A 115343-nucleotide genomic window follows, 5' to 3' on the forward strand; every position below is an offset into this window, starting at 1 on the left:
GAAGTCACAAAAGACAAAACTACGCATGTTGGTGAACGCAAGGGTGGTCCTTATATATATTTAAATAATGAAGAACTTGCCAATATCAATCCAAAAGTTATGATTTTAGCCACTGACGGAAAAACGGACAAAAATAGAACGAAATTCATTGATCCTGCAGTTTGGAAATCATTAAAAGCTGTGAAAGATAACAAAGTTTATGACGTTGACCGAAATAAGTGGTTGAAATCAAGGGGGATTATCGCAAGTGAAAGTATGGCAGAAGATTTAGAAAAAATTGCAGAAAAAGCAAAATAAAAATACAGCGCTACTCGTAAATCATATAAGAGTGGCGCTGTATTTTTAATTATGTTTATTATCTGTCGGATGTGATGATTTACCTGAAAGTTTATTTCGAATAAATTTAATTACATAACCGACAAGGATTGTTTTAACAGTTCTTTTAATGAATTGGCGCATCGTTACATACCTCATTTCTCTATATCTTACGAACTATATACCCATTCATATATGCTTTTTAAACGTCATTGTCACAATTTAATTTTTAGGGAATATAATATAACCATCTTTATCTGCTTTTTTAGTAAAAATGACAAAAATTGCATGTATTATTGAGATGATGGTAGGGATACCTGTCCAGAAAAATAATAAGTGAAAAAGACCTTGTCCAAATTTATCAGCATAAAATTTATGAATACCTAAACCTCCAAGAAATAATGCAACAATAACATAAATGGCTTTATTGACTTTCATTTGTAAATCCTCCTTAACTATAATTCTACTTAAATTCGTTGTGAAAACCAATATTTCTAACTTTAGAATTTTCAAACTTTCTAAAATTATAAGTATATCTTTTTAAAATAAGCTAGAATTTCTATATAATAAATGTTAATAACGTAAAAGGGAATGATGACATAGTGATACGTCAAGCACGTCCAGAGGACCGATTTGATATTGCGAAGTTAGTTTATATGGTTTGGGATGATATGGAATTAGAATTGGTAAAGCATCTACCTAAAGACATGGTATTAGATGCAATTGAAAAAAGCTGTGTTGATGCAACATATCGAACTTTTTATCAGCATATTTTAGTTTATGAAGTAGAAAATAAAGTAGCAGGTTGTATTATTAGCTATAGTGGTGAAAATGAATTGAAATACGAAAAAGCATGGGAACTACTTGACTTGCCAGAAAAAATAAAACAATATGGCACGCCATTACCTGTAAAAGAAGCTAAAGACGATGAGTATTATATAGAAACAATTGCGACATTTGCAGCATATAGAGGTAGAGGCATCGCGACAAAGTTATTAACGTCATTACTTGAATCAAATACACATGTTAAATGGAGTTTGAATTGCGATATTAATAATGAAGCAGCATTAAAGTTATATAAAAAAGTAGGCTTTATATCTGATGGACAGATTGAATTATACAAGCACATGTATCATCATTTAATTGTTAAATAAAATACTCGACAGTTCGATGTAAGTCGATTGCCGAGTAGTATCATTTTCTATTAAATGCCTGCAAATAATGCACTAATATAAATACCTAATGCATATAATAAACCGAAAAATGTATTTGTTTTACCAGCAGCAGCCATTGCTGGCATCATTGTAGGCGGTGTATCATTCTTCTTGAAACGTCTGATAACTTTAACAGGCATTGGGAATGATAACAACGCAAGTAAGTAAAATAATGAGCCACCAGGTTTAATAATGATCGTAAGTACAATAAAGGCATAAGCGATAAAGTACATGATTGCCATAAATGTTAAAGAAGCATTTTTACCTAATAGAATGGGTAAAGTTTTGCGACCACTTGCTTTATCTTTGACACGGTCGCGAATATTGTTAGCCATATTAATTAAACCGATAGTGATTACTATAGGTACACTTAACCAAATTACATAACTTTGAATATTGCCAGTTTGAATAAAGAATGCAATAACGATAATAAACATACCCATAAATACGCCTGAGAATAATTCACCGAAAGGCGTCCATGAAATAGGGAAAGGGCCACCTGTATATAGGTAACCAACAGCCATACATACTAATCCAACTGGTAATAACCAAAATGAAGAGTTAGCAGCTAAAAACAAACCTAATATTGCTGCTAAGATGTAAAATGCAATGGCTAATCGTAGCACAAGCTCTGGGCTCATACCGTTGCGAACAATGGCACCACCAATGCCTACAGATTCATGATCATCGAGGCCTTTTTTATAATCATAGTATTCATTAAACATATTAGTTGCTGCTTGAATAAGTAAGCATGCTAGTAACATGGCAATGAATAGGCTGATTTTAATATGATCTTCGCTACCAAGAAAATATATTTTAGATGCTGCTGTACCAACTAAAACGGGTACTACGGAAGCAGTTAATGTATGAGGACGCATTAAATGCCAATATTTCTTAACTGTAGAATATTGCTGATATTGATTACTCATTGAATACAAAACCTCTTTAAATCATATTTTTTATAACAAAGATATTTTAATAGAAAGTAGCATAAAGGTCAATTGACGTGAAAAATTGCAAGATAAGTTTAAGCAATTCTTGTAACACAATTATCCAAAAATGATACAATATAATAATGAGTGAAAAAAGACGAAGAAAGAAGTGAAATGGATGGCTACGGGCGTATTAGAGGACGATATTGTCAAAGAGATATATGGCAGCTCAAAGGAATGGGTTTCAGTTGAAGTGAAATTATCACAGTCACTAGACCCGAGCACATTATTTCATCTCACTGACAATGAGGCAGGAGATCGCTTTTATATGCGTTTGAATGATAATCGAACGTCATATTTTGGCTACAAAGCAATTCAATTATTCAAAAATAATTCTAAAAATAAACAATCTATTTTTAAAGACTGGGAAAAATTAAAACATAACATCACATTTATACATCCGCAATCTGAGAAACATCATCTTCGAGTTGTTGGAGGGTTCCAATTTTCAAGTCATAAATCAGATGATGAATGGCGAGAGTTTGGACTAAATCATTTTGTATTACCTGAAGTTTTAATTTCAACTGATAATAATGGGACATTTTTAACTTATACAGTTAAAAGGGAAAGTTTTACTGTTGAGGCATTGAACGATTTAATGGATTTGTTCAACAATATATCGGACATAGATGTGGACGAGCAAATTGGGGAAATTACTAGAAATGAAGATATTTATAAAGATGACTGGCGTCAACTTGTAGTAGAAGCTATAGAATCTATTAATAATGAAGAAAAAATTGTACTAGCACGTAGACGGTTAATAAAGTTCGATAAAGATATCAGTATTCCATATATTCTAAAGCAAGCATATTCTAAAGAAAAAAACAGTTATATATTCTTGTTAGAATCACAAGATTCTATATTCTTTTCACAAACACCTGAACAATTAATAAAGGTCAATAATAAAATACTATCGACTAAAGCTGTAGCAGGTACAATTAAACGTTCACAAGATGAGGACGAAGATACAAAAAATGTTGAAGCATTTTTAAAAGATAATAAAAACTTAATCGAACATCGATTTGTTGTTGACAGTATTTTACATGATATTAAACCTTATATCACTGAATTACATTATGATAAGACGCCTAAAATTCTAAAAAATGATCATTTATATCACTTGTACACTGAAATAAAGGCGCCACTGAAGGATGATTCGTATATTAGTTTAATTGATAATTTACATCCAACACCTGCTTTAGGTGGCTATCCAAAAGAATTTGCAATGGATTTTATTGAGCAGAAAGAATTTGGTACGCGAGGATTATATGGTGCACCGGTTGGCTATATAGATATATACGATGATTGTGAATTTATTGTTGCAATTCGTTCGATGCTTATTAAGAAAGCACAAGCAACTTTATTTGCTGGGTGTGGCATTGTTAAAGATTCTGATCCAGATAGTGAATTGGCAGAAACGAACCTTAAGTTCACACCTATGATGAATGCATTAGGAGTCGATATGAATGGGAAATCATAAAGCAGCTTTAACGAAGCAAGTTTTTACATTTGCATCTGAGTTATATGCGTACGGCGTAAGGGAAGTAGTTATCAGTCCGGGATCACGCTCAACGCCACTTGCACTTGCATTTGAAGCACATCCAAATATTAAAACATGGATACACCCCGATGAGCGAAGTGCAGCGTTTTTTGCAGTTGGGTTAATTAAAGGCAGTGAAAGACCTGTCGCTATATTATGTACGTCAGGTACAGCAGCAGCGAATTATACGCCTGCAATTGCTGAAAGCCAAATTAGTAGAATTCCTTTAATCGTTTTAACAAGTGACCGTCCGCATGAATTAAGAAGTGTAGGCGCACCACAAGCGATTAATCAAGTAAATATGTTTAATAATTATGTAAGTTATGAGTTCGATATGCCTATTGCGGATGATAGTAAAGAGACCATTGATGCAATTTACTATCAAATGCAAATTGCTAGTCAATATTTATATGGACCACATAAAGGGCCAATTCATTTTAACTTGCCATTTAGAGATCCGTTAACACCTGATTTGAATGCAACAGAATTGTTAACTTCTGAGATGAAGATTTTACCGCACTATCAAAAAAGTATAGATGCATCGGCATTAAGACACATTTTAAATAAGAAAAAAGGTTTAATTATTGTAGGGGATATGCAGCACCAAGAAGTTGATCAAATACTAACGTATTCAACGATATATGATTTGCCTATTTTAGCTGATCCTTTAAGTCATTTAAGAAAATTTGATCATCCGAATGTTATCTGTACATATGATTTGCTGTTTAGAAGCGGCTTAGACTTAAATGTGGATTTCGTAATTCGTGTTGGGAAACCAGTGATTTCTAAAAAGTTAAATCAATGGTTAAAGAAAACTGATGCATTTCAAATATTAGTGCAAAACAATGATAAGATTGATGTCTTTCCGATAGCGCCAGATATTTCATATGAGATTTCTGCGAATGATTTCTTTAGGTCATTAATGGAAGACACGACAGTTAATCGCGTAAGTTGGTTAGAAAAATGGCAATGCTTAGAGAAAAAAGGGCGTAAAGAAATTAAATGTTATTTGGAACAAGCTACAGATGAGAGTGCATTCGTTGGTGAATTGATTAAGAAAACATCTGAAAAAGATGCATTATTTATTAGTAATAGTATGCCTATCAGAGATGTAGATAACTTGTTATTGAATAAAAATATAGATGTCTATGCGAATCGTGGTGCGAATGGTATTGATGGTATCGTTTCAACTGCACTGGGTATGGCTGTGCATAAACGAATAACATTATTGATAGGTGATTTATCATTTTATCATGATATGAATGGACTATTAATGTCAAAATTAAATAATATTCAGATGAATATTGTATTATTGAACAACGATGGTGGCGGTATTTTTTCATATTTACCACAAAAAGAAAGTGCAACTGACTATTTTGAACGGTTGTTTGGCACACCGACGGGATTGGATTTCGAGTATACAGCTAAGTTATATCAATTCGATTTTAAACGTTTTAACAGTGTTTCAGAATTTAAAAATGCCACATTGTTATCTGAAACTTCGACGATTTATGAATTGATAACGAATCGCGAAGATAACTTTAAACAGCATCAAATTTTATACCAGAAATTGAGTGAAATGATTCATGACACATTATAAATTTTATGAAGCAAACGTTGAGACCAATCAAGTTTTAGTATTTCTGCATGGATTTCTTAGCGACAGCCGTACTTATCATAATCACATCGAAAAATTTACTGATAACTATCATGTCATCACTATAGACTTACCAGGCCATGGCGAAGATCAGTCTTCAATGGATGAAACGTGGAATTTTGATTATATTACGACGTTGTTAGACCGAATTTTAGATAAATATAAAGATAAATCAATAACATTGTTTGGATATTCAATGGGTGGGCGTGTTGCATTATATTATGCAATTAATGGTCACATCCCTATATCTAATTTGATATTAGAAAGTACGTCACCAGGTATTAAAGAAGAAGCAAATCAATTGGAACGCCGTCTTGTTGATGATGCACGTGCTAAAGTATTAGACATAGCAGGTATTGAATTATTTGTTAATGATTGGGAAAAGTTGCCATTATTTCAATCGCAACTAGAATTACCAGTTGAAATACAACATCAAATAAGACAACAACGATTGTCTCAATCGCCACATAAAATGGCCAAAGCATTAAGAGATTATGGTACAGGTCAAATGCCAAACTTATGGCCGCGCCTGAAAGAAATTAAAGTACCAACATTAATATTAGCTGGAGAATATGATGAAAAATTTGTACAGATTGCGAAAAAAATGGCAAATTTAATTCCTAATAGTAAATGTAAATTAATTTCTGCTACAGGTCATACAATTCATGTGGAAGATAGTGATGAATTTGATACAATGATATTAGGATTTTTAAAGGAGGAGCAAAATGACTAACAGACAATGGGAAACACTTAGAGAATATGATGAAATCAAATATGAATTTTACGAAGGGATTGCTAAGGTAACAATAAATCGCCCTGAAGTACGCAATGCGTTTACACCTAAAACAGTTGCTGAAATGATTGACGCATTTTCACGTGCACGTGATGATCAAAACGTTTCAGTTATCGTATTAACTGGTGAAGGTGATTTAGCATTTTGTTCTGGTGGTGACCAGAAGAAACGTGGACATGGTGGTTATGTAGGTGAAGACCAAATCCCTCGCTTAAATGTATTAGATTTACAGCGTTTAATTCGTATTATTCCAAAACCGGTTATCGCGATGGTAAAAGGTTATGCTGTAGGTGGCGGTAATGTACTAAATGTTGTTTGTGACTTAACGATTGCTGCTGATAATGCTATTTTTGGACAAACTGGTCCTAAAGTAGGTTCATTTGATGCGGGTTATGGTTCAGGATATTTAGCACGTATCGTTGGACATAAGAAAGCACGTGAAATTTGGTACTTATGTCGTCAATACAATGCACAAGAAGCTTTAGATATGGGTCTAGTAAATACAGTGGTACCTTTAGAGAAAGTTGAAGATGAAACTGTGCAATGGTGTAAAGAGATTATGAAACACTCACCAACAGCGTTACGATTCCTTAAAGCAGCTATGAATGCTGACACAGATGGTTTAGCTGGTTTACAACAAATGGCTGGGGATGCAACATTGCTTTATTACACAACTGATGAAGCGAAAGAAGGCCGTGATGCGTTTAAAGAAAAACGTGATCCTGACTTCGATCAATTCCCTAAATTCCCATAAGTTATTTTGAATATGATATTAAGTCACTTGCGTCGTTTATTAGCGACGATAGGTGGCTTTTTTATTTTATAAGAATTTAAAAGGGCATTTTAATTAATTATCATAAAGATAAGATAGTTTGAGAAAAATTAATAGAGAAAGAATAAATGTTAAAGATTATTATTACAATGAAAAAACGAGCTGGTGAGAAATTGAATTCTCGCCAACCCGCTTTATGAAGTGAAATCATTTAAATTAGTTATACTAAGCGCTCATAAACGATTGGTCGCGAAGTGCCAATACCTTGTTTGGATGACGTTTGCATGAGGATATGCTGTGTATCATCATAATCAAGAATATAAATGATTTCTTCATTATCAATAGATGAAAATTTAATGCGTTGATGTGCCGTATCTATAAAAAGAATATGATATTGATTGTGACTTGTATCATCGCCATGACGTATACAAATTGATTTTTGTAATTGATGATTACTCCAATTACCAATGAATAAATTGATATTGGTTTGTTCTAGATGTGTGAGTTTGGTTGTGTCGTAAACTAAATTTATAAATTGTAGTTGATACATAGTTTTACCTGCCTTTAATCAATATCTATATTACTTTTTAGTAACCTATCATTGAACCATACCAGTTATAATCACGATTGAATGATAAATGTAATAGGCTTGAATCTGCATCTTGGATTGATAATTCTGTATCCCAAGGATTCCAGTAAATAAGTTTTTCTTGGTCATTAATTTTAGCATTACCAACAACTGCTAGCGCATGTCCTAAATGTGGGTCATTAGGGTTTTGAGATACACTTTGTGCAAGGATCATAATTCCTACATTATCTTTTGTAAGTTGATCAACTTGTTCATATGATGGTACGCCTTCTTGATAATGAATATCTCTGCCTTGTGATTTACCGTATTCAATCATTTGATTAGGGAATGTTGCACAATTAGGAAGGTCTTGCTCACTTACTTCAGGGTATAATGTACGCATAATATCATGTGCATTATAAGTGTCTGTATTTTTAGTTGCATTTAATAATGCTGCCATACTGAATCCTGCACACCATGAGTTATCGAATTGTTGTTCTCTAATTTTGAAGTTTTTTAATGTATTTTCATATTGAACTTGATCTTCTTGTATCGCTTCGTTTTCTTCAACTTTAGTAGGTGTTACTGTATTTTTTAACTCTTGTTTCAATTTTGCTGAAACTGTTTTAGCACTTTCTTTTTCTTTTACATTACCAGGTAGAGGCGTAGCTTTTACTAATCTAACTTTGCCATCTTCTTCAAAATAAAACCCTTTTTCATCAGTAAGAACAGTGATATTTGAATTTTTATCTTTAATTTGGTCTAAATCTTTAGCGATGAAGTTTGAAATTTTAACACTGTAATTCATGTCTTCTTTTGATTTGTTTAAATCATCTTTATTTTTAGGACTAAGTGTTAAAGTATAAACAATTTTACCGTCTTTTATAACTGGATAATAGTAACTATTATCTTCTTCACCATTAAATTTATAAATTTTAAAAGCTTCGCCAAGTTCATATTTACCAGTTTTTGCATTACTTTGTTTATCTAATGCTTTAGCATAACCAGCAAATTGTTGTTGTGCTAGATCTTTTACTTTTTGAGGTACTTTGTCACTCTTAACATTAATTTCTAGCTGTTTAGAGTGTGAATCGGCTTTGGCTTTATTGTTATTAGCAAATGCGCCTAGTGATAAAATAAGCATTGAAACCATTATGATGCTTATAATATTGAATACTCTAGATTTACATGAACTATTCATATAATACCCTCCATTTAAATCAAAATATTTTACGTTGCTAAGACTTTGCTTCTATTTTATCTAGACGAACTTAATTGTTAATTAAGCTGCATCTGGATTGTCTGAATTATTGTTATCGCCATTGTCTGGATTATCAGGGTTGTTAGGGTTGTCAGGGTTATTTGGTTCATCTGGGTTGTTAGGGTTATCAGGATTGTTAGGGTTATCAGGATTATCTGGGTTATTAGGTTGGTCATCGTTGGCAAAATGGATATCTTCAATATTTTGTTTTAAGAAGTTGCGTACATTTTCATTAATAAATACCGCACCATTAAATTCATTTGGTACACCGCCCCAATGAATTCCGATCACTTCATTTTTTTCATTAAATACAGGTGAACCTGAATTACCACCAGTTGTACTTAAATCATATTGCATAGCTTCGCCTTTGAGGTAAGTGATTTTTCCTTTACTTTCCCACATTGTTGCTACAGGTTTATCACCAGGATATCCTGTTACAGTAATATTTTGGTTAACTTGTGTTTCAGCATTATTACTCATTGTTGCTGGTTTAACTACTTCACCAATATGTTTGTTTTGCTCATTAGGGGAGAATTTAACTATTGCTAAATCACCTTCGCCTGAATATTTAGTGATTTGTTCAGCAGTGAAACCACCATTTGGATAATTGTCTTGGTTAATTGCAGAAGGGAATGCTTTTAAAGCATGAGGATCACCGTGCGTAGCATCTACGACGTGTTTATTTGTTAAAAGAGTATCTTTACCTACAACTACACCGGAAGCAATAAATGTACCAGTAGGTGCTTCAACTTGAATATAAGTTACGGGTGCATAATGACCATTCGTTGTATCTGTGATTTGGTGACGATCGTTATTTGGTAATATAACATTTGCGTGTTCACGTTGTTCTAATGGTTTAAGGTTACCGCCTTTTTGAATCTTAGGTGTTTGCTGTTTGCTTGACTGCGTTTGTTGTGGATGATTGTCCATAGCCTTTGAAGATAACGCGTTTGCTGCTGGAGAACTCACAAGTGTCGCTGTTGTCAAAGTTGCAACGAATAAAGAACTAACTTTTAAAAATTTACCTTTCATCTAAAAACCTCCAAAAAATTTATTTACAAGTTAAATATAACACTAAAAATTTTTAAGTCAATAAGAATATATAAATAAATTAAAAAGTTTTTGTAAAGATTAGAGTTTACAAAAACATTAAGGGAATTAAAATTGAATTGTATTATACTTTATTCAATTGAGTTAAATTGATAAGATCGTCAATTGTTTGCATTTATCTAAAAGAATAAATAAGAAAGGAATTGAGAGCGAATGGAAAGTATTTGTTTATAATAATAAATAGTAACTTTTGAATAATAATTGTTTGGCCAAAGGTAGATTAATATGAATGGTGATATATTATTTGAGTGCTTAAGTTTCGAAGAACAATTATAAGTTAGCATATTAAAACCTTTTGATAGAATCATTTTGAGTGAGGTGTTTAAAGGAGAGGAATATAACTCGGTAGTATTTACAGTCTCTATAGAGTATTATTTAAAACTTATAGAATATAAAAAACTGAACGTACTATGAATTTAGTTCACGACGTCCAGTTCAACATATCATTTTTATTTAGTATTTAAATATTTAGCAAGTCTCTTCATACCTTCTTTTAAAACATCCATTTCATAAGCATAGGAAATCCTTACAAATCCTTTACCGAATTCTGTAAAGGATGAGCCTGGAACGATTGCTAAATGTGTTGATTCAAGTAAATCGACACAAAATTCGAAATCGTCATCGGTGATATGTTTAATACTTGGGAAAATATAAAACGCGCCTTCAGGTTGAGCGGTAATCTCAAAACCTAATTTAGTTAATTCAGATACTAAATAATTTCTTCGTTCTACATAAGCTTCGTTCATATATTTAGGAGCTTCTAATCCTTCGTTAAGTGCTGTTATACATGCTATTTGAGCTGGAACATTGGCAAAAATACAATTATAGGCGTGCATAAATGTTAATTTATCAATCAAATATTGAGGTCCTAATAGAAAACCAATTCTTATTCCGGTTGCTGAGTGTGATTTACTTAAACCACCAATTAATATTAATTGATCACGAATGTCTTCAAATTCAGCGAAGGATACATGTTTACCACTAAATGTATTTTCAGCATAAATCTCATCGCTAATAATAAATAACGGATATTTTTTTAATACATTTACGATATTTAAAACTTCATTTCTTTTTAAAACTACGCCAGTTGGATTAGTCGGATAATTTAACAAGACAGCTTTTGTCTTTGGAGAAATATGACTTTCTAATGCATCAGGTGTAATTTTAAATTGTGTTGCTGTTGTATCAATATAAATTGGTTTACCACCTAGTACTTCGATGAGTGGTATGTAGCCTGCATAAATTGGTCCCGGTATTATAATTTCATCTCCAGGCTCTATGATAGAACGTAACGTTGTGTCTATTGCTTCACTTGCTCCATTTGTCACAATAATTTCTTCAGGATCATAGGAAAAATGATAACGATTTTTGAAGTATTGACTAATTGCTTCGCGAGTTTCTAATAACCCTTTATTGTGAGAGTATGATGTCTTGTCATTGTTAATAGCATCAATATATGCCTTTTTCACAACATCAGGCATCGGGAAGTCTGGTTGGCCAATAGTTAAATTAACACAATCATCCAAATTATTCATACGATTTGAAAATTGGCGAATACTTGGTGCTCTTAAATATTTAGAATTAGAATTTAAAGAAAGTTTCATTTGTGACACCTCAAATATAAATCAAATATTGTCTAAAAATTTAGAAATTAATAATATCATAACATACTTTTAAAGCAAAAAAGGGTAAATTACTTAAGCTTTATTTGAAAAACGAAAAATGTCTAAATACACTGTAGTAACTACTTTTCAAAATGAATAAAGTGGTTACAGTTAATGTACTTAGACAGTATAAAATTATGAATCTTTAAACTGTGATGGTCTTTGTAAATTAATTATTGGATTTGTCCATTTACAAACAAAGTTTGTAGATAATACATATACGATGATTACAGATATACTTATTAAATAAAGATAAGTCATTAATGATATAGGATTATCGAATGGGTACCATTCAAATCCTCTAACAATGCCAATAATTAAACCATGTAATAAATATACGTATAGCGTACGACTACCAATATAAGTATATAATTTTTTCTTTGTTGACATTAAATTTAGAAACGCAGTCATTGCGATTAATATAATTCCATATAATATAAGTCGTTTAAAAGGACTGAATATACTCTGTCCTTCATTTTCAAGTGAAGTATATGGTGAACTTCCCAATAACCAATCTGCATTGATAGGATGAATCACGTAAACGATAAAAAACAAAATAAAGGTAATGATAGATACTGGTATTAGTTTTTTATTTTTAAAAATAGCCGTATGTTTTTTGGTGAAAATGTAACCTAGATAAAATATTGGGAAAAATACGATTGTCCTTGAAATGCTTAAGTAGCTATCGATGTTATCTGAAAAACCTGCTCCAATAGATATAATAATTGAAACTGATAGCACTTTATATGGATTAAATCTTCTAACTATTACTAAAATGACATGAAAGAAAAATAGCGTGATCAAAAACCATAACGCAAATACTGGGTTAAAAGGATCAAGTTGTAATTCGTCACTTTTACCTGTTAAGAAATAATAAATTGAAAAGAATGCAAAAAATATCATATAAGGTACTATCAAACGTTTTGAAATTTTTTCTAAATAGTATGGTTTATCAATATTTTTCGCGAAATAACCAGATATAAACAAAAATGTTGGCATATGGAAACTATAAATAACTAGGTATAATGCTGATAAATATTTATCGCCACTAGTGTAGGGTTGTAACATATGTCCAAATACGACTAATAATATTAAAATTGCTCTTGCGTTGTCAAAAAAATAATCTCTCTCTTTTAATGAAGTCATATTTTATCTCCTTTATGTCCATAAGACTCTTACTAATTTATTATATTTTGTATTAGTTATGCAACAAATTTGTCTATTGTGTCGAATAGTATTGTAAAAATTATAAAAAAAGCATATAATATTATAAATAATATGTAGTGGAGTAGAACAACATGTATAAACAACTTGAAAAACTTATTACACTGACTAACAATGACTTAAACTTAGTGAATAGAAGATTTGGACAACGCACGGATATCACATCTGAACAGCTAGAACTTCTCCGTATTTTATTTAATTACGATCGCTTATCACAGTATGATTTGACGATGAAGATTAGCAGGGAACAATCTATAGTTTCAAGGTGGATTAAGAAATTAGTTTTGAAAGGGTACATCACAAGTCAACAATCTAGCGAAGATTTAAGATGTAAAGAATTAATTTTGACTGATCAAGCACGTACATTAATTTCACAAATAAATAATGCACGTTGCGAATTGATTGAAGCAAGATGTCAATGTTTATCGGAAGTCGAATTAGACAATTTAAATCAATTACTTGATAAGTTAAATCAACGACGCATATCGTTGTAACACGACAATAGCAAACACATAATTTAGTGTCGTTGTGCACACAACAAAAATTGAATCATGAATTACAAGCAAAAGTAGCGGTGATTGTTAAAATTGATGGTAAACAATCACCGCTATTTTTGCTTGTGTATGTATAAAAAAGGGATCAAAGGTCATCCCCCATGATTGATAGTGGGGGATGACTTTTGATCCTATGTTCATGTTGCTTATTTATATTGTGGGATGTCGAAGTATTTGCCGACTTCGCCAATTTTATCATAGTAGCCTTTGATGATTTTAGCATTGATGTTAGCCCAATCTACATCTGTAGCATATTGGTGTGTTCCTGGATGTGCAGGATTCCATCTCATTTTGTAAAGTGTATTTTGACCAGCTTTTACATATGAGTTGCCGATGAATTTAGCACCACCAACGATTGCTTTTGATACTGTGTCCCAACCAGCTTGTTTAGCATATTTAATACCTTCACGTAAAGGATCGTTATCATATGCAGCAATACCAAATACGTTATGGTATTTCGTGTTTGAGTTAGTTACAACTTTGTTGTTCACTACATCTGCACCTTTCGCTAATTGAGAAGTACCGTTACCTGTTTCTAATAGGGCATGTGAGATAAGATAAACTTCATTAATGCCATACATTTGAGCAGCTTTGTTAAATGCAGCACCTTGGTTTTCTAATACACCTTTACCTTTTAAGAATTGATTAATTTTATCAATAGAAATATTTTGTGGTTGGTCTAAGCGTAAGAATTGATATTTTAATGCTGGATCTTGAGCTAAACGCTTCGTATCCATTGCATGCTTAACATCATTAAATTTAGCATCTGTCCACTTACCTGGTACACGTTGTACTTGTGGTTTATATTGTAAACCAGCTTGTATTTGAGCAACTTGGTTTAATGTCATACCTGTTTGATTATACTTAATTAATTCTTTAGCTAAATCAGTTGATTTAATCCATGCTAATTTACCGTTAGATAATTTACCATAGTACCAAGTTTGTCCATTAATGACTTGTTCTTTAACAACTGCGAATGGTTGTTCATTAAATGCTTTTAATGAGTATTTAGCTGTATCAGAATTTGGTGTTACATAGTAATAACCATTACCATTTTTAATTACATAAGTGTAGTTATAATCTTTGGCAGCTGATGTAGTTGGTTTCACAGCAGTTGGTGCAGTTAAATCTTTTGCATTTACCCAACCAGTGCGGTTATTAATAGTACCGTATAAATAAACATCTTTGCCTACAGATACTTGTTTCGTTGCATTAAATGTACCTTGAGCAATGTTATTGCCTGTTAAAATGACTTGGTTTTTAGTACCCCAAGGAACCATTGATAAGCCGTTATTTGATTTATTAACAGTATATTTTTGAGTCGTTTTAACTTCTTTGCCTAAGTTTTGAACATTTAAGTCTTTTACATTGAACCAACCTAATGGGATGTTATGGCTTGTATTGTTTAATAATACATACGTTTCATTACCATGAGCACGCTCTTTTGTTACATAGAACGTACGGTCTGCATATTTCGCACCGTTTTTCGCTGTTTTTTCATAAACAGAAGCACGAATACCAGTGTTGTTTGGTTTAACTTGAGCAATCTTGCTAACTGTTTGAGTCGTTTGTGGTTTAGTAACAGTATAAGCTTTTACAGCTGTTTTTGGTTGTGCTACTGCTTTTTTAGGTGCAGCAGGTACAGCTAAATATGCTTTACTTACCCAACCAGATTTACCATTTACAGTTCCAAATAAATAGATAGATTTATCAATTTGTTGTTGCTTAGTCGCTTTAAAAGTTTGGTTACCTGTACCAGAAACTGCACCAGCTTCTTGTTTATAAGTGCCCCAAGGTACTGAATATAATTTAGTGCCTGGTTTTACTGTATATGTTTGCATTACATTTACAGGTGATTTTGCATTGTTATAAATAACGTCACCTTGTTTAACCCAACCAATTAAAGTTGGACTATTGTAATCTTTAACTAAGTAGAATTTGTTTCCACCTAAACTTGCTTCTTTTGTTACAGCAAATGTTTTTTGAACTTCTTTCGTTGGCTTACCAGTTTTGTCATAAACTGTAGTGAATAAGCCATTGTTTTTAGCATTAATTTGAGCAACACCGTTTAATGATGAAACTGTTAATTTATTATTTGTTGTAGGTGTTGATGGCTTAGGTGTTGGTGTAGGCGTAGGTTTAGCAGTATCAACTAAATATGCTTTACTTACCCAACCAGATTTACCATTCACAGAGCCATATAAATAAATTGATTTATCAATTTGTTGTTGCTTTGAAGCCTTAAATGTTTGGTTTCCAGAGCCAGACACACTACCAGCAACTTGTTTAGATGTACCCCAAGGTACTGTATAAAGTTTCGTACCAGGTTTGATTGAATATGATTGATTTACATTTACAGGTGATTTAGCTGTGTTGTAAACCACATCGCCTTCTTTAACCCAACCAAATTTATTACCAGAATTGTAATCTTGAACAAGATAGAATTTTTGATTACCTAATGTAGCTGTTTTAGATACAGCAAATGTTTTTTGAACTTCATTAGTTGCTTTACCAGTTTTGTCGTATACAGTAGTATATAAACCACTATTTGTTGGTTTGATTTGTGCGACACCATTGTTTGCAGCAACTGTTAATTTACCAGTTGATGGTTTCGACGGTGTTGTTGGTTTTGATGGTGTAGTAGGGGTAGTTGTAGATTGCGTACCCCATGGCGCCACTTTACCCATTTTTATTAAATATTTTTCATTAATTAAGTCATATAATTGATCATAACTATAATTATGACTTCTTAAATATCCATGTGGATCGGCATGGTCAGTACCACCTAAATATTTACTTACAGCGTAGTGAGTCCATACTGTACCATTTCCATCATACTCAGCACTGTCTGGTTTTAAACCATAATATTGTAATTGTGTAGCTGCATAGTCAGCATAGTTATTCATTGAACGTGCAAATGAAGCATAGTCGTGTGTGTGTACGATTTCAACATTGATGAATCTAGGGTTACCGACTGCACCGACACCCCAAGATAAGTAATCCGTTGGTGCTGTTTCGATTATACGATCCCCATCAACAAATGCATGTACGAATGCGTTTTGATAGTTATTTTTCATATAACTAATTTCACCATTTATCGTCGAACGATCATTAGCTGTATCATGAACTACGATACCTTCAGGACGACCTACGCCGTTACGGTATGCGTATTTAGGGAAGTAAGATGTATAATCTTCTTCAATTTTAGGTGCTTTTAAGTTATTTTTACAAATGTAATCGTTAATTGAAGAGTTTACTTGTGGTTTATATTTTGGCAAACTCGTTTTTGGTGTTGCAGCAACTGATCTTGGTTGTGCTGAAGCGCTAAAAGTAGTTACTTTAGGTGTCGCTTCAGTTTTAGCTTTAGGTGCTGATGTAGTTGCAGCTTTAGGTGCTGCGGTTTTATATTGCGTTTCAAGAGCTGCAGGTTTAGCAGCTGATTTAATTAATTCTGGATTAATTTGATTTTCTGAATTATCATCTTCATCATCAACTAAACTATAACCAGCATTTGTAACATTAGTGTTAGTTTTAGGTGCTGTAGTGCTTGTTGACTTTGCAACAGGCTGCGTATTATTTGTAGTCGCTGATTGATTAGCACGAGTGTCACCATTTACTTGTGCAGTATCAACTTTTTGACTTACTTGAGCATTGCCTGTTTTGTTATTTGCTGTTTTTGGTTGGACAATAGCAGGGTCTTGATATACTTGAGTGCCAGAAATGTTTTGCGTTGGATTTTTTACCTCAGCTTTTGCTTGTTCAGTAGTTGCTTTAACTTTATTACTATCTAAAACGTTTTTATTAGTAGTTTGATCTTGTGTCGTCTCAGCTGCTTGAACTTGATGTGCAGTGACTGCTGAACCTACAAGCGTTAATGCAACCATTGATGGTAGTTTGTAATTGAATTTTTTCGCCATTCTATTTATTACTCCTAACATTTATTAATTATTACTAACATTATAGTACCTGTTTTATATACCTGTGCGTATTTAACCAATTTGTAATATACTCTTAATTTACATTTTCACTGTAAAAAAATGAAAAAAATTTTGAATCTCAATGGTGACGTGACAAATCAAATAGAATTGATGTCAATTTAAGAATTGGTTTATTACAAATGTTTCTAAAATAGATACAACTTTTTTTAATTAAGCGAGGTTAACTTTTTTGTCATTTCAATATGCTCGATGCCTTCCTCAAGAAATATATTACCTCTCATTTTAAAGTTTAAACTTTCATAAAATGGGATAGCATGACATTGGGCATTCATAGTAGCTACGTAAAAACCTTCATCTTTAGCTAATGATTCTACAGCTTGCATAAGCATTCTACCCATTCCTTGTCCACGATGTGATTTCATCACAGCTACTCGTTCTATTTTGACAGTTGTTTCATTAATAGGGCGTATTCGAGCAGTGGCAACTGGCTGTCCATTATCATATCCAATGAGGTGAATAGATTCAGATTCATATTCATCAATTTCACTTTCCTCAGGGACGCCTTGTTCTTCTACAAACACTTTCTTTCTTATATAGAAGCAATCTTCTAACATCTTTTGATTGTTTACTTTTGAAAACATAAAATTCCTCCACATCCTAACAAAATCATTTACATTTAATTTACTAATAATAACATAGAATAACGATTGTTATTTTCCTCAAAAATAATTAGACATAAAAAAGCTATAAAGATGATTGTTGTGAATCATCTTTATAGCTAATTAATTATTAATGTTATAGTGCTTCTTTTCTAATAATTGCTGTATATTGCCAAAAGATTCGCATTTGAGCAATATTCCAATTATTCATTCCCATTGTAAATCCTGAAGGCTTAAATATATTCACATCAGTTACTTCTAAAGCTGCTGCAACTAAATATTGTAATGGAATGCTAAGTGATTTCATTGTTTCGGTAATGCCATTTTCATCATATACCCATGAAAATGGTAACTCTGATTCGAAAACATCAACACTATTGAAAATTTCAGGTAGGGCTAAAATATAACATGCACCATCTACAATAGGATTGTCGATACTATTTTTGTAATAAATTAGGAGTGCTTCATAGTTTTCTCGATGCTCATGATTGACGTAAAAAAATTCACTTCTAAAATGAGCCATATCTTGGCTATGAATGATTTGTTGTTCTAACATATTAAACATGCCATTTATATTTGCAATCTTTTCGTATGTTTTTCTACTCATGTATGATGCTCCTTTCATAAATAGTAAATGTTAATCGTCATATAATATTAATTTACAACACCATTTTGGTTATTTGAAGCTTGTGGCGCTTGTTGTGTGCCACCTTGATTTTGATTTGAGTTTTGATCTGTAGCAGGTTGTTGTTGATTGCTGGAATCACTGTTATTAGTTGAATCACTGTTCTCGTTAGATGTCTTATCTTTATCTGTCGTATCATTTTGTTCTTTTCTCAATAAACTATTATCTAAAGGCGTTAATGGTATTAATGAACCATAATGATTAATGACACGTTGATCTAAGAAATCATTTTTATCATTAATAGGTGATAATTCTAAGTCTTTACGAAGTAAGTTTGCATATTTTTGAATGCTTTCAACACTTGGATGATAATAGTAAATACCATTTAACATATCATCTTTACCTTTTAATTGCGCAGTTTTAATTTCAACATCATTTGTTAAGTACATTTTTGCTAAAGCTTTAATTTCAGAGTTAGTTAAATTATGCTTTGCATTTTTACCTACAATTTGAATCACGTTATCAAGTTTATCAATAGAATCAACTTCCTGTGCTTTTTGGAATAAAATCTTAATTAATTCCATTTGACGTTGTCCACGTTTTAAGTCTGAATCATGATGTCTAGTTCTAGCAACTGCTAAAGCCTCATCACCATTTAATTTTTGGTACCCTTTTTTAATTTTAATCTTACCAGTATCATCTGTGTTAGGTTCATTTAAGTCGTATGGCACATCATAGTATATGCCACCAAGCTCATTTACAGCCTCGACAAATGCTTTCATATTGACTCTCACATAATAATCAACAGGTACATTCATGGTAGCTTCTACCGAATCCATTGCGGCAATTGGACCACCATATGCATGTGCATGGGTAATCTTATCGTAATAGCCAACTTTAGGAATGTAGCTGATAGTATCACGTGGAATACTAAGCATTCTAATTTGATGTTTTGATTGATTAAAAGTAGTTAAAATCATAGCGTCTGATCTAGAGTGTTCAGCATCCTGTCCTTTTTTTCTTCTTCCATCGTTATCATCGATACCTAAGAAAAGAATAGAGATAGGTTGTTCTTCGGGATTGACTTTATTATCTCTTAAGTTGGATTGACGATTAGCATTTTTGCTGTCTTGAGAAGATTCGAATGCATCTTGGGACGTTTTAAAAAGTAACGTAGCGAAGACTATTGGAACAACAATGAGAACCAATGCTAGAAGGATCAAAAAGTATTTTAAAAATTTATTCATGATTGATGCTCCTATATTAAATTTTTGTTAAATCATAATCATAATTTTAAAATATAATTAGTTGAACGATATTTATACAACTTCATTACTAATACATTATAGCCTTAAATTGTAGTACTTTATAGTAAAAAATACAAATGTTATGTCAAAGTTCCTTGTAATTTGAATGTTTTGTTAAAATCAAAAAGCATTTTTAAAAATATAATGCGACTTTAGTATGATGTCTTAAAAAATTTAAAGGCGTAATATAAATTCGAGTGATTTATACAAAGTGATAAGGTATAATTAATTTTGTTGTATAGATAACATATTAGAAAAACTTATTACTATGTAGCGTAAAGCATAAATGAATGATAAGTTAATTTTTGTAAGTTGTATTATTAGGCATCTAGGTTCAAATTTTTAACGATTTAAATATATAAAATGAATACATTGTGAGGCAATTATCAAATGAAATTTAATAAAGTAAAACTAGTTATACATGCGTGTGTACTATTATTTATCATTATTTCTATAGCGTTAATTTTTCATCGATTACAGACGAAGACACATTCTATAGACCCAATACATAAGGAAACAAAATTATCAGACAATGAAAAATATTTAGTGGATCGTAATAAGGAAAAGGTTGCGCCGTCTAAACTAAAAGAGGTATATAATAGCAAGGATCCTAAATATAAGAAAATTGACAAGTATTTACAAAGTTCATTATTTAACGGTTCAGTAGCTATATATGAAAATGGCAAATTGAAAATGAGTAAAGGTTATGGATATCAAGATTTTGAAAAAGGTATTAAAAACACACCGAATACGATGTTTTTAATAGGTTCAGCTCAAAAATTTTCAACAGGGTTACTGTTAAAACAGTTAGAAGAAGAACATAAAATAAATATCAATGATCCAGTAAGTAAATACCTTCCATGGTTTAAAACATCTAAGCCTATCCCATTGAAAGATTTAATGTTGCATCAAAGTGGATTATATAAATATAAATCCTCAAAAGATTATAAAAATTTAGATCAAGCAGTTAAAGCGATTCAAAAACGTGGTATTGATCCTAAGAAATACAAAAAGCATATGTATAACGATGGGAATTATTTAGTACTTGCGAAAGTAATTGAAGAAGTTACAGGTAAATCTTATGCTGAGAATTATTATACAAAAATAGGAGATCCTTTAAAACTTCAGCACACAGCATTTTATGATGAACAACCTTTTAAAAAATATCTAGCAAAAGGTTATGCTTATAATAGTACAGGACTTTCATTCTTAAGACCTAATATTTTGGACCAATACTATGGTGCAGGTAATTTATATATGACACCAACAGATATGGGTAAATTAATTACTCAAATACAACAATATAAATTATTCAGTCCTAAAATAACCAATCCATTATTACATGAGTTTGGTACGAAAAAGTATCCAGATGAATATCGATATGGTTTCTATGCTAAGCCAACATTGAATAGACTTAACGGGGGATTCTTTGGACAAGTCTTTACTGTTTACTATAATGATAAGTATGTAGTTGTACTTGCATTAAATGTAAAAGGAAACAATGAAGTTCGAATCAAACATATTTATAATGATATTTTAAAACAAAATAAACCTTACAATACGAAGGGTGTTATTGTTCAATAATTAATATAGAAGATATAACATGTATATGGCATTAAGGCATCGACCTTATCTGACCAGTATACGAGTTATATCTTCTTTTTTATAGTGGTAAAAAGTTTAAAGTATAAGGTTGAAGAAGGATGAGTTTAAAAATATGTGTTAACTGATAAAAGGGGAAATCATTTGGTGAGTTGGCATCAGACTAAAATGAATGAAGACGAATACGTTGGTCCATGCGTGGTGTGAATGTTTTCTAAATCTAACTGGAAATGATAATTTAATAATGTACACTTTTGATTGTTTAAACATGTACAATTTTTAAAAACCTAGGGATAATTTTATTGACGTGAACAACATTGAGATTATCTTTAGACATAAATATGGATTTTGAAGTTACTATATTTATTAGTTGTGGTTGTTAATGTATTAATTGAATTGATTATAATGATTGTCTTATAAGATATAGAAGGGGACTTAACCATTTAAAAATTGAAGGAAAATAAAAACCAGCTAACAAAAGTGTTAGCTGGTTAAACTTTACATTATTAAAATGTTGTTTATAAGTGTGAAGAGTGACCGCCTTGCATAACCCAATATGTTCCGACAACGAAACAAAGTGTAATTACAAGAGCAAAGATAACTTTGAATGTTTGTAAACGTCCATCTTTACCTTCAGTTAAATGCATGAACATTAATAATTGAAGTCCTGCTTGGACGAATGCAAAGCCAAAGATAATTGTCAACTTCGCGTGGAATGTTAATGACGTGTATAGTGTTACGTAAACTGCTAAAAGCGTTAATACGATAGATGCGATAAATCCTACAGTATGTTTCATTATTGTACTCATCCGCTATACACCATCCCTATCATATATACGGCAGTAAAGATGAAAACCCAAACAACATCTAAGAAGTGCCAGTATAAACTTACTATAAATAATTTTGGCGCATTATATTTGTCTAATCCGCGTCGTTGGATTTGGATTAATAAACAAATGGCCCAAACGATACCTAGCGATACGTGACAACCATGCGTTCCTAATAGGATAAAGAAACTAGACCAGTAAGAACCAATTGTTGGGTTAACGCCTTCTGATGCATAGTGTGCGAATTCATAAATTTCGAATCCAACAAAGACTAAACCTAAAAGTAACGTAATGATCATCCAAAACATCATTAACTTTTGTTTTTCTTGGCGCATGTAGTAAATAGCAATACCACATGTGTAAGAACTGAATAATAATGCAAACGTCATTATTAAAACAAGAGGCAATTCAAATAACTCAGTAGTCATTTTACCTGCATAATCGCCACCATGTTGCAAAGTTAATAGTGTCGCAAATAGGGTACCGAATAACGCAAATTCGGCTGTAATGAAAATCCAAAAGCCAAGCTTATTTAATTCGCCTTCATGTGTGCGTGAATCAATAGTGTTTGTATCATGACTCATGACTTACAGCCTCCCTTTCTTTAATACGCGCTTCTCTTAATCTAGCTTCAGTTTCTGCAACTTCAGCAGCAGGGATATGATATCCGTGATCGATTTGGAAACTGCGATAAATCATAGTACCAAAAATACCGAATAAACAAATTAATGCTGGAATTACAGTTTCGAAAATTAAGAAGAAACCGCCGATAGTCATAAAGATACCAATCCAGAATCCAACAGGAGTATTGTTTGGCATATGAATGTCTTTGTAATTATGGTTGTCTAAGTAATGACGACCATGTTCTTTCATATCAACAAATGTGTCGTAGTCATTCCAATCTGGTGTAATGGCAAAGTTGTATTTAGGTGGAATTGCTGATGCAGTAGTCCACTCTAGAGTACGACCAAGGCCATCCCAGTTATCTCCAGTTGCTTCACGTGGAGATTTGAAGTGACTGTATACGATACTAACAACAAGGAATAAGAATCCGATTGCCATTAATAATGCACCGATAGTTGAAATTAAGTTTAATAAGAACCAACCATCTGATGGCATATAAGTGTATAAACGACGTGGCATACCATCTAATCCAAGAATGAATTGTGGTAAGAAACAAACGTTAAATCCGATCATGAAGAACCAGAAGCACCATTTGTTTAATGTTTCGTTTAATTTGTAACCCATCATCTTTGGATACCAGAAGATTAAACCAGCTAAGCAGGCAAATACAACACCAGTAACCAATGTATAGTGGAAGTGAGCTACTAAGAAGTACGTATTGTGATATTGATAGTCAGCTGATGCCATTGCTAACATTACACCCGTAACACCACCTAAAAGGAAGTTAGGGATAAATGCTAATGAGAATAGCATTGGTGACTCAAATGTAATACGTCCTTTATATAATGTTAATAACCAGTTAAACAATTTCACACCAGTTGGAATACCAATCAGCATTGTTGAAATTGAGAAGAATGAGTTGATTAACGCACCATTACCCATTGTGAAGAAATGGTGAACCCAAACTAAGAAACTAAGGAACGCGATACCGGCAGTTGCCCATACCATACTTTGATGTCCGAATAAACGCTTACGAGCGAATGTCGGGATAATTTCTGAGTAAATACCAAATGCTGGAAGGATAACGATATAAACTTCAGGGTGCCCCCATACCCAGAAGAAGTTAGCCCAAAGCATTGGCATACCGCCATGTGCAACTGTGAAGAATGCTGTGTCAAATATTCTATCAGTTGTCATTAATGCTAACGCTACTGTTAAAGGAGGGAAAGCAAGAATAACAATTAATGTAGTAATAAATGTTGTTACTGTAAACATTGGCATTTGCATAAACTTCATAGTTGGTGTTTTACATCTTAAAATTGTTACAAAGAAGTTGATACCTGTAGCTAAGGTACCAAGCCCTGAAATTTGTATAGCTATTAAGTAATAGTTAACACCCGGACCAGGACTGAATTCACCTGCTAGTGGCGCATAGTTTGTCCAACCAGCTGCTGGTGAACCACCAATAATAAATGACAGGTTGAATAAAATCATACCTGCAAAGAATAGCCAGAAACTTACGTTGTTTAATACTGGGAATGCAACATCACGTGCTCCAATTTGTAATGGAACAACGATATTCCATAAACCAAAGATAAATGGCATTGCCATGAAGATAATCATGATTACACCATGTGTACTAAAAATTTCGTTATAGTGGTTAGATTCTAAAAATTTGTTATCAGGTACTGTTAATTGCGCACGAATAAGTAACGCATCAATACCACCACGGACGAACATTAATACGGCACAGATTAAATACATAATACCGATTTTCTTATGGTCTACAGATGTGAACCATTCTTTGTAAAGATATTTCCATAATTTAAAGTAAGTAATTACTGCGATTAAACCAATAACTAAGAATGGGGCACCAATTTGTGCCATTGTAATCATCCAGTTACCTTTAACTAGTAATTGATCCCATGGAAAATTCATTAATGTCCACCTCCATGATCATCATTGTCTTGATCTTGCGCATCTTTTGAAATTTTCTTCATTTCTTTCGCATTTTTCGATTCATCTTTCTTGAACTCATTGTTATATGGTTCGTCATTTCCAAGAATCATCAACTTCATACCATGTCGTTTATAGTTCGCATTTGTAATTTGAGCTTTACGAGCAGGTATTAATGGTTTGTCTGATACATCTTTAAACATATTTTCTTCACTAGTGAAGTTTGGATCTTTCAATTCGAAATTGAAACGTTTATATGCATAGAAGATGTATTCTGGATCGGCTGCTGGATCAACAAACGCCATATGTGTACCATTAAATTCTAAAGTTTTATTAGGTGTGCTTGGTAATAATTGTTTATCAAATGTATCTTGATCTAACGTTTTCTTACCTTTAACTTCTTTCACCCATTTGTCGTAGTCTTTTTGACTAACGGCATTTACTTTAAATGTTTGACGTGAGAATCCTTCACCATTGAAGTTAGAGTTACGACCTCTGAACGTACCAGTTTGAGATGCTTCTAACGTCCAATTCATTGTCATGCCAGTCATGGCATATTTTTGACCACCTAATTGTGGAATCCAGAAACTTGTCATTGTATCCATAGCTTGAAGCTTAAATACAACAGGACGATCTTTAGGGATTGTTAATGTATTAACAGTCTCTATATGTTCATCTGGATAAGCAAAGAACCATTTGTATCCTGCACTTACTGCATATACAACCATTGGATCTTTCTCACTCTTCGGTGGTTTTTCGTAATCGTATAAAGTTTTAACTGTAGGAATAGCTAAAGCAGCAACGATTATGATAGGTATTACAAACCATATTGTTTCAATGATGGCATTATGGTGCATCTTACCAGATTCGGCATTCTTATTATAACTATACTTGTAAATAAAAATGGCGAACATGCCAAGTACAACGAAACAAATAACAAGCATGAAGACGATTGAATAAAGAATCAAGAACTTCTGACTACTTGCTACTGGCCCTTTTGCGTTGAAAATTTCTATATTTGAACAACCACTAAGTAAAATTAGTGTGCCAAATAATAGAAGCAAAGACTTAAATTTTGACACTTTTTTGACCTCCTAATACTACAAATGTAGGGCTTAACATTAATTTTAAGTTATTACACAATATTTACAAGGGCTTATGGGAAAAAAATTAATAAAATTGTATCAAAAATGTTGATAAATCAAGGTGTGACGTGGGTTCACACATTTGTTAAAATTATGTGTACATTTTGTGACTAATAGCGTTTTTGAAAAAATTGCTTCATATTTAAAAGGAAAGTTGAGAATAGCTTTCAATTAAAGGTTAATTGAATGAAAATAAAAAAAGTTTGAAATTGTCTAATAAATTGAAAATGATGGCTAGTTGATTGAAAGGAAGCGCAAACATTTTAATAAGGAATTTGCCAAAAGTAATTTATCGTTAAACAATGAAAAGTGGAAATTTGTTTGTTCAAAATCAAAACATTTTTTTAAAAAGAGCAGTTAAGTTTTAATAATTTGATAGGTAGTCCTTTGGTATACAGAAAAAATACAATATTTGGGTTAAAGTTGCAGATGAAGTTAGAATAACAAATAAAATGGTAGCAAAACATGTTCGTTTGCTACCATTTTATTTGCAGTATAGTGATGAGGGCTATTTAACCTCAATATACCTAGTGGAAATTTTAATTGCACCATCTGAATCAGTGACATGATATTTAATTTGATATTTACCAGATTTAGATGTATCAATTTGGCCATCGACTTTAATTTTATCGGTTAAATCTCCATCTTCTTTATCAAATGCACTTATGCCGTTTAGAAGGTTATAATCTTGACCTTTCTTAATAACGATATCATTAGCGCCTTTAATTTGTGGTGTAGTATTCGTCGTTGCATCTGCATTTAAATTTGGTGTTACTAGTGTAGCAGAAACACCGAGGGCTGATAATGACTGTAATAGTTTATTCATAATGTAACCTCCGAATGATAAGTCATTTCTGAGTTAGCTTTACTATACCTTAATTTATATTATTTACACATCATACTATAGTCCTAATCTTACCCTATAAAGAATGAAATTTAAATATAAATTTATAAATAATGAGGAAATAATTATTATTTTGAAAATCTGCCACAATTGTAAAATTAATAATTTAGGGATAATTTGAAATCAAATATAACTTTATTCGACAGTTTGAACTTAAATTTTTGTGTATCAAAACAATAAGAAAAGGGAGGCGAAAATGATAAAGAACCACTAATGATTAACTATGTAGTAGTACTTTATCATAGTCACAGCTTCTGTGTTGGGGCCCATCCCCAACTTGCACATTATTGTAAGCTGACTTTTCGTCAGCTTCTTTGTTGGGGCCCCTGACTAGAATTGAAAACTTGTTACAAGCTTATTTTCATTCAATTAACTACTGTCTATATAAAATTGTTGAGCCAAGTACAAAGTGAAATGCTCCCTTCAAAGCCTTCATTTATTCAATGTCTACTTTGAAGGGAGCATTTGATCGATTAATGTCCCAGATTTTTCTTGTTATTCATTGCAATTGCAAAATAATATTTAATGTGGGTTAAAAGACTTCATTAAAACTCAGTTATTAGGGAGTGGGACAGAAATGATATTTTCGTAAAATTTATTTCGTCGTCCCACCCCGGCAAGGTTGACTAGAATTGAAAAAAGCTTGTTACAAGCGAATTTTCGTTCAGTCAACTACTGCCATTATAACTTTGTAGAGCATAGAACATTGATTTATGTCTCAGGCTCTTTACGAATCAATACCTCGACGCATTTTTTCTGCAAGCAAAGTATTATTTAATACCATAGTAATTGTTAATGGACCAACGCCACCAGGAACTGGTGTAATAGCTCCAGCAATTTCTTTAACCGCATCATAATCAACGTCACCTTTTAATTTGCCATTTTCATCTGGCGTATTGCCAACATCGATAATTACTGCTCCTTCTTTGACCACATCTTTTGTTACTAAACCAGGCTTACCAACTGCACTGACAATGACATCAGCATCTTTTAAATATGATGCCATATCTTTTGAACGAGAATGTAAGATTGTTACTGATGCATTTTTTTGAAGTAGTAACTTAGAAACTGGTTGTCCGACAATATGACTTCGTCCAATTACAACTGCATTTTTACCTTCTAAATCAATATCAGCATGTTTTAATATTTCCATGATGCCGAGCGGTGTGCAAGGTACAAAAGTTTGTTCATCGATATATAATTTCCCTATATTTATTGGATGAAAACCGTCCACATCTTTTTCAGGATTGATTGCTTCTAATATTTTCTGTTCGCTAACTTGTTTTGGTAATGGTACTTGTACCAAAATACCACTTACAGAATCATCATTATTTAGTCTATTTAGTTCGTTTAATACTTCTTCTTCAGTAGCTGTTTCTTCCAAATGTACGATTTCTGAAATCATACCAATTTTTTCAGCTGCTTTCTTTTTTGATCTAACATAACTTTGACTAGCGCCATCATTACCAACTAATATAACGGATAATTTAGGTGTAAAACCCTTTTCTTTTAGCGCTTCAACTTGATCTTGTAACCCCTGTCTGTAGTCTTTGGCAATTTGTTTACCATCTAAAATTTTAGCAACCATAAAAACTTCTCCTCCTATTGTCAATATCCTAACTTTGTTAGTTTATAAAACTAATTTACATAGCAAAAGACGTAAATTCAAATAAAAAATCAAAATAAAGTTCGATTTTTGATTGAAAAAGCAGAAATTGCTTGTTATGCTATATCTATAATATACAACTAAAGTAATTCACAATTCAAACTTTTGAAAGGGTGTACAAAGTGAAAGTAGCAGTCATTATGGGCAGTTCTTCCGATTGGAAAATTATGCAAGAGAGTTGTAACATGTTGGATTATTTTGAAATTCCGTACGAAAAACAAGTAGTATCCGCACATCGTACGCCAAAAATGATGGTTCAATTTGCTTCTGAAGCGAGAGAAAGAGGTATAAACATTATCATTGCAGGCGCTGGCGGTGCGGCACATTTACCAGGTATGGTTGCATCATTAACGACGCTACCAGTTATTGGAGTGCCGATTGAAACAAAAAGTTTAAAGGGTATAGATTCTTTATTATCAATTGTTCAAATGCCAGGAGGTATTCCGGTTGCAACGACTGCAATTGGTGCAGCAGGTGCTAAAAACGCAGGTATACTTGCAGCAAGAATGTTAAGTATTCAAAATCCTTCTTTAGTTGAAAAACTAAATCAGTATGAATCTTCGTTAATTCAAAAAGTGGAGGACATGCAAAATGAACTTCAATAAATTAAAGTTTGGTGCGACTATTGGCATTATTGGTGGTGGTCAGCTTGGAAAGATGATGGCACAATCAGCTCAAAAAATGGGTTATAAAGTGGTTGTATTGGATCCTTCTGAAGATTGTCCATGTAGATACGTTGCACACGAATTTATACAAGCCAAGTATGACGATGAAAAGGCACTCAATCAATTAGGACAAAAATGTGATGTGATTACTTATGAATTTGAAAACATTTCAGCCCAACAATTAAAACTATTATGTGAAAAGTACAATATTCCGCAAGGTTACCAAGCTATACAGTTATTACAAGATCGCTTAACTGAAAAAGAAACATTAAAAAGTGCTGGTACCAAAGTTGTCCCGTTCATTTCAGTAAAAGAATCTACAGATATTGACAAAGCAATTGAAACATTAGGATATCCTTTTATTGTAAAAACTAGATTTGGTGGCTACGATGGCAAAGGTCAAGTTTTAATTAACAACGAAAAAGACTTACAAGAAGGTTTTAAATTAATTGAAACTAGTGAATGCGTAGCTGAAAAATATTTGAATATCAAGAAAGAAGTATCTCTTACTGTTACAAGAGGAAACAACAATCAAATCACTTTTTTCCCATTACAAGAAAATGAGCATAGAAATCAAATACTTTTCAAAACAATTGTTCCAGCGAGAATAGATAAAACAGCTGAGGCGAAAGAGCAAGTTAATAAAATTATCCAATCGATTCATTTCATTGGAACATTTACAGTTGAATTTTTTATAGATAGTAACAACCAATTGTATGTGAACGAGATAGCACCAAGGCCTCACAATTCCGGACATTATTCAATTGAAGCATGTGATTATTCACAATTTGATACTCATATTTTAGCAGTTACCGGACAATCATTACCAAATTCAATTGAATTATTAAAGCCAGCAGTCATGATGAACTTACTAGGTAAAGATTTAGATTTATTGGAAAATGAATTTAATGAACATCCAGAGTGGCACTTACATATTTATGGTAAGTCTGAGCGTAAAGATAGCAGAAAAATGGGGCATATGACTGTACTAACGAATGATGTAAACCAAACTGAACAAGATATGTACGCTAAATTTGAGGGGAGTAATTAAAGCATGACATTATTATATGAAGGAAAAGCGAAGCGCATTTTCTCAACAAATCAAGAAAATGAATTAAGAGTTGAATATAAAGATGAAGTTACTGCTGGAAACGGGGCTAAGAAAGACACAATGGCAGGTAAGGGGCGATTAAATAATCAAATTACTTCTATTATATTTAAATATTTACAAGAAAATGGAATAGAAAGTCACTTTATTAAACAATTATCTGAAACAGAACAATTAGTTAAGCCTGTGAAAATAATTCCATTAGAAGTAGTTGTTCGTAATATTGCTAGTGGATCTATTACAAAGCGTTTAGGTTTTGAAAATGGTGAAGTTTTTAGAGAACCACTTGTAGAATTTTTCTATAAAAATGATGCGTTAAATGATCCGTTGATAACGGATGACCATGTTAAATTGCTCAATATAGCATCAGATGAAGATATTGAAATACTAAAATCCAAAGCATTAAAGATTAATAATGTGTTGAAACAATTAATGGATGCTATGAATTTAAAATTAGTAGATTTTAAAATCGAATTTGGAAAGACTGAGACTGGTCAAATTTTGTTAGCGGATGAAATATCTCCAGATACATGTCGAATTTGGGATAAAGCTACCAATGCAAACTTTGATAAAGATGTATATAGAAATAACACTGGATCACTGATTGAAACATATCAAATATTTTTAAACAAATTGGAGGATTTAAAATAATGAAAACAATTGAACTACATATCACATTACAACCACAAGTATTAGATACGCAAGGACAAACGCTTACTCGAGCTGTACATGACTTAGGTTATGCACAAGTGAATGATATTCGTGTAGGAAAAGTATTATATATGACAGTGGATGAGGTTAGTGATGAAAAGGTACACAACATTATTACAACTCTAAGTGAAAAATTGTTTGCAAATACAGTGATTGAAGAATATAGCTATAAAGTGTTAGATGATGAAAAGGAGAATGCATAAAATGAAATTTGCGGTTCTTGTTTTTCCAGGTTCGAATTGTGATAGAGACATGTTTAATGCTGCTATTAAAAGTGGTGTTGAAGCGGAATATGTAGATTATAGAGAAACATCACTAAGTGGATTTGATGGCGTACTTATTCCTGGTGGATTTTCATTCGGGGATTACTTAAGATCTGGGGCAATGGCTAGTGTAGCGCCGATTATTTCGGAAGTTAAACGTCTTGCAGCTGAAGGTAAGCCAGTATTAGGTGTTTGTAATGGGTTTCAAATTTTAACTGAAATAGGCTTATTACCTGGTGCATTATTGCATAACGATTCACATTTATTTATTAGTAGAAATGAAGAGTTAGAAATAGTGAATAATCAAACGGCATTTACAAATCTTTATGAACAAGGTGAAAAAGTTATATATCCTGTAGCTCACGGTGAAGGTCATTATTATTGTACTGATGAAATATATCAACAATTAAAAGCTAACAATCAAATTATTCTGAAATATGTGAATAATCCGAACGGTTCATATGATGATATTGCAGGAATTGTTAACGAAAAAGGCAATGTATGTGGCATGATGCCACATCCTGAAAGAGCTTTAGAAACGTTGTTAGGTACTGATAGTGGTGTGAAATTATTTGAAGCGATGGTAAAAAGTTGGAGGGAACAACATGTCTAAATTTATCGAACCAAGCGTTGAAGAAATTAAACTTGAAAAAGTATATCAAGATATGGGATTAAGTGATCAAGAATATGAAAAAGTTTGCGATATTTTAGGCAGACAACCTAACTTTACAGAAACAGGTATCTTTTCTGTTATGTGGAGTGAACATTGCTCTTATAAACATTCTAAACCGTTTTTAAAGCAATTTCCTACGTCAGGTGACCATGTGCTTATGGGGCCTGGTGAAGGTGCAGGGGTAGTCGATATAGGTGATAATCAAGCCGTAGTATTTAAAGTAGAGTCTCACAATCATCCATCAGCAATTGAACCATATCAAGGGGCTGCTACAGGCGTTGGTGGAATCATTCGTGACATTGTCTCTATTGGGGCTAGACCTATTAATTTGTTAAACAGTCTTAGATTTGGAGAATTAGATAATAAACAAAACCAAAGATTACTTAAAGGTGTTGTAAAGGGTATCGGAGGTTATGGTAACTGCATTGGTATTCCAACAACTGCTGGTGAAATCGAATTTGATGAACGTTATGATGGCAATCCACTTGTTAATGCAATGTGTGTTGGTGTTATCAATCACGACATGATTCAAAAAGGCACAGCAAAAGGTGTAGGTAATTCGGTCATTTATGTTGGTTTGAAAACTGGTCGAGATGGTATTCATGGTGCTACTTTTGCATCTGAAGAATTGACGGAAGAAAGCGAAAGTAAACGACCTTCTGTACAAATCGGTGATCCATTTGTAGGTAAAAAATTAATGGAAGCAACACTTGAAGCAATTACATTTGATGAATTAGTTGGTATTCAAGATATGGGTGCTGCTGGTTTAACATCTTCATCGTCTGAAATGGCGGCAAAAGGTGGTAGTGGGTTACATTTGAGATTAGAACAAGTGCCAACACGTGAGCCAGGTATTTCTCCTTATGAAATGATGCTTTCAGAAACTCAAGAACGTATGTTACTAGTTGTTGAAAAAGGTACTGAACAAAAATTCTTAGATTTATTTGATAAGCACGAATTGGATAGTGCTGTTATAGGTGAAGTTACAGATACAAATCGTTTTGTTTTAACATATGATGACGAAGTTTATGCTGACATTCCAGTTGAACCACTAGCTGATGAAGCACCTGTATATATTTTAGAAGGAGAAGAAAAAGATTATAATACTTCTAAAAATGATTATACACACATCGATGTTAAAGATACTTTCTTTAAATTACTTAAGCATCCGACTATAGCATCTAAACACTATTTATATGATCAATACGACCAACAAGTTGGTGCCAATACGATAATTAAGCCAGGACTTCAAGCATCGGTAGTACGTGTGGAAGGCACAAATAAGGCAATTGCTTCAACAATTGATGGTGAAGCGCGTTATGTATATAACAATCCATATGAAGGTGGAAAGATGGTAGTAGCTGAAGCTTATCGAAATTTAATTGCCGTGGGTGCAACACCATTAGCAATGACAGATTGTTTAAATTATGGTTCTCCTGAAAAGAAAGAAATCTATCAACAGTTGATAGATTCAACGAAAGGTATGGCAGAAGCATGCGACATTCTTAAGACACCAGTAGTTTCTGGTAATGTATCTTTATATAACGAAACGAAAGGTACTTCTATTTTCCCAACACCAGTTGTTGGAATGGTAGGTTTGATTGAAAATGTAAATTATTTAAATGATTTTGAACCTCAAGTTGGAGATAAATTATATTTAATCGGTGATACTAAGGACGACTTTGGTGGTAGTCAACTTGAAAAGTTAATTTATGGCAAAGTTAATCATGAATTTGAGTCATTAGATTTGAGTTCAGAAGTTGAAAAAGGTGAATCAATCAAGACCGCTATTCGTGAAGGACTATTATCACATGTTCAAACAGTTGGTAAAGGTGGCTTACTGATTACCTTAGCTAAACTAAGTGCGCATTACGGTTTAGGATTAAAATCTTCAATAGATATAACAAATGCACAATTGTTTAGTGAGACGCAAGGCCGATATGTTGTTTCTGTTAAATCAGGTAAAACTTTAAATATTGATAATGCAATAGAAATTGGACTTTTAACAGATAGTGATAATTTCAAGGTAACAACACCATATACAGAGATTAGTGAAAATGTTTCAGATATTAAACAAATATGGGAAGGGGCAATTGCTCAATGTTTAACTACTCAGGATTAAACGAAGAATGTGGCGTGTTTGGTATTTGGAATCATCCTGAAGCAGCGCAACTAACATATATGGGACTTCATAGTTTGCAACATCGTGGTCAAGAAGGTGCAGGTATAGTTGTTTCTGATCAAAATGAATTAAAAGGCGAGCGAGGATTAGGCTTACTAACTGAAGCGATTAAAGATGATCAAATGGAACGATTAAAAGGATATCAACATGCAATTGGTCACGTCCGTTATGCTACTTCAGGTAATAAAGGTATTGAAAATATTCAACCGTTTCTGTATCACTTTTATGATATGAGTGTAGGTATTTGTCATAATGGTAACCTCATTAATGCTAAATCATTGCGTCAGAATTTAGAAAAACAAGGTGCTATCTTCCATTCGTCTTCTGATACTGAAGTCATTATGCATTTGATACGTCGAAGTAAAGCTCCTACTTTTGAGGAAGCGTTGAAAGAAAGTTTGCGAAAAGTTAAAGGCGGTTTTACATTTGCGATTTTAACTAAAGATGCGTTATATGGCGCAGTAGATCCAAATGCTATCAGACCACTTGTTGTAGGTAAAATGAAAGATGGGACATACATCCTTGCAAGTGAAACATGTGCAATAGATGTGTTAGGTGCAGAATTTGTTCAAGATATTCATGCAGGTGAATATGTCGTGATTAACGATAAAGGTATTACAGTTAAATCTTATACACATCATACGACAACTGCAATTTCTGCGATGGAATATATTTATTTTGCTAGACCAGACTCAACAATAGCTGGTAAAAATGTCCATGCAGTACGTAAAGCTTCTGGTAAAAAATTAGCCCAAGAAAGCCCTGTAAATGCTGATATGGTCATCGGTGTACCCAATTCATCGCTATCAGCTGCGAGTGGTTATGCTGAAGAAATAGGTTTGCCATATGAAATGGGACTAGTTAAAAATCAATATGTTGCAAGAACATTTATTCAACCAACTCAAGAATTACGTGAGCAAGGTGTGAGAGTGAAGTTATCTGCGGTAAAAGATATAGTAGATGGGAAAAATATCATTCTTGTTGATGATTCCATTGTTCGCGGTACGACAATTCGACGCATTGTGAAAATGTTAAAAGATTCTGGTGCAAATAAAGTGCATGTGCGTATAGCATCACCGGAATTTATGTTTCCAAGTTTTTACGGAATCGATGTTTCAACTACGGCAGAATTAATTTCTGCAAGCAAATCACCTGAAGAAATTAAAGATTATATTGGCGCTGATTCATTAGCATATCTATCTGTAGATGGGTTAATTGAATCAATTGGTTTAGATTATGACGCGCCATATAGTGGCTTATGTGTAGAAAGTTTCACTGGAGATTATCCTGCAGGGTTATATGATTATGAAGCAAATTATAAAGCGCATTTAAGTCATCGACAAAAGCAATATATTTCTAAAAACAAACACTTTTTTGATAGCGAGGGAAATTTAAATGTCTAAAGCATATGAACAATCTGGTGTAAATATTCATGCTGGTTATGAAGCTGTAGAAAGAATGTCTAGTCATGTTAAACGTACGATGCGTAAAGAAGTTATCGGTGGTTTAGGTGGATTCGGTGCTACATTTGATTTATCACAATTAAATATGACAGCGCCAGTTTTAGTTTCTGGAACAGACGGAGTAGGTACGAAATTAAAACTAGCTATCGACTATGGTAAACATGATTCGATAGGTATCGATGCAGTCGCAATGTGTGTTAATGATATTTTAACGACAGGTGCAGAACCATTATATTTTTTAGATTACATTGCTACAAACAAAGTTGTTCCTGAAGTTATTGAACAAATTGTTAAAGGTATTAGTGATGCATGTGTTGAAACGAATACTGCACTTATCGGTGGAGAGACTGCTGAAATGGGTGAAATGTATCACGAAGGCGAATATGATGTAGCTGGATTTGCTGTTGGAGCAGTTGAAAAGGATGACTATGTAGATGGTTCAGAAGTGAAAGAGGGACAAGTTGTTATAGGGCTTGCGTCAAGTGGCATTCATTCAAATGGATACAGTTTAGTGCGCAAATTAATTAATGAATCAGGCATTGATTTGGCATCAAACTTCGATAATCGTCCATTTATCGATGTCTTTTTAGAACCAACTAAATTATATGTCAAACCTGTACTTGCTTTGAAAAAAGAAGTTTCTATTAAGGCAATGAATCATATTACTGGTGGAGGTTTTTATGAAAATATTCCACGTGCATTGCCAGCCGGATATGCTGCTAGAATTGATACTACATCATTTCCAACACCAAAAATATTTGATTGGTTACAACAACAAGGCAATATAGACACAAATGAAATGTATAACATTTTTAATATGGGTATTGGCTATACGGTTATCGTTGATGAAAAAGATGTATCACGCGCTTTGAAGATTTTAGCAGAACAAAATGTGGAAGCCTATCAAATTGGTCATATTGTGAAAAATGAGTCAACTGCAATTGAATTGTTGGGGGTATAACAATGGTTAAAATTGCGATTTTTGCATCAGGTTCAGGAAGTAACTTTGAAAATATAGTTGAGCATGTTGAATCAGGAAAACTTGAAAATATTGAAGTTACGGCGCTATATACGGATCATCAAAATGCGTTTTGTATAGATAGAGCAAAAAAGCACGATATTCCTGTTTATATTAATGAACCAAAACAATTTGATTCAAAAGCAGCGTATGAACAACATTTAGTAACATTATTAAATGAAGATAAGGTAGAGTGGATTATTCTAGCTGGCTACATGCGTCTAATTGGTCCAGACTTATTAGCTTCATTTGAAGGTAAAATATTGAATATACATCCATCTCTATTGCCGAAATATAAGGGGATTGACGCAATAGGCCAAGCATATCATAGTGGCGATACTATTACTGGTTCGACAGTACATTATGTTGATAGTGGTATGGATACGGGAGAAATTATTGAACAGAGAAAATGTGATATTAGACCGGACGATTCAAAAGAACAATTAGAAGAGAAAGTAAAAAAATTGGAATATGAGTTATATCCAAGTGTTATTGCTAAAATTGTAAAATAAGGAGTATGTATGTGATGAAGAAAGCTATTTTGAGCGTATCAAATAAAACAGGTATTGTAGAGTTTGCTAAAGCGTTAACGCAATTAAATTATGAATTATATTCAACAGGTGGTACTAAACGTATATTAGATGAAGCAAATGTACCAGTTCGTTCTGTTTCAGACTTAACACATTTTCCAGAAATAATGGATGGCCGTGTTAAAACATTACATCCGGCTGTTCATGGTGGCATTTTAGCTGATCGAAATAAACCGCAGCATTTAAATGAATTATCAGAACAACATATAGATTTAATTGATATGGTAGTAGTTAATTTATATCCATTCCAACAAACTGTTGCAAACCCTGATGTGACGATGGACGAAGCAATTGAAAATATTGATATTGGTGGTCCAACAATGTTACGTGCTGCAGCTAAAAACTATAAACATGTAACAACAATTGTACATCCGGCAGATTATCAAGAAGTATTGACGCGATTAAGAAACGATTCGTTAGATGAGTCATATAGACAATCATTAATGATTAAAGTTTTTGAGCATACTGCAGAATATGATGAAGCGATTGTACGTTTCTTTAAAGGGGATAAAGAAACTTTAAGATATGGAGAAAATCCACAACAATCAGCGTATTTTGTGAGAACTTCGAATGCTAAGCACACGATTGCAGGCGCTAAACAATTACATGGGAAACAATTAAGCTATAACAATATTAAAGATGCAGATGCTACACTAGCTTTAGTTAAAAAGTTTGATACACCTGCTACAGTTGCGGTTAAACACATGAATCCATGTGGTGTTGGTATCGGTGACACGATAGAACAAGCATTTCAACATGCGTATGAAGCGGATAGTCAATCAATATTTGGTGGAATTGTTGCATTAAACCGAGCTGTAACACCTGAGTTAGCAGAGCAATTGCATAGTATCTTTTTGGAAGTCATTATTGCACCAAAATTTACAGATGAAGCATTAGATATTTTAAAACAAAAGAAGAATGTAAGATTATTAGAAATTGATATGACTATAGACAGTAACGAAGAAGAGTTTGTTTCAGTATCTGGCGGATATTTAGTTCAAGATAAAGACAATTATGTCGTGCCAAAAGAAGAAATGAAAGTTGTTACAGAAGTAGCACCTACAGATGAACAATGGGAAGCAATGTTATTAGGATGGAAAGTTGTACCATCAGTAAAAAGTAATGCAATTATTTTAAGTAATAATAAACAAACTGTAGGTATAGGTGCTGGACAAATGAATCGTGTCGGTGCTGCTAAAATTGCGTTAGAGAGAGCTATTGAAATCAATGATCATGTAGCGTTAGTATCTGATGGATTTTTCCCTATGGGAGATACAGTTGAACTTGCAGCACAACATGGTATAAAGGCAATTATCCAACCGGGTGGTTCGATTAAAGATCAAGATTCAATTGATATGGCTAATAAACATGGTATTGCAATGGTAGTCACAGGCACTCGACATTTTAAACACTAATTTTAAAGGGGCGTAACATAAATGAATGTATTAGTAATTGGTGCTGGTGGACGAGAACATGCACTTGCATATAAACTTAATCAATCGAATCTAGTTAAACAAGTGTTTGTCATTCCAGGTAATGAGGCAATGACACCTATAGCTGAAGTACACACTGAAATTTCAGAATCTGATCATCAAGCGATACTAGATTTTGCTAAACGGCAAAATGTTGATTGGGTAGTTATAGGTCCAGAACAGCCGCTAATTGATGGATTAGCAGACATTTTACGAGCGAATGGTTTCAAAGTGTTTGGTCCAAATAAGCAAGCAGCTCAAATCGAAGGCTCAAAATTATTTGCTAAAAAGATAATGGAAAAATATAATATTCCAACTGCTGATTATAAAGAAGTTGAGCGAAAAAAGGATGCTTTAACATATATTGAAAACTGTGAATTGCCCGTTGTTGTCAAGAAAGATGGGTTAGCTGCTGGGAAAGGCGTTATTATTGCAGATACTATTGAAGCAGCCAGAAGTGCTATTGAGATTATGTATGGTGATGAAGAAGAAGGTACTGTTGTATTTGAAACGTTTTTAGAAGGTGAAGAGTTCTCGCTAATGACATTTGTTAATGGTGATTTAGCAGTACCTTTCGACTGTATTGCACAAGATCATAAACGCGCATTTGATCATGATGAAGGACCAAATACTGGTGGTATGGGGGCTTATTGTCCAGTACCACATATTAGTGACGATGTTTTAAAACTTACAAATGAAACAATTGCACAACCCATTGCAAAGGCAATGCTTAATGAAGGTTATCAATTCTTCGGTGTATTATACATTGGTGCTATTTTAACTAAAGATGGTCCAAAAGTAATAGAATTTAATGCCCGTTTTGGTGATCCTGAAGCTCAAGTATTATTAAGTCGCATGGAAAGTGATTTAATGCAGCATATTATTGATTTAGATGAAGGAAAACGTACTGAATTCAAATGGAAAAATGAATCTATTGTAGGGGTCATGTTGGCATCAAAAGGATATCCTGATGCATATGAAAAAGGGCATAAAGTAAGTGGCTTTGATTTAAATGAAAACTATTTTGTTAGTGGATTAAAGAAGCAAGGTGATACCTTTGTTACTTCAGGTGGTAGAGTTATACTTGCCATCGGAAAAGGTGACAATGTACAAGATGCACAGCGAGACGCATACAAAAAAGTATCACAAATACAAAGTGACCATTTATTCTATCGTCATGACATTGCGAATAAAGCACTACAACTTAAATAAGTAAATTTAAAATACTAAGATTAGCTATGAACGAATCTATAACGATAGATTTTTTCATAGCTTTTTTAGTTGTAGAGTCTAGGACATTGATTTCTGTACCAAATTTGTGATTATGCATATGTAATACAAAAGAGGCGCCACAACATGTTTGGATGAACAAAATAACATGTTTGTGGCACCTCTTTTGTTTAGTATGGAATAAATGGTTTTCTTTTTCTATACAATGAATTTCTAATTTAGTATCTATACAATTATGGATAAAATTTAACCTACACGACCAAGACGAACATCATCTATGCCCGTGATGGGTAAGGTGATTGAACAATAATATGCCATAGTAATAATGGCAATTAAAACTATAATAAAGATTATATCTTTATATGAGAAAGGTACGTTGTAATAGTAAGTACGAGGACCATCTCTAAATCCTTTCGACTCCATCGCAACTGATAATTGATGTGCCTTTCTAATATTTTGGCTTAATAGAGGTATAATTAAATGCTTAAATCGCTTTAACCCTCTATAATTTGCCGCGTCTATCATCTGATAGCGCATTTTTAAAGATCTGCGAAGCTGTATTAAAGAACTAATCATTAAAGGTATCATACGAATGGCAGCCATGAATGCATAAGCAACTTTTGATTTAACCTTTAAATGTTGCATTAAACTATAAAATATCATGACAACCTGAGATGTAAGTGCGATTAAGATACCGAAAAATGAAATAGCAATGGTTCTTAATGATACATGTAAACCACGAACTAAACTTTCTGTTGTAATATGGATAAATCCGAATTTCAAAATTGTATGGCTACCATTCCCGTATAAAATCATGAACAGGGAAGAGAGTAATGCAAAGCCAATACTTATAGTTATAAAAATTGCTGTAATTTTAAACTGAGTACCATTAAACATCAATAAGAAAACTAACATTAAGATAGTGATATAAAGCATAAAATCGAAATTATGCACAAATATAATAAAGAAAAATAGTATAATTCCAAGAAATAGTTTCGTTATAATGTTGACATCATCAACAAATGATTGCCGAACTTTCCATTGCTCATACATTCGTATCACCATCACAATCTAGTAACGCACCATCTGAAATTTTAAGTCTTCTTGATGGATAACGTTCAATTATTTCATCGTCATGTGTAACCATGACAATACTTTGTCCCAAATTAATTCGCTTTTGGAAAAGTTTGATCAACTGGAATGTATTATGGCTATCAAGTCCAAATGTCGGTTCATCTAAAAAGATAATATCAGCTTTAGAACTTAGTGCGGTAGCTACGCTAAGGCGTCGTTTTTGACCAATAGACAACTCATAAGGATGTTGATCTTTTACATTTTGTAAATCTAAAAGTTTTAAAAGTTGTATCGTTTCATCATCACTTTGATCTTTAGAAAGGTGATTAAAATGAATGTTAATTTCATCATAAACCGAATTTGTTATAAATTGTAATTCTGGGTTTTGATAAACTAGGTACATGTGTTTTGCTGCATGTTTAATTTTTGTTAAACGCTGATTTTCAAAATAAACATCACCTTGATATTTAATCAATTGCATAATTGATTCAAGCAAGGTTGTTTTACCACTACCATTTGCCCCTGTAATTGTAATCCACTCACCTAGACCAATTTCTAAATCTGAGAATGAGAGCAATGTTGATTTACCGCGAATAATACGTCCATTTTTAAATTGTAATAAGTGTGAGTTTGTTGTTGGAAAGTCAACACGACTTGGTGCGAATTCCCATGCACGTGGATGCCACACACCATATTCACTGAGTAAATGAACATACTTCTGTAATATGATTTCAGGACATTCATCGGCAATGATATTTCCGTTATAATCCATCAAAATGACGCGGTCGACATGATTCCAGATGTGTTTAACTTTATGTTCAACGATTACAACCGTTTGATCTTCCCAAAGTTCAATTAGTTTAGTCCATAAATCTTCTGTTGCTTGAACATCTAACATTGCTGTCGGTTCATCTAAAAACAATGTTTTTGATTGTTGAAGAATGGTTTCAACAATTGCCAATTTCTGTTTCATCCCGCCACTTAAATCTTTGATATACGTTTCAGGGGTAACATTTAAATTGACCATATTTAAAGCATTGATAATTAACGCATCCATGTCTTCACGTGGTAATTGTCTATTTTCTAAAACGAATGCAAGTTCTTCGTATACTTTTGGCATACAAAACTGGCTATCAGGGTCTTGGAAAATAACGCCACTTAATGGGTCAACGATTAGTTCATCATATTTCATAGGTAATTCAATTAAATTAGGAACAATACCACTTAATACATTCAGAAGTGTACTTTTACCGCAACCAGAAGGACCGAGTAAAAGTACTTTTTCTTTGTCTTGAATAGTGATATTTAAATGATCGAAAATTTTACGTTGACCACTTGGATATTTTAATCGTAAATCACTTACTTTTAACACTCTGAATGCTCCTCTTATAAGTTGTCGTAATCTTCTTTAGCAGCTGGTCTAAATAATTTTGTTACGCCTGTCTTATCTAAAGCTTTTACTAAAAGGTAAGATAGGACGCCGGCGACTACTGCACCACTAATTAATCTAAATACGATGAATAATGTTAAGTTCCAACCTGCAACTTCATTTAAATAACCATAGAAATAATCTATCGGGAAAGCCGCGATTGCTGTACAAAAACCTGCTAACATAGCTACCATAACTGAACGTGATTGATATTTAAAAATTGCAAAGACAAGTTCACACGCTAAACCTTGTATAAAAGCGTAAACGATTGTCGGAATATCGAAACGACCCATAATGATAGTTTCGCCGGCACCTGCAGCAAATTCAGCCAGTAAAGCAATACCTGGTTTTGGAATAATTAGATAGCAGACAATCGCTGCCATGAACCAAACCCCGTTTGTTAATTGTTCGAGGTGAAGGCCTGTAGCTTGCACACCATTGTAAACAAACCACCATAAATTGTAAATAACTGCGAATACTACTGAAATAAGTACGGTTACTAGTATTTCAGATAGCTTTAAACCTTTTGACATTTTTACATCCTCCTAATAAAAAAACGCACAACCATCCATAGGAAAGTTATGCGTTCACAATATATATTAGTAAAACATATGTATAGTAACACTTTCCTACGCTAGTTCAAGCTAGATCAGGTTCAAAGGGTTTGAGGGCAAGCCTCATCTCAGTATAAAACACCCCTAGTGTGTGCGATTTATTTAATTAATTATACTGTAAGACGTTTGTAAACTTATGTCAATAGGTTGTCTTCATGAAATTTCGTTTAATTCGATTTAAAATTTATAATATTAGCATTGGATTTAAATTGAAGATGTAGTAGGAATGTTAGTAATTAAAGATATAAAAATATGTGACATGTAATAATATTGAGCTGATAAATGAAGAGGGATACTTATCAATCATACCTCTTTAACAACAGTGAAGAACCCGTGCATAATGGCTTACGAATTATAGTTTATAAGGAAGAAGAGGGATACATGCGCCGAGCACATGCATAAAAGCCCCTAACAACTAAAAGTTGTAAGGAAGGAGAGGGATACATGCGCCGAGCACATGCATAAAATCCCCTAACAACTAAAAGTTGTAAGGGGATTTAAATTAATTTAGTGTATCTTGGATATCTTGTTTTGTTTGATTAATATCTTCTGTTTTTTCTTCTTTTTTATCTTTTAATTTTTCTTCAACTTCTTTAGCTTTTTCTGCTGCTTTTTTATTTTGATTTTCATTAGACATGATTAATTCCTCCCAAATTGGATAATTATTTATATATAAATCTTACCCGGTTGTACTTTCGTTAAACTTTTCTAAGTCTATAGCACTATTTATTCATTTATCTAAAGACAACAACATTAGATTAATATATAATGATTTTGAGGTGAACATAATGTCTTTTCTTAGGAAACACGCCGAAATTATTTTTAGCTATTTAATCGGTATCGTTTCACTCTTCACTGGTCTCATTATTTTAATTAACTTGCCATTAATTAAACAATTAAATGGTGGTAAAAAAGTTGATACACATGTTCATAATGTGTGGGAATTTCTGAATGCATTTTTCAGTGAAATTATTAAAGTAATGAGTCGATTTATAGGTAATTTCCCTATAGTTAGTGCAATTGTGATAATTATATTCGGTATTTTAGTTATGTTGATTGGTCATACATTACTTAGAACTATTAAGTATGACTATGATATTTCTATCTTTTTCTTAGTTATCGGTATCATGTACTTTATTATTACTCTTATATTAATGACTCAAGTTTATGGATTCTTTGCAGTGATTTTCATTATTCCATTTACAATTCATATAGGATATATCGTCTATAAAGATGAATTGAATCAGGAAAATGTAAAAAATCATTTCATGTGGATAATTGTGAGTTATGGTATAAGTTACTTAATTACACAAATTGCATTGTATGGCAGAATTGATGCTAATGAAATAGAGTCAATTGATATCTTAAGTGTCAATGCTTTCTTTATAATTATGTGGTTACTTGGTCAAATGGCTATTTGGAATTTCTTGTTCTTGCGCCGAGCTTTACCTTTAACAAAGCAAGAATTAGGTGAAGAGGAGCCAGAATTATCAAGAACAAGTAAAGGGAATGTCACGAATCAAACTAAAATTCACTTGAAACAACTCCAAGATAAGACTACAGAATATGCACGTAAGACAAGAAGAAGTGTCGATTTAGATAAAATTAGAGCTAAAAGAGATAAATTCAAAAAGAAAGTTAATGATATTATCGATATTCAAGAAGACGATATTCCTGATTGGATGAGAAAACCGAAATGGGTTAAACCAATGTATGTCGAACTATTTTGTGGTGTCGTCATCTTTTTATTCACATTTTTAGAATTTAATAATCGTAATGCATTATTTGTATCTGGTGATTGGAAATTATCACAGACACAATATGTTATTGAATGGGTTACATTATTAATTCTGTTATTCATTATTATCGCATATATCGCTACAACGTTAACTTTCCACTTGAAAGGTAAGTTTTATTATTTACAATTATTTATGGGGAGCATTTTATTCTTTAAATTGTTAACGGAATTTATAAATATAATGATTCATGGACTATTACTTTCAGTGTTCATTACGCCAACATTACTATTAATGTTATTGGCAATCATCATTTCTTATTCGTTACAATTACGAGAGCGACCATAATTAAAAGCATTATAAAAGTACTATCTATTAAACATTTTGATGTGTACGCTATAAGTTAGATATATCTCTAACTTACTTAGATACAGGTCAATGAAGTTTATGGATAGTACTTTTTTTGTAACTAGATTTGATTGATTCAGGTGATGTGAATTAAGTATTGAAAATTGTATACAAAGTTTTAGTGCAAATAAAATAGTTGAAAAGTTATCCATTTGTAAAATCAAGAAAACTAGTAAATAGTTGAAGCGACTTATGGAATTTGCGAAACGATATATAGTATTTCCTTTGTAGAAATTTAACATATATCATTCAAATTACTAATTTGTTAAAATCAACAGTAAGATTAGAAGTAGATGATATTGAAATTTGGCAAACAATTTAATCTATATAAAACTACAACGAAACACAGAAAGGAAGTTGTCAGATGAAAATAGCAACTCTGAACAAAGGCAAAGAAACAAAATATTTTAATGGATATCCTTTAATTGAAGAAGAGGATATCTATTCACAAGATCATTTAAAAGAAGGAGATATTTTTCAAATTGTGACTGATAAATCACAATATGTCGCAACGGCTTATGTTGGTCGCCAACATAAAGGATTAGGTTGGGTTCTAACATACGATAAAGCTCAACAAATCAACACAGCTTTCTTTGTAAAATTGTTTAATACTGCATTAGCAGAACGTGATTATTATTTTAATATAGATGGAACAAATGCTTTTAGATTATTTAATGCTGAAGGTGATGGTGTTGGGGGATTAACAATCGACAATTACGATGGTCATTTGTTGATTCAATGGTACTCAAAAGGTATTTATAAATTTAAATATGCCATTCTTGAAGCGGTTAGAAAAGTATTTGATTATAAATCTATTTACGAAAAAGTAAGATTTAAAGACAGCGAATATAGTGGTGGTTTTGTTGAAGGAGATGCACCTGAGTTTCCAATTGTTATCGAAGAAAACTTCACATTTTATAATGTAGACCTTGAAGATGGTTTGATGACAGGTATCTTTTTAGATCAAAAAGAAGTGCGCAAGAAATTAAGGGATCAATATGCCAAAGAACGCCATGTTTTAAACTTATTTAGTTATACAGGTGCTTTTTCTGCAATAGCAGCAAGTGAGGCATCTTCAACAACAAGTGTAGATTTGGCTAATCGTTCTCGTAGTTTAACTGAAGAAAATTTTGGATTAAATGCTATTGATCCTAAATCCCAATATATTTATGTCATGGACACTTTTGATTTCTATAAATATGCTGCACGACATGGACATAGTTATGACACGATCGTGATTGATCCACCTAGCTTTGCGCGTAACAAAAAACGTACATTTTCAGTGCAAAAAGATTATGACAAATTAATTAATGGCGCCTTAAATATCTTATCATCTGAAGGAACATTATTGTTATGTACAAACGCAAGTGTATATCCATTAAAGCAATTTAAAAATACTATTAAAAAGACGCTTGAAGAGAGTGGCGTTGATTATGAATTAACTGAAGTTATGGGATTACCAAAAGATTTTAAAACGCATCCACATTATAAGCCATCTAAATATTTAAAAGCTGTTTTTGTAAATATTAGACATTAATTTGATAAAAAGGGGTATAGTAACTTATTGAGAAAAAGAAGGGTGATAATATTATGGGATTCAAAAACAATTTAACATCAAATTTAACAAATAAAATCGGTAATTCAGTCTTTAAAATAGAAAATGTTGACGGAAAAGGTGCAATGCCAACGACGATTCAAGAATTGAGAGAAAGACGACAACGTGCTGAAGCAATTGTAAAGAGAAAGTCTTTAATGTCATCAACAATGAGCGTTGTTCCAATTCCGGGTTTAGATTTTGGTGTTGATTTAAAATTAATGAAAGATATTATCGAAGATGTTAATAAAATTTATGGTTTAGATCATAAGCAAGTTAATAGCCTTGGGGATGATGTGAAAGAAAGAATTATGTCTGCAGCAGCAATTCAAGGTAGTCAATTTATTGGTAAAAGAATTTCAAATGCATTTTTAAAAATTGTAATTAGAGATGTAGCTAAACGTACTGCTGCAAAACAAACAAAATGGTTTCCTGTTGTAGGACAAGCTGTGTCTGCATCTATTAGTTACTATTTTATGAATAAAATTGGAAAAGATCACATTCAAAAATGCGAAAATGTTATTAAAAATGTCATGTAGGTGCTATAATAGTTTTGCAATTTGCAAATTTTACTGAAACCGGTTTTAAACGAATTGAATTTAAAGCATGGTTTTGGTAAAGTTAATGTATAAAACTAAGTTAGTATTGTAATAATATTGAAGATTCTAACTATACGAAGGAGAAATGTAATTATGGAACAAAATTCATATGTAATCATCGACGAGACTGGTATTCACGCTAGACCAGCAACAATGTTAGTACAAACAGCTTCAAAATTCGATTCTGATATTCAATTAGAATATAACGGTAAGAAAGTAAACTTAAAATCAATCATGGGTGTTATGAGCCTTGGTGTTGGTAAAGATGCTGAAATTACAATTTATGCTGACGGTAGTGATGAATCTGACGCCATTCAAGCAATCAGTGACGTCTTATCAAAAGAAGGATTGACTAAATAATCATGTCTAAATTAATTAAAGGTATTGCCGCATCTGATGGTGTCGCAATTGCTAAAGCTTATTTATTAGTTGAGCCAGACTTAACATTCGACAAAAATGAAAAAGTCACTGATGTTGAAGGAGAAGTTGCAAAGTTCAATAGCGCTATCGAAGCTTCTAAAGTTGAGTTAACTAAAATTAGAAATAATGCAGAGGTTCAACTAGGTGCTGATAAAGCTGCTATCTTTGATGCACATTTATTAGTTTTAGATGACCCTGAATTAATTCAACCAATCCAAGATAAGATTAAAAATGAAAACGCTAATGCTGCTACAGCATTAACGGATGTAACAACACAATTTGTTACAATTTTTGAATCTATGGATAACGAATACATGAAAGAACGTGCGGCTGATATTCGCGACGTTTCTAAACGTGTGTTATCACATATTTTAGGTGTAGAATTACCGAATCCGAGTATGATTGATGAAAGCGTTGTTATTGTAGGGAATGACTTAACGCCATCTGATACTGCTCAATTAAATAAAGAATTCGTACAAGGTTTTGCTACAAACATTGGCGGAAGAACAAGTCACTCTGCAATTATGAGTCGTTCTTTAGAAATTCCAGCAATTGTTGGTACAAAATCAATTACTCAAGAAGTTAAACAAGGCGACATGATTATCGTAGATGGATTAAATGGTGATGTAATCGTTAATCCAACTGAAGATGAGTTAATCGCTTATCAAGATAAACGTGAGCGTTATTTTGCTGACAAGAAAGAATTACAAAAACTACGTGATGCTGATACTGTTACAGTTGATGGTGTTCACGCAGAGCTTGCTGCAAATATTGGTACACCTAATGATTTGCCAGGTGTTATTGAAAATGGTGCACAAGGTATCGGCTTATATAGAACTGAGTTTTTATATATGGGTCGTGACCAAATGCCTACAGAAGAAGAACAATTTGAAGCTTATAAAGAAGTATTAGAAGCAATGGGCGGTAAACGTGTTGTTGTACGTACTTTAGATATAGGTGGAGATAAAGAATTATCATACTTAAACTTGCCTGAAGAAATGAATCCATTCTTAGGTTACCGTGCGATTCGTTTATGCCTTGCGCAACAAGATATTTTCAGACCACAGCTACGTGCATTATTACGTGCATCAGTTTATGGTAAGTTAAATATCATGTTCCCAATGGTTGCAACAATTAACGAATTTAGAGAAGCTAAAGCTATATTATTAGAAGAAAAAGAAAACCTTAAAAATGAAGGTCATGACATTTCGGATGATATAGAATTAGGAATCATGGTAGAGATACCTGCAACAGCAGCATTAGCTGATGTCTTTGCTAAAGAAGTAGATTTCTTCAGTATCGGTACAAATGATTTAATTCAATACACATTAGCTGCTGACCGTATGTCAGAGCGTGTATCATATCTATACCAACCATATAACCCTTCAATCTTACGTTTAGTTAAACAAGTTATTGAAGCGTCACATAAAGAAGGTAAATGGACAGGTATGTGTGGTGAAATGGCTGGAGATGAAACAGCTATTCCATTATTGCTTGGTTTAGGTTTAGATGAGTTCTCTATGAGTGCAACGTCTATTCTGAAAGCAAGAAGACAAATTAATGGTTTAAGTAAAAATGAAATGACTGAACTTGCTAACCGTGCAGTCGACTGTGCAACGCAAGAAGAAGTTATTGAATTAGTTAACAACTACGTAAAATAATTAATTCTTTCGAAAGACAGAATTATAAATAAACCCGAAGTATTCATTGTAAGTAATTATGAATACTTCGGGTTCTTTTTTATGATTTATGTTAATTTCAATGGAATGTTGTTGCTAACTAATTAAACAACTATGTGTCATTAACAAAATGTAGTTCTTTAATTAATGTTAGTTAATTTAAAAATCGATATTTAATTTATGATAGCTATAAATGATGAAGTTGATTTAGATGAAAATTAATCTTGGATATTTAATACTTTGTTGATTTCATCAAGATCAACATGGTACATTGGATTGCCATTCAACAAAATAAACGGAGTTGAAAAAGCATCAAAATCTATCATTTCGTTTCGATATTGTTGATTGTTGATATTTCTCTCTTCAAAATCAATGTGATGCTCATTTAGATAATTTTTTACAAATGTACAAGGTGGACAATCATTCTGCGTATAAACGATTATTTCTGACATGTATCATGCTCCTTCGTGCTTTATTCTAATGTAATATACACAATTATACATTGAAATTCAAATTTGTGAACACATTGTGAACTGACATAAATTATACACAATTTCATAGCGCATAATGTTTTAAAAATACACATTATAGCAATTATAATTAAGTTCATTGTGTTGTCATCAAAAAAAGAAAAAGGTGATGTTTTTAAATGGATACAGTTGAAATCAGTCGGTTTTTGACAGCTATGACTTTAGCAGTTCATATCATTTTTGCAACGATTGGTGTTGGTATGCCTTTAATGTTCGCAATTGCAGAATTTTTAGGTATTCGCAAAAATGATCTTCAATATATAGCTATGGCCAAAAGATGGGCTAAAGCTTATACAATTACTGTAGCAGTGGGAGTTGTTACAGGTACAATTATAGGACTTCAATTATCATTGATTTGGCCTACATTTATGGAAATGGGTGGACACGTTATTGCACTTCCATTATTTATGGAAACATTTGCGTTCTTCTTTGAAGCTATTTTCTTAAGTATATATTTATATACTTGGGATCGTTTTAAAAATAAATGGACACATTTCTTAATTAGTATACCAGTAATTATTGGTGGCTCTTTCTCAGCATTCTTCATTACTTCAGTGAATTCATTTATGAATACGCCTGCAGGTTTTGAGTTGAAGAATGGAAAGATGGTCAATGTTCAACCTATAGAAGCGATGTTTAACCCATCGTTTATAGTTCGATCATTTCACGTAATTACTACAGCCGGTATGACGATGGCATTTGTTATTGCATCAATAGCAGCTTTTAAATTATTGCGTAATCGTCAACCTAAAGATACTGTCTACCATAAGAAAGCTTTGAAAATGTCTATGATAGTTGGATTCTTTTCAACATTACTTTCTATGTTGGCAGGGGATTTATCTGCAAAATTTTTGCATAAATTCCAACCTGAAAAATTAGCAGCTTATGAATGGCATTTCGATACATCTTCCCATGCCAAATTATTATTATTTGGTGTGTTAGATGAAAAGACTCAGCAAGTTAAAGGTGCGATTGAATTACCTGGACTATTGAGTTTCTTAGCAGATAATAGTGTCAAAACTAAAGTACAAGGGTTAAATGATTTTCCAAAAAGTTTACATCCGCCTATGATCGTCCATTATTTCTTTGATTTAATGGTAACGATGGGAATTTTATGTTTTGTCATTTCAGGTGTTTATGTCTTAACTTTAATGTTTAAAAAGCTTAGAAAGTTTTCTACTCATAAATGGATGCTTTATGGAATATTATTAACAGGCCCAGCTTCAATGCTAGCTATAGAATTTGGATGGTTCTTAACAGAGATGGGTAGACAGCCTTGGATTGTTCGTGGTTATATGCGCGTGGCAGAAGCAGCAACACAAGCAGGCGGAATAACCTTCGTTACAATTTTATTTGGCATATTGTACATCATTTTAATGTATACATGTGCATACGTATTAATTCGTATGTTTAAAAATAAACCGGCGTATGAAGATGTAAATCGTTTAGCCAAGAAGCAAGGAGGAGAAATAGAAAAATGATTTATGCATTTATAGGTATAACAGTGTTATGGTTGTTTTTATTTTGCTATATCATTATTGCTTCTATAGATTTTGGGGCAGGTTTCTTCGCATTGCATTCAAAGTTAACTGGTGATGAAAAGAAAATTAATCACTTAATTTCACGTTATTTAAACCCAGTTTGGGAAGTTACGAATGTATTCTTTGTTTTCTTCTTCGTAGGATTCGTAGGTTTCTTTCCAGAGTCAATCAAATATTTAGGCACGGTATTGTTAATACCAGGTTCAATAGCACTGATTATGATATCGTTGAGAAACAGTTTTTATGCATTTGAAAATTATGGTCAAGATACAAAATTAGCATGGATGATCATGTATGGGGTAAGTGGATTATTAATTCCAGCTTCATTATCTACTGCTTTAACTATTACAGAAGGTGGCTATATTAATGTTCGAAACAATGTTATCGATCTAGATTGGGTGCAGTTATTATTAAGCCCATTTGCTTGGTCTGTAGTATTCTTGGCAATTATTTCAGTTTTATATATTTCATCAGGATTTTTGACATATTATGCTAAAAAAGCAAATGACGAACCAGCATATAATTTAACAAGACAATGGCACATATTTTTAGGGCCGCCGATGATTATCATTTGTTTATTCGTATTTCTATCATTACGCATTCAAAATTCTGAACATTTTTATTCAGCTGTTTTTGACTATTGGTGGATGTTTGGTATAAGTTTCTTATTCTTTGCATTAGCTTCATTGTTAACATTCTTTAAGAAAAAACATGGTTTGGCTTTTGTATTTGTTATTTTACAAATGATGTTCGCGTTCTTTGGCTATGGAATTAGTAAATTGCCATACCTTTTATATCCGTTTGTAAAAATTACAGATGCATATGTTAATCCAGAAATGGGCTGGACATTAGTGATTGTCTTTATTTTAGGTTTACTTTTATTACTTCCATCGTTAATATTATTATTAAGATTATTTGTTTTCGACAAAGAATATGTTGAAGGAAAGAAATCATAAGTTGAGACGATACCCCAACTTTCATTTACTTGCATTACTGCATTTAGATAATTTAGTTGGGGTACTCATTTATAATAATTTTAAATTTATATTTTCAATGAATTGATGAAAATCATTTAATGGAGGGCGAGTATGGGTAAAGAATATGTAGTCATCGGTCTAGGTCGTTTTGGAGGTAGTATCGTTCGTGAGTTGAATGCATTAGACATGGATGTAATGGCCATCGACCATGATGAAAATAGAGTGAATGAATATAGTGATATCGCTACTCATGCGGTTGTTGCAGACACTACAGATGAAGCAGTTATGAAAAGTTTAGGTATCCGTAACTTTGATCATGTCATTGTGGCAATTGGTGAAAATATTCAATCAAGTACGTTGACGACTTTAATTTTAAAAGAGTTAGGTGTAAAAAAAGTAACTGCTAAAGCACAAAATGATTATCATGCAAAGATTTTAAATAAAATTGGAGCAGATACGGTTGTGCACCCTGAGCGTGATATGGGTAGACGTATTGCGCATAATGTTGCGAGTGCAAGTGTACTTGATTATCTTGAGTTGGCAGACGAGCATTCTATTGTAGAATTGAAAGCAACTGAAAAGATGGCGGGGCAGTCTATCATTGATTTAGATATAAGAGCACAATATGGAATTAACATTATTGCAATTAAACGAGGCAAAGAGTTCATCATTTCACCAAATCCAAATATTAATTTAGAAATAGGTGATATTTTAATCATGATTGGACATGATAATGATTTAAATCGCTTTGAAAAAAATATTGCGACGAGATAATCGGGAGTGGGACAGAAATGATATTTTCTCAAAATTTATTTCGTCGTCCCACCCCAACTTACATTGTCTGTAGAAATTGGGAATCCAATTTCTCTTTGTTGGGGCCCACACCCCAACTCGCATTGCCTGTAGAATTTCTTTTCGAAATTCTCTATGTTGGGGCCCCTGACTAGAATTGAAAAAAGCTTGTTACAAGCGCATTTTCGTTCAGTCAACTACTGCCAATATAACTTTGTAGAGCATTGAACATTGATTTATGTCTCAAGCTCATCATATATAAAGAAAAAGCTACTAACAATGGGTGGTGAGTTTAATTAAAACTTCACTTCAAAGTTAGTAGCTTTTTGATTATTTATTGTTTGATTCTTTTTGTTCGTTTACCTTCATAATGACTGGTAAAATCATTGGTTTTCTAGCTGTTTTTTCAAATAAATAAGGTTGTAATGTTTCAATGATAGAAGATTTAATCTGATGCCATTGAATATCTTTATTTTGATTTAACTTACTAATAACATCAGTTTTGATTTTGCGTTGTGCATCATAAATTAATTGACCTGATTCCCTCATATATACAAATCCTCGAGAAATAATGTCTGGACCAGAAAGTAATTTATTTGTATTAAAATCAATACTAACAACAACGATAACTAAACCTTCTTCAGATAATAGCTTACGGTCTCTTATTACAACATTACCGATATCACCGATACCACTACCATCAACAAGTACATTACCAGATGGAATGCGACCAGCTTTACGTGCTGAATCGTGTGTTAAAGCTAAGACATCTCCAATATCAAAGATGAAGACATTATCTTCTTCAACGCCGCATTCAACACCAGTCTCACCATGTGCTTTTAACATACGGTATTCACCATGAATAGGTAAGAAATATTTCGGCTTGATTAATCGAAGCATTAATTGTTGATCACCTTGAGAACCATGCCCTGAAGTATGGATGTTAGAAATCTTGCTATGGATAACATCTGCACCAGCTTTATACAAGGAATTAATAGTTCTGTTAATACTTTTTGTATTACCTGGGATAGGTGATGAACTAAATACAACGGTATCTTCAGGTATAATTTTAATTTGCTTATGAGTACCATTAGCAATTCTAGATAATGCTGCCATTGGTTCACCTTGTGAACCAGTACATAGTATCAATAACTCATGCTTCGGTACGGTATTAATTTTATTAGGTTCAATAAATGTTTCAGGTGGTGCTTTAATATAACCAAGTTCCATACCTATTTTAATATTGTTTTCCATCGAACGACCGAACGTAACAATTTTACGGTTATTTTTGATAGCAGCTTCAACTGCTTGTTGAACTCGGTAAATATTAGAAGCGAAGGTAGCAAATATAATACGACCTTTACAATTACGGAAGATCTTATCTACGTTTTGACCAACTTCACGTTCGCTTAAAGTAAAATCAGGCACAAGTGAATTTGTTGAGTCTGAAAGTAAACATAGAACGCCTTCTTCGCCTAATTGAGCCATTTTAGCAATGTTTGCTGGTTTGCCTACAGGTGTAAAATCAAATTTAAAGTCACCGGTATGAACTACTTTTCCTTCAGGTGTATCTACGATGACGCCATAAGTTTCAGGAATACTATGTGTAGTTAAGTAGAAAGAAATCGTAAAGTGCTTAGATTTAATCACACTGTCCTCATTGATTTCATTTAGTTTAGCAGTACGTAATAAATGATGTTCTTCAAGTTTATTACGGATTAAACCTAATGCTAAAGGACCACCATAAATAGGTATATTAAGTTGTTTTAATAGGAAGGGCACACCGCCTATATGGTCTTCGTGACCATGTGTTATAAATAGGCCAACAATTTTATCTTGGTTTTGAACTAGATATGTGTAGTCAGGTATAACATAATCAATCCCTAATAAGTTATCATCAGGGAATTTGATACCTGCATCGATAATGACAATTTCGTCTTTATACTCAACTGCATAAGTATTTTTACCGATTTCACCTAGACCTCCAAGTGCATATACACCTACTTCATTTGGATGTAATTGTTTCATTATTTAGCAATCTCCACATTAAAGTGTTCTGAGTTTTCTTTTTCGTAATCTAAATGTGCGCCCTCTAATTTAGTGATAAATTCGATATTAAAATTACGATCTTTCAAGTAACGACGTACTTGTTCTTCTGTTTGAGCTTCAACATAAAGTGATTGTGTATTTTCACGCACAATTACCTCGTCTCTGTTATGTTGATAAAAAACTTTAAATACTGCCATGTTAAAAATTCCTCCTAAGAATGTTTGTTTAATTTATTGTTAACCCTAGTAAAATCGTATTGGAGTATATATCGATAAATTCATTCCAATCATCTCTATAATGTAACTTAATAACGATTTGGTTAATAACTAGGTTCATCATGTCGTTCATTTTAAAAAATTAGTGAAATAACACTAAAATTTCAGTTAAATCTTATTTTACATGATGAATGATAATAAATAAAGCAGTTTATCTCACTAGAAATCTAAGTATTTCGAATAAATGTGCAGTTCTATTTATTAAAATAAATGTAGAGATTATAAATTAATGTTAAGAAAGAATTAAAGGATTTTATATGAAACGGTAAAATTTAAATGAGGGGATAAAAAGTTTGGTAGAAAGGTGAATATATTTAACTGTTGTTTATTCGAAAAAGTTGTAAAAGGAAAAGCTTAGGACATCATATTTATCCTAAGCTTTGATAATTAGAAAAATGTGTTTTAAACTTCTACTGCATCTGTATGTGGTTGTAATGGGTGATCTTTGTCAATGTGATCATAGAACATTACACCATTTAAATGGTCAATTTCATGTTGGAAAACAATTGCTGGATATCCTTTTAGTCGTAATTGTATATCATTACCTTCGATGTCTTTGGCTTTAATTGTAATTCTATTATGACGGTGAACTAGACCAGCAACATTATCATCGACACTAAGGCAACCTTCACCAGTTGGTAAATAAGCTTCTTGAACGCTATGACTTACAATTTTTGGGTTCACAAGCATATAGTCATAAGATTTGCCACTGCCATCATCTGGTATTAAAACAGCAATCATACGTTTAGAAATATTAATTTGAGGTGCAGCCAAACCAACGCCTGAACGTAAACCATATCGTTTCGCGATTTCCTCATCTTGACTATTTACTAAAAACTCTCTCATGGCGATTAATGTTTCTTTTTCTTCTTTAGTTAATGGTAATTCTAACTCAGCTGCTTTTTGACGCAAAGTTGGATGACCATCTCTAATGATGTCTTTCATTGTTAACATATATTGCACCTTCCTTATTTTAATTTGTTTTAGTTGAATGACAGTAAAAAGGTTGTTAAGATACTCATACATTTTTATGTGTAAATATCTACAAAGTTAACCAACTACTGCCAATGTTTATTTTAGATAGTATATGTAAATTTTCAGATATGCTAATTGCTTAAAAAATGATTAAAGTGTTGGTTTCAAGCAATGATACTTTAGAAATTTATTTATCATCTTGACTTTAAAAATTATATTATAAATGACGTAACTGTCAACAGATATACTTAGTAATGAAGATGTGTAATGTAATTGTTTAAAATTGATTTCCAAGCAGATTTTATTTATCATTTAATTTAAATAGCAAGTGGAGGTACAAGTAATGAAATTTGGAAAAACAATCGCAGTAGTATTAGCATCTAGTGTCTTGCTTGCAGGATGTACTACGGATAAAAAAGAAATTAAGGCATATTTAAAGCAAGTGGATAAAATTAAAGATGATGAAGAACCAATTAAAACTGTTGGTAAGAAAATTGCTGAATTAGATGAGAAAAAGAAAAAATTAACTGAAGATGTCAATAGTAAAGATACAGCAGTTCGCGGTAAAGCAGTAAAGGATTTAATTAAAAATGCCGATGATCGTCTAAAGGAATTTGAAAAAGAAGAAGACGCAATTAAGAAGTCTGAACAAGACTTTAAGAAAGCAAAAAGTCACGTTGATAACATTGATAATGATGTTAAACGTAAAGAAGTAAAACAATTAGATGATGTATTAAAAGAAAAATATAAGTTACACAGTGATTACGCGAAAGCATATAAAAAGGCTGTAAACTCAGAGAAAACATTATTTAAATATTTAAATCAAAATGACGCGACACAACAAGGTGTTAACGAAAAATCAAAAGCAATAGAACAGAACTATAAAAAGTTAAAAGAAGTATCAGATAAGTATACAAAAGTACTAAATAAGGTTGGTAAAGAAAAGCAAGACGTTGATCAATTTAAATAATTAATATAATACAGATGGTAGGAAACAACTAATACAGTTCCTATTATCTGTATCTTTTTTTATTAAAACAGAACTTTTTCAAATGGTTTAACAGTCCCATTTATTTGTGGTACAATTAGTAAGGATAAAATGAATTTCTATACAATTATGGGAAAGGTATGGTGAATTGAATGGCTCCTAAGTTACAAGCCCAATTCGATGCAGTAAAAGTTTTAAATGATACTCAATCGAAATTTGAAATGGTTCAAATTTTGGATGAGAATGGTAACGTCGTAAATGAAGACTTAGTACCTGATCTTACGGATGAACAATTAGTGGAATTAATGGAAAGAATGGTATGGACTCGTATCCTTGATCAACGTTCTATCTCATTAAACAGACAAGGACGTTTAGGTTTCTATGCACCAACTGCTGGTCAAGAAGCATCACAATTAGCGTCACAATACGCTTTAGAAAAAGAAGATTACATTTTACCGGGATACAGAGATGTTCCTCAAATTATTTGGCATGGTTTACCATTAACTGAAGCTTTCTTATTCTCAAGAGGTCACTTCAAAGGAAATCAATTCCCTGAAGGCGTTAATGCATTAAGCCCACAAATTATTATCGGTGCACAATACATTCAAGCTGCTGGTGTTGCATTTGCACTTAAAAAACGTGGTAAAAATGCAGTTGCAATCACTTACACTGGTGACGGTGGTTCTTCACAAGGTGATTTCTACGAAGGTATTAACTTTGCAGCAGCTTATAAAGCACCTGCAATTTTCGTTATTCAAAACAATAACTATGCAATTTCAACACCAAGAAGCAAGCAAACTGCTGCTGAAACATTAGCTCAAAAAGCAATTGCTGTAGGTATTCCTGGTATCCAAGTTGATGGTATGGATGCGTTAGCTGTATATCAAGCAACTAAAGAAGCACGTGACCGCGCAGTTGCAGGTGAAGGTCCAACATTAATTGAAACTATGACATATCGTTATGGTCCTCATACAATGGCTGGTGACGATCCAACTCGTTACAGAACTTCAGACGAAGATGCTGAATGGGAGAAAAAAGACCCATTAGTACGTTTCCGTAAATTCCTTGAAAACAAAGGTTTATGGAATGAAGACAAAGAAAATGAAGTTATTGAACGTGCAAAAGCTGATATTAAAGCAGCAATTAAAGAGGCTGATAACACTGAAAAACAAACTGTTACTTCTCTAATGGAAATTATGTATGAAGATATGCCTCAAAACTTAGCAGAACAATATGAAATTTACAAAGAGAAGGAGTCGAAGTAAGCCATGGCACAAATGACAATGGTTCAAGCGATTAATGATGCGCTTAAAACTGAACTTAAAAATGACCAAGATGTTTTAATTTTTGGTGAAGACGTTGGTGTTAACGGCGGTGTTTTCCGTGTTACTGAAGGACTACAAAAAGAATTTGGTGAAGATAGAGTATTCGATACACCTTTAGCTGAATCAGGTATTGGTGGTTTAGCGATGGGTCTTGCAGTTGAAGGATTCCGTCCGGTTATGGAAGTACAATTCTTAGGTTTCGTATTCGAAGTATTTGATGCGATTGCTGGACAAATTGCACGTACTCGTTTCCGTTCAGGCGGTACTAAAACTGCACCTGTAACAATTCGTAGCCCATTTGGTGGTGGCGTACACACACCAGAATTACACGCAGATAACTTAGAAGGTATTTTAGCTCAATCTCCAGGTCTAAAGGTTGTTATTCCTTCAGGCCCATACGATGCGAAAGGTTTATTAATTTCTTCTATTAGAAGTAATGACCCAGTCGTATACTTAGAGCATATGAAATTGTATCGTTCATTCCGTGAAGAAGTACCTGAAGAAGAATATACAATTGACATTGGTAAGGCTAATGTGAAAAAAGAAGGTAATGACATTTCAATCATCACATACGGTGCAATGGTTCAAGAATCAATGAAAGCTGCAGAAGAACTTGAAAAAGATGGTTATTCTGTTGAAGTAATTGACTTACGTACTGTTCAACCAATCGATGTTGACACAATTGTAGCTTCAGTTGAAAAAACTGGTCGTGCAGTTGTAGTTCAAGAAGCACAACGTCAAGCTGGTGTTGGTGCAGCAGTTGTAGCTGAATTAAGTGAACGTGCAATCCTTTCATTAGAAGCACCTATTGGAAGAGTTGCAGCAGCAGATACAATTTATCCATTCACTCAAGCTGAAAATGTTTGGTTACCAAACAAAAATGACATCATCGAAAAAGCAAAAGAAACTTTAGAATTTTAATACATTTTAAAAGTTAACGAAGTTAGCGTATTTTAGTCTCATTGATTAAAATGAAATGTTTAATTTACGAAATCTTAGGAGGGCAAAAACGTGGCATTTGAATTTAGATTACCCGATATCGGGGAAGGTATCCACGAAGGTGAAATTGTAAAATGGTTTGTTAAAGCTGGAGATACTATTGAAGAAGACGATGTTTTAGCTGAGGTACAAAACGATAAATCAGTAGTAGAAATCCCATCACCAGCATCTGGTACTGTAGAAGAAGTTATGGTAGAAGAAGGTACAGTAGCTGTAGTTGGTGACGTTATTGTTAAAATCGATGCACCTGATGCAGAAGATATGCAATTTAAAGGTCATGATGATGATTCATCATCTAAAGAAGAACCTGCGAAAGAGGAAGCGCCAGCAGAGCAAGCACCTGTAGCTACTCAAACTGAAGAAGTAGATGAAAACAGAACTGTTAAAGCAATGCCTTCAGTACGTAAATACGCACGTGAAAAAGGTGTTAACATTAAAGCAGTTTCTGGATCTGGTAAAAATGGTCGTATTACAAAAGAAGATGTAGATGCATACTTAAATGGTGGTGCACCAACAGCTTCAAATGAATCAGCTGCTTCAGCTACAAGTGAAGAAGTTGCTGAAACTCCTGCAGCACCTGCAGCAGTAACATTAGAAGGCGACTTCCCAGAAACAACTGAAAAAATCCCTGCTATGCGTAGAGCAATTGCGAAAGCAATGGTTAACTCTAAGCATACTGCACCTCATGTAACATTAATGGATGAAATTGATGTTCAAGCATTATGGGATCACCGTAAGAAATTTAAAGAAATCGCAGCTGAACAAGGTACTAAGTTAACATTCTTACCTTATGTTGTTAAAGCACTTGTTTCTGCATTGAAAAAATACCCAGCACTTAACACTTCATTCAATGAAGAAGCTGGTGAAATCGTTCATAAACATTACTGGAATATCGGTATTGCAGCAGACACTGATAGAGGATTATTAGTACCTGTTGTTAAACATGCTGATCGTAAGTCTATTTTCCAAATTTCAGATGAAATTAATGAATTAGCTGTTAAAGCACGTGATGGTAAATTAACAGCCGATGAAATGAAAGGTGCTACATGCACAATCAGTAATATCGGTTCAGCTGGTGGACAATGGTTCACTCCAGTTATCAATCACCCAGAAGTAGCAATCTTAGGAATTGGCCGTATTGCTCAAAAACCTATCGTTAAAGATGGAGAAATTGTTGCAGCACCAGTATTAGCATTATCATTAAGCTTTGACCACAGACAAATTGATGGTGCAACTGGCCAAAATGCAATGAATCACATTAAACGTTTATTAAATAATCCAGAATTATTATTAATGGAGGGGTAAAACATGGTAGTTGGAGATTTCCCAATTGAAACAGATACTATAGTAATCGGAGCAGGTCCTGGTGGATACGTTGCAGCAATTCGTGCAGCTCAATTAGGACAAAAAGTAACAATCGTTGAGAAAGGTAATCTTGGTGGTGTTTGCTTAAACGTAGGATGTATTCCTTCAAAAGCATTACTACATGCTTCTCACCGTTTTGTTGAAGCACAACATTCTGAAAACTTAGGTGTTATTGCTGAAAGTGTTTCTTTAAACTTCCAAAAAGTTCAAGAATTCAAATCATCAGTTGTTAATAAATTAACTGGTGGTGTTGAAAGCTTACTTAAAGGTAACAAAGTTAACATCGTTAAAGGTGAAGCATATTTCGTAGATAACAATAGCTTACGTGTTATGGACGAAAAGAGCGCACAAACATACAACTTTAAAAATGCAATCATTGCAACAGGTTCAAGACCAATTGAAATTCCTAATTTCAAATTCGGTAAACGTGTTATCGACTCAACAGGTGCTTTAAACTTACAAGAAGTACCAGGTAAATTAGTTGTAGTTGGTGGAGGATACATTGGATCAGAATTAGGTACAGCATTTGCTAACTTTGGTTCAGAAGTAACCATCCTTGAAGGTGCTAAAGATATCTTAGGTGGCTTCGAAAAACAAATGACACAACCTGTTAAAAAAGGTATGAAAGAAAAAGGTGTTGAAATCGTTACTGAAGCTATGGCTAAATCAGCTGAAGAAACAGATAACGGAGTTAAAGTTACTTATGAAGCTAAAGGCGAAGAGAAAACAATCGAAGCTGATTATGTATTAGTAACTGTAGGTCGTCGTCCAAACACAGACGAATTAGGCCTAGAAGAATTAGGTGTTAAATTCGCTGACCGTGGATTATTAGAAGTTGATAAACAAAGCCGTACGTCTATCAGCAATATCTATGCAATTGGTGATATCGTTCCAGGTTTACCACTTGCTCACAAAGCTAGCTATGAAGCTAAAGTTGCTGCTGAAGCAATTGATGGTCAAGCTGCTGAAGTTGATTACATTGGTATGCCAGCAGTATGCTTTACTGAACCAGAATTAGCTACAGTTGGTTATTCAGAAGCGCAAGCTAAAGAAGAAGGTTTAGCAATTAAAGCTTCTAAATTCCCATATGCAGCAAATGGTCGTGCATTATCATTAGATGATACTAACGGATTTGTTAAACTTATTACACTTAAAGAAGATGATACTTTAATCGGTGCTCAAGTAGTTGGTACTGGTGCATCAGATATTATCTCTGAATTAGGTTTAGCAATTGAAGCTGGTATGAATGCTGAAGATATCGCATTAACAATCCATGCACATCCAACATTAGGTGAGATGACTATGGAAGCAGCAGAAAAAGCTATCGGATACCCAATCCATACAATGTAATAACTGATTATCTATAAAGATTCAGTCATTAAAAGCTGTAGCATATGCTACGGCTTTTTTGTTTTAGGTAAAGTAATGTAAGGAAATTGATTTGAGATATCGTTAACATGTGACATGCATGTTATACTAGCGATGCTAATAAAAGAATTGAAATGGAGGGTTCAACAATGGAATATGAGTATCCAATTGATTTAGACTGGAGTAATGAAGAGATGATTTCAGTGATAAATTTCTTTAATCATGTAGAGAAGTATTATGAATCCGGCGTGACGGCAGGCGACTTTATGGGTGCATATAAAAGATTTAAAGAAATTGTGCCTGCTAAAGCAGAGGAAAAACAAATTTTTAATACTTTCGAAAAAAGTAGTGGCTATAATAGTTACAAAGCAGTTCAAGATGTAAAAACTCACTCTGAAGAACAAAGAGTAACAGCTAAAAAATAATTCGTTCGAAATTAACACAATTTAATAGGAATTTTTCTTTAAAACTATTGCTAATAAAGCTATATTTTGATACCTTTATCAAGTGTTAAACAAAATGTTTGATAAAAGTAAACTTAATATAGCTTTTTTAGGTGGAAAAATAAATGAACATAGGTAATAAAATTAAAAATCTTAGAAGAATTAAAAATTTAACGCAAGAAGAACTTGCTGAACGTACAGACTTATCGAAAGGCTACATTTCACAAATAGAAAGTGAACATGCCTCACCAAGTATGGAAACTTTCTTAAATATTATAGAGGTGTTAGGAACGACGCCAAGTGAATTTTTTAAAGACAGTGAAAATGAAAAAGTATTATACAAGAAGGAAGAACAAGTTATTTATGATGAGTATGATGAAGGTTATATATTAAATTGGTTAGTTTCAAAGTCAAATGAATATGATATGGAGCCATTAATATTAACTTTAAAGCCTGGAGCATCATATAAAAATTTTAATCCATCAGAGTCTGATACGTTTATTTATTGTATGTCAGGTCAGATAACACTTAATTTAGGCAAAGAGATATATCAAGCACAAGAAGAAGACGTTTTGTATTTTAAAGCACGAGATAATCATCGTTTGTCAAACGAATCAAACAATGAAACACGAATACTTATTGTAGCGACAGCTTCATATTTATAGGGGGGATCTTATTTGGAACCGTTATTATCATTAAAATCAGTTAGTAAAAGCTATGATGATCTTAATATCTTAGATGACATAGATATTGATATTGAATCAGGATACTTTTATACATTATTAGGTCCTTCAGGTTGTGGTAAAACAACAATTTTAAAATTAATTGCAGGGTTTGAATATCCTGACAGTGGTGAAGTGATTTATCAAAACAAACCAATTGGTAATTTACCACCAAATAAACGTAAAGTGAATACAGTCTTTCAAGATTATGCATTATTTCCACACTTAAACGTCTATGATAATATCGCTTTTGGTTTGAAATTAAAAAAATTATCAAAAACCGAAATTGATCAAAAAGTAACTGAGGCATTAAAATTAGTAAAACTTTCAGGTTATGAAAAAAGAAATATTAATGAAATGAGTGGCGGACAAAAGCAACGTGTTGCAATTGCACGTGCTATCGTAAATGAACCAGAAATATTATTGTTAGATGAATCTTTATCCGCATTAGATTTGAAATTGCGTACTGAAATGCAATATGAATTACGAGAATTGCAATCTAGATTAGGTATTACATTTATATTTGTAACACATGATCAAGAAGAAGCGTTAGCATTAAGTGACTTTCTTTTTGTATTAAAAGATGGGAAAATTCAACAATTTGGCACACCAACAGATATATATGACGAACCAGTGAATCGATTTGTAGCTGATTTTATTGGAGAATCTAATATTGTTGAAGGGCGCATGGTTAGAGATTATGTCGTGAATATTTATGGGCAAGATTTCGAATGTGTCGATATGGGTATTCCTGAAAATAAAAAAGTAGAAGTCGTTATTCGACCAGAAGATATATCATTAATCAAAGCTGAAGAAGGATTATTTAAAGCAACTGTTGATTCTATGTTATTTAGAGGGGTCCACTATGAAATATGTTGTATAGACAATAAAGGTTATGAATGGGTAATACAAACGACTAAAAAAGCTGAAGTAGGCAGTGAAGTTGGTCTTTATTTTGATCCTGAAGCCATTCATATTATGGTTCCTGGAGAAACAGAAGAAGAATTTGATAAACGTATTGAAAGCTATGAGGAAGTAGACAATGCGTAATACTAATAAATTTCTCTTAATCCCGTATTTACTATGGATGGTTATATTTATTATTGTACCAGTTGTATTACTCATTTATTTTTCATTTTTAGATATCAATGGACATTTTAGTTTCACGAATTATCAACAAATTTTTACTACAAAATATTTGAAAATGTTTGCATATTCAATTTTATATGCCGCTTCAATAACAATTATTACCTTGACTATCAGTTATCCAGCTGCCTATTATATTACTCGTTCGAAATTTCAAAATATCTTATTAATGATAATGATTATTCCAACATGGATAAATTTATTGTTAAAGACATATGCTTTTATAGGTTTATTAAGTCATGATGGCGTGATTAATCAATTTTTCCACTTATTTAATTTACCATCATTCAATTTGTTATTTACAACTGGTGCGTTTTTAGTAGTGGCAAGTTACATTTATATACCATTTATGATTTTACCTATATTTAATAGCATGAAAGCAATTCCTAATAATTTATTGCAGGCCTCAAGTGATTTAGGTGCCAGTCCTTTCTATACTTTTAGAAAAGTAATCATGCCGTTAACAAAAGAAGGTGTTATGACTGGGATTCAAGTAACCTTTATTCCATCACTTTCATTATTTATGATTACAAGATTAATTGCAGGTAATAAAGTCATAAATATAGGTACGGCAATAGAGGAACAATTTTTAACAATTCAAAATTATGGTATGGGATCAACTATAGCTATATTCTTAATTGTATTTATGGCATTCATTTTAATCATTACAAAATCATCTAATGGGAGAGGGTGAATCATATGAAATGGTATGGAAAGCTGTATATCGGGATACTTTTAGCGATTTTATACATCCCAATATTCTTTTTAATGTTCTATTCATTCAATTCGGCTGGTAATATGATTCACTTTGAACATTTTACATTAGAGCATTATCAATCATTATTTCAAAATGATCATTTAATGTCGGTCATTTTTAATACGATAGCTGTAGCACTTTTAGCAGCCTCAATTTCTACAGTTATTGGTACATTTGGTGCCATTGCTATTTATTATTTAAGAAATAAAAAGTTTAAAGTAACTTTACTAACATTGAATAATGTCTTGATGGTATCATCCGACGTTGTCATAGGTGCATCATTCTTAATTATGTTTACAACGATTGGCCATTTTACTGGTCTTGGTTTAGGATTTTGGACAGTTCTAATATCTCATATTGCATTTTGCATACCTATAGTTGTGATTATCGTCTTACCACAACTGTATGAAATGAATAATAATATGTTAAATGCTGCAAGAGATTTAGGAGCGACTGAACCACAATTATTAAGCAACATTATTATTCCTAATATTTTACCTTCTATTATAGGAGGATTCTTTATGGCTTTAACTTATTCACTAGACGATTTCACAGTAAGTTTCTTCGTTACTGGTAATGGCTTTAGTGTGTTATCAGTTAAAGTTTATGCTATGGCGAGAAAAGGAATTAGTATGGAAATTAATGCGATTTCAACATTATTGTTTGCTGTTATTGTATTAGGAATACTAGGATATTATTTGATTCAATACGTGATAAATAAGAAAAAACTAATCAAGCGAGGTGTAAAATAATGAAACGATTTTTACAACTCATTATAGGTGCATTAGTTGTGGGTATGCTTTGTCTTACTTTAAGTCATTGGTTTAAATCTAAAGAACAAGTGCATACAAATCAAAAAATTTACGTATACAATTGGGGCGAATATATTGATCCAGAGTTAATTAAGAAATTTGAAAAAGAAACTGGCATTCAAGTCGTTTATGAAACTTTCGATTCAAATGAAGCGATGGAAGCCAAAATTCGCAATGGCGGTACACATTATGATGTTGCTTTTCCTAGTGAATATACAGTTCAAAAATTGAAAAGAGATCATTTATTGTTACCAATAGATCATAATAAGGTACCTAATATTAAAAATTTAGATTCAGATTATATGAATATGTCATTTGATAGAGGCAATAAATATTCTTTACCTTATTTCTTTGGAACTGTAGGTATTTTATATAATAAAGAAAAGTATCCAAATGAATCATTTGATAGTTGGAAGTCATTGTATAATCCTAAATTTAAAAACCAAATTTTACTAGTTGACGGTGCTAGAGAGATTATAGGCATGAGTTTGAATAAACTTGGGTATAATCTTAATGACCGTAATTCGCACCATTTAAAAGAAGCAGAGCGAGATTTAACCAAACTAGCACCACAAGTAAGAGGTGTCGTAGGTGATGAAATTACCATGATGCTTCAACAAAATGAAGGTAACATAGCGGTTGTTTGGAGTGGTGTTGCAGCACCTCTAGTGCAAGAAGGGGATAAATATAATTATGTTATTCCTAAAGAAGGATCGAATTTATGGTTCGACAATATGGTAATTCCAAAAACGGCACAAAATAAAGAGGGTGCATATAAATTTATGAATTTTTTATTAGATGCTAAAAATAACAAGCAAAATACAGAATTCGTAGGCTATGCAACGCCAAACAAGGCTGCTCGACAATTGTTGCCTAAAGAGATTAAAGACGACCATCGTTTTTATCCGACTAAGAAAGAGCAAGAACGCCTTGAAGTTTATAAAGATTTAGGACCTGAAGTTTTAAGTGAATACAATGAAAACTTTTTGAATTTCAAAATGTCATTAAAATAAAATCATAAATAGTAGTTATTTACTGTATATTTAGTTATAATAACGGGATAAGTACTATAAGGAGTTGTAACGAATGACTGGAGAACAATTTACTCAAATTAAACGTCCAGTAAGTAGATTAACTGAAAAAGTTCTAGGTTGGTTATGTTGGGTGATGTTATTAGTGCTTACTGTCATTACGATGTTTATAGCACTTGTTTCATTCAGTAATAACACATCGATTGCTAATCTTGAAAATACATTAAACAATAATGCATTTATCCAGCAATTATTAGCTGGAAATGGCTATAATACAACACAATTTGTAATATGGTTACAAAATGGTATATGGGCTATTATCGTTTACTTTATTGTTTGTTTGTTGATTTCATTTTTAGCTCTCATATCTATGAATATAAGAATCTTGTCAGGTTTCTTATTCTTAATATCAGCAATTGTAACGATTCCTTTAGTTTTACTTATCGTTACTTTAATCATTCCGATATTATTCTTTATTATTGCGATGATGCTATTTATAAGAAAAGATAAAGTTGAAATGGTTGCGCCACAATATTATGAAGAGTATAACGGACCGATTTATGATTATCGTGAACCTGTGTATGAGCGCCCCCAACCGAAAGATGATTATTATGATGTGCCTAAATATGAAAAAGAATTGGATAAATCAAATACTGTATATGATCAAGAACAGGAAAGAGATAAATATGATCAATTTCCTAAACGTGCAGTTGAAAGTGAATATAATCATGATGAGCGCACTGAGGAAGAACCATCAGTATTATCCAGACAGGCTAAATACAAACAAAAAAGTACTGAAGAACTAGGTATTGAAGATGATGGTTATTATGCAGAACCTGAAGTTGATCCAAAAGAATTGAAAGCACAACAAAAGCGAGAAAAAGCTGAAATTAAAGCTAAGAAAAAAGAAAAACGTAAAGCTTATAACCAACGAATGAAAGAACGTAGGAAAAATCAACCTAGCGCAGTTAGTCAACGTCGAATGAATTTTGAAGAGCGACGTCAAATTTACAACAATGATATTTCTGAAGAACGCAATTCAAGTGAAGTTAAGGACAAAAAAGAGCAAGAATAAATATTGATGATACCCAGATTAGTAAGCAGAGGTCTTTTGCTTATTAATCTGGGTTTTTATATGAGGTTAATTATCGATAACGTTTAATTAAAGTGTTTAGGTGTCATAATTTTAAATGACGATTTCTCATTACTATACACCTAAATTATCATCAATCTGAATTCAGATGTTTATTATAAAAATTAGATGAAAAATATGTTAATATACAAGTAATTTAATGTGCGTATATCTATAGGCTCGTAGTATACTTATTAAAATATTAAACAAAGAAAGGATTTTAAGATGAATAGAAAACCTGAATTAATCATGGCTTGGATTGCAAATAGTATTAGTATTATTTATTTATTAGTTATGGGGCTATCCTATTTTTCTTTAAAAAGTGGTAATGCATCACAACGTGAAGAATTAGCGAAGCAATTATCTCAGAACGGTGGCAAGGTTTCTTTAGATATGCTTCAGACAACAATGGGTGCATTAGCAATTATTTTATTAATTTCAACACTTTATGGTATATTTGCGACAATTTGTATTAAAGGACGTAGAAAATTATCGATTATACTTTTTGTTATCGCGATAATTGTAAGTTTGATGGCTCTTAATTTAATTGCAATTGTCTTATGGGTTATCGTGATGATTATGTTGATTTCTAAAAAAGAATCAAAAGAAACAACACATAAGGACGATGAGTATATTTATCATTAATATGTTCATAGCAAAAGAAAAACCATTAAAATGTTAAGTTGTTAATTATTAGATACAACCAACATTTTAATGGTTTTATTTTTAACTTTGTAGTTCTTGGAATGTTTGAACGATTAAATAGACATTTAAAATACTTAGAATAATAATAAGTGTCCATGAAATGATATTAACCCATGTTTTATTATAGAAAGGTCCCATCAAGTCTTTATTACTAGTAGCCAATTGTAATGGTATTAAACAGAATGGCAGAGCAATACTTAAAAATACTTGAGAGAATACAAGTAGTTGCTCAATTTTAGCTGCATTACCTTTAAAAATGATTAAGCATACGATAACAGGAATGACAGCAAGAGAACGTGTAATTAAACGTCTTAACCAATTTGGTATGTGTAATCTTAAAAATCCTTCCATTACAATTTGTCCTGCTAAAGTACCAGTAATCGTTGAATTTTGACCTGACGCTAATAATGCAACTGCAAATAATGTACTCATGATTGCACCCATTGTTGCACCTAGTACAGGTTCAGTTTTTAAGGCGTGATATAAATCATAGAAACCACCTAAATCGTCAGCATTTTAGTTGAAAAATAGTGATGCTCCTAACACTAATAATAAGCAATTGACTACAAATGCGATTGATAACTGAATGTTCGAATCTATCGTAGCAAATTTAATCGCTTGCGCTTTTTCTTCATTGTTATGTCTTGAGTATGTTCTAGATTGTACAATTGATGAATGTAAGTACAAATTATGAGGCATAATTGTAGCGCCAATAATACCTAATGCAATATAGAGAATGCCGTTATTTGTAATGATTTCACTATGTGGTATAAATCCATTTAACACAGCATTCAACTGTGGTGATGAAATATAGACTTCAAATATAAAGATGAATAACACTGTGAAAATTAATGTACCAACAATAGCTTCAATTTTTCTAAAACCATATTTCATTATAAAAAGTAGTAAAAATACATCAAGTACAGTTATTAGTGCACCGACGATTAAAGGTATGTTAAATAGGAGATTAAGAGCAATAGCACTACCAATAACCTCAGCAATATCTGTAGCGATAATTGCTAGTTCTGCAATGATCCAAAAGATTATAGCAATAGGTCTTGATAAATAATGTCGTGTCATTTGAGCTAAGTCCATACCTGTTGCTATTCCTAATCTCACTGTCATGCTTTGAAGTAACATTGCTGATAAACTTGAAATAAGAATTACGAATAGCAAAGTATAGCCATATTGGGCGCCACCTTGCATTGATGTTATCCAGTTTCCGGGATCCATGTAACCAACAGCGACTAATAACCCAGGTCCAAGAAATGATAAAAATTTCTGTTTATTTGAACTGCGATGATCGAATTTAATTGTATTGTTTATTTCGTCTAAACTTAATTGTTCATTTGTTGAATGTCGTTTATTATTCATTTTGACTCACCTCTACTTCTTATGGACAATATAATAACCTAATAAAATGTTTAGGCCAACCTAAATTTATTTTAATTTTTTTAAAAGTATGAATTATTATGTTGAACGTTCGATTTAATATTAAGAAAAAAGAGCACGAAATCATGGATGTGATTAAGTGCTCTATTATTTAAACAAAGTTATTTATGCAGAATAAAATGGTAAGAACTGATCGAAGGTTTCTTCTAAAAATGCAATAAATGCTTTGTCACTTTTTAATCTTTTATCTTGTGGTGTGATTGCACGCGCTATAAAGAATTCACCTTTTTTCACATTGATGGCTCTTTGTATCGCTTCTATTAAATCATCATCCGTTAAATCTTTAATAAATGGTTTATCAGGTTTCATATGATCTAAGCAAACACGATAATCATCAGGTAATTGTTGAATAGCTTTAAATTTTCTTTCAAAAACTTTTGCACGTGTTGCTTTATCTTTTGCTTCATGCATGATTCCAAACATAACAAACAGTTGATCTTCAAACATACCAATTTGGAAATGAGGTAACATTTTATAGCCTCTTTTGTTTGTTGCAAAAGCAACCCATGTATCTTTAGGAGGATTCACACTTCTTCTAGCATGCTTTGCTACGTGAGGATAAAATGTTTCACCAGTTTGACTTGTAAAGAAGTCACTAAAATATTCTCCTAATTCACGGAGTTGTGGTCGTATGTATTCGTTTAAAGCTTCCATTCGTGCGTCTAAGCCTTCTACGTTGAACGCTTTGAAATCTTTAGGTTTAAATGTATATTTTGTCATAGAGTACCTCCTGTATAGTGTTTAAAAATATTGTAGCATATGTTTTATCAATTGCGGCTTAAGACGCTCTCATTAAAATTAGTATTTTCATTTTTATCATAAGAAGTTATTTTTATAAAATGTTGATGTATAATAAAGATGTTAGGAGATGATGTTATGGCACTTTATGGATTTGCCCAAGGACTTATTCAAGAAGCAGGAATTAGAATTAAACAATTGATGGAGCAAAATTTAACAATTGAAACAAAGTCAAATCCGAATGACCTTGTTACAAATGTAGATAAAGCAACAGAAGATTTCATTTTTGATACAATTTTAGAAACATATCCCAATCATCAAGTATTAGGTGAAGAAGGGCATGGTCATGACATCGATACTTCCAAAGGTACGGTATGGATTGTTGACCCAATAGACGGTACATTGAATTTTGTTCATCAACAAGAAAATTTCGCAATTTCAATTGGTATTTATATCGATGGTAAACCTTATGCAGGTTTTGTATATGATGTTATGGCTGATGTCTTATATCATGCTAAAGTAGGGGAAGGTGCATATCGTGGTAGCCAACCCTTGAAACCATTGAATGATTCTAATCTAAGACAAAGCATTATTGGGATCAATCCGAACTGGTTAACTAAACCAATTTTAGGAGAAATCTTTAAAGAAATTGTTAATGATTCTAGAAGTGCAAGGGCATATGGTAGTGCAGCGCTTGAAATCGTTTCAGTTGCTACAGGTAATTTAGAAGCATATATGACGCCAAGACTTCAACCATGGGATTTTGCTGGCGGATTGGTTATTTTATATGAAGTAAATGGACAAGCTTCCAATTTACTAGGAGAACCATTAACAATTAGTGGTCCAAATTCAATCTTAGTTGGAAATCGTGGTCTCCATCAAGAAATTAGCAATGATTATTTAGAGCCCCACCATGATGCGTTAATACAATTACATGAACAACGATTTAAAAGAAAATCAAAATAATTACCAAAAGCGTAATATGTAGTCCTAACAATTAGGTAACATATTACGCTTTTATACCTTAAATAATAAAAACACGCGCCAATATAAAACCAGTTAAATGTTCATCATGAACATGTGTGGTCTTAAATCAACGCGTGTTATTGTCGATATAACTTATAGCCAATCGTTTTCTCGATATTTTTTCTTTGTAGTAAATCCAATTCCAAAGGTTGCAACGAGTAATATAAATGTTAAAATCATCATTGGTACATTTGATGCACCAACAGCAAAACTAAATAATACTAAGAAAACAACAGCTAATATAGAAAATACCCAAAAGATATTTTTAGATTTTTTTTGTTTCATCCTATCCCCACCTTTTGCTTATCTTTTCTCAATTATATGATATAATAAAAAAGTTGTAATTAAAAGTGGGATTTTACTTAAGAAAGAAGGAAACTATTTATATGACTAATAAAAGAGAAGATGTCCGCAATATAGCAATTATTGCTCACGTTGACCATGGTAAAACAACTTTAGTAGATGAGTTGTTAAAACAATCTGGTATATTCAGAGAAAATGAACATGTCGATGAACGTGCAATGGACTCTAACGATATCGAAAGAGAGCGTGGAATTACGATTCTAGCCAAAAATACGGCTGTTGATTATAAAGGTACACGTATTAATATTTTGGATACACCAGGACATGCAGACTTTGGTGGAGAAGTAGAACGTATTATGAAAATGGTTGATGGGGTTGTCTTAGTAGTAGATGCGTATGAAGGTACAATGCCTCAAACACGTTTTGTACTTAAAAAAGCGCTAGAACAAAACCTGAAACCTGTTGTTGTTGTTAATAAAATTGATAAACCATCAGCACGTCCAGAGGGTGTTGTAGATGAAGTTTTAGATTTATTTATTGAATTAGAAGCAAACGATGAACAATTAGAATTCCCTGTTGTTTATGCTTCAGCAGTAAATGGTACAGCTAGCTTAGATCCTGAAAAGCAAGATGATAATTTACAATCATTATATGAAACAATTATTGATTATGTACCAGCTCCAATTGATAACAGTGATGAGCCATTACAATTCCAAGTAGCATTGTTGGACTACAATGATTATGTTGGACGTATTGGTATTGGTCGTGTATTCAGAGGTAAAATGCGTGTCGGAGATAATGTATCACTAATTAAATTAGACGGTACAGTGAAAAACTTCCGTGTAACTAAAATCTTTGGTTACTTTGGATTAAAACGTTTAGAAATTGAAGAAGCACAAGCTGGAGATTTAATTGCTGTTTCAGGTATGGAAGACATTAATGTTGGTGAAACTGTAACACCACATGACCATCAAGAAGCATTGCCAGTTCTACGTATTGATGAGCCTACTCTTGAAATGACATTTAAAGTTAACAATTCTCCATTTGCTGGCCGTGAAGGTGACTTTGTAACAGCACGTCAAATTCAAGAACGTTTAAATCAACAATTAGAAACAGATGTATCTTTGAAAGTTTCTAACACAGATTCTCCAGATACATGGGTAGTTGCTGGTCGCGGTGAATTGCATTTATCAATCCTTATTGAAAATATGCGTCGTGAAGGTTATGAATTACAAGTTTCAAAACCACAAGTAATTATTAAAGAAATAGATGGTGTAATGTGTGAACCATTTGAACGTGTGCAATGTGAAGTGCCACAAGAAAATGCAGGTGCTGTTATTGAATCATTAGGTGCACGTAAAGGTGAAATGGTTGATATGACTACAACTGATAATGGACTTACACGTTTAATCTTTAATGTACCGGCTCGTGGTATGATTGGTTATACGACTGAATTTATGTCAATGACAAGAGGTTACGGTATTATTAACCATACATTTGAAGAATTTAGACCACGTATTAAAGCACAAATTGGCGGTCGTCGTAATGGTGCATTAATTTCAATGGATCAAGGTTCTGCAAGTACTTATGCCATTTTGGGACTTGAAGATAGAGGTGTAAACTTCATGGAACCTGGTACTGAAGTTTATGAAGGTATGATTGTTGGTGAACATAATCGTGAAAATGATTTAACTGTTAACATCACTAAAACAAAACATCAAACTAACGTACGTTCTGCAACGAAAGACCAAACACAAACAATGAATAGACCGCGTATTCTAACATTGGAAGAAGCGTTACAATTCATTAATGATGATGAACTTGTTGAGGTTACACCAGAAAGTATACGTTTAAGAAAGAAAATTTTAAACAAAAATGTTCGTGAAAAAGAAGCAAAGCGTATCAAACAAATGATGCAAGAAAACGAATAATTTAACATAATAAAAGAGAAGCTGAGCGATGAAAGTTGCTTAGCTTCTCTTTTGGCATATAATATTTGAAAAAGTGTTTAAATGCTATTATTTCCTGTTACTTTCACATTTTCAAATTTCTAACTTGTTTATTCAGATATTAATCGAGCGGATAGTGTTGCGCACGTTGTTTAGGTGTGTCTAATCGACTTTTACAATCATCACACATAAATGTTCGAATAGGATTGTTTTTAAGTCGTTTAGACTCAGTTGTGCGCTCATCTATAAATACTTTTGCATCACAGATAATGCATTGCACTTGTCTCAAATTAAATCACCTCAATATGAGTTACATGGTTGATTCGATATGAATAACCATCTTCTTGATTGTAAATAAAACTATCTACACCATTATCGCTGTAAAGTCGTTTACCGTCTTTTGCAAATTGGAAAAATAAATAGGGTAATAGATCTATCGGTATATCTAAATGATCATGCTCATTTGATAATCGAATAGTAGTTGCAGAGTCATGTGGTTCGGAATGTTTGAAAAATGGTGTCATATTAATGACAAATGAACCTTCTAACATGGCACGTTTTTTATATTTTATTTCTGAATTTAAAGTAGGCGGATTAGTTTGTCCTTCTAGGATAGCACGATTCCATTCATGATTATCTTCAAAGTCGATTGGTTTTGAACCATCAAATACACCTTTTTCTAAATCTTCGATGCTAACTTTTCTATCATCGAAAATCCAAGTCGTACTATCTAATGTTATAGGAAACTTTACGGCTCCTTTAATTTGTATCATTTTCCCACTCCCTATCAATGTATATAGCATTATTTTAACACAAATTGCTAACGACACATTTTAAATCTACTTGCTTTTTAATATTTAGTAAGATAAACTTTTAGTAAGACTTGAGAATTTATATAGAGGGGGAGCGTGTCATGGCGAAACAAGCAACAATGAAAAATGCAGCTTTGAAACAATTGACTAAAGATGCTGATGAAATCTTGCATCTGATTAAAGTTCAACTAGATAATTTAACATTACCTTCATGCCCATTATATGAAGAAGTACTAGATACACAAATGTTTGGACTTCAAAAAGAAGTTGATTTTGCTGTTAAATTAGGTTTAGTTGACCGCGAAGATGGCAAACAAATTATGTTACGTCTTGAGAAAGAACTTTCAAAATTACATGAAGCTTTTACACTTGTTTAAGGTTTAATATATAAGCATATTAAAATGGCGTGAGATATCGACAATTGAGCTGCGCCGATTTTATATTTATAGTTTAATTACTGATTAAAGTGGCTGTTATGTTGTCTTCTTGATGACATGTCAGTCACTTTTATTGGGTTTTAGCAATTCACGATATTAAGTAAACAAATATTCTATAAATTACCTCAAGAGACCTGTTAATATTTGTGATTATGACTGTGTCATGTATATAATAAGTAACATGGATTTTTAAAATTAAAGTATAAAACGAAATCATTTGAAGTATAAATTGTAGAATTGGATGACTGAATATATGAAGAATTTTAGAAGTATTTTACGGTATATTGGTAAAACCTCAAAGTTTATTGATTATCCGTTATTAGTTACATATATTGTATTGAGTTTAATTGGATTAGTGATGGTATATAGTGCAAGTATGGTTCCAGCAACTAAAGGCACATTGACTGGTGGTATCGATGTTCCAGGAACGTATTTTTACAACCGACAATTAGCATATGTCATAATGAGTTTTATAATTGTATTTTTTATTGCATTTTTAATGAATGTTAAATTACTGAGTAATATTAAAGTGCAAAAAGGTATGATTATAACTATCGTCTCACTATTATTACTGACGTTAGTAATAGGTAAAGATATTAATGGTTCTAAAAGTTGGATAAACTTAGGATTTATGAACTTACAGGCATCTGAGTTATTAAAAATTGCAATCATATTATATATCCCATTTATGATCAGTAAAAAAATGCCTAGAGTATTAAGTAAACCAAAATTAATTTTAAGTCCTATTGTATTAGCATTAGGTTGTACGTTTTTAGTTTTCCTACAAAAAGACGTAGGGCAAACATTACTAATATTAATTATTTTAGTTGCGATCATTTTTTATTCAGGAATTGGGGTAAACAAAGTCCTAAGATTTGGTATACCAGCAGTGCTAGGATTCTTAGTAGTATTTGTCATTGCATTAATGGCTGGTTGGTTACCAAGTTATTTAACTGCCAGATTTAGTACGCTAACAGATCCATTCCAATTCGAATCAGGAACTGGATACCATATTTCCAATTCATTGCTTGCGATAGGTAACGGTGGCGTATTTGGAAAAGGATTAGGAAATAGTGCAATGAAATTGGGCTATTTACCAGAACCACATACAGATTTTATTTTTGCAATTATTTGCGAAGAATTAGGTTTAATCGGAGGATTGCTAGTTATTACTTTAGAGTTCTTTATTGTATATCGTGCCTTCCAGTTTGCAAATAAAACATCATCATATTTTTATAAACTTGTGTGTGTTGGGATTGCCACATACTTTGGAAGTCAAACGTTTGTAAACATTGGCGGTATTTCGGCAACAATTCCATTAACTGGTGTGCCATTGCCATTTATCAGCTTTGGTGGATCATCAATGATTAGTTTAAGTATTGCTATGGGTTTACTTCTGATTGTAGGTAAACAAATCAAAGTAGACCAGCAACGAAAGAAACAACAACAAAAAGTTGATATAAGAAGACAATTTAATTAAAAAAATACTAGCCAATATTTAGTACGAGATGACTTCTGTCATTAAGCAATGCTAAACATTGGCTATTTATATACTCTTTGTCAAATTGGACTGATGAGTTCAATAACGGAAGTTAGGCAACCAAACAACGCTTAACTTCCTTTTTGTTTTGATATTACGAGATTACTCATGATTATCAAATTTTATAAACAAAACAACGTATAATTATAACTAAATTTTATGACTAAAAATTACTAAATGTGGTGGCGAAATTAGAATCATGATGATAAGATAAAGTTATCGCTATTGATAATAAATGTTGATGTTTTGCAATTTTATTTTTAATTTTTTAGAGTTGTAGAAATCGAAAATGTTTCACAACAAAAACGTGAACTACCTGTTGTTGCATAGTCATTTTTGAAATTATTATTTCTGAAGCGGAGGTTTTAATTGTCTCAAGAATGTTAAATTTTGAAAATTTGAAACATAACTATAGCAAAACAGAGCGCTTTAAGATAAAATTTTATTATCTAATTAGTTAGAAAATTCTAATAGTTTGAGGAGTGTATCGCTATTGAAACAAATAAAAAAGTTACTTGTTGCTAACCGTGGAGAAATTGCAATTCGTATATTCAGAGCGGCGGCAGAATTAGACATCAGCACAGTTGCAATTTATTCGAATGAAGACAAAAGTTCATTACATAGATATAAAGCAGATGAATCCTATTTAGTTGGAAGTGATTTAGGTCCTGCTGAAAGTTATTTAAATATTGAGCGTATCATTGATGTAGCAAAACAAGCGAATGTGGATGCGATTCATCCTGGCTATGGATTTTTAAGTGAAAATGAACAATTTGCGCGTCGTTGTGCAGAAGAAGGAATTAAATTTATTGGTCCTCATTTAGAACATTTAGATATGTTTGGAGATAAAGTTAAAGCTCGTACAACGGCTATCAAGGCAGATTTACCAGTTATTCCTGGTACAGACGGTCCAATTAAATCATATGAATTAGCAAAAGAATTTGCAGAAGAAGCTGGTTTCCCGCTAATGATTAAAGCCACAAGTGGTGGCGGCGGTAAAGGTATGAGAATCGTTCGTGAAGAAAGTGAATTAGAAGATGCTTTCCATAGAGCAAAATCAGAAGCTGAAAAATCATTTGGTAATAGTGAAGTTTACATAGAAAGATACATTGATAATCCAAAGCATATTGAAGTACAAGTCATAGGTGACGAACATGGAAATATCGTACACTTATTTGAACGTGATTGTTCAGTACAACGTCGTCATCAAAAAGTTGTAGAAGTTGCACCATCAGTTGGATTATCATCAACATTACGTCAACGTATTTGTGATGCTGCAATTCAATTGATGGAAAATATTAAATATGTCAATGCAGGTACTGTTGAATTTCTAGTATCTGGTGACGAATTCTTCTTTATAGAAGTTAACCCTCGTGTACAAGTAGAGCATACAATTACAGAGATGGTAACAGGAATTGATATTGTTAAGACACAAATTTTAGTTGCAGCAGGTGCCGATTTATTTGGTGAAGAGATTAATATGCCGCAACAAAAAGATATTACAACATTAGGCTATGCCATCCAATGTCGTATTACAACAGAAGATCCGTTAAATGATTTCATGCCGGATACTGGAACAATCATTGCTTATCGTTCAAGCGGGGGCTTTGGTGTACGTCTTGATGCTGGAGATGGTTTCCAAGGTGCTGAGATATCACCTTATTATGATTCATTACTCGTAAAATTATCTACACACGCGATATCATTTAAACAAGCAGAAGAAAAAATGGTACGCTCATTACGAGAAATGCGTATTCGTGGTGTTAAAACTAATATTCCATTCTTAATTAATGTAATGAAGAATAAAAAGTTCACAAGTGGTGATTACACAACTAAATTTATTGAAGAAACACCAGAACTTTTCGACATTCAGCCGTCTCTAGATAGAGGTACTAAAACATTAGAATATATAGGTAATGTAACAATTAATGGTTTCCCAAATGTTGAGAAACGTCCGAAACCAGACTATGAATTAGCATCAATTCCAACTGTATCTTCAAGTAAAATCGCTTCATTTAGTGGTACGAAACAATTGCTTGATGAAGTAGGTCCAAAAGGTGTAGCTGAATGGGTTAAAAAGCAGGATGATGTCTTACTAACAGATACAACCTTTAGAGATGCACACCAATCATTATTAGCTACACGAGTTAGAACTAAGGATATGATTAATATCGCATCCAAAACAGCGGACGTATTTAAAGATGGTTTCTCACTAGAAATGTGGGGCGGTGCTACATTTGATGTGGCATATAATTTCTTGAAGGAAAACCCATGGGAACGACTTGAACGTCTACGTAAAGCTATTCCAAATGTATTATTCCAAATGTTGTTACGTGCTTCAAACGCAGTTGGTTATAAAAACTATCCTGATAATGTTATTCATAAATTCGTACAAGAAAGTGCTAAAGCAGGCATAGATGTCTTTAGAATTTTCGATTCATTAAACTGGGTAGATCAAATGAAAGTTGCCAATGAAGCAGTACAAGAAGCGGGCAAAATCTCAGAAGGTACTATTTGTTATACAGGTGACATTTTAAATCCTGAGCGATCAAACATTTATACTTTAGAGTATTATGTCAAACTAGCTAAAGAGTTAGAACGTGAAGGTTTCCATATTTTAGCGATTAAAGATATGGCAGGCTTATTAAAACCTAAAGCCGCTTACGAATTGATTGGTGAGTTAAAATCAGCTGTAGATTTACCAATTCATCTTCACACTCATGATACAAGTGGTAATGGTTTATTAACATACAAACAAGCAATAGATGCTGGTGTCGATATCATTGATACTGCTGTTGCTTCAATGAGTGGTTTAACAAGTCAGCCAAGCGCCAATTCGTTATATTATGCATTAAATGGCTTCCCACGCCACCTTAGAACTGATATTGAAGGTATGGAGTCACTTAGTCATTATTGGTCAACTGTACGTACTTATTATTCAGACTTTGAAAGTGATATCAAATCACCGAATACTGAAATTTATCAACATGAAATGCCTGGTGGACAGTATTCGAATTTAAGTCAACAAGCTAAAAGTTTAGGTTTAGGCGAAAGATTTGATGAAGTCAAAGATATGTATCGCAGAGTGAATTTCTTATTTGGTGATATCGTAAAAGTAACACCATCGTCTAAAGTAGTTGGTGATATGGCACTTTATATGGTACAAAATGATCTTGATGAACAATCCGTGATTACAGATGGCTATAAATTAGATTTCCCAGAATCAGTAGTGTCGTTCTTCAAAGGTGAAATAGGACAACCTGTAAATGGTTTTAATAAAGATTTACAAGCGGTTATTTTAAAAGGCCAAGAAGCACTAACAGCTCGTCCAGGTGAATATCTAGAGCCAGTTGATTTTGAAAAAGTCCGTGAGTTGCTTGAAGAAGAGCAACAAGGTCCTGTTACGGAGCAAGATATTATTAGTTATGTACTATATCCAAAAGTATATGAACAATATATTCAAACTAGAAATCAATACGGAAACTTATCGTTACTTGATACGCCTACATTCTTCTTTGGAATGCGTAATGGTGAAACAGTAGAAATCGAAATCGATAAAGGTAAACGATTAATTATTAAACTAGAAACGATTAGTGAACCAGATGAAAATGGTAATAGAACGATTTACTATGCGATGAATGGTCAAGCGAGACGTATTTACATTAAAGATGAAAATGTGCATACAAATGCGAACGTTAAGCCAAAAGCAGATAAGAGTAATCCAAGTCATATCGGTGCTCAAATGCCAGGTTCAGTAACTGAAGTCAAGGTTAGTGTAGGTGAAACTGTGAAAGCTAATCAGCCGTTGCTAATTACTGAAGCTATGAAAATGGAAACAACAATTCAAGCACCATTTGACGGTGTGATTAAACAAGTAACTGTAAATAATGGTGACACAATAGCGACAGGCGATTTATTAATCGAAATTGAAAAAGCAACTGACTAAAATGATTAAAATAAAACGAGATTACACAACAATTGACGTGTAATCTCGTTTTTACATGGCTTAGGTTTAATTTTAAATATTGATATAAAAAACCGTAATTTTAATGGGCGTGCCATTAAAATTACGGTTTGCTTTTTTGTTATTGCTTGTCACTTCTTACTGATCGTAACATTAGCATGATAAAGTATGTTGTCATACCAAATAAATAAGTGATAAATAATGCATGGAAAAGTGCGATTATCAGGTTAACATTTGTCATAATAGATAATGCACCTGTGATAACTTGTAATATAACAAGTATAAATGCAGCTGTATAACCATAATGAACAGTACGGTTATTTGGATAATTTTTAACAGCGTGAATATAAGTAATCATAATAATCGTAAACACTATAAAAGCCATGATACGATGCGTGAGTTGAACCCAATCTTGTTCTGAATGTGGTACAAGATCGTGGAATGGCAATGGCCAACCACCATATGCTAAACTTGCATCCGCATGTCTCACTAGTGCACCAGTATAAACACCACAATAAATGATGATTGCCATTAACCATGTTAAACGTCTTAATGGCTTTTTGATATATAATTCGTCAGCTTCATATTTTTGATCTATAGAGAAAATAATCAATGTTATTAAAAATACAGATGAGAAACTGATTAATGATATACCAAAGTGCAATGCTAAAACGTAATCGTTTTGTTGCCAAATAACAGCAGCAGCTCCGATTAATGCTTGCAATAATAAGAATCCAACACTAATGATTGATAAAGGTTTAATTTCTTTAATATAGCCTATATGTTTCCATGCAGTGATAACTAACCATAAGACCATTAATAAAGACAAAGCTGAAACGGCTCTATGACTTAACTCAATAATCGTATCAATAGGAAAGAATTCTGGAATCAACGCACCATGACATAGTGGCCAAGAAGAACCACAACCATCAGCTGATCCGGTTTTGGTAACTAAGGCTCCACCAAGTTGTACAAATGTCATCATTAACGTTGCTACGACACCTAACCATTTTAAATTCTTTTTGCCAAACAATTTATACACCCCATCATAAAAAAACGCATCACTGAGAATTAGAATTAATAGCCGGATTTGAGATGATACTATAAATAGACCTGATTGTAGGATATGAAAAGATGGGATCCAACGCAGGAAATATGATTTAATTTTACAAGTATTGTATGTGGACGACATAAAAAGAACTTAATCGTAATGATTTTTTTATTGGGATAATTATGTAATCCACGTTTACTCAAATTTGAAGCTTAAATATTAATCTCTTTTAGATGCATGATTCTACTTATTAAAATTTTCTAACATATACATTATAGCAATAAATTAAATGTTATTTGTGTCACAAAATTGACATTTTCTCTTGTCGTTAATTTGTCACAATTTAATTTTATTAAACCTAGTCTTTTTATGCAATCTAAGATATCATAATCTTATATGAACAAATTTAAGGAGGGGGATTATGAGCAAAGAGCATACTTTGTCACAAAATATTAGCAGAGTTAACTTCAAAGAATTGCAACAGATAATTAAAATGGGACTTGTTCAAGGTAACTTAATTCCGGCTTTTGCGGGCGCATGGCTAGCAGTTGTAATGACAAATCATTCCTTCTTATCATCAATACCTCAAATTTTATTAATGCTATTTGGATCTACTTTAATTATGGGTGGCGCATGTGCGTTAAATAATTATTACGACCAAGATATTGATCGTATTATGCCTAGTAAACAAAATAGACCAACTGTAAATAATAGAATTACAGATCAAAATTTATTACTATTAAGTTTTGGTATGATGTTAGTTGGAGAAATTTGTTTGTTTTTATTGAATATACCATCAGGCGTACTTGGTCTTATGGGGATTGTAGGTTATGTGTCTTATTACTCAATATGGTCTAAAAGACATACAACATGGAACACAGTGATTGGGAGTTTTCCTGGAGCAGTACCACCACTAATTGGATGGGTTGCAATTGAAGGACAAATTAGTTTAACAGCGATTGCGCTGTTTTTAGTTGTATTTTGTTGGCAACCAATTCATTTTTATGCCTTAGCTATTAAACGTAAAGATGAATATGCACTTGCAAATATTCCAATGTTACCATCAGTTAAGGGCTTTAAACGTACACGTGTCAGTATGTTTATCTGGTTGATTATTTTATTGCCAGTACCTTTATTACTAATAAATTTAGGTGTCGTATTCGTAGTGTTAGCTACCTTATTAAATTTAGGATGGATTGCATTAGGTTTAACAACATTTAAGAAAAATTCAGATCAAACAAAATGGGCAACACAAATGTTTATATATTCACTAAATTATTTAGTGATCTTTTTCGTGTTAGCTGTGATTGTTTCATTACTTACTTTGATCTAGATTAATTAAGTTAGGATGAAAAATATGGGCGTTCCAATTTTACCAACGATTAGTACGACATGTATTGTCATTAGTGCAATTTTAATTGCCATTGGTTGGAGACTTATTTGGAAAAGGGAAATAAATAAACACAAAAATGTTATGTTAGCTGCAGCTGTTTTTGCTTTAACTTTTTTCTTAATCTATGCAAGTAGAACGATTTTTATCGGTAATACAGCATTTGGCGGACCAGCATCAATTAAGAAATATTATACGATTTTCTTATTTTTCCACATTAATTTAGCAACAATTGGTGGTATTCTAGGCCTAGTTCAAATTATTACTGCATTTAAAGATAAATATAATGTACACCGCAAATTCGGGCCATTCGCTTCAGTTATATGGTTCTGTACTGCAATTACAGGTGTAGCAGTTTACTTATTATTATATGTATTATATCCAGGTGGAGAAACGACATCACTGATTAAAGCAACATTTGGTCATTAATATGCTTATACAAATGATACTAATCTGATAAGGCAATTTGTTTTATCAGGTTTTTTGATGAAGAATAGTCGGACAGTTGATGGTATTCATTTGATACCTTAACTGTCCATTTTTTTATACATATTTTAATCTTAATAATGAAATTCAACCTGAAAACATAAAGATAGGTTATGATATAGAGTGTAGGGAAAATCTTTATGACGTTAAAATTATGCCTGAAGATGATTTTGTTTTATCGAAACGACACAGTTATGTCAGTGTTGAAAATTTGCTAATTAATGTGTTGTTTTTTACAATAGTATTAATACTTTTTAGGTGGTTGATTGATGAAAAAGTTAATTATAAGAGTCGTCGGTGTATTATTTTTAGTTGGATTTTTAATATATCTTTTTTATTCACCGAGATTAAAATTTGATGTATTAGAGAACCCGAATAAAGGTAATAAAGTAAATAGATCTGAACAGGTGAATAAATCAAATAACCATGCTGAAAATCCAAAGCCTAAAGAAGGTGTTGGTACATGGGTAGGTAAAGATATTAAAGTGCTTACTTCTAAATTTGGACAAGCAGATCGTGTCTACCCTTTTAGAGATGGTTACAAAAATTATGTGTTTAAAGACAAAAACAGTTATTACATTGTTTCAACTAAACGTGAAGAAATCGTTTCAGTGTATGCTACAGGTGAGAAAGTCAATGTTAGTCCGTTAAAAATAGGACAACATTCTGCAGAAATTTTTAATCATACAAGTATTAATCCAGAACCGTCCTTTAAAGTTGATGGTAAAAAATATGAATTTGAACTTTCAGATGAAGATTTAAAAACACAAACACTGATTAAATATGGCGACATATATGCACAAGTGTATTCTGATCAACAATCGAAAAAGGTGCTAAGTGTACGATTTTTAACAAAAGAAATGTTAGCAGATATTGAACCTTATCAATTAAATTCTAATTCTACGTCAGAAGAGCATAATAAGCGTCCAGTTGAGCAAAATCCAAATCAATTAATTTCTCTTTATGAAGTAACGAATGAAATGAGAAAATTAAAAGGATTAAAACCATTGAAAATCAATAGCGATTTAGCACATATTGCATCTAATAACTTATATGAAGCGACCTCTAATGGTTCTGATAGTGTTGAATTTACAGAGGACGCATTAAGAGGGCAATTAGATAAAAATCACGTTACTTATAAAACAACTGCTCAAAATGTTGGTTATGCGTTTAATGATGTACCAACATTAATCCATAGTTGGATGAATTCAGATATACATCGATCTCGTCTATTAAATTCAAAATACGATGAGATGGGTGGAGATGTAATGAGAGATTATTATTCACTAATTTTCTTAGAAAAATAACAATGAGGGGTATTTATGATTAATGAAGCTTCACTAGCGATATTAGATGATATTGATGAACTAGCTGATATGATAGTTGCATCAGATATTTATGCATCATTTGAGCAAGCTAAACAGGCGCTCGAAAACAATGACGAAGCACATTTACTTTATCAATCATTTTTAAAATCAAAAGAGAAATATGATGAAGTAATGCGATTCGGGAAATATCATCCTGATTATAAGAAAGTTATGTTAGAGACAAGACAACGCAAAAGAGCATATGAGATGCTTGACGTTGTGATGCATTACAAAGCTAGGGAAATGGCACTTCAACATTTAATAGATGAAGTTGTTACGAAAATTGCGTACGCTGTTTCAGAACATGTCAAAATAGAAACAGGTAATCCATTCTTTCAAACATCACATAGTGGTTGTGCGACGGGCGGATCCTGTAATTGTTCATTATAAAAAACATCGAGTCAGAAAAAGGTGGTTATTGAAACCACTAACTAGCATCTGACTCGATGTTTTTATTTATTCGGGATTGTTTGTTTGAATTGTTGTGCTAAATCTGGTCGATCTGTCACAATCGTGTGTGCACCTTTTTGGTATAAATCATTCATCAGATTTATACTATTTACGCCATAATAGCCTGGAATGATATTCATATCATTTAACCATTTGATAAAACGAGATGAAGTCAAATCAATGCCTTTAAAATGAGTAGGCATTTGGAACGTTTGTGCTAATGGTTGGTAGTACCTACCACCTAATAAATGATATTTTAAAAATGCTTCTGTAACTTCCTGTTGGCTAGCACCAATTGCGACGGATCCTTGTGCAATTTTATTAAAACGAACGATTTGTTCTTTATAAAAACTTGTCACAAGAACGCGGTCAAATGCTTGATTTTCTGCAATTGTATCAAACATAATTTGTGGTGCGATTGAGCCTTCATAGGATTCAGGAGCATCTTTTAAGTCTACGTTTATATACATATCAGGATATTGCTTCAGCAACTCATCGAAGGTTAGTATAGCTGTGTGTGCATGACCACGATATGGTGTTAGTCCATTGATATCTTTGAAGTGATAAGCTGCGTCTAATTTCTTTAATTCTGCTAATGTATGGGCACTAACTTTTCCAGAGCCGTTCGTCGTTCTATCAACAGTTGCGTCATGAAAAACGATAAGCTGTTGATCTTTTGTGAGTCTCACATCTGTTTCAAAGCCATCAACGCCTAATTGTTTAGCATAGTCAAATGCAAGTTGCGTTTGCTCTGGTCTTAAAGCCATACCACCGCGATGCGCAAATATATATGGTGCATTGCCTTTGAAAAAAGCAGGGATGGTTTGCTTTTTAGTAATCACTTTATTTTTATTGATCATTAATAGACTACTTAAAAATCCAGCACCGACTAGTACCGCATTTAAAATGTTTCTGTTTACTTTTTTCATAAAAAATTCCTCCTCGTTTACTTTTATAGCTTAACAAATTCATAGTTCTGACTACAGCGAAATGTGTGGTTAATCATATAGTGATGCTCTTGAGAATTGAATTAATATAATGATGTTTAATATAATCTAAATACATTTATCGAGCAATTACATAAGACATAATTAAGGTAGCTTAATATTTTAAAATTAATAAAGACATGATATGATTAATGCTGAAAATAAATGGAGTGAGGTTTAAATGAATTTAATCCCAAGAACTAGTATTGTAGTTTATTTAAAACATATGAAACATGAACGACAAATCCGAAAATATGGACATATCGTTCATTCAAATAGAGATCGTAAATTTGTAATTATGTATGTGAATGAGCAAGATGTTGATCAAATTGTACATAAACTAATGCAACTTAAATACGTTAGACACATTGATGGCTCACCATATAAATACTTAAAGAAAACTTACGAAAAAGAGAAACACGAAATATATAATTAATATTATTGAAGTTCTGGTATCCATTTTTGGAGCCTTAACACACTAATTAAATAATTATAATATAACGATAAATCATGAAATGCTTGAGGGGGCTGTACATCGATACCTAAAATTGGTATGTCGAATTTTTCAGCACAATCATTTATCATTTGAAACTTTTTATTTGAATCTGGATATGGATATTTAATAGCGTTTATCATGATATAAAATGCTTGGAAATGATTGCCAGTTGTAGGGTTCATAATGATTGCTACAGATGACTTTTTATTTTCAGCTTGTGGTGAATGAAAATAGATAATTTTATCAATACGTTGATGGTTATATTCAATCATCGTCATGAATTCGAACAAATCTGTTAGACCTTCACCAAGTGTAATAAATGTTTGTTTCATTGGTTTATCATTCTCCTTTTTCTCAATAAATTATATTAAATAACTAAATGAATTGGAAGTGTGAACAACATGCGCGTCATTGCAGGTAAACATAAAAGTAAAGCTTTAGAAAGTATGGAAGGCCGTAATACGAGACCAACTATGGATAAAGTTAAAGAAGGTATCTTTAATAGTTTATATGATGTGTCAGGTATAGGTTTAGATTTATTTGCAGGAAGCGGGGCGCTTGGAATAGAAGCACTCTCTCGAGGTATGGATAAGGTAATCTTTGTTGATCAAAATTTTAAAGCTGTAAAAGTTATTAAATCAAATCTTGCGAATTTGGATTTAGAGGCACAATCTGAAGTTTATAAAAATAATGCAGATAGAGCTTTAAAAGCATTGTCAAAACGTGATATTCAATTTGATGTCATTTTCTTAGATCCACCTTATAATAAAGGTCTCATTGATAAAGCTTTAAAACTAATTTCAGAGTTTAATTTATTGAAAGAAAATGGTATCATCGTTTGTGAATTTAGCAATCATGAAGAAATAGATTATCAACCGTTTAATATGATTAAACGTTACCATTATGGGTTGACAGACACATTGTTATTAGAAAAGGGAGAATAGCATGGAACATACAATAGCGGTCATTCCGGGTAGTTTTGACCCCATTACTTATGGTCATTTAGACATTATTGAGAGAAGTACAGATAGATTTGATGAAATTCATGTCTGTGTTCTTAAAAATAGTAAAAAAGAAGGTACGTTTAGTTTAGAAGAGCGTATGGATTTAATTGAACAATCTGTTAAACATTTACCTAATGTCAAGGTTCATCAATTTAGTGGTTTACTAGTCGATTATTGTGAACAAGTAGGAGCTAAAACAATCATACGTGGTTTAAGAGCAGTCAGTGATTTTGAATATGAATTACGCTTAACTTCAATGAATAAAAAGTTGAACAATGAAATTGAAACGTTATATATGATGTCTAGTACTAATTATTCATTTATAAGTTCAAGTATTGTTAAAGAAGTTGCAGCTTATCGAGCAGATATTTCTGAATTCGTTCCACCTTATGTTGAAAAGGCATTGAAGAAGAAATTTAAGTAATAAAAATAACAGTATTTTAGGTTTATCATGGTTTACAATCCTAAAATACTGTTTTCATTTGTTAACGATATTGCTGTATGACAGGCGTGTTGAAATCTGTTTGTTGTTGCCCGCTTATTGCATTGTATATGTGTGTTGCTTTGATTTCATTTGTGAAGTAATGTGCATTGCTTTTGTTAATATTGGTTATATATTGTCTTTCTGGGAACGCTGTTTTTAAATGCTTTAAATATTGTCTGCCACGGTCGTTCATCGCTAATACTTTAACTGCGTGAATGTTACTCGTAACATCTGTAGGTTTAATGTTTAATAATACATTCATTAACAGTCTTTGGATATGCGTATATGTATAACGCTTTGTTTTTAGTAATTTTACAAAATGATGAAAATCAGTTGCTTCATAAATGTTAGATTTCAAACGATTTTCAAAACCTTCAGTAACAGTATAAATATTTTTTAATGAATCTGTAGTCATAGCTATGATTTGATATTTCAAATATGGAAATATTTGATTTAATGTTATATGAGGTGTTACGTACAAGTGTTGAATATCTTTAGGTACCACATGATGCCAATGATCATCTTGACTAATGATTGATGTTCTAATAGATGTACCACTTGCAAACTGATGGTGTTGAATTAATGAATCATGATGTTGAGCATTTTCTCGTTTGATAGAAATTGCATTGATGTTTTTAGCATTTTTAGCAATTGCTTTCAGGTAACTAATACCAAGTATGTTGTTAGGACTTGCTAGTGCTTCATGATGCTCTAATAATTCGCTAATGATACGAGGGTAGCTTTTACCTTCTTTTACTTTTTGTGAAAAGGATTCAGATTGTTCAATTTCATTAATGCTGTGTGCTAATTGCTTTAATGTTTTGATATCATTATTTTCACTACCAAATGCAATTGTATCGACACTCATATAATCTGCGACTTTAACTGCTAGTTCGGCAAAATGATCGCCAGATGATAAACTGGCAGTTGCTGGTAGTTCGATAACTAAATCAGCTGTTGATAATGCCATTTTTGCACGAGTAAACTTATTATAGATTGCTGGTTCGCCACGCATGACAAAGTTACCACTCATTATTGCAATAGTAACGTCAGCATTTGTAAGTTTTTTAGATTGATTAATATGATATTGATGCCCATTATGAAAGGGATTATATTCTGTGATTAAGCCAACGCTTTTCATTTGCAATTCGTCCTTTCGGTATTCATTATTAATATTGTAACAGAACATGATATGTTAAGAAAAAATCTTGACAACTTGTTCTTAGAAAGTTAAAATAAATTTTGTGCTTGTTAGAGGTGAAGCCATATGAAATGGTCAATTACGCAATTAAGGAAATATCAAGGTAAGCCATTTGAATTTGATCAAACGGTGAGTTTTGACAATTTAAAAGAATCATTAGATTTAATTGATTTATCTCCAATTACAATCCAAGGTCAGTTAACCATTAAGTCAACAGAAGTCGTTGCGGATATTCACATTACTGGAACGTATACAATGCCTTGTGCACGTACTCTTGTACCAGTAAAAGTCCCACTAGATGTAACTACTACAGAAGTATTTGATTTAGAAGGGTACAATCAGTATAACGATGATCAAGATGATGTAGATGAACACTATCACATTATTAAAGATGGTATGGTTAATCTTCAGGATATTGTCGAGGATATAGTTATTATTGAGAAACCAATGAGAGCTTATTCAGAGCAAAGTGACCAAATGTTGACAGTAGGTAATGGTTGGGAAGTAATCGATGAGGATCAATTAGATGAGCTTGCTAAACAGCAAGAACAAGATGATTCAGAATCACGACAAGTTGATCCAAGGCTTCAAAAATTACAACAATTATATGATAAAGAGCAATAAGTAGTTTAATTAATGATATAATGTTGTTAATTAAACTAACATTTAGTATTTTTCGTTTATAATCTAAGGAGGATATATCATGGCAGTACCAAAAAGAAGAACTTCTAAAACTAGAAAAAACAAACGTCGTACGCATTTCAAAATTTCAGTACCAGGTATGACTGAATGCCCAAACTGTGGCGAATACAAATTATCACACCGTGTATGTAAAAACTGTGGTTCTTACAATGGCGAAGAAGTAGCAGCTAAATAATTTTAGTTACTCAATATAAAAAGTCCCGCTTAAAATGATTGTTTTAAGTGGGACTTTTTATATTGCGAAAAATAATTGGCGAACGAGGTAACTGGATACCTCATCCGCCAATTAAAATTTGTTAATTTAATAATTAAATATAAAGACGATTTATTAGTTTTTACGTTTTCTAGGTAATACGAATGCAACGATGCTACTTAAAGCTAATAATGCCATTAATGGTAATGTCATATCTTTATTTGATTCTTCACCAGTTTGTGGTAATGATTTTGCTTTATTTTCTTGTGTATTTTTATTGTTTTGGCTTTGAGTGTGTCCATCATTTGTGTTTTTAATGTTTGCTTTTTGTAATGGAGCACTATCTTTTGCTTCGCTAGAACCTGCTGAAGTTTGAACAACATCTTTTGTTGTTTTTGATGAAGCAGTTGTTGGTTTTGCAACATTTTGAGTCGTAGATACTACCTTAGTTGGAGTTGTACTACTTGATTCTACTTCACCTTTAGTTGGTTTTGTAGCAGGCGTTTTGTCTTTACCTGACTCACTAGATGCGTCATTTTCTTTTTCAACACTTGGTAATTGTTTATTGTCATCTTTTTGGCTGTCTTGTTTTTGTGATTCTTTTTCAACAGGTGATGGTGTTGGTTTGCTAGGCGTAGCTGGAGTAGCTTCCTTCTTAGCTGAGTTATCTTGTTGTTCTTTTTTGTTAGATTTATCGGTATTGGCTTTTGTAAATGCTTCTTTATCAACGATTCTGACATGGTATTGTCCATCATAATCAATCGTTTTTACGTGAACTTTAACGATAGCATCATATAGAGTTTTACCTTCAACATATGGGAAAATAATTGTTCTAGTATTATTTTTAGCATCTTTGCTTATAGTTCTAACACGTTGACCTTCAACCATGAAATCTTTCCAGTAATCGTCATTAGTAGTTTCCATGACCATATATTTTTTGCCGTTAAGCATACCTGTTTTAATAGGGTGTTTAACAAAAGTATCCATCATAGATTCGTTATTCTCAACACTTTCATAAACAACATATTTTGTATCTTGTAAATCAGTCATTTTTTCATTTGTTGGTTGTACATTTTGGAATTCAGTAATAGCTGATTTCACTTGCTCATCTAAAGCTTTCTTTGTATCCTCTAATTTCTTCTTGTACTCAGCCTTTAATTTTTCAGGAAGTTTATCTTGAATTTTATTTAATTCATAAACTTGTCTTTCTAGTGTTTTCGCTTTTTTATATGGCGCTAATAATTTTTCAGCTTTATAATCTTCTTCAGTTTTGAATTTATCTGCACTGTTATAAATTGGTTGTGCGAATTCCATTAATGTGTAATCGTATTTTTCTTCTTTGTTATTGAAGTGTGTTGAACTAACAATTTTAACAGCTTTTGTTCCGTTTGATACAGAGAAGCGAATGTAAGCATAATCTTTAACAGTATCGTATGATACTAATTTAATTGGCAACTTTTTGTCACCTTCATAAACTTCAAATTTTCTCCAAAATTGACCTGATTGTAATCCTAATTCAATTTCTGGTTTTGAATCAGTGAAAATAACTCTAGCAGGTTTAACAGAACTTGCATAATGATAAAACTGTTGAGTTCCATCTTTCTTTTTCATTTCAAAATCAATTGGACGAGAGTTTGGTGCGCTATGATCTTTGTCTTTTATTGCAGGGTTTTTAATCGCTTCTCTAAGTTCCTGATTCAAAATAGGATATGTATTGTTAGTGGCTTTTGCTGCTGGTTTAACTTCTTTTGTTTCCTTAGGGGCTTTAACTTCTTTAACTTCTTTAGCTTCTTTTGTTTCAGAAGTAGGGGCCTCAACTTCTTTATTAGATACTGAGACAGCATTAGCTACTGGTTTAGTTTCTGGAGCTTTTTCAGATGTTGTTGTTGGACTTGCAACTGCTTCAGTTTTTGGTTGTGCTTCTGTATTTGTACCACCTGTTTCTTCAGCTGCTGCTTGTGCTTCGCCATTTGACATTAATAATAAAAGTGTACTAATTGCTACAGATGCAACGCCTAGTGATGACTTTCTAATTGAATAAAATGATTTAAATTCTTTTTGCTGTTTGTTCATGTTGTAGAAACAACTCCTAATTGTATATTATCAACTGATAATCATTATCAATTGATTACTTGTATTGTACATTGAAATGTTAGTTAATTGCAACGTTATTTTATAAAAAAAATAACCTATGTTATAGATTATGAAATATCTATGACATAGGTTAAATAAAATTTAAAATAAAAAATATATTAAGTTATGAGTGTGACGATGATTTATTTAGATTCTTTTCTTTTGAAAAGTAATAAAGATAATGAACCTAAAAGGGCAAGTGTTGCGAAGGCAACTGTGCTAATAAAGTTATCAACTGAAGTTAAACCAGTTTTTGGTAATTCTTTAGCTTTAGATGCTTGTTTAGGCGTTTCGTTATGTTTTGTAACTTTGTTAGTTTGTTGTGATTTATTATCACTTACAGCTTGATTGTTGCTTTCAGATTTCGCTGTTGCAACATCTTTAACAGGTGTTTGAACTTTATTTTGTTCTTGAGCAGTTTGTGCTGTTTTAACTGTATGAGCAGTTTGTGTTTTAGTTTGATCTTTTGTTGTGTCAGTACTTACAACTTTAGTAGAGTGATTGTCTTCAACTTTGCTTGTTGTAGTTACAGTAGGTTTAACTTTTTCAACTTTAGGTTGAACTGGTTTAGTTTGCTCAGTAGGTGTTTTAGGTTGAGCTGGTTTTGGTTGAACCGGTTTAACATTGTTTGGTTTTGCTGCGTCAGCTAATGTAGGAATTGCTTTTTCAAATTCCAAATGCGTAGTATATCTATGATTGTAATTAATTTGTGGCACGACAATATGTACTTTAGTAGTTAAGCTCTTATATCCAGGTTCAACTGCAACATTGATTGTTCTAGTATCCGCTTTTTTATTATCGTTAACAACAGTTGTTGCTAATTCTTGATTGTTTGCATTGTAAAATTTGTATTCTTTCCAGAATGATGCATTGTTTAACACGGTTTGGAAATAATATTTATTATTTTGTTTAATTACTTTACCAGGGTGTTGCATATAGTCATCCATGTGTGACTTCTCTGAAGAGCCATCTTTTTGCACTTGGAAATTAATTGGTTGTGATGTTGCTTGAGAAACTTGTGTGCTTTGATTATTAGTTGCGTTCGTAGCTTCTGTTGCCGCATTGACTTGTTGGCTGTCTGCGCCTATGTATACAAGGGAACCTAAAATGATAGATGCTGTACCCATTGTAATCTTTTTCATAGCTGATGAACGTTGTTCTGATTGATACTTACTGTTTAAATAATGTTTTGTCATGTTGTTTTCCTCCTAAGGATACAAATTATGTGTTGTTATATGAGATGATTAACCATTGCAATTGATAATGGTTATCAATTATACTAGCACATCTATTTTCGTATAACAATAATAAATTGATTATAAAATAAATATTGACAATGATAATCATTATTATTTATGATTTTACTAAAGACTTAAAAGCAATCATAAAAAGGAGGATTATGTTTTGAAAAATATTTTAAAAGTTTTTAATACAACGATTTTAGCGTTAATTATCATCATCGCGACATTCAGTAATTCTGCAAATGCCGCAGATAGCGGTACTTTGAATTATGAGGTTTACAAATACAATACCAATGACACGTCAATTGCTAATGACTATTTTAATAAACCGGCAAAGTACATTAAGAAAAATGGTAAATTGTATGTTCAAATAACTGTCAACCACAGTCATTGGATTACTGGAATGAGTATCGAAGGACATAAAGAAAATATTATTAGTAAAAACACTGCCAAAGATGAACGCACTTCTGAATTTGAAGTAAGTAAGTTGAACGGTAAAATAGATGGAAAAATTGACGTTTATATCGATGAAAAAGTAAATGGAAAGCCATTCAAATATGACCATCATTACAACATTACATATAAATTTAATGGACCAACTGATGTAGCAGGTGCTAATGCACCAGGTAAAGATGATAAAAATTCTGCTTCAGGTAGTGACAAAGGATCTGATGGAACGACTACTGGTCAAAGTGAATCTAATAGTTCGAATAAAGACAAAGTAGAAAATCCACAAACAAATGCTGGTACACCTGCATATATATATGCAATACCAGTTGCATCCTTAGCATTATTAATCGCAATCACATTGTTTGTTAGAAAAAAATCTAAAGGCAATGTGGAATAATGAGAAATGTTAAACAAATTGCTACAAAATCTATTATAGCTATTATTAGCTTAGGTATACTTACATATACAACAATGATTGGTAGCGTGTTGGCTGATGAGATAAAATATCCATCAGCCAAATTTAATCAACCTGAAGCAAAAGATAAAACAGAATTAACTACATCAATTTTTGATGAAAAGATAAAAGAGAATAAAGCGTTAGAGTTACTAATTTTTAATCAAGAAAATAAAAATGTAACTGAGGAACAACAACTAGTTGACGAAAAGGCGCAATTGATTTCAGATATGACTGGTAAAATTTACTTGCAAGTAAAGCTAAAAGGTCAAATAGATAAAGAACAACTTGTTTTTCAAAATGACAAAAATGAAGAATTTCCTTTTGTTATAAAAGATGAAAAGGATGACACAATAGTAAGAATTTTAATTGAACAGCATATGGATAAAATCAATATGCATGTTAAAACGTTGGCTGAAAAGAAAAATCTAGATAACAAAGAAATGGTGTATTCTATTCATTTTAAAGAGAAAAAAGTACAACATGATGATGCAAAAGAAGTGCCTTCAAAACATCAAAATCAAGAAAATAATCAAGATCAGCTTAAAAAAGATATTGATGACAAAAAAGATAGTCAAAAATCAGATACTAAGGAAAGACGTACTAGCCTTTTTACTGAAAAAGGATTAAATGATATTCCTGTACAAAAAGATAAAGTGCAACAAGACAGTAATAAAAAGATTGAAAATGAGCGACCTAAAGCATCAGGTACATTAAAAGTTGAAAATAGCCCTCCAACAATAAAAAAGGTTGAAAATAATCACAAAGAGCAACCGAAACATAAAGATGAAAAATCAAAAAAGGAAAAGAAAAAAGTAGTTGAAAAAGAAAAAGCGTTACCAGCTTTTAATAGAGATGATGATAGCAAGAATAGTAGTCAATTATCTAGTGATATTAAAGAACTTGATGAACCAAATCATAAAAAGCAATATATGTTATTTGCAGCTGGCATTGTGTTAGCAACTATTTTACTTATTTCGGCACATTTATACAGCAGAAAGAGAGGTAACCAAGTTTGAGAATCATAAAGTATTTAACCATTTTAGTGATAAGCGTCGTTATCTTAACCAGCTGTCAATCTTCCAGTTCTCAAGAATCAACTAAATCCGGCGAATTCAGAATCGTACCAACAACTGTTGCATTGACAATGACATTGGACAAATTGGATTTACCAATTGTCGGCAAACCCACGTCATATAAGACATTGCCTAATCGTTATAAAGATGTACCGGAAATTGGTCAACCAATGGAGCCGAATGTTGAAGCTGTTAAAAAGTTAAAACCAACACATGTTTTGAGTGTGTCAACGATTAAAGATGAAATGCAACCATTTTACAAACAATTAAATATGAAAGGCTACTTTTATGATTTTGATAGTTTAAAAGGGATGCAAAAGTCGATTACACAATTAGGTGATCAATTTAATCGTAAAGCACAAGCAAAAGAATTAAATGACCATTTAAATTCTGTAAAGCAAAAAATTGAAAATAAAGCAGCTAAACAAAAGAAACATCCCAAAGTATTAATATTAATGGGTGTACCGGGTAGCTATTTAGTAGCAACTGATAAATCATATATTGGTGATTTAGTTAAAATAGCAGGTGGAGAAAATGTTATTAAAGTGAAAGATCGTCAATATATTTCGTCTAATACTGAAAATTTGTTGAATATCAATCCAGATATTATTTTACGATTACCACACGGAATGCCTGAAGAAGTTAAGAAAATGTTTCAAAAAGAATTTAAACAAAATGATATTTGGAAACATTTTAAAGCTGTGAAAAATAATCATGTTTATGACTTAGAGGAAGTGCCATTCGGTATTACAGCAAATGTTGATGCTGATAAGGCAATGACTCAATTATATGATTTATTTTATAAGGATAAAAAATAGTGAGTTGATATGATGATAAAAAATAAAAAGAAACTACTATTTTTATGTTTGTTAGTCATTTTAATCGCAACTGCTTATATTTCGTTTGTAACCGGTACAATTAAATTGTCATTTAATGACCTATTTACAAAATTTACAACTGGTAGCAATGAAGCAGTGGATTCAATCATTGATTTGCGATTGCCACGTATATTAATTGCATTGATGGTTGGCGCAATGTTAGCAGTTTCTGGAGCATTATTACAAGCAGCACTACAAAATCCTTTGGCAGAGGCGAATATCATTGGCGTTTCCTCAGGTGCACTTATAATGAGAGCACTTTGTATGTTGTTTATTCCACAATTGTACTTTTACTTACCATTATTAAGTTTTATTGGAGGTTTAATACCATTTTTAATAATTATATTGTTGCATTCTAAATTTAGATTCAATGCTGTAAGTATGATATTAGTAGGTGTTGCGTTATTCGTATTATTAAATGGTGTTTTAGAAATTTTAACTCAAAACCCTTTAATGAAAATTCCTCAAGGCTTAACAATGAAAATATGGAGCGACGTATACATATTAGCAGTATCAGCATTATTGGGATTAATATTAACATTACTATTGTCCCCTAAATTGAATTTACTAAATTTAGACGACATACAAGCGCGAAGTATCGGTTTTAATATTGATCGTTACAGATGGTTAACAGGTTTATTAGCAGTATTTTTAGCAAGTGCAACTGTTGCGATTGTTGGACAACTAGCCTTTTTAGGTATTATTGTGCACATGTGGTTAGAAAGCTAGTTGGGGGCAATTACAGAGTACTTATTCCGTTTTCTACAGTTATTGGTGCATGGCTATTGTTAGTGGCTGATTTATTAGGACGAGTGATACAGCCTCCTTTAGAAATTCCAGCCAATGCTATTTTAATGATTGTCGGTGGTCCAATGCTAATTTACTTAATTTGTCAAAGTCAACGAAATCGAATCTAAAACGGTACAACAACTGGTTTAGTGATGACTGAAGAAACGTCGTTAATAAAAGAGGATTTTTATGAGAATGAAGCGATTTTTAACTATTGTACAAATTTTATTGGTTGTAATTATTATCATTTTTGGTTACAAAATTGTTCAAACATATATTGAAGACAAGCAAGAACGCGCAAATTATGAGAAATTACAACAAAAATTTCAAATGCTGATGAGCAAACATCAAGAACATGTGAGACCACAATTTGAATCACTTGAAAAAATAAATAAAGACATTGTTGGATGGATAAAATTATCAGGAACATCATTAAATTATCCAGTACTACAAGGTAAGACAAATCACGATTATTTAAATTTAGATTTTGAGCGAGAACATCGACGTAAAGGTAGTATTTTTATGGATTTTAGAAATGAATTGAAGAATTTAAATCATAATACTATTTTATACGGGCACCATGTCGGTGATAATACGATGTTTGATGTGTTAGAAGATTATTTAAAGCAATCGTTTTATGAAAAACACAAGATAATTGAATTTGACAATAAATATGGTAAATATCAATTGCAAGTATTTAGTGCATATAAAACTACTACTAAAGATAATTACATACGTACAGATTTTGAAAATGATCAAGATTATCAACAATTTTTAGATGAGACAAAACGTAAATCTGTAATTAATTCAGATGTTAATGTAACGGTAAAAGATAGAATAATGACTTTATCAACGTGCGAAGATGCATATAGTGAAACGACGAAAAGAATTGTTGTTGTCGCAAAAATAATTAAGGTAAGTTAAACAGAAAAGAGGATAATTATGAAATTTATGGCAGAAAATAGGCTGACGTTAACAAAAGGAACAGCAAAAGATATTATAGAACGATTTTACACGAGACATGGGATTGAAACATTAGAAGGCTTTGATGGCATGTTTGTTACACAAACTTTAGAACAAGAAGATTTTGATGAAGTGAAAATTTTAACAGTTTGGAAATCAAAGCAAGCTTTTACGGATTGGTTAAAATCTGATGTCTTTAAAGCAGCGCATAAACATGTTAGAAGTAAAAATGAAGATGAAAGTAGCCCGATTATAAATAACAAAGTAATTACATATGATATAGGCTATAGTTACATGAAATAATTGAATTTAAAGAGGTTGCAGTACTTGTTATGACAATTGGTATTGTTAGCTTTTGTAACGACCATACATGATACCGATGATGGTCGTTTTTTTAATGAACACAAACATGCTAACAACAAATTGCTAAAACATAGTTTGATTTGAATGTGCTTTGAAAATAATCATCAATTATATCATTTTGATTTATTTTGAAGAAGAAAAGAATTAATAATGATATTTTGGGGCGTATGATTTATAGTAGTAGTATCGATAAAAGAAATTTATACAATTTGAAATATTATGAGTGATAAAAGCGATTAATTAATATTAACTATACAATCAAATGTTTTCATCTTATTAATGATTAATATTTTTATTTTTAAAAATAAAGCGAGGAGCTATCAATGGAACAAATTACTTCTGCACAAAATAATAGAATTAAACAAGCGAACAAGCTAAAAAAGAAACGTGAGAGGGATAAAACTGGATTAGCTTTAATTGAAGGTGTGCATTTAATTGAAGAAGCTTATCAAAGTGGAATTGTAATTACACAATTATTTGCAATTGAACCGGCAAGATTAGATCAGCAAATTATCGCATACGCGCAAGAAGTTTTTGAAATAAACATGAAAGTTGCTGAATCTTTATCAGGTACAGTGACACCACAAGGGTTTTTCGCAATCATTGAGAAGCCGCATTATGATATTTCTAAAGCACAACAAGTATTGCTCATCGATCGTGTTCAAGATCCTGGAAATTTAGGCACATTAATTAGAACTGCGGATGCTGCTGGAATGGATGCTGTAATAATGGAGAAGGGTACGACAGATCCTTATCAAGATAAAGTGTTGCGAGCGAGTCAAGGTAGTGTTTTCCATTTGCCAGTTATGACACAAGATCTCGATACGTTTATTACTCAATTTAATGGTCCTGTTTATGGTACAGCACTTGAAAACGCAGTGGCATACAAAGAAGTTACTTCAAGTGATTCTTTTGCATTACTATTAGGTAATGAGGGAGAAGGTGTTAATCCTGAATTATTAGCACATACTACACAAAATTTAATCATACCTATTTATGGTAAAGCTGAAAGTTTAAATGTAGCGATTGCAGGTAGTATTTTACTTTATCATTTGAAAGGTTGACCGTGTTGAAAGTTTTCCGATATAATTATAATTAATTGTTTAACAGAACATTTCTACGTGAATGCATACACAATTGAATATAAACCAATAAAAAGGCATGGACATTTATATAAATAATTGTTTTAGGGAGAATAATCGTGACTGCAAGTTATTCCAATTATTTAAAGTCTTTTCACCTTTTTGGTTACTTAAAGAGATTTAAGTCGGAAAGACAATCCGTTATCAATATTAAACAAGTGTATGCTTAGGCATAAATTTGGGTGGTACCACGGAAATGACTTTCGTCCCTTATTTTTTAAGAGGATGAAAGTCTTTTTTTAGTTAAACAACAAATATGATAAATAGAAAATGAATAGTTCGAATAGGGAGGTCAGTGACATATGTCTGAACAACAAACAATGTCAGAGTTAAAACAACAAGCGCTTGTAGATATTAATGAAGCAAATGATGAACGTGCACTGCAAGAAGTTAAAGTGAAATACTTAGGTAAAAAAGGGTCAGTTAGCGGACTAATGAAATTGATGAAGGATTTGCCGAATGAAGATAAACCTGCGTTTGGTCAAAAAGTGAATGAATTGCGTCAAACAATTCAAAATGAATTAGATGAAAGACAACAGATGTTAGTTAAAGAAAAATTAAATAAGCAATTGGCTGAAGAAACAATTGATGTATCATTACCAGGTCGTCATATTGAAATCGGTTCAAAGCATCCATTAACACGTACAATAGAAGAAATTGAAGACTTATTCTTAGGTTTAGGTTATGAAATTGTGAATGGATATGAAGTTGAACAAGATCATTATAACTTCGAAATGCTGAATTTACCTAAATCACACCCTGCACGTGATATGCAAGATAGTTTCTATATTACGGATGAAATTTTATTACGTACGCATACATCACCAGTGCAGGCACGTACGATGGAATCACGTCATGGTCAAGGTCCAGTTAAAATTATTTGCCCTGGTAAAGTGTATCGTCGTGACTCTGATGATGCGACACATAGTCATCAATTTACACAAATCGAAGGATTAGTTGTTGATAAAAACGTTAAAATGAGTGATTTGAAAGGTACTTTAGAATTGTTAGCTAAGAAATTATTTGGTGCTGATCGTGAAATTCGTTTACGTCCAAGTTACTTCCCATTCACTGAACCTTCTGTAGAAGTTGATGTGTCATGTTTTAAATGTAAAGGAAAAGGTTGTAATGTGTGTAAACACACAGGATGGATTGAAATTTTAGGTGCTGGAATGGTACATCCTAATGTATTAGAAATGGCTGGTTTTGATTCTTCAGAGTACTCTGGATTTGCATTTGGTATGGGACCAGACCGTATTGCAATGTTGAAATATGGTATAGAAGATATTCGTCATTTCTATACTAATGATGTGAGATTTTTAGATCAATTTAAAGCGGTAGAAGATAGAGGTGACATGTAATGTTGATATCAAATGAATGGTTGAAAGAATATGTAACAATCGATGATTCTGTAAGTAATTTGGCAGAACGTATTACGCGCACAGGTATTGAAGTGGATGATTTAATTGACTACACAAAAGATATCAAAAATTTAGTTGTCGGCTTCGTTAAGTCAAAAGAGAAACATCCTGATGCTGATAAATTAAATGTTTGCCAAGTTGATATCGGAGAAGACGAACCTGTACAAATCGTTTGTGGTGCACCGAACGTTGATGCAGGACAATATGTCATTGTTGCTAAAGTAGGTGGCAGATTGCCTGGTGGTATTAAAATTAAGCGTGCCAAATTACGCGGTGAACGTTCAGAAGGTATGATTTGTTCGTTACAAGAAATTGGTATTTCAAGTAACTATATACCGAAAAGTTTTGAATCAGGCATTTATGTATTTAGTGAAGCCCAAGTTCCAGGAACAGATGCCTTACAAGCTTTATATTTAGATGATCAAGTAATGGAATTTGATTTAACGCCGAATCGTGCAGATGCTTTAAGTATGATAGGTACTGCTTATGAAGTTGCAGCATTATATAATACAAAAATGACTAAGCCAGAGACAACATCAAATGAGCTTGATTTATCTGCAAATGATGAACTGACTGTGACAATTGAAAATGAAGATAAAGTACCATATTATAGTGCACGTGTTGTTCACGACGTGACAATTGAACCCTCGCCAATTTGGATGCAAGCACGCTTAATAAAAGCGGGTATACGTCCTATTAATAATGTTGTTGACATTTCAAATTATGTGTTATTAGAATACGGTCAACCATTGCACATGTTTGATCAAGATGCGATTGGTTCACAACAAATTGTTGTTCGTCAAGCTAATGAAGGCGAAAAAATGACAACATTAGATGATACAGAACGTGAATTATTAACGAGCGATATTGTCATTACTAATGGACAAACTCCAATTGCATTAGCTGGTGTTATGGGTGGCGATTTTTCAGAAGTTAAAGAACAAACATCAAATATAGTGATTGAAGGTGCTATTTTTGATCCAGTTTCAATTCGTCATACATCAAGACGTTTAAATTTACGCAGTGAATCATCTAGTCGTTTTGAAAAAGGAATAGCTACTGAATTTGTAGATGAAGCAGTCGACCGTGCATGTTATTTATTACAAACTTATGCAAACGGAAAAGTGCTAAAAGATAGAGTGTCTTCAGGAGAACTTGGTGCATTTATTACACCAATCGACATCACTGCTGATAAAATTAATCGCACTATTGGATTTGATTTGTCACAAAATGATATTGTTACTATTTTTAATCAACTAGGGTTTGATACAGAAATAAATGATGATGTTATTACAGTGCTAGTACCATCACGTCGTAAAGATATTACAATTAAAGAAGATTTAATTGAAGAAGTTGCACGTATATATGGATACGACGATATTCCATCAACGTTACCTGTCTTCGATAAAGTTACTAGTGGTCAGCTAACTGATCGCCAATATAAAACTAGAATGGTTAAAGAAGTGTTAGAAGGTGCTGGATTAGACCAAGCTATTACGTATTCGTTAGTTTCTAAAGAAGATGCTACTGCATTTTCGATGCAACAGCGTCAAACAATTGATTTATTGATGCCAATGAGTGAAGCGCATGCGTCATTACGTCAAAGTTTATTACCACATTTAATCGAAGCGGCATCATATAATGTGGCACGCAAAAATAAAGATGTAAAATTATTTGAAATCGGCAATGTCTTCTTTGCTAATGGAGAAGGTGAACTACCAGATCAAGTTGAATATTTAAGTGGTATTTTAACTGGAGATTATGTAGTCAATCAATGGCAAGGTAAGAAAGAAACGGTTGATTTCTATTTAGCAAAAGGTGTCGTGGATCGAGTATCTGAAAAGTTAAATCTTGAATTTAGTTATCGCCGTGCTGATATTGATGGATTACATCCAGGTCGTACTGCTGAAATCTTATTAGAGAATAAAGTTGTTGGTTTTATTGGTGAATTACATCCAATATTAGCAGCTGATAATGATTTAAAACGTACGTATGTTTTTGAGTTGAATTTTGATGCATTAATGGCTGTGTCGGTAGGTTACATTAATTACCAGCCAATTCCGAGATTCCCAGGCATGTCTCGTGACATTGCATTAGAAGTAGATCAAAATATTCCAGCAGCTGATTTATTATCAACGATTCATGCACATGGTGGCAATATATTAAAAGATACACTTGTCTTTGATGTATATCAGGGCGAACATTTAGAAAAAGGTAAAAAATCAATTGCAATACGTTTAAATTATTTAGACACAGAAGAAACATTGACAGATGAGCGCGTTTCAAAAGTACAAGCGGAAATTGAAGCAGCATTAATTGAACAAGGTGCTGTTATTAGATAATGATTTAAACCCCATGTATAAGGATATCTGAAGTAGATTGATATCCCTAACATGGGGTTTTATTTTTGGGTTCACCAATTTGGTTCCAATGCATTTAAAAAGTCAAAGAGGAACAGCGGAATACAGATGATGCTTCGCACAACTGCATAAAAGCCTCTAATGATTAAAAATCAAAGAGGCTTTAAAATTTTTTGGGCTTTTTCACGATTTTTAAAATGCTTTTTTGAAATGGTATCTAAACGTGAAAGACCGTATTTTTTTATAATTTTGGCGGCGATTACATCGACTTTAGCACCGGCACCTTTAGGAATCGTCATATTAATATTTTTTGATATTTGATCCATATATGTAACAAATGCGTATCGAGAAATTATGCTTGCCACTGCAATGGCTAATGACTTCGATTCTCCTTTTGTTTCAAATTTTGTTTTCTTTGGAAGTGGTATATCTGATAATGCGTAATGGCTATACACTTCGCGTTTTGCGAACTGATCAATGACGATATAGTCTAATTGAGACGAATCAATTTTTTCAAGTACATTTTTGATGGCTTCATTATGAAGGGCAGCTTTCATTTTTACTTGAGTCCAGCCTTTTGCTTGCTGAATATTATATTTTTCATTGTGTAGTGTTAATAATGAATGTGGTATGAAAGTAACCAATTGCTCAGCAAGTTCTACAATTTTGGTATCGGTTAATTTTTTTGAATCATCTACACCCAAAGTTTTTAAAATAGGGACATGCTCTTTGGTAACGAAAGCAGCACACACAGTCAACGGACCAAAGTAATCGCCACTTCCAGCCTCATCACTACCAATACAGTTAAATTGATCATACATTAAAGTTTGTTCAAGAAAAGAATTAGCCATATTTTTCTTTTTAGTTTTATTAGTATTCAATTGAGAATGCTGCGGTAGAAGTTCTTCAGACACAGCTTCTGCATGATTACCTTGAAACATGACTTTACCTGATTGGTAAATATTTACAGTTGTATTTTGATACTTTGCACGTGCTTTCATACCTTGAGGTAAATTCTCAGTATCAAAAGAAATGCGTGACATTAATGTCGTTATGTCTTTATCCGACAATTTAAAAACGATATTCGCCATTTGTGTAAATCCTTTCATAAAATTTCATTGTCTTTAGCAAAAATAATCATATCATAAATGATAATAACGTCAGAAACATTTATGTATGTTGTAAAGAATTAATTGCGGATACTTACAAAATACATAGTGGTCATGTATAATGTTTATGAAAATGTTATAGTGACACAATTTAAACATGATAAAGTATTGAATAGAAAATTCTTTACATTATTTCATTATAAAAAGAACATTAAGTCATCTATAGAGATTGTGTTGTTGTTTTATCATAATTGCAATATAACAATATTAGTATCAAATTCAGACAAACTATCCAGTCATATTTTATAACGTGAATTTAGATTTTAAAAAAAGGATCAGGAGAAATTATAAATGACACAGTTTAAAAACAAGGTAAATGTATCAATTAATGATCAGCTTTTTACAATTGTTGGGGAAGATAACCCAGAGCACATACGATATGTAGCACATTTAGTTGATGATAAAATAAAAGAATTAGGGTATAAAGCAGCAGGTTTAGATACTTCAAGAAAAGCAATACTAACTGCTGTGAATATTATGCATGAAAAAGTACTACTAGAAGAAAAAAAATCGACGTTTGAAACAACAAATTCACAAATTGCAGCAGCGTGAGCAATAAATGGTCATTGATTTTATCATAATCATTTTCTTTGTGTATTTTGTCATCGTTGGATTCAGACGAGGTTTTTGGTTATCTATGATACATTTGAGTGCAACGATTGTATCATTGTGGATTGCCAGTCAATTTTACAAATCTATTGTAGAAAGATTAATTGTATTTATTCCATATCCTAAAACAACAGCATTTAATACAACTTTTGCGTTTCATTTTAATCATCTACAAAATCGATTTGAAGCGATTGTAGCTTTTTTAATGATTACATTGTTTTGTAAGTTCATTTTATATCTAATTATCGTAACTTTTGATAAAATAATAGCGTATCAAAACATTCATATTTTCAGTCGTGCAATGGGAATGATAGTTGGTGTGTTTATGACGATAATTGTCTTACACTTTACGTTATATCTATTGGCATTATATCCTAACGAAGCATTACAACATCAGCTTAAAATATCTATTGTGAGTCATTCATTGATTTTTCACATCCCATATTTATCGGCTTTCACCATTAATTTATAAATTATCATAAGAGGTCAGGACAAAGGTATATATTAATGATACGTCCTGGTCTTCTTTTTATGGAGTGTTATTATGACAAAAAAAGATGTTATCAAACTATTAGAACAAATTGCTACTTATATGGAATTAAAAGGGGAAAATACTTTTAAAATATCAGCGTATCGAAAAGCAGCTCAAAGTCTTGAATTAGATGAACGACCATTAGATGAAATATCTGATGTAACGGAGTTAAAAGGCATTGGTAAAGGTGTTGCAGAAGTAATCAATGATTACCGTGAGACCGGTGAATCTCAGTATTTACAGCAATTACAGGAAGAAGTTCCGGAAGGTCTTATTCCACTTTTGAAAATTCAAGGACTTGGAAGCAAGAAAATTGCTAAGCTATATAAAGAGTTGAATATTGTTGATAAAGCGTCACTTCAAGTTGCTTGTGAAAATGGAAAAGTTAGTGAATTAAGCGGATTTGCTAAGAAAACGGAACAAAACATATTAGAAGCTGTGAAACAACTTGGTGCTAAGAAAGATAGATATCCAATTGATCAAATGAGAAGACTTAATCAAGAAATCATTGATTATATAGATACATTAAATTATATCGATCAATATTCATCTGCAGGAAGCTTCCGTCGTTTTAAAGAAATGAGCAAAGATTTAGATTTCATAATAAGTACCGATAACCCAAAAGCAGTGCAGCAGCAATTATTAAATATTCCCAATAAAGTAAAAGAAGTTGCAGTGGGGAACACAAAAGTTTCATTAGAATTAGCGTATGATGATGAAACGATTGGTGTCGATTTTCGATTAATTGAACCAAGTGCTTTTTATCATACATTGCAGCATTTTACTGGGTCAAAAGAACATAATATAAGAATTCGACAACTTGCTAAAGCACGTGATGAAAAAGTAAGTGAATATGGAATTGAACAAGCTGATGGTACATTAATTCAATATGATAGTGAAGCCAAGATATATGAACATTTTAATGTGAATTTTATACCACCTGCTATGCGAGAAGATGGTAGCGAATTTGATAAAGATCTAAGTAATATCATTACAATAGATGATATTAATGGTGATATTCATATGCATACAACGTATAGTGATGGTGCGTTTTCTATTCGAGACATGGTAGAAGCAAATATCGCAAAAGGTTATAAATTCATGGTAATTACTGATCATTCACAAAGTTTACGTGTTGCTAATGGCTTACAAGTAGAAAGACTTTTAAGACAAAACGAAGAAATTAAGGCTTTAGATAAAGAATATAGTGAAATTGATATTTATTCAGGTACAGAAATGGATATATTACCTGATGGCTCGCTGGATTATGATGATGAAATTTTAGCACAACTTGATTATGTAATTGGAGCTATTCATCAAAGCTTTAACCAATCAGAAGAACAAATTATGGAACGATTAGCTAATGCATGTCGCAATCCATACGTGCGACATATAGCGCATCCAACAGGGCGTATTATAGGTAGAAGAGATGGTTATAAACCGAATATTGAACAATTAATGGCATTAGCTGAAGAAACGAATACAGTATTAGAAATTAATGCCAATCCACATCGACTGGATCTGAGCGCTGATATCGTTCGTAAATATCCAAATGTGAAATTAACTATTAACACTGATGCGCATCATACAAATCATTTAGATTTTATGAATTATGGCGTAGCAACTGCGCAAAAAGGATTTGTAACAAAAGATAGAGTGATTAACGCATTATCGCGTGAAGCTTTTAAAGACTTTATTGAAAATAATACAAAACTTAAGAAATAGAGGGATTTTATGAGACAAAAAACATTAGACGTCTTAGAATTTGAAAAAATAAAATCACTCGTTGCCAATGAAACTATTAGTGACTTAGGCTTGGAAAAGGTCAATCAAATGATGCCAGCTACTAATTTTGAAACGGTTGTTTTTCAAATGGAAGAAACGGATGAGATTGCTCAAATCTATAATAAGCATCGTTTACCAAGCTTGAGTGGCTTATCTAAAGTATCAGCATTCATTCATCGCGCTGATATTGGCGGCGTTTTAAATGTATCAGAGCTTAACTTGATAAAAAGATTAATTCAAGTACAAAATCAATTCAAGACATTTTATAATCAATTGGTTGAAGAAGATGAAGGTGTTAAATACCCAATATTAGATGACAAGATGAATCAATTACCTGTGTTAACTGATCTTTTTCAACAAATAAATGAAACATGCGATACGTATGATTTATATGATAATGCGAGTTATGAATTGCAAGGGATTAGAAGTAAAATTTCTAGCACGAATCAACGTATTAGACAAAATTTGGACCGTATTGTTAAAAGCCAAGCAAATCAGAAAAAATTATCAGATGCTATTGTAACAGTTAGGAATGAAAGAAACGTTATACCTGTCAAAGCTGAATATCGACAAGATTTTAATGGGATTGTACATGATCAATCTGCTTCAGGACAAACATTGTATATTGAGCCATCATCAGTTGTTGAAATGAATAATCAAATTAGTCGATTACGTCATGACGAAGCAATTGAAAAAGAACGCATTTTAACGCAACTAACTGGTTATGTGGCTGCGGACAAAGATGCACTACTTGTGGCAGAACAAGTCATGGGTCAGTTAGATTTTTTAATCGCAAAAGCGAGATATAGTAGAAGTATTAAAGGAACAAAGCCGATATTTAAAGAGGACCGTACTGTATATTTACCTAAAGCATACCATCCATTATTAAATCGTGAGACTGTTGTAGCTAATACCATCGAATTTATGGAAGATATTGAAACGGTAATTATTACAGGACCGAATACAGGTGGTAAAACTGTAACATTAAAAACATTAGGTTTAATTATTGTTATGGCTCAATCAGGATTGTTGATTCCCACACTTGATGGTAGTCAGTTAAGTGTATTTAAAAATGTATATTGCGATATCGGAGATGAACAATCAATAGAACAATCATTATCAACTTTTTCATCTCATATGACGAATATAGTTGAAATTTTAAAGCATGCAGACAAACATAGTTTAGTTTTATTTGATGAATTAGGTGCAGGTACAGATCCGAGTGAAGGTGCTGCATTAGCAATGAGCATTTTAGATCATGTTAGAAAAATTGGTTCTCTAGTAATGGCAACGACGCACTATCCTGAACTTAAAGCATATAGTTATAATCGAGAAGGCGTTATGAATGCGAGTGTAGAATTTGATGTAGATACTTTGAGTCCAACGTATAAGTTATTAATGGGTGTGCCGGGTCGTTCAAATGCTTTTGACATTTCTAAAAAGTTAGGTCTTAGTTTGAATATTATTAATAAGGCTAAGACGATGATTGGTACTGATGAAAAAGAAATAAATGAAATGATTGAATCATTAGAGCGTAATTACAAACGTGTAGAGACACAGAGGTTAGAACTGGACCGTCTTGTAAAAGAAGCGGAGCAAGTGCATGATGATTTATCTAAGCAGTATCAACAATTCCAAAATTATGAAAAGTCTCTAATAGAGGAAGCGAAAGAAAAAGCAAATCAGAAGATTAAGGCTGCAACAAAAGAAGCTGACGATATTATTAAAGACTTAAGACAATTGCGTGAACAAAAAGGTGCAGATGTTAAAGAACATGAATTGATTGATAAGAAGAAACGATTAGATGATCATTATGAAGCGAAATCTATAAAGCAAAATGTACAAAAGCAAAAATACGATAAAATTGTTGCTGGTGATGAAGTAAAAGTATTATCTTACGGTCAAAAGGGTGAAGTTTTAGAAATTGTCAATGATGAAGAAGCAATTGTTCAAATGGGAATTATTAAAATGAAGTTACCTATTGAAGATTTAGAGAAAAAACAAAAAGAAAAAGTTAAGCCAACGAAAATGGTTACACGTCAAAATCGTCAAACAATTAAAACTGAACTTGACTTACGAGGCTATCGTTATGAGGATGCTTTAATTGAACTAGATCAATATTTAGATCAAGCCGTTTTAAGTAATTACGAACAAGTTTATATCATTCATGGTAAAGGTACAGGTGCACTTCAAAAAGGTGTACAACAACATTTGAAAAAGCATAAAAGTGTTAGTGACTTTAGAGGTGGTATGCCAAGCGAAGGTGGATTTGGCGTTACCGTTGCAACACTAAAATAAATTATAATTTGATAAATTAAATAGCTGCAGTTAAAATAATGTAAAGCAACAAGAATACATTTCAAACATGTTATTTGAAATAAGCATAAAAATTGAGCAAATAGAAATACATGAAGCATGTTATCTGATATAATTTGAACATCATAATAATAATTAAGGAGGATTGGCATTTATGGCAATCGTAAAAGTAACAGATGCAGATTTTGATTCAAAAGTAGAATCTGGTGTACAACTAGTAGATTTTTGGGCAACATGGTGTGGTCCATGTAAAATGATCGCTCCGGTATTAGAAGAATTAGCAGCTGACTATGAAGGTAAAGCTGACATTTTAAAATTAGATGTTGATGAAAATCCATCAACTGCAGCTAAATATGAAGTGATGAGTATTCCAACATTAATCGTCTTTAAAGACGGTCAACCAGTTGATAAAGTTGTTGGTTTCCAACCAAAAGAAAACTTAGCTGAAGTTTTAGATAAACATTTATAAGTTACAACCAATGACGACTGGGGCATTTCTTTAATGAATTGCTCCAGTTTTTGTTTGTGTTTTTAATATAAAAAGTTGAATGATAAGTCATCATATTGTTTACGACTTGAGAATGGTGGGATTAATAAATCTATGAACGTTAAATGATAATCTAGCATGCTGATAGATTTGTAGCAGTTGGTTTGATAAAACCATGTTCAATATTACATGATGTGCATGAAAAGTCATACTCGAAGATGTTGATTATTAACTAGAATTAGTGGTGATAAATTTGAAGCACTTTTGTAGCATCATTCATTTTAAAATTAGAAGGGGGGATATTTTTGGAAGACTATAAGCAACGAATTAAAAATAAATTAAATGTCGTACCTATGGAACCAGGATGCTATTTAATGAAAGATCGTAATGATCAAGTGATATATGTTGGCAAAGCTAAAAAGCTAAGAAATCGATTGCGATCATATTTTACGGGTGCTCATGATGCTAAAACAACGAGACTGGTTGGTGAAATACGTCGCTTTGAGTTTATTGTCACGTCAAGTGAAACAGAATCACTTTTACTGGAATTGAATCTGATTAAACAATATCAACCAAGATATAATATATTATTAAAGGATGATAAAAGTTATCCATTTATTAAAATTACGAAGGAGAAATATCCTAGACTACTAGTGACGAGAACTGTAAAACAAGGTACTGGCAAATATTTCGGACCGTATCCGAATGCATATTCTGCTCAAGAAACTAAAAAGTTATTAGACAGAATATATCCATATCGCAAATGTGATAAGATGCCAGATAAATTATGTCTTTATTACCATATTGGACAATGTTTAGGACCATGTGTATATGACGTTGATTTGAGTAAATACGCACAAATGACGAAGGAAATTACTGATTTTCTGAATGGGGAAGACAAAACAATTTTAAAAAGTTTAGAAGAGCGAATGTTAACTGCAAGTGAATCACTTGATTTTGAACGGGCTAAAGAATATAGAGATTTAATTCAACATATTCAAAATCTGACAAACAAACAAAAAATTATGTCATCAGATAAAACGATTCGTGATGTCTTTGGTTATAGTGTTGATAAAGGATGGATGTGTATCCAAGTTTTCTTTATACGACAAGGTAATATGATAAAGCGAGATACAACGATGATTCCATTACAGCAAACAGAAGAAGAAGAATTTTATACATTTATTGGACAATTTTATAGCTTAAACCAACATATTTTACCTAAGGAAGTTCATGTACCACGTAATTTGGATAAAGAAATGATTCAATCTGTTGTGGACACTAAAATCGTTCAATCCGCGCGAGGTCCCAAAAAAGATATGGTTGACCTAGCTGCACATAACGCTAAAGTATCCTTAAATAATAAATTTGAATTAATATCACGTGATGAGTCCAGAACGATTAAAGCTATTGAAGAACTTGGAACACAAATGGGAATTCAAACACCAATTAGAATTGAAGCATTCGATAATTCTAATATTCAAGGTGTGGATCCAGTGTCAGCAATGGTTACATTTGTCGACGGTAAACCAGATAAGAAAAATTATAGAAAGTATAAAATCAAAACGGTTAAAGGTCCAGATGATTACAAATCAATGAGAGAAGTAGTAAGACGACGATATTCTCGCGTTTTAAACGAAGGATTACCATTACCTGATTTAATAATAGTAGATGGTGGTAAAGGACATATGAACGGGGTTATTGATGTGCTACAAAACGAATTAGGTCTTGATATCCCTGTTGCAGGTTTGCAGAAAAATGATAAACACCAAACATCTGAATTATTATATGGCGCTAGTGCAGAAATTGTACCACTGAAGAAAAATAGCCAGGCATTTTATTTGTTGCACCGTATCCAAGATGAGGTTCACAGATTCGCAATCACATTTCATAGACAAACACGTCAAAAGACAGGCTTGAAATCAATACTTGATGATATAGATGGTATCGGTAACAAACGTAAAACATTATTATTGCGTTCATTCGGTTCAATCAAGAAAATGAAGGAAGCTACACTTGAAGATTTTAAAAATATAGGTATTCCTGAAAACGTCGCAAAGAACCTACATGAACAATTGCATAAATAAATTACTGGGCGTGAGAATCATTCTCATGCCCCAAAATATATGAAATAATGTTACAATATGGTTAACAAAGTTATTTTTTTGAATGTACGTGGAAGCGTTTTCTAAATGAGAAAGTTTATCATCACAAGCAATTTTAAATATCGAATCCAAATGTTACATTGTTCGACATGCAGTTTGGTGATCGTGCAGTGTGTATTTGTCTTTAAAATGTTTCGCTTAATGATAATGACAACGCTAGAAACGATATCACTTTAGGGGGTTAAGCGTACGTTTAATATAAATAGCTCAATAAATTAAATATTCGTTCACAGGGGGGACTCCTTTTGGCTCAATCAAAAAATGAATTTTATCTAAGACGTATTCACTCGTTATTAGGTATTATCCCAATAGGTGCATTTTTGGTCGTTCATTTATTAGTGAATCACCAAGCAACACAAGGTGCTGAAGCGTTTAATAAGGCATCTAACTTTATGGAATCATTACCATTTCTAATTATTGTAGAATTTTTATTTATATACATTCCGTTGTTATATCACGGTTTGTTTGGTATACACATTGCATTTACAGCAAAAGAAAATGTTGGACATTACTCGATTTTTAGAAACTGGATGTTCTTCTTCCAAAGAGTGAGTGGTATCTTAACATTTATCTTTATTGGTATCCATTTATGGCAAACACGTTTACAAAAAGCATTTTACGGCAAAGAAGTGAATTACGATTTAATGCACGAAACATTGCAACATCCTGGATGGGCAATATTTTATATTATTTGTATTATTGCTGTTGTGTTCCACTTTGCAAATGGCTTATGGTCATTCTTAGTTACTTGGGGTGGACTTCAATCTCCAAAATCACAACGAGTATTTACATGGGTTTCATTAATCGTATTTTTAGTTATTTCGTATATTGGTGTTACTGCAATTATTGCCTTTATGTAATACATCGCATTTAACAAATATAGATTGAAAATTTAGGGGAGTGAAATTTTTATGGCAGAGAAACATCTTATTGTTGTCGGAGGTGGCCTAGCGGGCTTAATGTCAACAATTAAAGCGGCAGAAAAAGGTGCACATGTAGATTTGTTCTCAGTTGTACCAGTAAAGCGTTCGCACTCTGTTTGTGCCCAAGGTGGCATTAATGGTGCGGTCAATACTAAAGGGGAAGGCGATTCTCCTTGGATTCACTTTGATGATACAGTGTATGGTGGCGATTTCCTTGCAAACCAACCACCTGTTAAAGCGATGACAGAGGCAGCACCTAAAATTATTCATTTATTAGAC

At 32.5% G+C, this 115343-nt stretch carries 113 protein-coding genes, 2 pseudogenes and 1 riboswitch (2 of these 116 only partly in view); of the genes and pseudogenes, 75 read left to right on the forward strand and 40 right to left on the reverse strand.

Annotation, left to right across the window (positions count from 1 at the left end; translation table 11 throughout):
- A protein-coding gene (locus tag JG553_RS02265; RefSeq protein ID WP_001081351.1) for an ABC transporter substrate-binding protein crosses the window boundary here: on the forward strand, positions 1-297 show its 3' end. It extends 663 nt beyond the left edge of the window; 297 of the gene's 960 nt are visible here — the last part of the coding sequence; the start codon falls outside the window, past its left edge; it ends in the stop codon at positions 295-297.
- A gap of 45 nt (positions 298-342) precedes the next feature.
- Here the strand turns inward: JG553_RS02265 and JG553_RS02270 are convergent, their stop codons facing one another.
- Positions 343-474: an SAR1012 family small protein gene (locus tag JG553_RS02270; protein ID WP_001790177.1), complete on the reverse strand. Its 132-nt coding sequence runs from the start codon at positions 472-474 to the stop codon at positions 343-345.
- 63 nt (positions 475-537) lie between these two features.
- Complete coding sequence (locus JG553_RS02275; protein ID WP_000867357.1) at positions 538-753, reverse strand: TM2 domain-containing protein; 216 nt, start codon at positions 751-753, stop codon at positions 538-540.
- A 164-nt stretch (positions 754-917) separates the two neighbouring features.
- Between JG553_RS02275 and JG553_RS02280 the strand changes: the two genes are divergently transcribed.
- Positions 918-1469, forward strand: a complete 552-nt coding sequence (locus JG553_RS02280) for a GNAT family N-acetyltransferase (RefSeq protein ID WP_000620953.1) — start codon at positions 918-920, stop codon at positions 1467-1469.
- A gap of 50 nt (positions 1470-1519) precedes the next feature.
- Here JG553_RS02280 and JG553_RS02285 read toward each other — a convergent pair whose 3' ends face one another.
- The gene (locus JG553_RS02285; protein WP_000070966.1) at positions 1520-2458 is read right to left on the reverse strand and encodes a 1,4-dihydroxy-2-naphthoate polyprenyltransferase; all 939 of its coding nucleotides are present in this window, start codon (positions 2456-2458) and stop codon (positions 1520-1522) included.
- A 150-nt stretch (positions 2459-2608) separates the two neighbouring features.
- On the opposite strand from JG553_RS02285, the gene JG553_RS13310 reads away from it, so the two are divergent.
- From JG553_RS13310 to menB, 5 genes are read left to right on the forward strand one after another with little or no spacing between them, the layout of a single operon-like run.
- On the forward strand, positions 2609-2713 hold the full coding sequence (locus JG553_RS13310; RefSeq protein ID WP_001791731.1) for a hypothetical protein: 105 nt from the start codon (positions 2609-2611) through the stop codon (positions 2711-2713).
- Positions 2679-4001, forward strand: a complete 1323-nt coding sequence (locus tag JG553_RS02290; protein WP_223200522.1) for an isochorismate synthase — start codon at positions 2679-2681, stop codon at positions 3999-4001. The genes JG553_RS13310 and JG553_RS02290 overlap by 35 nt, the downstream gene beginning before the upstream one ends.
- Complete coding sequence (gene menD / locus JG553_RS02295; protein ID WP_000526687.1) at positions 3988-5661, forward strand: 2-succinyl-5-enolpyruvyl-6-hydroxy-3-cyclohexene-1-carboxylic-acid synthase; 1674 nt, start codon at positions 3988-3990, stop codon at positions 5659-5661. The genes JG553_RS02290 and menD overlap by 14 nt, the downstream gene beginning before the upstream one ends.
- Positions 5648-6451: a 2-succinyl-6-hydroxy-2,4-cyclohexadiene-1-carboxylate synthase gene (gene menH / locus JG553_RS02300; protein WP_000150195.1), complete on the forward strand. Its 804-nt coding sequence runs from the start codon at positions 5648-5650 to the stop codon at positions 6449-6451. The genes menD and menH overlap by 14 nt, the downstream gene beginning before the upstream one ends.
- Positions 6444-7265 carry a 1,4-dihydroxy-2-naphthoyl-CoA synthase gene (menB, locus tag JG553_RS02305; RefSeq protein ID WP_000184947.1) on the forward strand — a complete coding sequence of 274 codons (822 nt, stop codon included), beginning with the start codon at positions 6444-6446 and terminating at the stop codon, positions 7263-7265. The genes menH and menB overlap by 8 nt, the downstream gene beginning before the upstream one ends.
- 238 nt (positions 7266-7503) lie before the next feature.
- On the opposite strand, the gene sspC is transcribed toward menB, so the two are convergent.
- The 5 genes from sspC to JG553_RS02330 form a co-directional block, all read right to left on the reverse strand.
- Entirely contained in the window at positions 7504-7833 is a 330-nt protein-coding gene (gene sspC, locus JG553_RS02310) for a staphostatin B (protein WP_000284457.1), read from the reverse strand.
- Positions 7834-7870: 37 nt separating this feature from the next.
- Positions 7871-9052 (reverse strand): cysteine protease staphopain B, encoded by a 1182-nt coding sequence (gene sspB / locus JG553_RS02315; protein ID WP_001088780.1) that lies wholly within the window; start codon positions 9050-9052, stop codon positions 7871-7873.
- A gap of 81 nt (positions 9053-9133) precedes the next feature.
- Positions 9134-10144, reverse strand: a complete 1011-nt coding sequence (sspA, locus tag JG553_RS02320) for a Glu-specific serine endopeptidase SspA (RefSeq protein WP_000676548.1) — start codon at positions 10142-10144, stop codon at positions 9134-9136.
- A gap of 527 nt (positions 10145-10671) precedes the next feature.
- A complete protein-coding gene (locus JG553_RS02325; protein ID WP_000777582.1) occupies positions 10672-11826 on the reverse strand; it encodes an aminotransferase class I/II-fold pyridoxal phosphate-dependent enzyme in 1155 nt (384 codons plus the stop codon).
- Between the two features lie 195 nt (positions 11827-12021).
- Complete coding sequence (locus JG553_RS02330; RefSeq protein WP_000202439.1) at positions 12022-13032, reverse strand: acyltransferase family protein; 1011 nt, start codon at positions 13030-13032, stop codon at positions 12022-12024.
- Positions 13033-13184: 152 nt separating this feature from the next.
- Here JG553_RS02330 and JG553_RS02335 point away from each other — a divergent pair, with 152 nt between their 5' ends.
- Complete coding sequence (locus JG553_RS02335; RefSeq protein ID WP_000278015.1) at positions 13185-13604, forward strand: MarR family transcriptional regulator; 420 nt, start codon at positions 13185-13187, stop codon at positions 13602-13604.
- Positions 13605-13630: 26 nt separating this feature from the next.
- Positions 13631-13741: a hypothetical protein gene (locus JG553_RS02340; RefSeq protein ID WP_001788579.1), complete on the forward strand. Its 111-nt coding sequence runs from the start codon at positions 13631-13633 to the stop codon at positions 13739-13741.
- A gap of 69 nt (positions 13742-13810) precedes the next feature.
- Here JG553_RS02340 and atl read toward each other — a convergent pair whose 3' ends face one another.
- From atl to JG553_RS02360, 4 genes are all read right to left on the reverse strand, one after another.
- Positions 13811-17581: a bifunctional autolysin gene (atl, locus tag JG553_RS02345; protein WP_001074547.1), complete on the reverse strand. Its 3771-nt coding sequence runs from the start codon at positions 17579-17581 to the stop codon at positions 13811-13813.
- Between the two features lie 227 nt (positions 17582-17808).
- Complete coding sequence (locus JG553_RS02350; RefSeq protein ID WP_000491986.1) at positions 17809-18243, reverse strand: GNAT family N-acetyltransferase; 435 nt, start codon at positions 18241-18243, stop codon at positions 17809-17811.
- Positions 18244-18397: 154 nt separating this feature from the next.
- On the reverse strand, positions 18398-18868 hold the full coding sequence (locus tag JG553_RS02355) for an osmotic stress response protein (protein ID WP_000088431.1): 471 nt from the start codon (positions 18866-18868) through the stop codon (positions 18398-18400).
- A 47-nt stretch (positions 18869-18915) separates the two neighbouring features.
- Positions 18916-20133, reverse strand: a complete 1218-nt coding sequence (locus JG553_RS02360) for a polyisoprenyl-teichoic acid--peptidoglycan teichoic acid transferase (protein WP_001031975.1) — start codon at positions 20131-20133, stop codon at positions 18916-18918.
- A gap of 450 nt (positions 20134-20583) precedes the next feature.
- Here JG553_RS02360 and fmtA point away from each other — a divergent pair, with 450 nt between their 5' ends.
- Positions 20584-21777 carry a teichoic acid D-Ala esterase FmtA gene (gene fmtA / locus JG553_RS02365; RefSeq protein WP_000671243.1) on the forward strand — a complete coding sequence of 398 codons (1194 nt, stop codon included), beginning with the start codon at positions 20584-20586 and terminating at the stop codon, positions 21775-21777.
- Between the two features lie 536 nt (positions 21778-22313).
- Here fmtA and qoxD read toward each other — a convergent pair.
- From qoxD to qoxA, 4 genes are read right to left on the reverse strand one after another with little or no spacing between them, the layout of a single operon-like run.
- Positions 22314-22592 carry a cytochrome aa3 quinol oxidase subunit IV gene (qoxD, locus tag JG553_RS02370; RefSeq protein ID WP_001797236.1) on the reverse strand — a complete coding sequence of 93 codons (279 nt, stop codon included), beginning with the start codon at positions 22590-22592 and terminating at the stop codon, positions 22314-22316.
- Positions 22593-22600: 8 nt separating this feature from the next.
- Entirely contained in the window at positions 22601-23206 is a 606-nt protein-coding gene (gene qoxC / locus JG553_RS02375; RefSeq protein ID WP_000017736.1) for a cytochrome aa3 quinol oxidase subunit III, read from the reverse strand.
- Entirely contained in the window at positions 23196-25184 is a 1989-nt protein-coding gene (gene qoxB, locus JG553_RS02380) for a cytochrome aa3 quinol oxidase subunit I (RefSeq protein WP_001010762.1), read from the reverse strand. The genes qoxC and qoxB overlap by 11 nt, the downstream gene beginning before the upstream one ends.
- Positions 25184-26284, reverse strand: a complete 1101-nt coding sequence (gene qoxA, locus JG553_RS02385) for a cytochrome aa3 quinol oxidase subunit II (RefSeq protein ID WP_000032838.1) — start codon at positions 26282-26284, stop codon at positions 25184-25186. The genes qoxB and qoxA overlap by 1 nt, the downstream gene beginning before the upstream one ends.
- 301 nt (positions 26285-26585) lie before the next feature.
- Between qoxA and JG553_RS02390 the strand changes: the two genes are divergently transcribed.
- Positions 26586-26708, forward strand: a complete 123-nt coding sequence (locus JG553_RS02390; RefSeq protein ID WP_001790624.1) for a hypothetical protein — start codon at positions 26586-26588, stop codon at positions 26706-26708.
- A gap of 147 nt (positions 26709-26855) precedes the next feature.
- On the opposite strand, the gene JG553_RS02395 is transcribed toward JG553_RS02390, so the two are convergent.
- Both JG553_RS02395 and folD read right to left on the reverse strand, forming a co-directional pair.
- Positions 26856-27173: a DUF5011 domain-containing protein gene (locus tag JG553_RS02395; protein ID WP_001037831.1), complete on the reverse strand. Its 318-nt coding sequence runs from the start codon at positions 27171-27173 to the stop codon at positions 26856-26858.
- A gap of 805 nt (positions 27174-27978) precedes the next feature.
- Complete coding sequence (gene folD, locus JG553_RS02400; RefSeq protein WP_000225837.1) at positions 27979-28839, reverse strand: bifunctional methylenetetrahydrofolate dehydrogenase/methenyltetrahydrofolate cyclohydrolase FolD; 861 nt, start codon at positions 28837-28839, stop codon at positions 27979-27981.
- 200 nt (positions 28840-29039) lie between these two features.
- Here folD and purE point away from each other — a divergent pair, with 200 nt between their 5' ends.
- From purE to purD, 11 genes are read left to right on the forward strand one after another with little or no spacing between them, the layout of a single operon-like run.
- The gene (purE, locus tag JG553_RS02405; protein WP_000861572.1) at positions 29040-29522 is read left to right on the forward strand and encodes a 5-(carboxyamino)imidazole ribonucleotide mutase; all 483 of its coding nucleotides are present in this window, start codon (positions 29040-29042) and stop codon (positions 29520-29522) included.
- Entirely contained in the window at positions 29509-30633 is a 1125-nt protein-coding gene (purK, locus tag JG553_RS02410; protein WP_001010412.1) for a 5-(carboxyamino)imidazole ribonucleotide synthase, read from the forward strand. The genes purE and purK overlap by 14 nt, the downstream gene beginning before the upstream one ends.
- 3 nt (positions 30634-30636) lie before the next feature.
- Positions 30637-31341, forward strand: a complete 705-nt coding sequence (gene purC, locus JG553_RS02415; RefSeq protein WP_000174053.1) for a phosphoribosylaminoimidazolesuccinocarboxamide synthase — start codon at positions 30637-30639, stop codon at positions 31339-31341.
- On the forward strand, positions 31341-31604 hold the full coding sequence (gene purS, locus JG553_RS02420; protein ID WP_000848350.1) for a phosphoribosylformylglycinamidine synthase subunit PurS: 264 nt from the start codon (positions 31341-31343) through the stop codon (positions 31602-31604). Before purC ends, purS begins: the two co-directional genes overlap by 1 nt.
- Position 31605: 1 nt before the next feature.
- A complete protein-coding gene (purQ, locus tag JG553_RS02425) occupies positions 31606-32277 on the forward strand; it encodes a phosphoribosylformylglycinamidine synthase I (protein ID WP_000666799.1) in 672 nt (223 codons plus the stop codon).
- A complete protein-coding gene (gene purL / locus JG553_RS02430; protein WP_000032727.1) occupies positions 32270-34459 on the forward strand; it encodes a phosphoribosylformylglycinamidine synthase subunit PurL in 2190 nt (729 codons plus the stop codon). Before purQ ends, purL begins: the two co-directional genes overlap by 8 nt.
- Complete coding sequence (gene purF / locus JG553_RS02435) at positions 34438-35922, forward strand: amidophosphoribosyltransferase (protein ID WP_000483713.1); 1485 nt, start codon at positions 34438-34440, stop codon at positions 35920-35922. Before purL ends, purF begins: the two co-directional genes overlap by 22 nt.
- On the forward strand, positions 35915-36943 hold the full coding sequence (gene purM, locus JG553_RS02440; protein WP_000030812.1) for a phosphoribosylformylglycinamidine cyclo-ligase: 1029 nt from the start codon (positions 35915-35917) through the stop codon (positions 36941-36943). The genes purF and purM overlap by 8 nt, the downstream gene beginning before the upstream one ends.
- A 2-nt stretch (positions 36944-36945) precedes the next feature.
- Positions 36946-37512 (forward strand): phosphoribosylglycinamide formyltransferase, encoded by a 567-nt coding sequence (purN, locus tag JG553_RS02445; RefSeq protein ID WP_000238664.1) that lies wholly within the window; start codon positions 36946-36948, stop codon positions 37510-37512.
- Between the two features lie 14 nt (positions 37513-37526).
- The gene (gene purH, locus JG553_RS02450) at positions 37527-39005 is read left to right on the forward strand and encodes a bifunctional phosphoribosylaminoimidazolecarboxamide formyltransferase/IMP cyclohydrolase (protein WP_000709290.1); all 1479 of its coding nucleotides are present in this window, start codon (positions 37527-37529) and stop codon (positions 39003-39005) included.
- Between the two features lie 21 nt (positions 39006-39026).
- Entirely contained in the window at positions 39027-40274 is a 1248-nt protein-coding gene (purD, locus tag JG553_RS02455) for a phosphoribosylamine--glycine ligase (protein ID WP_001101908.1), read from the forward strand.
- 264 nt (positions 40275-40538) lie between these two features.
- Here purD and JG553_RS02460 read toward each other — a convergent pair whose 3' ends face one another.
- From JG553_RS02460 to graF, 4 genes are all read right to left on the reverse strand, one after another.
- Positions 40539-41345, reverse strand: a complete 807-nt coding sequence (locus JG553_RS02460) for an energy-coupling factor transporter transmembrane component T family protein (RefSeq protein WP_000273253.1) — start codon at positions 41343-41345, stop codon at positions 40539-40541.
- Positions 41338-42738 carry an ABC transporter ATP-binding protein gene (locus JG553_RS02465; RefSeq protein ID WP_000921968.1) on the reverse strand — a complete coding sequence of 467 codons (1401 nt, stop codon included), beginning with the start codon at positions 42736-42738 and terminating at the stop codon, positions 41338-41340. The genes JG553_RS02460 and JG553_RS02465 overlap by 8 nt, the downstream gene beginning before the upstream one ends.
- Positions 42739-42752: 14 nt before the next feature.
- Positions 42753-43328 carry an ECF transporter S component gene (locus JG553_RS02470; RefSeq protein WP_000033477.1) on the reverse strand — a complete coding sequence of 192 codons (576 nt, stop codon included), beginning with the start codon at positions 43326-43328 and terminating at the stop codon, positions 42753-42755.
- Positions 43329-43404: 76 nt separating this feature from the next.
- Positions 43405-43505, reverse strand: a riboswitch (TPP riboswitch).
- A 406-nt stretch (positions 43506-43911) separates the two neighbouring features.
- The gene (graF, locus tag JG553_RS02475; RefSeq protein ID WP_000064214.1) at positions 43912-44046 is read right to left on the reverse strand and encodes a glycopeptide resistance-associated protein GraF; all 135 of its coding nucleotides are present in this window, start codon (positions 44044-44046) and stop codon (positions 43912-43914) included.
- Positions 44047-44197: 151 nt separating this feature from the next.
- On the opposite strand from graF, the gene auxA reads away from it, so the two are divergent.
- The 5 genes from auxA to ptsP all read left to right on the forward strand — a co-directional run bounded on the left by auxA (position 44198) and on the right by ptsP (position 49827).
- Positions 44198-45493, forward strand: a complete 1296-nt coding sequence (gene auxA / locus JG553_RS02480) for a lipoteichoic acid stability factor AuxA (RefSeq protein ID WP_000009069.1) — start codon at positions 44198-44200, stop codon at positions 45491-45493.
- Positions 45494-45917: 424 nt separating this feature from the next.
- Positions 45918-47090: a class I SAM-dependent rRNA methyltransferase gene (locus tag JG553_RS02485; protein WP_000685079.1), complete on the forward strand. Its 1173-nt coding sequence runs from the start codon at positions 45918-45920 to the stop codon at positions 47088-47090.
- 53 nt (positions 47091-47143) lie between these two features.
- Positions 47144-47686: a hypothetical protein gene (locus JG553_RS02490; RefSeq protein ID WP_000505965.1), complete on the forward strand. Its 543-nt coding sequence runs from the start codon at positions 47144-47146 to the stop codon at positions 47684-47686.
- Between the two features lie 153 nt (positions 47687-47839).
- On the forward strand, positions 47840-48106 hold the full coding sequence (locus JG553_RS02495) for a phosphocarrier protein HPr (protein WP_000437472.1): 267 nt from the start codon (positions 47840-47842) through the stop codon (positions 48104-48106).
- Positions 48107-48108: 2 nt separating this feature from the next.
- Complete coding sequence (gene ptsP / locus JG553_RS02500; protein ID WP_000040054.1) at positions 48109-49827, forward strand: phosphoenolpyruvate--protein phosphotransferase; 1719 nt, start codon at positions 48109-48111, stop codon at positions 49825-49827.
- Positions 49828-50063: 236 nt separating this feature from the next.
- Here ptsP and nrdH read toward each other — a convergent pair whose 3' ends face one another.
- Positions 50064-50297 carry a glutaredoxin-like protein NrdH gene (gene nrdH / locus JG553_RS02505; RefSeq protein ID WP_001289614.1) on the reverse strand — a complete coding sequence of 78 codons (234 nt, stop codon included), beginning with the start codon at positions 50295-50297 and terminating at the stop codon, positions 50064-50066.
- A gap of 197 nt (positions 50298-50494) precedes the next feature.
- Between nrdH and JG553_RS02510 the strand changes: the two genes are divergently transcribed.
- The 3 genes from JG553_RS02510 to JG553_RS02520 all read left to right on the forward strand — a co-directional run bounded on the left by JG553_RS02510 (position 50495) and on the right by JG553_RS02520 (position 53667).
- Positions 50495-51856, forward strand: coding sequence for a cytochrome ubiquinol oxidase subunit I (locus tag JG553_RS02510; protein WP_000381849.1), 1362 nt, complete (start codon positions 50495-50497; stop codon positions 51854-51856).
- A complete protein-coding gene (locus tag JG553_RS02515) occupies positions 51853-52872 on the forward strand; it encodes a cytochrome d ubiquinol oxidase subunit II (RefSeq protein WP_000638456.1) in 1020 nt (339 codons plus the stop codon). Before JG553_RS02510 ends, JG553_RS02515 begins: the two co-directional genes overlap by 4 nt.
- 132 nt (positions 52873-53004) lie before the next feature.
- Positions 53005-53667, forward strand: a complete 663-nt coding sequence (locus tag JG553_RS02520) for a potassium channel family protein (RefSeq protein ID WP_000514290.1) — start codon at positions 53005-53007, stop codon at positions 53665-53667.
- 348 nt (positions 53668-54015) lie between these two features.
- On the opposite strand, the gene rnjA is transcribed toward JG553_RS02520, so the two are convergent.
- The 4 genes from rnjA to def form a co-directional block, all read right to left on the reverse strand.
- Positions 54016-55713, reverse strand: a complete 1698-nt coding sequence (gene rnjA / locus JG553_RS02525; protein ID WP_000811375.1) for a ribonuclease J1 — start codon at positions 55711-55713, stop codon at positions 54016-54018.
- The gene (locus JG553_RS02530) at positions 55713-55931 is read right to left on the reverse strand and encodes a DNA-dependent RNA polymerase subunit epsilon (protein ID WP_000257888.1); all 219 of its coding nucleotides are present in this window, start codon (positions 55929-55931) and stop codon (positions 55713-55715) included. Before JG553_RS02530 ends, rnjA begins: the two co-directional genes overlap by 1 nt.
- A gap of 28 nt (positions 55932-55959) precedes the next feature.
- A complete protein-coding gene (locus JG553_RS02535) occupies positions 55960-56082 on the reverse strand; it encodes a hypothetical protein (RefSeq protein ID WP_001788599.1) in 123 nt (40 codons plus the stop codon).
- A gap of 329 nt (positions 56083-56411) precedes the next feature.
- A complete protein-coding gene (gene def, locus JG553_RS02540) occupies positions 56412-56963 on the reverse strand; it encodes a peptide deformylase (RefSeq protein WP_000957036.1) in 552 nt (183 codons plus the stop codon).
- Between the two features lie 364 nt (positions 56964-57327).
- On the opposite strand from def, the gene JG553_RS02545 reads away from it, so the two are divergent.
- The 13 genes from JG553_RS02545 (at position 57328) to JG553_RS02605 (ending at position 69717) form a co-directional block, all read left to right on the forward strand.
- The gene (locus JG553_RS02545) at positions 57328-57954 is read left to right on the forward strand and encodes a YkyA family protein (RefSeq protein WP_000668339.1); all 627 of its coding nucleotides are present in this window, start codon (positions 57328-57330) and stop codon (positions 57952-57954) included.
- A 170-nt stretch (positions 57955-58124) separates the two neighbouring features.
- Positions 58125-59237 (forward strand): pyruvate dehydrogenase (acetyl-transferring) E1 component subunit alpha, encoded by a 1113-nt coding sequence (pdhA, locus tag JG553_RS02550; RefSeq protein ID WP_000035320.1) that lies wholly within the window; start codon positions 58125-58127, stop codon positions 59235-59237.
- Positions 59238-59240: 3 nt separating this feature from the next.
- On the forward strand, positions 59241-60218 hold the full coding sequence (locus JG553_RS02555) for an alpha-ketoacid dehydrogenase subunit beta (protein ID WP_000068176.1): 978 nt from the start codon (positions 59241-59243) through the stop codon (positions 60216-60218).
- A gap of 90 nt (positions 60219-60308) precedes the next feature.
- A complete protein-coding gene (locus JG553_RS02560) occupies positions 60309-61601 on the forward strand; it encodes a dihydrolipoamide acetyltransferase family protein (RefSeq protein WP_000863431.1) in 1293 nt (430 codons plus the stop codon).
- A 3-nt stretch (positions 61602-61604) separates the two neighbouring features.
- Positions 61605-63011 (forward strand): dihydrolipoyl dehydrogenase, encoded by a 1407-nt coding sequence (gene lpdA / locus JG553_RS02565; RefSeq protein WP_000260120.1) that lies wholly within the window; start codon positions 61605-61607, stop codon positions 63009-63011.
- Between the two features lie 167 nt (positions 63012-63178).
- Entirely contained in the window at positions 63179-63454 is a 276-nt protein-coding gene (locus JG553_RS02570; protein ID WP_000455597.1) for a UPF0223 family protein, read from the forward strand.
- Between the two features lie 143 nt (positions 63455-63597).
- Entirely contained in the window at positions 63598-64137 is a 540-nt protein-coding gene (locus JG553_RS02575; protein ID WP_001020625.1) for a helix-turn-helix domain-containing protein, read from the forward strand.
- Positions 64138-64149: 12 nt separating this feature from the next.
- A complete protein-coding gene (locus JG553_RS02580) occupies positions 64150-65244 on the forward strand; it encodes an ABC transporter ATP-binding protein (protein ID WP_000433551.1) in 1095 nt (364 codons plus the stop codon).
- A complete protein-coding gene (locus tag JG553_RS02585) occupies positions 65237-66034 on the forward strand; it encodes an ABC transporter permease (RefSeq protein ID WP_001246561.1) in 798 nt (265 codons plus the stop codon). Before JG553_RS02580 ends, JG553_RS02585 begins: the two co-directional genes overlap by 8 nt.
- Before the next feature lie 5 nt (positions 66035-66039).
- Positions 66040-66849: an ABC transporter permease gene (locus tag JG553_RS02590; RefSeq protein ID WP_000872393.1), complete on the forward strand. Its 810-nt coding sequence runs from the start codon at positions 66040-66042 to the stop codon at positions 66847-66849.
- Positions 66849-67922: an ABC transporter substrate-binding protein gene (locus JG553_RS02595; RefSeq protein WP_000819690.1), complete on the forward strand. Its 1074-nt coding sequence runs from the start codon at positions 66849-66851 to the stop codon at positions 67920-67922. The genes JG553_RS02590 and JG553_RS02595 overlap by 1 nt, the downstream gene beginning before the upstream one ends.
- A gap of 73 nt (positions 67923-67995) precedes the next feature.
- Entirely contained in the window at positions 67996-69015 is a 1020-nt protein-coding gene (gene auxB, locus JG553_RS02600; RefSeq protein WP_000145499.1) for a lipoteichoic acid stability factor AuxB, read from the forward strand.
- A gap of 282 nt (positions 69016-69297) precedes the next feature.
- Complete coding sequence (locus JG553_RS02605; RefSeq protein WP_001080462.1) at positions 69298-69717, forward strand: DUF4064 domain-containing protein; 420 nt, start codon at positions 69298-69300, stop codon at positions 69715-69717.
- 81 nt (positions 69718-69798) lie between these two features.
- On the opposite strand, the pseudogene JG553_RS02610 reads toward JG553_RS02605, so the two are convergent.
- Both JG553_RS02610 and JG553_RS02615 read right to left on the reverse strand, forming a co-directional pair.
- Positions 69799-71151, reverse strand: a pseudogene (locus JG553_RS02610) (Nramp family divalent metal transporter).
- Positions 71152-71334: 183 nt separating this feature from the next.
- Positions 71335-71949, reverse strand: a complete 615-nt coding sequence (locus JG553_RS02615) for a YktB family protein (RefSeq protein WP_000170610.1) — start codon at positions 71947-71949, stop codon at positions 71335-71337.
- A 156-nt stretch (positions 71950-72105) separates the two neighbouring features.
- Here JG553_RS02615 and JG553_RS02620 point away from each other — a divergent pair, with 156 nt between their 5' ends.
- The gene (locus tag JG553_RS02620; protein WP_001240311.1) at positions 72106-72933 is read left to right on the forward strand and encodes an inositol monophosphatase family protein; all 828 of its coding nucleotides are present in this window, start codon (positions 72106-72108) and stop codon (positions 72931-72933) included.
- 153 nt (positions 72934-73086) lie between these two features.
- Here JG553_RS02620 and JG553_RS02625 read toward each other — a convergent pair whose 3' ends face one another.
- Complete coding sequence (locus JG553_RS02625; protein WP_000810620.1) at positions 73087-73278, reverse strand: DUF5325 family protein; 192 nt, start codon at positions 73276-73278, stop codon at positions 73087-73089.
- Positions 73279-73379: 101 nt separating this feature from the next.
- On the opposite strand from JG553_RS02625, the gene typA reads away from it, so the two are divergent.
- Positions 73380-75227: a translational GTPase TypA gene (gene typA / locus JG553_RS02630; RefSeq protein WP_000182654.1), complete on the forward strand. Its 1848-nt coding sequence runs from the start codon at positions 73380-73382 to the stop codon at positions 75225-75227.
- Positions 75228-75366: 139 nt separating this feature from the next.
- Here the strand turns inward: typA and JG553_RS02635 are convergent, their stop codons facing one another.
- Both JG553_RS02635 and JG553_RS02640 read right to left on the reverse strand, forming a co-directional pair.
- Entirely contained in the window at positions 75367-75534 is a 168-nt protein-coding gene (locus JG553_RS02635) for a YlaI family protein (protein ID WP_001250275.1), read from the reverse strand.
- 1 nt (position 75535) lies between these two features.
- On the reverse strand, positions 75536-76018 hold the full coding sequence (locus tag JG553_RS02640) for a hypothetical protein (protein ID WP_000614712.1): 483 nt from the start codon (positions 76016-76018) through the stop codon (positions 75536-75538).
- Positions 76019-76158: 140 nt separating this feature from the next.
- On the opposite strand from JG553_RS02640, the gene JG553_RS02645 reads away from it, so the two are divergent.
- From JG553_RS02645 to JG553_RS02655, 3 genes are all read left to right on the forward strand, one after another.
- A complete protein-coding gene (locus JG553_RS02645; protein ID WP_001118417.1) occupies positions 76159-76434 on the forward strand; it encodes an Fpa/YlaN family protein in 276 nt (91 codons plus the stop codon).
- A 313-nt stretch (positions 76435-76747) separates the two neighbouring features.
- Positions 76748-77974 carry a cell division peptidoglycan polymerase FtsW gene (gene ftsW, locus JG553_RS02650; RefSeq protein ID WP_000787940.1) on the forward strand — a complete coding sequence of 409 codons (1227 nt, stop codon included), beginning with the start codon at positions 76748-76750 and terminating at the stop codon, positions 77972-77974.
- A gap of 553 nt (positions 77975-78527) precedes the next feature.
- The gene (locus JG553_RS02655) at positions 78528-81980 is read left to right on the forward strand and encodes a pyruvate carboxylase (protein WP_000809524.1); all 3453 of its coding nucleotides are present in this window, start codon (positions 78528-78530) and stop codon (positions 81978-81980) included.
- A gap of 139 nt (positions 81981-82119) precedes the next feature.
- On the opposite strand, the gene JG553_RS02660 is transcribed toward JG553_RS02655, so the two are convergent.
- On the reverse strand, positions 82120-83031 hold the full coding sequence (locus tag JG553_RS02660) for a COX15/CtaA family protein (protein WP_000467123.1): 912 nt from the start codon (positions 83029-83031) through the stop codon (positions 82120-82122).
- A gap of 439 nt (positions 83032-83470) precedes the next feature.
- Here JG553_RS02660 and cyoE point away from each other — a divergent pair, with 439 nt between their 5' ends.
- The 4 genes from cyoE (at position 83471) to JG553_RS02680 (ending at position 86682) form a co-directional block, all read left to right on the forward strand.
- Positions 83471-84382, forward strand: coding sequence for a heme o synthase (cyoE, locus tag JG553_RS02665; RefSeq protein ID WP_000031401.1), 912 nt, complete (start codon positions 83471-83473; stop codon positions 84380-84382).
- Between the two features lie 24 nt (positions 84383-84406).
- Entirely contained in the window at positions 84407-84868 is a 462-nt protein-coding gene (locus JG553_RS02670; protein WP_000538766.1) for a DUF420 domain-containing protein, read from the forward strand.
- A 326-nt stretch (positions 84869-85194) separates the two neighbouring features.
- Positions 85195-86232, forward strand: coding sequence for a CAP-associated domain-containing protein (locus JG553_RS02675; protein WP_000733409.1), 1038 nt, complete (start codon positions 85195-85197; stop codon positions 86230-86232).
- Between the two features lie 15 nt (positions 86233-86247).
- Positions 86248-86682 carry a YlbF/YmcA family competence regulator gene (locus JG553_RS02680; RefSeq protein WP_000606480.1) on the forward strand — a complete coding sequence of 145 codons (435 nt, stop codon included), beginning with the start codon at positions 86248-86250 and terminating at the stop codon, positions 86680-86682.
- Positions 86683-86744: 62 nt separating this feature from the next.
- Here the strand turns inward: JG553_RS02680 and JG553_RS02685 are convergent, their stop codons facing one another.
- Positions 86745-87671 (reverse strand): lysophosphatidylglycerol phospholipase D, encoded by a 927-nt coding sequence (locus tag JG553_RS02685; protein ID WP_000757569.1) that lies wholly within the window; start codon positions 87669-87671, stop codon positions 86745-86747.
- A gap of 238 nt (positions 87672-87909) precedes the next feature.
- Here JG553_RS02685 and JG553_RS02690 point away from each other — a divergent pair, with 238 nt between their 5' ends.
- Positions 87910-88164 carry a YlbG family protein gene (locus JG553_RS02690; RefSeq protein WP_001049150.1) on the forward strand — a complete coding sequence of 85 codons (255 nt, stop codon included), beginning with the start codon at positions 87910-87912 and terminating at the stop codon, positions 88162-88164.
- A gap of 2 nt (positions 88165-88166) precedes the next feature.
- Here the strand turns inward: JG553_RS02690 and JG553_RS02695 are convergent, their stop codons facing one another.
- Positions 88167-88556, reverse strand: a complete 390-nt coding sequence (locus JG553_RS02695; protein ID WP_000814565.1) for a DUF7147 family protein — start codon at positions 88554-88556, stop codon at positions 88167-88169.
- Positions 88557-88625: 69 nt separating this feature from the next.
- Here JG553_RS02695 and rsmD point away from each other — a divergent pair, with 69 nt between their 5' ends.
- Together rsmD and coaD are read left to right on the forward strand one after the other, a co-directional pair.
- Positions 88626-89168, forward strand: coding sequence for a 16S rRNA (guanine(966)-N(2))-methyltransferase RsmD (rsmD, locus tag JG553_RS02700; protein WP_001263796.1), 543 nt, complete (start codon positions 88626-88628; stop codon positions 89166-89168).
- A gap of 1 nt (position 89169) precedes the next feature.
- Complete coding sequence (coaD, locus tag JG553_RS02705; protein WP_000401377.1) at positions 89170-89652, forward strand: pantetheine-phosphate adenylyltransferase; 483 nt, start codon at positions 89170-89172, stop codon at positions 89650-89652.
- Positions 89653-89713: 61 nt separating this feature from the next.
- On the opposite strand, the gene JG553_RS02710 is transcribed toward coaD, so the two are convergent.
- Entirely contained in the window at positions 89714-90853 is a 1140-nt protein-coding gene (locus JG553_RS02710) for a nucleotidyltransferase (protein ID WP_000843611.1), read from the reverse strand.
- 126 nt (positions 90854-90979) lie between these two features.
- Here JG553_RS02710 and JG553_RS02715 point away from each other — a divergent pair, with 126 nt between their 5' ends.
- On the forward strand, positions 90980-91537 hold the full coding sequence (locus JG553_RS02715; protein ID WP_000872158.1) for a YceD family protein: 558 nt from the start codon (positions 90980-90982) through the stop codon (positions 91535-91537).
- A gap of 79 nt (positions 91538-91616) precedes the next feature.
- Positions 91617-91790, forward strand: a complete 174-nt coding sequence (rpmF, locus tag JG553_RS02720; RefSeq protein ID WP_000290472.1) for a 50S ribosomal protein L32 — start codon at positions 91617-91619, stop codon at positions 91788-91790.
- 153 nt (positions 91791-91943) lie between these two features.
- Here the strand turns inward: rpmF and isdB are convergent, their stop codons facing one another.
- Both isdB and isdA read right to left on the reverse strand, forming a co-directional pair.
- Complete coding sequence (isdB, locus tag JG553_RS02725) at positions 91944-93881, reverse strand: heme uptake protein IsdB (RefSeq protein WP_001041586.1); 1938 nt, start codon at positions 93879-93881, stop codon at positions 91944-91946.
- Positions 93882-94084: 203 nt separating this feature from the next.
- On the reverse strand, positions 94085-95137 hold the full coding sequence (gene isdA / locus JG553_RS02730) for an LPXTG-anchored heme-scavenging protein IsdA (RefSeq protein ID WP_000160859.1): 1053 nt from the start codon (positions 95135-95137) through the stop codon (positions 94085-94087).
- Between the two features lie 208 nt (positions 95138-95345).
- Between isdA and isdC the strand changes: the two genes are divergently transcribed.
- From isdC to pheT, 10 genes and pseudogenes are all read left to right on the forward strand, one after another.
- Complete coding sequence (gene isdC / locus JG553_RS02735; RefSeq protein ID WP_000789821.1) at positions 95346-96029, forward strand: heme uptake protein IsdC; 684 nt, start codon at positions 95346-95348, stop codon at positions 96027-96029.
- Positions 96029-97105 (forward strand): iron-regulated surface determinant protein IsdD, encoded by a 1077-nt coding sequence (gene isdD, locus JG553_RS02740; RefSeq protein ID WP_001246698.1) that lies wholly within the window; start codon positions 96029-96031, stop codon positions 97103-97105. Before isdC ends, isdD begins: the two co-directional genes overlap by 1 nt.
- Complete coding sequence (gene isdE / locus JG553_RS02745; RefSeq protein ID WP_001220199.1) at positions 97102-97980, forward strand: heme ABC transporter substrate-binding protein IsdE; 879 nt, start codon at positions 97102-97104, stop codon at positions 97978-97980. The genes isdD and isdE overlap by 4 nt, the downstream gene beginning before the upstream one ends.
- A gap of 12 nt (positions 97981-97992) precedes the next feature.
- Positions 97993-98957, forward strand: a pseudogene (gene isdF, locus JG553_RS02750) (hemin ABC transporter permease protein IsdF).
- 61 nt (positions 98958-99018) lie between these two features.
- Positions 99019-99753, forward strand: coding sequence for a class B sortase (gene srtB, locus JG553_RS02755; protein ID WP_001242429.1), 735 nt, complete (start codon positions 99019-99021; stop codon positions 99751-99753).
- A gap of 18 nt (positions 99754-99771) precedes the next feature.
- Positions 99772-100095 carry a staphylobilin-forming heme oxygenase IsdG gene (gene isdG, locus JG553_RS02760; protein WP_000670950.1) on the forward strand — a complete coding sequence of 108 codons (324 nt, stop codon included), beginning with the start codon at positions 99772-99774 and terminating at the stop codon, positions 100093-100095.
- Positions 100096-100131: 36 nt separating this feature from the next.
- Entirely contained in the window at positions 100132-100239 is a 108-nt protein-coding gene (locus tag JG553_RS02765; protein WP_001788617.1) for a hypothetical protein, read from the forward strand.
- Between the two features lie 239 nt (positions 100240-100478).
- Complete coding sequence (locus JG553_RS02770) at positions 100479-101219, forward strand: TrmH family RNA methyltransferase (protein WP_000435374.1); 741 nt, start codon at positions 100479-100481, stop codon at positions 101217-101219.
- A 380-nt stretch (positions 101220-101599) separates the two neighbouring features.
- Positions 101600-102658, forward strand: coding sequence for a phenylalanine--tRNA ligase subunit alpha (gene pheS / locus JG553_RS02775; protein ID WP_000003559.1), 1059 nt, complete (start codon positions 101600-101602; stop codon positions 102656-102658).
- Complete coding sequence (pheT, locus tag JG553_RS02780; protein ID WP_000908982.1) at positions 102658-105060, forward strand: phenylalanine--tRNA ligase subunit beta; 2403 nt, start codon at positions 102658-102660, stop codon at positions 105058-105060. Before pheS ends, pheT begins: the two co-directional genes overlap by 1 nt.
- A 170-nt stretch (positions 105061-105230) precedes the next feature.
- Here pheT and rnhC read toward each other — a convergent pair whose 3' ends face one another.
- On the reverse strand, positions 105231-106169 hold the full coding sequence (gene rnhC, locus JG553_RS02785; protein ID WP_001284258.1) for a ribonuclease HIII: 939 nt from the start codon (positions 106167-106169) through the stop codon (positions 105231-105233).
- Between the two features lie 369 nt (positions 106170-106538).
- Here rnhC and zapA point away from each other — a divergent pair, with 369 nt between their 5' ends.
- The 5 genes from zapA (at position 106539) to trxA (ending at position 111958) form a co-directional block, all read left to right on the forward strand.
- Positions 106539-106799: a cell division protein ZapA gene (gene zapA / locus JG553_RS02790; protein WP_001804460.1), complete on the forward strand. Its 261-nt coding sequence runs from the start codon at positions 106539-106541 to the stop codon at positions 106797-106799.
- A gap of 7 nt (positions 106800-106806) precedes the next feature.
- On the forward strand, positions 106807-107328 hold the full coding sequence (locus JG553_RS02795; protein WP_000234068.1) for a CvpA family protein: 522 nt from the start codon (positions 106807-106809) through the stop codon (positions 107326-107328).
- A gap of 72 nt (positions 107329-107400) precedes the next feature.
- Entirely contained in the window at positions 107401-109113 is a 1713-nt protein-coding gene (gene polX, locus JG553_RS02800) for a DNA polymerase/3'-5' exonuclease PolX (RefSeq protein ID WP_000161942.1), read from the forward strand.
- Positions 109114-109122: 9 nt separating this feature from the next.
- The gene (locus JG553_RS02805; RefSeq protein WP_001249285.1) at positions 109123-111471 is read left to right on the forward strand and encodes an endonuclease MutS2; all 2349 of its coding nucleotides are present in this window, start codon (positions 109123-109125) and stop codon (positions 111469-111471) included.
- A 172-nt stretch (positions 111472-111643) separates the two neighbouring features.
- On the forward strand, positions 111644-111958 hold the full coding sequence (gene trxA, locus JG553_RS02810; RefSeq protein ID WP_001018928.1) for a thioredoxin: 315 nt from the start codon (positions 111644-111646) through the stop codon (positions 111956-111958).
- 62 nt (positions 111959-112020) lie between these two features.
- On the opposite strand, the gene JG553_RS02815 is transcribed toward trxA, so the two are convergent.
- Positions 112021-112116, reverse strand: a complete 96-nt coding sequence (locus JG553_RS02815) for a hypothetical protein (RefSeq protein WP_001788625.1) — start codon at positions 112114-112116, stop codon at positions 112021-112023.
- Between the two features lie 165 nt (positions 112117-112281).
- On the opposite strand from JG553_RS02815, the gene uvrC reads away from it, so the two are divergent.
- The 3 genes from uvrC to sdhA form a co-directional block, all read left to right on the forward strand.
- Positions 112282-114063, forward strand: coding sequence for an excinuclease ABC subunit UvrC (gene uvrC / locus JG553_RS02820; RefSeq protein WP_000390535.1), 1782 nt, complete (start codon positions 112282-112284; stop codon positions 114061-114063).
- A 323-nt stretch (positions 114064-114386) separates the two neighbouring features.
- Positions 114387-115001 carry a succinate dehydrogenase cytochrome b558 subunit gene (locus tag JG553_RS02825; RefSeq protein WP_000079317.1) on the forward strand — a complete coding sequence of 205 codons (615 nt, stop codon included), beginning with the start codon at positions 114387-114389 and terminating at the stop codon, positions 114999-115001.
- A gap of 51 nt (positions 115002-115052) precedes the next feature.
- On the forward strand, positions 115053-115343 hold the start of the coding sequence (gene sdhA, locus JG553_RS02830) for a succinate dehydrogenase flavoprotein subunit (RefSeq protein WP_000818278.1). Its footprint extends 1476 nt past the window's final position; only the first 291 of its 1767 coding nucleotides appear in the window; the start codon lies at positions 115053-115055; its stop codon lies beyond the right edge, outside the window.

The organism is Staphylococcus sp. T93 (genome assembly GCF_016743875.1).
GTDB classification, from domain to species: Bacteria; Bacillota; Bacilli; order Staphylococcales; family Staphylococcaceae; genus Staphylococcus; species Staphylococcus aureus.

Bases quoted from the DNA above. Each gene is read 5' to 3' on its own strand.
- atl (WP_001074547.1), bottom strand. From the start codon at position 17,581: ATGGCGAAAAAATTCAATTACAAACTACCATCAATGGTTGCATTAACG.
- folD (WP_000225837.1), bottom strand. From the start codon at position 28,839: ATGGTTGCTAAAATTTTAGATGGTAAACAAATTGCCAAAGACTACAGA.
- JG553_RS02675 (WP_000733409.1), top strand. From the start codon at position 85,195: ATGAAAAAGTTAATTATAAGAGTCGTCGGTGTATTATTTTTAGTTGGA.
- rpmF (WP_000290472.1), top strand. From the start codon at position 91,617: ATGGCAGTACCAAAAAGAAGAACTTCTAAAACTAGAAAAAACAAACGT.
- nrdH (WP_001289614.1), bottom strand. From the start codon at position 50,297: ATGTCAGAAATAATCGTTTATACGCAGAATGATTGTCCACCTTGTACA.
- JG553_RS02490 (WP_000505965.1), top strand. From the start codon at position 47,144: ATGGGATTCAAAAACAATTTAACATCAAATTTAACAAATAAAATCGGT.
- JG553_RS02285 (WP_000070966.1), bottom strand. From the start codon at position 2,458: ATGAGTAATCAATATCAGCAATATTCTACAGTTAAGAAATATTGGCAT.
- purK (WP_001010412.1), top strand. From the start codon at position 29,509: ATGAACTTCAATAAATTAAAGTTTGGTGCGACTATTGGCATTATTGGT.
- qoxD (WP_001797236.1), bottom strand. From the start codon at position 22,592: ATGAAACATACTGTAGGATTTATCGCATCTATCGTATTAACGCTTTTA.
- rnjA (WP_000811375.1), bottom strand. From the start codon at position 55,713: ATGAAACAATTACATCCAAATGAAGTAGGTGTATATGCACTTGGAGGT.
- JG553_RS02355 (WP_000088431.1), bottom strand. From the start codon at position 18,868: ATGAGTAGAAAAACATACGAAAAGATTGCAAATATAAATGGCATGTTT.
- auxA (WP_000009069.1), top strand. From the start codon at position 44,198: ATGTCTTTTCTTAGGAAACACGCCGAAATTATTTTTAGCTATTTAATC.
- pheS (WP_000003559.1), top strand. From the start codon at position 101,600: ATGTCTGAACAACAAACAATGTCAGAGTTAAAACAACAAGCGCTTGTA.
- JG553_RS02690 (WP_001049150.1), top strand. From the start codon at position 87,910: ATGAATTTAATCCCAAGAACTAGTATTGTAGTTTATTTAAAACATATG.
- ptsP (WP_000040054.1), top strand. From the start codon at position 48,109: ATGTCTAAATTAATTAAAGGTATTGCCGCATCTGATGGTGTCGCAATT.
- polX (WP_000161942.1), top strand. From the start codon at position 107,401: ATGACAAAAAAAGATGTTATCAAACTATTAGAACAAATTGCTACTTAT.
- JG553_RS02350 (WP_000491986.1), bottom strand. From the start codon at position 18,243: ATGTTTTCAAAAGTAAACAATCAAAAGATGTTAGAAGATTGCTTCTAT.
- JG553_RS02470 (WP_000033477.1), bottom strand. From the start codon at position 43,328: ATGTCAAAAGGTTTAAAGCTATCTGAAATACTAGTAACCGTACTTATT.
- purM (WP_000030812.1), top strand. From the start codon at position 35,915: ATGTCTAAAGCATATGAACAATCTGGTGTAAATATTCATGCTGGTTAT.
- menD (WP_000526687.1), top strand. From the start codon at position 3,988: ATGGGAAATCATAAAGCAGCTTTAACGAAGCAAGTTTTTACATTTGCA.
- JG553_RS02520 (WP_000514290.1), top strand. From the start codon at position 53,005: ATGGGTAAAGAATATGTAGTCATCGGTCTAGGTCGTTTTGGAGGTAGT.
- purF (WP_000483713.1), top strand. From the start codon at position 34,438: ATGTTTAACTACTCAGGATTAAACGAAGAATGTGGCGTGTTTGGTATT.
- JG553_RS02275 (WP_000867357.1), bottom strand. From the start codon at position 753: ATGAAAGTCAATAAAGCCATTTATGTTATTGTTGCATTATTTCTTGGA.
- lpdA (WP_000260120.1), top strand. From the start codon at position 61,605: ATGGTAGTTGGAGATTTCCCAATTGAAACAGATACTATAGTAATCGGA.
- trxA (WP_001018928.1), top strand. From the start codon at position 111,644: ATGGCAATCGTAAAAGTAACAGATGCAGATTTTGATTCAAAAGTAGAA.
- coaD (WP_000401377.1), top strand. From the start codon at position 89,170: ATGGAACATACAATAGCGGTCATTCCGGGTAGTTTTGACCCCATTACT.
- srtB (WP_001242429.1), top strand. From the start codon at position 99,019: ATGAGAATGAAGCGATTTTTAACTATTGTACAAATTTTATTGGTTGTA.
- sspB (WP_001088780.1), bottom strand. From the start codon at position 9,052: ATGAATAGTTCATGTAAATCTAGAGTATTCAATATTATAAGCATCATA.
- cyoE (WP_000031401.1), top strand. From the start codon at position 83,471: ATGAGCAAAGAGCATACTTTGTCACAAAATATTAGCAGAGTTAACTTC.
- JG553_RS02545 (WP_000668339.1), top strand. From the start codon at position 57,328: ATGAAATTTGGAAAAACAATCGCAGTAGTATTAGCATCTAGTGTCTTG.
- JG553_RS02605 (WP_001080462.1), top strand. From the start codon at position 69,298: ATGAATAGAAAACCTGAATTAATCATGGCTTGGATTGCAAATAGTATT.
- pheT (WP_000908982.1), top strand. From the start codon at position 102,658: ATGTTGATATCAAATGAATGGTTGAAAGAATATGTAACAATCGATGAT.
- JG553_RS02335 (WP_000278015.1), top strand. From the start codon at position 13,185: ATGTATAAACAACTTGAAAAACTTATTACACTGACTAACAATGACTTA.
- rnhC (WP_001284258.1), bottom strand. From the start codon at position 106,169: ATGGCGAATATCGTTTTTAAATTGTCGGATAAAGACATAACGACATTA.
- JG553_RS02510 (WP_000381849.1), top strand. From the start codon at position 50,495: ATGGATACAGTTGAAATCAGTCGGTTTTTGACAGCTATGACTTTAGCA.
- zapA (WP_001804460.1), top strand. From the start codon at position 106,539: ATGACACAGTTTAAAAACAAGGTAAATGTATCAATTAATGATCAGCTT.
- purN (WP_000238664.1), top strand. From the start codon at position 36,946: ATGGTTAAAATTGCGATTTTTGCATCAGGTTCAGGAAGTAACTTTGAA.
- purD (WP_001101908.1), top strand. From the start codon at position 39,027: ATGAATGTATTAGTAATTGGTGCTGGTGGACGAGAACATGCACTTGCA.
- JG553_RS02620 (WP_001240311.1), top strand. From the start codon at position 72,106: ATGGCACTTTATGGATTTGCCCAAGGACTTATTCAAGAAGCAGGAATT.
- JG553_RS02570 (WP_000455597.1), top strand. From the start codon at position 63,179: ATGGAATATGAGTATCCAATTGATTTAGACTGGAGTAATGAAGAGATG.
- JG553_RS02585 (WP_001246561.1), top strand. From the start codon at position 65,237: ATGCGTAATACTAATAAATTTCTCTTAATCCCGTATTTACTATGGATG.
- pdhA (WP_000035320.1), top strand. From the start codon at position 58,125: ATGGCTCCTAAGTTACAAGCCCAATTCGATGCAGTAAAAGTTTTAAAT.
- JG553_RS02595 (WP_000819690.1), top strand. From the start codon at position 66,849: ATGAAACGATTTTTACAACTCATTATAGGTGCATTAGTTGTGGGTATG.
- JG553_RS02530 (WP_000257888.1), bottom strand. From the start codon at position 55,931: ATGGCAGTATTTAAAGTTTTTTATCAACATAACAGAGACGAGGTAATT.
- JG553_RS02270 (WP_001790177.1), bottom strand. From the start codon at position 474: ATGAGGTATGTAACGATGCGCCAATTCATTAAAAGAACTGTTAAAACA.
- sspA (WP_000676548.1), bottom strand. From the start codon at position 10,144: ATGAAAGGTAAATTTTTAAAAGTTAGTTCTTTATTCGTTGCAACTTTG.
- fmtA (WP_000671243.1), top strand. From the start codon at position 20,584: ATGAAATTTAATAAAGTAAAACTAGTTATACATGCGTGTGTACTATTA.
- purS (WP_000848350.1), top strand. From the start codon at position 31,341: ATGAAAACAATTGAACTACATATCACATTACAACCACAAGTATTAGAT.
- JG553_RS02640 (WP_000614712.1), bottom strand. From the start codon at position 76,018: ATGATACAAATTAAAGGAGCCGTAAAGTTTCCTATAACATTAGATAGT.
- JG553_RS02680 (WP_000606480.1), top strand. From the start codon at position 86,248: ATGATTAATGAAGCTTCACTAGCGATATTAGATGATATTGATGAACTA.
- qoxB (WP_001010762.1), bottom strand. From the start codon at position 25,184: ATGAATTTTCCATGGGATCAATTACTAGTTAAAGGTAACTGGATGATT.
- isdB (WP_001041586.1), bottom strand. From the start codon at position 93,881: ATGAACAAACAGCAAAAAGAATTTAAATCATTTTATTCAATTAGAAAG.
- JG553_RS02670 (WP_000538766.1), top strand. From the start codon at position 84,407: ATGGGCGTTCCAATTTTACCAACGATTAGTACGACATGTATTGTCATT.
- typA (WP_000182654.1), top strand. From the start codon at position 73,380: ATGACTAATAAAAGAGAAGATGTCCGCAATATAGCAATTATTGCTCAC.
- JG553_RS02515 (WP_000638456.1), top strand. From the start codon at position 51,853: ATGATTTATGCATTTATAGGTATAACAGTGTTATGGTTGTTTTTATTT.
- JG553_RS02460 (WP_000273253.1), bottom strand. From the start codon at position 41,345: ATGTATGAGCAATGGAAAGTTCGGCAATCATTTGTTGATGATGTCAAC.
- JG553_RS02575 (WP_001020625.1), top strand. From the start codon at position 63,598: ATGAACATAGGTAATAAAATTAAAAATCTTAGAAGAATTAAAAATTTA.
- JG553_RS02360 (WP_001031975.1), bottom strand. From the start codon at position 20,133: ATGAATAAATTTTTAAAATACTTTTTGATCCTTCTAGCATTGGTTCTC.
- JG553_RS02590 (WP_000872393.1), top strand. From the start codon at position 66,040: ATGAAATGGTATGGAAAGCTGTATATCGGGATACTTTTAGCGATTTTA.
- JG553_RS02815 (WP_001788625.1), bottom strand. From the start codon at position 112,116: ATGCTAGATTATCATTTAACGTTCATAGATTTATTAATCCCACCATTC.
- JG553_RS02695 (WP_000814565.1), bottom strand. From the start codon at position 88,556: ATGAAACAAACATTTATTACACTTGGTGAAGGTCTAACAGATTTGTTC.
- JG553_RS02615 (WP_000170610.1), bottom strand. From the start codon at position 71,949: ATGACAAAATATACATTTAAACCTAAAGATTTCAAAGCGTTCAACGTA.
- JG553_RS02770 (WP_000435374.1), top strand. From the start codon at position 100,479: ATGGAACAAATTACTTCTGCACAAAATAATAGAATTAAACAAGCGAAC.
- JG553_RS02495 (WP_000437472.1), top strand. From the start codon at position 47,840: ATGGAACAAAATTCATATGTAATCATCGACGAGACTGGTATTCACGCT.
- purH (WP_000709290.1), top strand. From the start codon at position 37,527: ATGAAGAAAGCTATTTTGAGCGTATCAAATAAAACAGGTATTGTAGAG.
- JG553_RS02485 (WP_000685079.1), top strand. From the start codon at position 45,918: ATGAAAATAGCAACTCTGAACAAAGGCAAAGAAACAAAATATTTTAAT.
- JG553_RS02325 (WP_000777582.1), bottom strand. From the start codon at position 11,826: ATGAAACTTTCTTTAAATTCTAATTCTAAATATTTAAGAGCACCAAGT.
- purQ (WP_000666799.1), top strand. From the start codon at position 31,606: ATGAAATTTGCGGTTCTTGTTTTTCCAGGTTCGAATTGTGATAGAGAC.
- graF (WP_000064214.1), bottom strand. From the start codon at position 44,046: ATGTCTAATGAAAATCAAAATAAAAAAGCAGCAGAAAAAGCTAAAGAA.
- JG553_RS02795 (WP_000234068.1), top strand. From the start codon at position 106,807: ATGGTCATTGATTTTATCATAATCATTTTCTTTGTGTATTTTGTCATC.
- JG553_RS02535 (WP_001788599.1), bottom strand. From the start codon at position 56,082: ATGAACGACATGATGAACCTAGTTATTAACCAAATCGTTATTAAGTTA.
- menH (WP_000150195.1), top strand. From the start codon at position 5,648: ATGACACATTATAAATTTTATGAAGCAAACGTTGAGACCAATCAAGTT.
- purC (WP_000174053.1), top strand. From the start codon at position 30,637: ATGACATTATTATATGAAGGAAAAGCGAAGCGCATTTTCTCAACAAAT.
- isdD (WP_001246698.1), top strand. From the start codon at position 96,029: ATGAGAAATGTTAAACAAATTGCTACAAAATCTATTATAGCTATTATT.
- rsmD (WP_001263796.1), top strand. From the start codon at position 88,626: ATGCGCGTCATTGCAGGTAAACATAAAAGTAAAGCTTTAGAAAGTATG.
- ftsW (WP_000787940.1), top strand. From the start codon at position 76,748: ATGAAGAATTTTAGAAGTATTTTACGGTATATTGGTAAAACCTCAAAG.
- JG553_RS02645 (WP_001118417.1), top strand. From the start codon at position 76,159: ATGGCGAAACAAGCAACAATGAAAAATGCAGCTTTGAAACAATTGACT.
- JG553_RS02710 (WP_000843611.1), bottom strand. From the start codon at position 90,853: ATGAAAAGCGTTGGCTTAATCACAGAATATAATCCCTTTCATAATGGG.
- JG553_RS02395 (WP_001037831.1), bottom strand. From the start codon at position 27,173: ATGAATAAACTATTACAGTCATTATCAGCCCTCGGTGTTTCTGCTACA.
- menB (WP_000184947.1), top strand. From the start codon at position 6,444: ATGACTAACAGACAATGGGAAACACTTAGAGAATATGATGAAATCAAA.
- auxB (WP_000145499.1), top strand. From the start codon at position 67,996: ATGACTGGAGAACAATTTACTCAAATTAAACGTCCAGTAAGTAGATTA.
- JG553_RS02555 (WP_000068176.1), top strand. From the start codon at position 59,241: ATGGCACAAATGACAATGGTTCAAGCGATTAATGATGCGCTTAAAACT.
- JG553_RS02330 (WP_000202439.1), bottom strand. From the start codon at position 13,032: ATGACTTCATTAAAAGAGAGAGATTATTTTTTTGACAACGCAAGAGCA.
- JG553_RS02625 (WP_000810620.1), bottom strand. From the start codon at position 73,278: ATGAAACAAAAAAAATCTAAAAATATCTTTTGGGTATTTTCTATATTA.
- sspC (WP_000284457.1), bottom strand. From the start codon at position 7,833: ATGTATCAACTACAATTTATAAATTTAGTTTACGACACAACCAAACTC.
- qoxC (WP_000017736.1), bottom strand. From the start codon at position 23,206: ATGAGTCATGATACAAACACTATTGATTCACGCACACATGAAGGCGAA.
- JG553_RS02685 (WP_000757569.1), bottom strand. From the start codon at position 87,671: ATGAAAAAAGTAAACAGAAACATTTTAAATGCGGTACTAGTCGGTGCT.
- purL (WP_000032727.1), top strand. From the start codon at position 32,270: ATGTCTAAATTTATCGAACCAAGCGTTGAAGAAATTAAACTTGAAAAA.
- JG553_RS02805 (WP_001249285.1), top strand. From the start codon at position 109,123: ATGAGACAAAAAACATTAGACGTCTTAGAATTTGAAAAAATAAAATCA.
- JG553_RS02715 (WP_000872158.1), top strand. From the start codon at position 90,980: ATGAAATGGTCAATTACGCAATTAAGGAAATATCAAGGTAAGCCATTT.
- isdG (WP_000670950.1), top strand. From the start codon at position 99,772: ATGAAATTTATGGCAGAAAATAGGCTGACGTTAACAAAAGGAACAGCA.
- def (WP_000957036.1), bottom strand. From the start codon at position 56,963: ATGTTAACAATGAAAGACATCATTAGAGATGGTCATCCAACTTTGCGT.
- isdA (WP_000160859.1), bottom strand. From the start codon at position 95,137: ATGACAAAACATTATTTAAACAGTAAGTATCAATCAGAACAACGTTCA.